The sequence below is a fragment of the Psychrobacillus sp. FSL K6-1464 genome, assembly GCF_038003145.1.
Taxonomy (GTDB): Bacteria; Bacillota; Bacilli; order Bacillales_A; family Planococcaceae; genus Psychrobacillus; species Psychrobacillus psychrotolerans.
Genome location: NZ_JBBOOP010000001.1, coordinates 2014669 through 2130011 on the forward strand (window position 1 = coordinate 2014669; position 115343 = coordinate 2130011).

At 35.3% G+C, this 115343-nt stretch carries 127 protein-coding genes, 1 pseudogene and 2 riboswitches (1 of these 130 running past the window's edge); of the genes and pseudogenes, 17 read left to right on the plus strand and 111 right to left on the minus strand.

Going from position 1 to position 115343, the window contains the following annotated elements:
• Window positions 1–559: 559 nt before the first annotated feature.
• From MKX39_RS10135 to MKX39_RS10150, 4 genes are all read right to left on the minus strand, one after another.
• Window positions 560–1108 (minus strand): hypothetical protein, encoded by a 549-nt coding sequence (locus MKX39_RS10135; protein ID WP_340769482.1) that lies wholly within the window; start codon window positions 1106–1108, stop codon window positions 560–562.
• Between the two features lie 154 nt (window positions 1109–1262).
• Window positions 1263–1439 (minus strand): hypothetical protein, encoded by a 177-nt coding sequence (locus MKX39_RS10140; RefSeq protein WP_340769483.1) that lies wholly within the window; start codon window positions 1437–1439, stop codon window positions 1263–1265.
• Window positions 1440–1558: 119 nt separating this feature from the next.
• Complete coding sequence (locus MKX39_RS10145; RefSeq protein ID WP_340769484.1) at window positions 1559–2014, minus strand: SRPBCC family protein; 456 nt, start codon at window positions 2012–2014, stop codon at window positions 1559–1561.
• A 168-nt stretch (window positions 2015–2182) separates the two neighbouring features.
• Window positions 2183–2551, minus strand: a complete 369-nt coding sequence (locus MKX39_RS10150; RefSeq protein ID WP_340769485.1) for a winged helix-turn-helix transcriptional regulator — start codon at window positions 2549–2551, stop codon at window positions 2183–2185.
• A gap of 228 nt (window positions 2552–2779) precedes the next feature.
• On the opposite strand from MKX39_RS10150, the gene MKX39_RS10155 reads away from it, so the two are divergent.
• A complete protein-coding gene (locus MKX39_RS10155; RefSeq protein WP_340769486.1) occupies window positions 2780–3793 on the plus strand; it encodes a zinc-dependent alcohol dehydrogenase family protein in 1014 nt (337 codons plus the stop codon).
• A gap of 381 nt (window positions 3794–4174) precedes the next feature.
• Here the strand turns inward: MKX39_RS10155 and MKX39_RS10160 are convergent, their stop codons facing one another.
• From MKX39_RS10160 to MKX39_RS10335, 37 genes and pseudogenes are all read right to left on the minus strand, one after another.
• The gene (locus MKX39_RS10160) at window positions 4175–4462 is read right to left on the minus strand and encodes a hypothetical protein (RefSeq protein WP_093537610.1); all 288 of its coding nucleotides are present in this window, start codon (window positions 4460–4462) and stop codon (window positions 4175–4177) included.
• Between the two features lie 595 nt (window positions 4463–5057).
• Window positions 5058–6386 (minus strand): group II intron reverse transcriptase/maturase, encoded by a 1329-nt coding sequence (gene ltrA, locus MKX39_RS10165; protein WP_340768888.1) that lies wholly within the window; start codon window positions 6384–6386, stop codon window positions 5058–5060.
• A gap of 1070 nt (window positions 6387–7456) precedes the next feature.
• On the minus strand, window positions 7457–9034 hold the full coding sequence (locus tag MKX39_RS10170) for an amidohydrolase (RefSeq protein WP_340771413.1): 1578 nt from the start codon (window positions 9032–9034) through the stop codon (window positions 7457–7459).
• A 38-nt stretch (window positions 9035–9072) separates the two neighbouring features.
• A complete protein-coding gene (gene brnQ / locus MKX39_RS10175) occupies window positions 9073–10383 on the minus strand; it encodes a branched-chain amino acid transport system II carrier protein (protein ID WP_340771415.1) in 1311 nt (436 codons plus the stop codon).
• 186 nt (window positions 10384–10569) lie between these two features.
• Window positions 10570–11832 (minus strand): sigma-54 interaction domain-containing protein, encoded by a 1263-nt coding sequence (locus MKX39_RS10180; RefSeq protein WP_340769487.1) that lies wholly within the window; start codon window positions 11830–11832, stop codon window positions 10570–10572.
• 492 nt (window positions 11833–12324) lie between these two features.
• The gene (locus MKX39_RS10185) at window positions 12325–12759 is read right to left on the minus strand and encodes a hypothetical protein (protein ID WP_340769488.1); all 435 of its coding nucleotides are present in this window, start codon (window positions 12757–12759) and stop codon (window positions 12325–12327) included.
• A 188-nt stretch (window positions 12760–12947) separates the two neighbouring features.
• Window positions 12948–13498 (minus strand): annotated as a pseudogene (locus tag MKX39_RS10190) (DUF402 domain-containing protein).
• Between the two features lie 134 nt (window positions 13499–13632).
• Window positions 13633–14349 (minus strand): hypothetical protein, encoded by a 717-nt coding sequence (locus tag MKX39_RS10195; protein WP_340769490.1) that lies wholly within the window; start codon window positions 14347–14349, stop codon window positions 13633–13635.
• A gap of 604 nt (window positions 14350–14953) precedes the next feature.
• Window positions 14954–15160 carry a DUF4830 domain-containing protein gene (locus MKX39_RS10200; RefSeq protein WP_340769491.1) on the minus strand — a complete coding sequence of 69 codons (207 nt, stop codon included), beginning with the start codon at window positions 15158–15160 and terminating at the stop codon, window positions 14954–14956.
• Entirely contained in the window at window positions 15153–15359 is a 207-nt protein-coding gene (locus MKX39_RS10205; RefSeq protein ID WP_340769492.1) for a hypothetical protein, read from the minus strand. The genes MKX39_RS10200 and MKX39_RS10205 overlap by 8 nt, the downstream gene beginning before the upstream one ends.
• Window positions 15360–15454: 95 nt before the next feature.
• The gene (locus tag MKX39_RS10210; RefSeq protein ID WP_340769493.1) at window positions 15455–15868 is read right to left on the minus strand and encodes a hypothetical protein; all 414 of its coding nucleotides are present in this window, start codon (window positions 15866–15868) and stop codon (window positions 15455–15457) included.
• Between the two features lie 147 nt (window positions 15869–16015).
• A complete protein-coding gene (locus MKX39_RS10215; RefSeq protein WP_340769494.1) occupies window positions 16016–16285 on the minus strand; it encodes a hypothetical protein in 270 nt (89 codons plus the stop codon).
• Between the two features lie 512 nt (window positions 16286–16797).
• Window positions 16798–17262, minus strand: a complete 465-nt coding sequence (locus MKX39_RS10220) for a DMT family transporter (protein WP_340769495.1) — start codon at window positions 17260–17262, stop codon at window positions 16798–16800.
• 12 nt (window positions 17263–17274) lie between these two features.
• Window positions 17275–17703 carry a DMT family transporter gene (locus MKX39_RS10225; RefSeq protein ID WP_340769496.1) on the minus strand — a complete coding sequence of 143 codons (429 nt, stop codon included), beginning with the start codon at window positions 17701–17703 and terminating at the stop codon, window positions 17275–17277.
• Between the two features lie 87 nt (window positions 17704–17790).
• Window positions 17791–18105 (minus strand): ArsR/SmtB family transcription factor, encoded by a 315-nt coding sequence (locus tag MKX39_RS10230; RefSeq protein ID WP_093533782.1) that lies wholly within the window; start codon window positions 18103–18105, stop codon window positions 17791–17793.
• Between the two features lie 149 nt (window positions 18106–18254).
• Window positions 18255–18944, minus strand: coding sequence for an ABC transporter permease (locus MKX39_RS10235; RefSeq protein ID WP_340769497.1), 690 nt, complete (start codon window positions 18942–18944; stop codon window positions 18255–18257).
• Window positions 18937–19860, minus strand: a complete 924-nt coding sequence (locus MKX39_RS10240; RefSeq protein ID WP_340769498.1) for an ABC transporter ATP-binding protein — start codon at window positions 19858–19860, stop codon at window positions 18937–18939. Before MKX39_RS10240 ends, MKX39_RS10235 begins: the two co-directional genes overlap by 8 nt.
• A 107-nt stretch (window positions 19861–19967) precedes the next feature.
• Complete coding sequence (locus MKX39_RS10245) at window positions 19968–20903, minus strand: sensor histidine kinase (protein WP_340769499.1); 936 nt, start codon at window positions 20901–20903, stop codon at window positions 19968–19970.
• Window positions 20900–21610 (minus strand): response regulator transcription factor, encoded by a 711-nt coding sequence (locus tag MKX39_RS10250; protein ID WP_340769500.1) that lies wholly within the window; start codon window positions 21608–21610, stop codon window positions 20900–20902. Before MKX39_RS10250 ends, MKX39_RS10245 begins: the two co-directional genes overlap by 4 nt.
• Window positions 21611–21680: 70 nt before the next feature.
• Complete coding sequence (locus MKX39_RS10255) at window positions 21681–22040, minus strand: hypothetical protein (protein WP_340769501.1); 360 nt, start codon at window positions 22038–22040, stop codon at window positions 21681–21683.
• A 398-nt stretch (window positions 22041–22438) separates the two neighbouring features.
• Complete coding sequence (locus tag MKX39_RS10260; RefSeq protein WP_340769502.1) at window positions 22439–22885, minus strand: hypothetical protein; 447 nt, start codon at window positions 22883–22885, stop codon at window positions 22439–22441.
• A 16-nt stretch (window positions 22886–22901) separates the two neighbouring features.
• On the minus strand, window positions 22902–23606 hold the full coding sequence (locus MKX39_RS10265) for a DUF5694 domain-containing protein (RefSeq protein ID WP_340769504.1): 705 nt from the start codon (window positions 23604–23606) through the stop codon (window positions 22902–22904).
• Window positions 23607–23659: 53 nt separating this feature from the next.
• Window positions 23660–24523 carry a nucleotidyltransferase domain-containing protein gene (locus tag MKX39_RS10270; protein ID WP_340769506.1) on the minus strand — a complete coding sequence of 288 codons (864 nt, stop codon included), beginning with the start codon at window positions 24521–24523 and terminating at the stop codon, window positions 23660–23662.
• Between the two features lie 188 nt (window positions 24524–24711).
• A complete protein-coding gene (locus MKX39_RS22340; protein ID WP_445678022.1) occupies window positions 24712–24996 on the minus strand; it encodes a TIGR04104 family putative zinc finger protein in 285 nt (94 codons plus the stop codon).
• A gap of 201 nt (window positions 24997–25197) precedes the next feature.
• Window positions 25198–25791 (minus strand): DUF2441 domain-containing protein, encoded by a 594-nt coding sequence (locus MKX39_RS10275; RefSeq protein ID WP_340762514.1) that lies wholly within the window; start codon window positions 25789–25791, stop codon window positions 25198–25200.
• An 85-nt stretch (window positions 25792–25876) separates the two neighbouring features.
• Window positions 25877–26650 carry a GNAT family N-acetyltransferase gene (locus MKX39_RS10280; RefSeq protein WP_340769507.1) on the minus strand — a complete coding sequence of 258 codons (774 nt, stop codon included), beginning with the start codon at window positions 26648–26650 and terminating at the stop codon, window positions 25877–25879.
• A 132-nt stretch (window positions 26651–26782) separates the two neighbouring features.
• The gene (locus MKX39_RS10285) at window positions 26783–27223 is read right to left on the minus strand and encodes an NUDIX hydrolase (protein ID WP_340769508.1); all 441 of its coding nucleotides are present in this window, start codon (window positions 27221–27223) and stop codon (window positions 26783–26785) included.
• A 124-nt stretch (window positions 27224–27347) separates the two neighbouring features.
• Window positions 27348–27638: a DNA-binding protein gene (locus MKX39_RS10290; RefSeq protein WP_340769509.1), complete on the minus strand. Its 291-nt coding sequence runs from the start codon at window positions 27636–27638 to the stop codon at window positions 27348–27350.
• Between the two features lie 170 nt (window positions 27639–27808).
• Window positions 27809–28369 carry an AAA family ATPase gene (locus tag MKX39_RS10295; protein WP_340769510.1) on the minus strand — a complete coding sequence of 187 codons (561 nt, stop codon included), beginning with the start codon at window positions 28367–28369 and terminating at the stop codon, window positions 27809–27811.
• 454 nt (window positions 28370–28823) lie between these two features.
• The gene (locus tag MKX39_RS10300; RefSeq protein ID WP_340769511.1) at window positions 28824–29555 is read right to left on the minus strand and encodes a class I SAM-dependent methyltransferase; all 732 of its coding nucleotides are present in this window, start codon (window positions 29553–29555) and stop codon (window positions 28824–28826) included.
• 37 nt (window positions 29556–29592) lie between these two features.
• Window positions 29593–30552 carry an MBL fold metallo-hydrolase gene (locus MKX39_RS10305; RefSeq protein ID WP_340769512.1) on the minus strand — a complete coding sequence of 320 codons (960 nt, stop codon included), beginning with the start codon at window positions 30550–30552 and terminating at the stop codon, window positions 29593–29595.
• Window positions 30553–30632: 80 nt separating this feature from the next.
• Window positions 30633–31373, minus strand: a complete 741-nt coding sequence (locus MKX39_RS10310) for a metallophosphoesterase family protein (RefSeq protein ID WP_340769513.1) — start codon at window positions 31371–31373, stop codon at window positions 30633–30635.
• Window positions 31374–31470: 97 nt separating this feature from the next.
• Window positions 31471–32232 carry a class I SAM-dependent methyltransferase gene (locus MKX39_RS10315; RefSeq protein WP_340769514.1) on the minus strand — a complete coding sequence of 254 codons (762 nt, stop codon included), beginning with the start codon at window positions 32230–32232 and terminating at the stop codon, window positions 31471–31473.
• A complete protein-coding gene (locus tag MKX39_RS10320) occupies window positions 32222–33085 on the minus strand; it encodes a hypothetical protein (protein WP_340769515.1) in 864 nt (287 codons plus the stop codon). The genes MKX39_RS10315 and MKX39_RS10320 overlap by 11 nt, the downstream gene beginning before the upstream one ends.
• A gap of 21 nt (window positions 33086–33106) precedes the next feature.
• Window positions 33107–34450, minus strand: a complete 1344-nt coding sequence (locus MKX39_RS10325) for an amidohydrolase family protein (protein ID WP_340769516.1) — start codon at window positions 34448–34450, stop codon at window positions 33107–33109.
• A 117-nt stretch (window positions 34451–34567) separates the two neighbouring features.
• Window positions 34568–34813, minus strand: coding sequence for a hypothetical protein (locus MKX39_RS10330; RefSeq protein ID WP_340762525.1), 246 nt, complete (start codon window positions 34811–34813; stop codon window positions 34568–34570).
• 111 nt (window positions 34814–34924) lie between these two features.
• Window positions 34925–35995 carry a citrate/2-methylcitrate synthase gene (locus MKX39_RS10335; RefSeq protein WP_340769517.1) on the minus strand — a complete coding sequence of 357 codons (1071 nt, stop codon included), beginning with the start codon at window positions 35993–35995 and terminating at the stop codon, window positions 34925–34927.
• A 103-nt stretch (window positions 35996–36098) separates the two neighbouring features.
• On the opposite strand from MKX39_RS10335, the gene MKX39_RS10340 reads away from it, so the two are divergent.
• The gene (locus MKX39_RS10340) at window positions 36099–36989 is read left to right on the plus strand and encodes a LysR family transcriptional regulator (RefSeq protein WP_093538461.1); all 891 of its coding nucleotides are present in this window, start codon (window positions 36099–36101) and stop codon (window positions 36987–36989) included.
• A 154-nt stretch (window positions 36990–37143) separates the two neighbouring features.
• Here MKX39_RS10340 and MKX39_RS10345 read toward each other — a convergent pair whose 3' ends face one another.
• The 7 genes from MKX39_RS10345 to MKX39_RS10375 form a co-directional block, all read right to left on the minus strand.
• A complete protein-coding gene (locus MKX39_RS10345) occupies window positions 37144–37689 on the minus strand; it encodes a GNAT family N-acetyltransferase (protein WP_340769518.1) in 546 nt (181 codons plus the stop codon).
• A gap of 309 nt (window positions 37690–37998) precedes the next feature.
• The gene (locus MKX39_RS10350; protein ID WP_340769519.1) at window positions 37999–38550 is read right to left on the minus strand and encodes a 2'-5' RNA ligase family protein; all 552 of its coding nucleotides are present in this window, start codon (window positions 38548–38550) and stop codon (window positions 37999–38001) included.
• Window positions 38551–38825: 275 nt separating this feature from the next.
• Window positions 38826–39866 carry a DUF4030 domain-containing protein gene (locus MKX39_RS10355; protein WP_340769520.1) on the minus strand — a complete coding sequence of 347 codons (1041 nt, stop codon included), beginning with the start codon at window positions 39864–39866 and terminating at the stop codon, window positions 38826–38828.
• On the minus strand, window positions 39863–40417 hold the full coding sequence (locus tag MKX39_RS10360; RefSeq protein WP_340762529.1) for an RNA polymerase sigma factor: 555 nt from the start codon (window positions 40415–40417) through the stop codon (window positions 39863–39865). Before MKX39_RS10360 ends, MKX39_RS10355 begins: the two co-directional genes overlap by 4 nt.
• A 194-nt stretch (window positions 40418–40611) precedes the next feature.
• Window positions 40612–41175 carry a GNAT family N-acetyltransferase gene (locus MKX39_RS10365; protein ID WP_340769521.1) on the minus strand — a complete coding sequence of 188 codons (564 nt, stop codon included), beginning with the start codon at window positions 41173–41175 and terminating at the stop codon, window positions 40612–40614.
• A 397-nt stretch (window positions 41176–41572) separates the two neighbouring features.
• Window positions 41573–42271, minus strand: a complete 699-nt coding sequence (locus MKX39_RS10370; protein ID WP_340762531.1) for an HAD family hydrolase — start codon at window positions 42269–42271, stop codon at window positions 41573–41575.
• Window positions 42272–42398: 127 nt separating this feature from the next.
• Window positions 42399–42770, minus strand: a complete 372-nt coding sequence (locus MKX39_RS10375; RefSeq protein WP_340769522.1) for a YolD-like family protein — start codon at window positions 42768–42770, stop codon at window positions 42399–42401.
• Window positions 42771–42895: 125 nt separating this feature from the next.
• Between MKX39_RS10375 and MKX39_RS10380 the strand changes: the two genes are divergently transcribed.
• Entirely contained in the window at window positions 42896–43051 is a 156-nt protein-coding gene (locus tag MKX39_RS10380; protein WP_340769523.1) for a hypothetical protein, read from the plus strand.
• Between the two features lie 10 nt (window positions 43052–43061).
• On the opposite strand, the gene MKX39_RS10385 is transcribed toward MKX39_RS10380, so the two are convergent.
• On the minus strand, window positions 43062–44054 hold the full coding sequence (locus tag MKX39_RS10385) for an LLM class flavin-dependent oxidoreductase (protein WP_093538453.1): 993 nt from the start codon (window positions 44052–44054) through the stop codon (window positions 43062–43064).
• Window positions 44055–44746: 692 nt separating this feature from the next.
• Here MKX39_RS10385 and MKX39_RS10395 point away from each other — a divergent pair.
• The 3 genes from MKX39_RS10395 to MKX39_RS10405 all read left to right on the plus strand — a co-directional run bounded on the left by MKX39_RS10395 (window position 44747) and on the right by MKX39_RS10405 (window position 46097).
• Window positions 44747–45037, plus strand: a complete 291-nt coding sequence (locus tag MKX39_RS10395) for a GNAT family N-acetyltransferase (RefSeq protein WP_340769524.1) — start codon at window positions 44747–44749, stop codon at window positions 45035–45037.
• 374 nt (window positions 45038–45411) lie between these two features.
• Window positions 45412–45651 carry a hypothetical protein gene (locus MKX39_RS10400; protein WP_340769525.1) on the plus strand — a complete coding sequence of 80 codons (240 nt, stop codon included), beginning with the start codon at window positions 45412–45414 and terminating at the stop codon, window positions 45649–45651.
• A gap of 107 nt (window positions 45652–45758) precedes the next feature.
• Window positions 45759–46097: a hypothetical protein gene (locus tag MKX39_RS10405; protein WP_340769526.1), complete on the plus strand. Its 339-nt coding sequence runs from the start codon at window positions 45759–45761 to the stop codon at window positions 46095–46097.
• A gap of 166 nt (window positions 46098–46263) precedes the next feature.
• On the opposite strand, the gene MKX39_RS10410 is transcribed toward MKX39_RS10405, so the two are convergent.
• The 8 genes from MKX39_RS10410 to MKX39_RS10445 form a co-directional block, all read right to left on the minus strand.
• Window positions 46264–46890, minus strand: coding sequence for a hypothetical protein (locus tag MKX39_RS10410; protein ID WP_340769527.1), 627 nt, complete (start codon window positions 46888–46890; stop codon window positions 46264–46266).
• A gap of 153 nt (window positions 46891–47043) precedes the next feature.
• Window positions 47044–47301 carry a hypothetical protein gene (locus MKX39_RS10415; protein WP_340769528.1) on the minus strand — a complete coding sequence of 86 codons (258 nt, stop codon included), beginning with the start codon at window positions 47299–47301 and terminating at the stop codon, window positions 47044–47046.
• A 330-nt stretch (window positions 47302–47631) separates the two neighbouring features.
• Window positions 47632–48939 carry a dihydrolipoamide acetyltransferase family protein gene (locus MKX39_RS10420; protein WP_340769529.1) on the minus strand — a complete coding sequence of 436 codons (1308 nt, stop codon included), beginning with the start codon at window positions 48937–48939 and terminating at the stop codon, window positions 47632–47634.
• 144 nt (window positions 48940–49083) lie between these two features.
• Window positions 49084–50067: an alpha-ketoacid dehydrogenase subunit beta gene (locus tag MKX39_RS10425; protein WP_093060707.1), complete on the minus strand. Its 984-nt coding sequence runs from the start codon at window positions 50065–50067 to the stop codon at window positions 49084–49086.
• The gene (locus MKX39_RS10430) at window positions 50067–51074 is read right to left on the minus strand and encodes a thiamine pyrophosphate-dependent dehydrogenase E1 component subunit alpha (protein WP_093538445.1); all 1008 of its coding nucleotides are present in this window, start codon (window positions 51072–51074) and stop codon (window positions 50067–50069) included. The genes MKX39_RS10425 and MKX39_RS10430 overlap by 1 nt, the downstream gene beginning before the upstream one ends.
• A gap of 206 nt (window positions 51075–51280) precedes the next feature.
• Window positions 51281–52711 (minus strand): dihydrolipoyl dehydrogenase, encoded by a 1431-nt coding sequence (gene lpdA / locus MKX39_RS10435; protein ID WP_340769530.1) that lies wholly within the window; start codon window positions 52709–52711, stop codon window positions 51281–51283.
• A gap of 94 nt (window positions 52712–52805) precedes the next feature.
• Window positions 52806–53900, minus strand: coding sequence for a branched-chain amino acid dehydrogenase (bcd, locus tag MKX39_RS10440; RefSeq protein WP_093538443.1), 1095 nt, complete (start codon window positions 53898–53900; stop codon window positions 52806–52808).
• 73 nt (window positions 53901–53973) lie between these two features.
• The gene (locus MKX39_RS10445; RefSeq protein WP_340769531.1) at window positions 53974–55995 is read right to left on the minus strand and encodes a sigma 54-interacting transcriptional regulator; all 2022 of its coding nucleotides are present in this window, start codon (window positions 55993–55995) and stop codon (window positions 53974–53976) included.
• A 128-nt stretch (window positions 55996–56123) separates the two neighbouring features.
• Here MKX39_RS10445 and MKX39_RS10450 point away from each other — a divergent pair, with 128 nt between their 5' ends.
• The gene (locus MKX39_RS10450) at window positions 56124–56366 is read left to right on the plus strand and encodes a DUF2627 domain-containing protein (RefSeq protein ID WP_093538441.1); all 243 of its coding nucleotides are present in this window, start codon (window positions 56124–56126) and stop codon (window positions 56364–56366) included.
• A 10-nt stretch (window positions 56367–56376) separates the two neighbouring features.
• Here the strand turns inward: MKX39_RS10450 and MKX39_RS10455 are convergent, their stop codons facing one another.
• The 20 genes from MKX39_RS10455 to MKX39_RS10550 all read right to left on the minus strand — a co-directional run bounded on the left by MKX39_RS10455 (window position 56377) and on the right by MKX39_RS10550 (window position 75800).
• Window positions 56377–57096, minus strand: a complete 720-nt coding sequence (locus MKX39_RS10455) for a glycerophosphodiester phosphodiesterase (RefSeq protein WP_340769532.1) — start codon at window positions 57094–57096, stop codon at window positions 56377–56379.
• Entirely contained in the window at window positions 57089–58660 is a 1572-nt protein-coding gene (locus MKX39_RS10460) for a DUF342 domain-containing protein (protein WP_340769533.1), read from the minus strand. Before MKX39_RS10460 ends, MKX39_RS10455 begins: the two co-directional genes overlap by 8 nt.
• A 337-nt stretch (window positions 58661–58997) precedes the next feature.
• On the minus strand, window positions 58998–59789 hold the full coding sequence (spo0A, locus tag MKX39_RS10465; protein WP_093538438.1) for a sporulation transcription factor Spo0A: 792 nt from the start codon (window positions 59787–59789) through the stop codon (window positions 58998–59000).
• Window positions 59790–60009: 220 nt separating this feature from the next.
• Window positions 60010–60966, minus strand: coding sequence for a SpoIVB peptidase S55 domain-containing protein (locus tag MKX39_RS10470; protein WP_093538437.1), 957 nt, complete (start codon window positions 60964–60966; stop codon window positions 60010–60012).
• Between the two features lie 94 nt (window positions 60967–61060).
• Entirely contained in the window at window positions 61061–62764 is a 1704-nt protein-coding gene (recN, locus tag MKX39_RS10475) for a DNA repair protein RecN (RefSeq protein ID WP_340769534.1), read from the minus strand.
• A gap of 16 nt (window positions 62765–62780) precedes the next feature.
• The gene (ahrC, locus tag MKX39_RS10480) at window positions 62781–63230 is read right to left on the minus strand and encodes a transcriptional regulator AhrC/ArgR (RefSeq protein ID WP_093538435.1); all 450 of its coding nucleotides are present in this window, start codon (window positions 63228–63230) and stop codon (window positions 62781–62783) included.
• Between the two features lie 103 nt (window positions 63231–63333).
• On the minus strand, window positions 63334–64152 hold the full coding sequence (locus MKX39_RS10485; RefSeq protein ID WP_340762545.1) for a TlyA family RNA methyltransferase: 819 nt from the start codon (window positions 64150–64152) through the stop codon (window positions 63334–63336).
• A complete protein-coding gene (dxs, locus tag MKX39_RS10490) occupies window positions 64149–66044 on the minus strand; it encodes a 1-deoxy-D-xylulose-5-phosphate synthase (protein ID WP_340771417.1) in 1896 nt (631 codons plus the stop codon). The genes MKX39_RS10485 and dxs overlap by 4 nt, the downstream gene beginning before the upstream one ends.
• Window positions 66045–66132: 88 nt before the next feature.
• A complete protein-coding gene (locus tag MKX39_RS10495; protein ID WP_340769535.1) occupies window positions 66133–67017 on the minus strand; it encodes a polyprenyl synthetase family protein in 885 nt (294 codons plus the stop codon).
• Window positions 67010–67231 carry an exodeoxyribonuclease VII small subunit gene (locus MKX39_RS10500; RefSeq protein WP_340769536.1) on the minus strand — a complete coding sequence of 74 codons (222 nt, stop codon included), beginning with the start codon at window positions 67229–67231 and terminating at the stop codon, window positions 67010–67012. The genes MKX39_RS10495 and MKX39_RS10500 overlap by 8 nt, the downstream gene beginning before the upstream one ends.
• Before the next feature lie 5 nt (window positions 67232–67236).
• Window positions 67237–68595, minus strand: a complete 1359-nt coding sequence (gene xseA, locus MKX39_RS10505) for an exodeoxyribonuclease VII large subunit (protein WP_340769537.1) — start codon at window positions 68593–68595, stop codon at window positions 67237–67239.
• A gap of 575 nt (window positions 68596–69170) precedes the next feature.
• Entirely contained in the window at window positions 69171–70028 is an 858-nt protein-coding gene (gene folD, locus MKX39_RS10510; protein WP_340762549.1) for a bifunctional methylenetetrahydrofolate dehydrogenase/methenyltetrahydrofolate cyclohydrolase FolD, read from the minus strand.
• A gap of 27 nt (window positions 70029–70055) precedes the next feature.
• Window positions 70056–70433 (minus strand): transcription antitermination factor NusB, encoded by a 378-nt coding sequence (gene nusB, locus MKX39_RS10515; RefSeq protein ID WP_093538429.1) that lies wholly within the window; start codon window positions 70431–70433, stop codon window positions 70056–70058.
• 115 nt (window positions 70434–70548) lie between these two features.
• Window positions 70549–70941, minus strand: coding sequence for an Asp23/Gls24 family envelope stress response protein (locus MKX39_RS10520; RefSeq protein ID WP_093538428.1), 393 nt, complete (start codon window positions 70939–70941; stop codon window positions 70549–70551).
• 15 nt (window positions 70942–70956) lie between these two features.
• Window positions 70957–72309, minus strand: coding sequence for an acetyl-CoA carboxylase biotin carboxylase subunit (gene accC, locus MKX39_RS10525; protein ID WP_340762550.1), 1353 nt, complete (start codon window positions 72307–72309; stop codon window positions 70957–70959).
• Window positions 72310–72322: 13 nt separating this feature from the next.
• A complete protein-coding gene (gene accB, locus MKX39_RS10530) occupies window positions 72323–72823 on the minus strand; it encodes an acetyl-CoA carboxylase biotin carboxyl carrier protein (RefSeq protein WP_340769538.1) in 501 nt (166 codons plus the stop codon).
• Between the two features lie 287 nt (window positions 72824–73110).
• On the minus strand, window positions 73111–73641 hold the full coding sequence (locus MKX39_RS10535) for a SpoIIIAH-like family protein (protein ID WP_093538425.1): 531 nt from the start codon (window positions 73639–73641) through the stop codon (window positions 73111–73113).
• Window positions 73634–74077 carry a hypothetical protein gene (locus MKX39_RS10540; RefSeq protein ID WP_340769539.1) on the minus strand — a complete coding sequence of 148 codons (444 nt, stop codon included), beginning with the start codon at window positions 74075–74077 and terminating at the stop codon, window positions 73634–73636. Before MKX39_RS10540 ends, MKX39_RS10535 begins: the two co-directional genes overlap by 8 nt.
• Window positions 74078–74277: 200 nt before the next feature.
• Window positions 74278–75189 (minus strand): stage III sporulation protein AE, encoded by a 912-nt coding sequence (locus MKX39_RS10545; RefSeq protein WP_093538423.1) that lies wholly within the window; start codon window positions 75187–75189, stop codon window positions 74278–74280.
• A 401-nt stretch (window positions 75190–75590) separates the two neighbouring features.
• Window positions 75591–75800 carry a SpoIIIAC/SpoIIIAD family protein gene (locus MKX39_RS10550; RefSeq protein WP_093538422.1) on the minus strand — a complete coding sequence of 70 codons (210 nt, stop codon included), beginning with the start codon at window positions 75798–75800 and terminating at the stop codon, window positions 75591–75593.
• Between the two features lie 201 nt (window positions 75801–76001).
• On the opposite strand from MKX39_RS10550, the gene MKX39_RS10555 reads away from it, so the two are divergent.
• Window positions 76002–76592, plus strand: coding sequence for a GNAT family N-acetyltransferase (locus tag MKX39_RS10555; protein ID WP_340769540.1), 591 nt, complete (start codon window positions 76002–76004; stop codon window positions 76590–76592).
• Window positions 76593–76735: 143 nt separating this feature from the next.
• Here MKX39_RS10555 and efp read toward each other — a convergent pair whose 3' ends face one another.
• The 5 genes from efp to MKX39_RS10580 all read right to left on the minus strand — a co-directional run bounded on the left by efp (window position 76736) and on the right by MKX39_RS10580 (window position 82613).
• Window positions 76736–77296 carry an elongation factor P gene (gene efp, locus MKX39_RS10560; RefSeq protein ID WP_093538420.1) on the minus strand — a complete coding sequence of 187 codons (561 nt, stop codon included), beginning with the start codon at window positions 77294–77296 and terminating at the stop codon, window positions 76736–76738.
• Window positions 77297–77311: 15 nt separating this feature from the next.
• Window positions 77312–78373 (minus strand): M24 family metallopeptidase, encoded by a 1062-nt coding sequence (locus MKX39_RS10565; protein WP_093538419.1) that lies wholly within the window; start codon window positions 78371–78373, stop codon window positions 77312–77314.
• A gap of 73 nt (window positions 78374–78446) precedes the next feature.
• Window positions 78447–78869: a hypothetical protein gene (locus MKX39_RS10570; RefSeq protein WP_340769541.1), complete on the minus strand. Its 423-nt coding sequence runs from the start codon at window positions 78867–78869 to the stop codon at window positions 78447–78449.
• 185 nt (window positions 78870–79054) lie between these two features.
• Window positions 79055–81616, minus strand: a complete 2562-nt coding sequence (locus MKX39_RS10575) for a vitamin B12-dependent ribonucleotide reductase (RefSeq protein ID WP_093538417.1) — start codon at window positions 81614–81616, stop codon at window positions 79055–79057.
• A gap of 160 nt (window positions 81617–81776) precedes the next feature.
• The gene (locus tag MKX39_RS10580; protein WP_340769542.1) at window positions 81777–82613 is read right to left on the minus strand and encodes a lipoate--protein ligase family protein; all 837 of its coding nucleotides are present in this window, start codon (window positions 82611–82613) and stop codon (window positions 81777–81779) included.
• A gap of 102 nt (window positions 82614–82715) precedes the next feature.
• Here MKX39_RS10580 and MKX39_RS10585 point away from each other — a divergent pair, with 102 nt between their 5' ends.
• From MKX39_RS10585 to MKX39_RS10595, 3 genes are all read left to right on the plus strand, one after another.
• Window positions 82716–83099, plus strand: a complete 384-nt coding sequence (locus MKX39_RS10585; protein ID WP_340769543.1) for a rhodanese-like domain-containing protein — start codon at window positions 82716–82718, stop codon at window positions 83097–83099.
• Between the two features lie 64 nt (window positions 83100–83163).
• On the plus strand, window positions 83164–84438 hold the full coding sequence (locus tag MKX39_RS10590; protein ID WP_340769544.1) for an ATP-binding protein: 1275 nt from the start codon (window positions 83164–83166) through the stop codon (window positions 84436–84438).
• Window positions 84439–84449: 11 nt separating this feature from the next.
• A complete protein-coding gene (locus MKX39_RS10595) occupies window positions 84450–84863 on the plus strand; it encodes a ribosomal maturation YjgA family protein (protein WP_340769545.1) in 414 nt (137 codons plus the stop codon).
• A gap of 94 nt (window positions 84864–84957) precedes the next feature.
• On the opposite strand, the gene pnuC is transcribed toward MKX39_RS10595, so the two are convergent.
• The 12 genes from pnuC to comGA form a co-directional block, all read right to left on the minus strand.
• The gene (gene pnuC, locus MKX39_RS10600; protein WP_340769546.1) at window positions 84958–85680 is read right to left on the minus strand and encodes a nicotinamide riboside transporter PnuC; all 723 of its coding nucleotides are present in this window, start codon (window positions 85678–85680) and stop codon (window positions 84958–84960) included.
• A gap of 510 nt (window positions 85681–86190) precedes the next feature.
• Window positions 86191–87651 (minus strand): aminomethyl-transferring glycine dehydrogenase subunit GcvPB, encoded by a 1461-nt coding sequence (gcvPB, locus tag MKX39_RS10605; protein ID WP_093538412.1) that lies wholly within the window; start codon window positions 87649–87651, stop codon window positions 86191–86193.
• Complete coding sequence (gene gcvPA / locus MKX39_RS10610; RefSeq protein WP_340769547.1) at window positions 87644–88990, minus strand: aminomethyl-transferring glycine dehydrogenase subunit GcvPA; 1347 nt, start codon at window positions 88988–88990, stop codon at window positions 87644–87646. Before gcvPA ends, gcvPB begins: the two co-directional genes overlap by 8 nt.
• 24 nt (window positions 88991–89014) lie before the next feature.
• Complete coding sequence (gene gcvT / locus MKX39_RS10615) at window positions 89015–90118, minus strand: glycine cleavage system aminomethyltransferase GcvT (protein ID WP_093538410.1); 1104 nt, start codon at window positions 90116–90118, stop codon at window positions 89015–89017.
• Between the two features lie 67 nt (window positions 90119–90185).
• A riboswitch (glycine riboswitch) is annotated at window positions 90186–90270 on the minus strand.
• 3 nt (window positions 90271–90273) lie between these two features.
• Window positions 90274–90368: riboswitch (glycine riboswitch) on the minus strand.
• Between the two features lie 116 nt (window positions 90369–90484).
• On the minus strand, window positions 90485–90997 hold the full coding sequence (locus tag MKX39_RS10620) for a shikimate kinase (protein WP_093538409.1): 513 nt from the start codon (window positions 90995–90997) through the stop codon (window positions 90485–90487).
• Between the two features lie 114 nt (window positions 90998–91111).
• Window positions 91112–91309 carry a hypothetical protein gene (locus MKX39_RS10625; RefSeq protein WP_340769548.1) on the minus strand — a complete coding sequence of 66 codons (198 nt, stop codon included), beginning with the start codon at window positions 91307–91309 and terminating at the stop codon, window positions 91112–91114.
• Entirely contained in the window at window positions 91290–91724 is a 435-nt protein-coding gene (gene comGF / locus MKX39_RS10630; RefSeq protein ID WP_340769549.1) for a competence type IV pilus minor pilin ComGF, read from the minus strand. Before comGF ends, MKX39_RS10625 begins: the two co-directional genes overlap by 20 nt.
• Window positions 91721–92029, minus strand: a complete 309-nt coding sequence (locus MKX39_RS10635) for a hypothetical protein (RefSeq protein ID WP_340762559.1) — start codon at window positions 92027–92029, stop codon at window positions 91721–91723. Before MKX39_RS10635 ends, comGF begins: the two co-directional genes overlap by 4 nt.
• Window positions 92019–92474, minus strand: a complete 456-nt coding sequence (gene comGD / locus MKX39_RS10640) for a competence type IV pilus minor pilin ComGD (protein WP_340769550.1) — start codon at window positions 92472–92474, stop codon at window positions 92019–92021. The genes MKX39_RS10635 and comGD overlap by 11 nt, the downstream gene beginning before the upstream one ends.
• Window positions 92467–92781 (minus strand): competence type IV pilus major pilin ComGC, encoded by a 315-nt coding sequence (gene comGC, locus MKX39_RS10645; RefSeq protein ID WP_093538404.1) that lies wholly within the window; start codon window positions 92779–92781, stop codon window positions 92467–92469. The genes comGD and comGC overlap by 8 nt, the downstream gene beginning before the upstream one ends.
• Window positions 92782–92791: 10 nt before the next feature.
• On the minus strand, window positions 92792–93850 hold the full coding sequence (gene comGB / locus MKX39_RS10650) for a competence type IV pilus assembly protein ComGB (RefSeq protein WP_340769551.1): 1059 nt from the start codon (window positions 93848–93850) through the stop codon (window positions 92792–92794).
• A complete protein-coding gene (gene comGA / locus MKX39_RS10655; RefSeq protein ID WP_340769552.1) occupies window positions 93837–94853 on the minus strand; it encodes a competence type IV pilus ATPase ComGA in 1017 nt (338 codons plus the stop codon). Before comGA ends, comGB begins: the two co-directional genes overlap by 14 nt.
• 176 nt (window positions 94854–95029) lie before the next feature.
• Between comGA and MKX39_RS10660 the strand changes: the two genes are divergently transcribed.
• A complete protein-coding gene (locus tag MKX39_RS10660; protein ID WP_340769553.1) occupies window positions 95030–95710 on the plus strand; it encodes a helix-turn-helix transcriptional regulator in 681 nt (226 codons plus the stop codon).
• 141 nt (window positions 95711–95851) lie between these two features.
• The gene (locus tag MKX39_RS10665; RefSeq protein ID WP_090563733.1) at window positions 95852–96094 is read left to right on the plus strand and encodes a DUF2626 family protein; all 243 of its coding nucleotides are present in this window, start codon (window positions 95852–95854) and stop codon (window positions 96092–96094) included.
• A gap of 86 nt (window positions 96095–96180) precedes the next feature.
• On the opposite strand, the gene MKX39_RS10670 is transcribed toward MKX39_RS10665, so the two are convergent.
• Window positions 96181–96819 (minus strand): MBL fold metallo-hydrolase, encoded by a 639-nt coding sequence (locus MKX39_RS10670; protein ID WP_340769554.1) that lies wholly within the window; start codon window positions 96817–96819, stop codon window positions 96181–96183.
• Between the two features lie 133 nt (window positions 96820–96952).
• Here MKX39_RS10670 and MKX39_RS10675 point away from each other — a divergent pair, with 133 nt between their 5' ends.
• Window positions 96953–97132 (plus strand): DUF2759 domain-containing protein, encoded by a 180-nt coding sequence (locus MKX39_RS10675; protein WP_340769555.1) that lies wholly within the window; start codon window positions 96953–96955, stop codon window positions 97130–97132.
• 52 nt (window positions 97133–97184) lie between these two features.
• Here MKX39_RS10675 and MKX39_RS10680 read toward each other — a convergent pair whose 3' ends face one another.
• The 5 genes from MKX39_RS10680 to rpmG all read right to left on the minus strand — a co-directional run bounded on the left by MKX39_RS10680 (window position 97185) and on the right by rpmG (window position 101505).
• Entirely contained in the window at window positions 97185–98294 is a 1110-nt protein-coding gene (locus MKX39_RS10680; protein ID WP_340769556.1) for a YqgU-like beta propeller domain-containing protein, read from the minus strand.
• A 90-nt stretch (window positions 98295–98384) separates the two neighbouring features.
• Window positions 98385–100289, minus strand: coding sequence for an LTA synthase family protein (locus MKX39_RS10685; protein ID WP_340769557.1), 1905 nt, complete (start codon window positions 100287–100289; stop codon window positions 98385–98387).
• 225 nt (window positions 100290–100514) lie between these two features.
• Complete coding sequence (locus tag MKX39_RS10690) at window positions 100515–100709, minus strand: YqgQ family protein (protein WP_093538396.1); 195 nt, start codon at window positions 100707–100709, stop codon at window positions 100515–100517.
• Window positions 100706–101296: a 5-formyltetrahydrofolate cyclo-ligase gene (locus MKX39_RS10695; protein WP_340769558.1), complete on the minus strand. Its 591-nt coding sequence runs from the start codon at window positions 101294–101296 to the stop codon at window positions 100706–100708. Before MKX39_RS10695 ends, MKX39_RS10690 begins: the two co-directional genes overlap by 4 nt.
• A 59-nt stretch (window positions 101297–101355) precedes the next feature.
• Entirely contained in the window at window positions 101356–101505 is a 150-nt protein-coding gene (rpmG, locus tag MKX39_RS10700; protein WP_093538394.1) for a 50S ribosomal protein L33, read from the minus strand.
• Between the two features lie 175 nt (window positions 101506–101680).
• Here rpmG and MKX39_RS10705 point away from each other — a divergent pair, with 175 nt between their 5' ends.
• The 3 genes from MKX39_RS10705 (at window position 101681) to MKX39_RS10715 (ending at window position 104511) form a co-directional block, all read left to right on the plus strand.
• Window positions 101681–102031, plus strand: coding sequence for a hypothetical protein (locus MKX39_RS10705; RefSeq protein ID WP_340769559.1), 351 nt, complete (start codon window positions 101681–101683; stop codon window positions 102029–102031).
• Window positions 102031–102501 (plus strand): hypothetical protein, encoded by a 471-nt coding sequence (locus MKX39_RS10710; RefSeq protein ID WP_340769560.1) that lies wholly within the window; start codon window positions 102031–102033, stop codon window positions 102499–102501. The genes MKX39_RS10705 and MKX39_RS10710 overlap by 1 nt, the downstream gene beginning before the upstream one ends.
• A gap of 786 nt (window positions 102502–103287) precedes the next feature.
• On the plus strand, window positions 103288–104511 hold the full coding sequence (locus MKX39_RS10715) for an IS110 family transposase (protein WP_340769561.1): 1224 nt from the start codon (window positions 103288–103290) through the stop codon (window positions 104509–104511).
• Window positions 104512–104682: 171 nt separating this feature from the next.
• Here the strand turns inward: MKX39_RS10715 and MKX39_RS10720 are convergent, their stop codons facing one another.
• From MKX39_RS10720 to MKX39_RS10770, 11 genes are all read right to left on the minus strand, one after another.
• Window positions 104683–104916, minus strand: a complete 234-nt coding sequence (locus MKX39_RS10720) for a hypothetical protein (protein ID WP_340769562.1) — start codon at window positions 104914–104916, stop codon at window positions 104683–104685.
• A 567-nt stretch (window positions 104917–105483) separates the two neighbouring features.
• A complete protein-coding gene (locus tag MKX39_RS10725) occupies window positions 105484–105771 on the minus strand; it encodes a hypothetical protein (RefSeq protein WP_093537610.1) in 288 nt (95 codons plus the stop codon).
• A gap of 551 nt (window positions 105772–106322) precedes the next feature.
• Window positions 106323–106958: a CPBP family intramembrane glutamic endopeptidase gene (locus MKX39_RS10730; RefSeq protein WP_340769563.1), complete on the minus strand. Its 636-nt coding sequence runs from the start codon at window positions 106956–106958 to the stop codon at window positions 106323–106325.
• Window positions 106959–107212: 254 nt separating this feature from the next.
• The gene (locus tag MKX39_RS10735) at window positions 107213–107578 is read right to left on the minus strand and encodes a hypothetical protein (RefSeq protein WP_340769564.1); all 366 of its coding nucleotides are present in this window, start codon (window positions 107576–107578) and stop codon (window positions 107213–107215) included.
• A gap of 177 nt (window positions 107579–107755) precedes the next feature.
• Window positions 107756–109084: a group II intron reverse transcriptase/maturase gene (ltrA, locus tag MKX39_RS10740; RefSeq protein ID WP_340769565.1), complete on the minus strand. Its 1329-nt coding sequence runs from the start codon at window positions 109082–109084 to the stop codon at window positions 107756–107758.
• Window positions 109085–109724: 640 nt separating this feature from the next.
• Entirely contained in the window at window positions 109725–110384 is a 660-nt protein-coding gene (gene phoU, locus MKX39_RS10745) for a phosphate signaling complex protein PhoU (RefSeq protein WP_093538391.1), read from the minus strand.
• A gap of 18 nt (window positions 110385–110402) precedes the next feature.
• Complete coding sequence (gene pstB, locus MKX39_RS10750; RefSeq protein ID WP_419958589.1) at window positions 110403–111206, minus strand: phosphate ABC transporter ATP-binding protein PstB; 804 nt, start codon at window positions 111204–111206, stop codon at window positions 110403–110405.
• Between the two features lie 26 nt (window positions 111207–111232).
• Entirely contained in the window at window positions 111233–112111 is an 879-nt protein-coding gene (gene pstA / locus MKX39_RS10755; RefSeq protein ID WP_340769566.1) for a phosphate ABC transporter permease PstA, read from the minus strand.
• A 1-nt stretch (window position 112112) separates the two neighbouring features.
• A complete protein-coding gene (pstC, locus tag MKX39_RS10760; RefSeq protein WP_445678046.1) occupies window positions 112113–112970 on the minus strand; it encodes a phosphate ABC transporter permease subunit PstC in 858 nt (285 codons plus the stop codon).
• Window positions 112971–113228: 258 nt separating this feature from the next.
• Window positions 113229–114206, minus strand: coding sequence for a PstS family phosphate ABC transporter substrate-binding protein (locus MKX39_RS10765; protein ID WP_340769568.1), 978 nt, complete (start codon window positions 114204–114206; stop codon window positions 113229–113231).
• A 449-nt stretch (window positions 114207–114655) separates the two neighbouring features.
• Window positions 114656–115343: the 3' portion of a peptidoglycan D,D-transpeptidase FtsI family protein gene (locus tag MKX39_RS10770; RefSeq protein WP_340769569.1), read on the minus strand. It continues 1514 nt past the right edge of the window; the window shows 688 of its 2202 coding nt (coding positions 1515–2202); its start codon lies off the right edge, out of view; its stop codon occupies window positions 114656–114658.

The window sequence follows — 115343 nt, forward strand, 5'->3', positions numbered from 1 at the left end:
TGTTTTTAAAACTTAATTCAAATCGTTCACTCATATCGCACCCCTTTATAACTTTCTTCAATTTTACTTTCCCTTTAATACGGTTGATACGAATTGAGGTTCCGATTTTAAACAAAATACATTTCCTTATTCAACTAACCTGCCGCGTTAGTTCAATAAAAAAAGGCTTTATTCCTTCTTGAAATAAAGCACCCGTTAGTGAAAAACTTCTCTACATTCCTTTTATCCCATTAGACTCAAAAATCCTATTGTTAAAACCATTGACCCAATAGAAATTAGGCACACAATTTCAAATTGATTAAAAGTAATCTTTTTTAATTTACCTTTTCTTTTCTGACTGTATAAAACCATAGTAAATACAATAACCCACGTTACCATTAGAATATAAAAAGAAACTAATATTTGATTTCACCGCCACAACCTATTAATTTTTCCTGAATCTTTAGCCATCTATAACTTTATATAATTTACCATAGTGGTTTTACACAAGTCTGGTTGAGGATGCAATAGAAGGTGCTTGTTTAACTAAAGCACCCGTTAGTATAATAATTGACTGTTCTTATGAAACAATCACCCGTAAAATTTGCTCTATCCACTCTTTCACTTTCAATTTTCGTTCTTCGTAACTAAACCCAGTATCAATAGTTAACAACTGCATTTCTATTGGAAGTAAATGTAGTTTAGAGCGGATCATTTCATTATTTTCTGATTCTTCATCTATTAAAAAAATACTTGTTTTATTATCTTCGGTTCCAAGTATACCCGCAGAATATTCCAAATCATTTACAGTTACCTCAATGTGCCCCCTAATATTAGGATTACAACGAATATACATGCCCGTATTTAATTTAGAAAGCGAGTATTCAAAAGCGTTTAATTGGTGTTCATCAATTAAATATTTACTTAGCCACCTACCTGAACACTTTCGATTCTTTTCTAAGTTCACATCATAAACATCATACTGAAATAATACATCGCGTTTATCATTTAATTTACAAGGAGCATAGTCCCATTCTACCTCAAATCGACTCAATCGATCCTTCTCTAAAAAGCTAATATTGGAATGGTCTAAGTTGCAACCATATATTAAAAGTAGCACTCGTTTCATTCTGTTCCTATCCCCTTTGACATTTTTATTTGGTACTAATTATACTTTAAAAGAAAGTTTCACTTCTTCAACTAAACTGCTGCTTTAGTTCAATAAGAAAAAGCCACCTTAGGCAGCCACTTGTTTAAGTATAATTTAACACTAATAAATACAGCTATTTCTTTTTTAATAACTGAACGTTATAAATTAGAAGTAATACTCCAATAAATAAAATTCCAGAGTAAAACTGATTATTATAGCCAAAAAATAGTTTGTAAATAACTACTAAGATTAAAATAACCCCTATATAACCTAATAAGTTAGTTAATATATTTCTATATTTCTCTCCCATTTTTAACAACTCCTTTTAGTTCTTCACTTCAACTAAACTGCTGCGTTAGTTCAATAAGAAAAAGAGTAACCTATGGCAACCCCATGATTTTTTACTAAAGCACCCATTACTTGAAAAAGCTATTTTGCATTTTCTGCAATCCTTTTTAGTTCTTTTGCACGAGAATTTATAAACCTTGTCATATAATTTTCTAAAAATAATTTGTCAGTAACCCTACCAATAAGACCAAAAGGTGATTTATACTCAAATGTATCAATCATTAGAGTGCCACCTTTTTCTTCTATGAATTGATGTGTATGCGTAAAAGAACTAAATGCCCCTTTTACCATAATATCAACAAACACAGTAGACTTTTTCATATGAGTTACTTTTGCCGTTAGCCTTTGTTTAATACCAAAATGAATAGCTTCCCAAGTAACAGTATCTCCCTCTTCTAATAACCCCTGCGTAACCCCATCCACAGCTTTTTCCATAGTTTTAGCAGTAGTTATAGTGTGTATATCTACGTTTCTTGCAAGGTCAAAGCATACAACCACAGGTGCTTGTATAAATTGCTTGTTCTTAATAATAGGCATTTGCATTCTCCTTTGTAAGAACGTATTTTCATGTTCCTTATTCAACTGCTTTAGTTTAAGTGTAACATTTCACATTGCATATCTGAGATCAATTTAATATTTTGGACATAAAAATAGACCATCAAAATGATGGCCATATTTTGCTAAAGCACCCGTTAGTGCAATAAATTATTCAACTTCGTTTGATTTTCGTTTTAGTAAAACCTCGTTTTCATACGCTTCGCCCCAGTCCCTCATTAAAAAGATAATTGGCTTTAATGTTTCACCAAAATTGGTTAGCGAATATTCCACTTTAGGTGGTATTTCTCGGTAAACTTCACGATGAATAATGCCATCTTTTTCTAGTTCTCGAAGCTGCAACGTTAGCATACGTTGCGTTGTTTTCGGTAATAATCTACCTAATTCATTAAATCGTTTGTGGCCAGAAGTTAAGTGATATAAAATTAGCCCCTTCCATTTTCCTCCTATGACATCGACGGTTACCTCCACTGGGCAAGGGTACGTATCCTCATTGATTTCTTTCTGTATATTGCTCATATCGTCACTCCTATTTTGGGTAGTATAAAAAATGTACTAAGGCACAAAATGTATAGTACCAAACAAAAATGTGCGTACTTTTCAACTTATCATATATAAAGTACCATAGATTTTGCAAGTATTAAAAGTTAATCGAAGAACAACAGAGGAACCAATCGAGGAGCCGAGACATGAGATTGTATCTTATTTCCCTTCGATATCTCTTCAAAATAGAAAGGAAATGATCAAATGAAAGCATGGCAAAAACAAGGTGTCGGATTAGCAAATTTAAAATTAGTTGATATGGAAAAACCAACACCAGGACCAAAACAAATTTTAATTAAGGTAAAGGCAGTATCACTAAATTTTCGTGATAAATCAATTATAGACGGCGATTATTTACCAGATTTAATGAGCAAACCATTTATTCCTGTATCTGATGCAGTTGGTGTTGTCGAGAGCATTGGTGCAGAAGTAACACAGTTTAATGTAGGGGATCGTGTTGTTTCACATCTTTATACGAAATGGGTAGATGGGGCACCAAGTGAAGATTATGCACCAACAGCAGTAGGGGGACCAAATGATGGTGGGCTTTCAGAATATATGCTATTAGAAGAATATGCAGCGGTCATGGCTCCAGCGAATTTAACAGATGAAGAAGCCTCAACACTACCAATTGCTCCATTAACAGTATGGTTTTCATTAGTCGAATACGGCAAAATCAAAGCTGGTGATACAGTACTTGTTTTAGGTACTGGGGGCGTGTCGGTTTTTGCGATTCAAATGGCTTCTGCGTTAGGTGCACGAGTAATTGTGACAACAAGCAGTGATGAAAAAGGTGACCGAGTAAAAAAATTAGGTGCAAAAGAAGTCATCAACTATGTGAAGACACCTGATTGGGAACAAGAAGTATTAAAACTAACAAATGGCAAAGGTGCACAGCATATTTTAGAGGTTGTCGGTGGAGATAGTATTAATCGCTCAATCGAGGCGCTTGCACTTCAAGGACATATTTATATCATTGGGTTCCTGAAAAGCATGATGGCAGAAGTGAATCTATTTAAATTATTAGCCAAACAAGCACAGATTCATGGCATCTATGTAGGTCACCGCAAAGCTTTTAATGACATGAACAAAGCCTTTAATGAACTAAATATTCATCCAGTGATCGATACAGTGTACTCATTCGATGAGGCTATCAAAGCGTACGAGCATCTAGGTCATGGGGCTTTTGGAAAAATTGTCATTAAAGTTTCTGAATAAGTCAAAGGAAAGATAATAACAATCTTTCCTGAGTTGTCATGAAACTCTGATTCATTAACGAAGAATGCTTCCCTTATGATTAAAGATTGGAATTTCGAACTATCTATTGAAATAAAGCAACGATAAAAGTGAAAATGCACTTTTACCGTTGCTTTTTCATTTGTTTAATTTTAGATTGTACACTCGCTTTCTCTGTTCCCAAACGCGTTATATCCTGAACGGTAAGAATAAAGTTGTTTAAGTAAATACTCGACTCTTAAAGTAAACTGCAGCTTTTGAAAGGGTTGCCAAAGCAACCCGGATATTCAACTAAAGCACCCGTTAGTGGAAGAAGAAACAGAAAGGTAATCTTCCATAATCGTGCCCGATTGTGGAATAACTTTATCTACTATACGATGTCCAAATTCTATATATATCTTTACCTTCTACCCCAATCTTATCTCTATGCATTGTAACATTTACATTCGTGTATCCGGCCCATTGTGGTATTAGTTCCGTTAAACAATCAATTACCTTTACATCAGGAGTTGCATAACCGATATTTTCTTTTCTCAAAAAGCCATTTGAGAAATCTTGATATAATGAGTCCGTCCATTCATAAACTTCAAACTGAGAATCAAAAATCCGTTCATCTTCTTGATATTGTCCGTTAACCCAGTATATTTCCATAACAATGCCTCCTCCTAATGAATGTAGCGTTCCATAACACCATGTCCTATAAAGACAAAGACACTTTGCTAGTTTTCCGGGAAAGCCCGGATTGTGGTTGACTAAAGCACCCGTTAGTTGAATAAGCACCTGCCCATTTATTACACATTATGGTCGAACTGTGACTTAAACTTATCAAAGAAGTCTTGATGTAACTTAAGAAGAAACTTCCTTCTTATGGTAAACTTAATACATGAAAGAGAGGTCATAACATGTCACAGTTATTGTTTGTCTTTATTATTATCTTAGTTGGTATTCTTCTGATCAGTCGTTATAATAAATTACCTCACCCATTCATTACCTTTCTAACCGTATTTGCCATAATGTGTATTGTTTACGCAATACCATATATCTTTATGGTTATATTCTAATTACTTTTAGGACACTCTCTACTTTTACTTCGCAGTTTGTGTCAAATGCGACATAAAAACTACCATTTTCTTCTTCAACTAGTCGAGTAGAAGGGAACCTCTCTACCTTACGGTAGATTGTGTTCCTCCCCCCTCACAGAACCGTGCTTGCGCTATTCACGCACACGGCTCCTCCTAGTCATCATTCACAAAATGTAGCCAATCTTCTTTCTTAAATCGTATATATTCACTTTAATTCTTGGTGAAGGTAACGGGTATTTATGAAGAAAGAGATTGAATTTATCCCAAGTAAAGGATTTTCTTTGACTTCTTCTGTTGAGCCATTTAAAGAGTAAATATTGAATTTTGTCTCTAAATTGGTAAACACTTTGAGTGTTATCCGTTATGCAATAGTAGTTGTAGTAACCTACAAGCGAGCGTTTAAATCTATCCATAATCATATGAATATCATTATTTCGGTTACTCTTTATCCATTCTTTCGATTCCTTCAGTTTAGCTTGTAGCTTCTTCCTACTTGTTTTCCGTTTCACACGAAAATTTCCCTGTTTACTCTTCCCACAATAGTGTGTGAAACCGAGAAAATCGAAGGTCGCAGGTTTTCTATTCCCCGTTTTTTTTGTATCTTTCTCCGCAAACCTCCCGAAGGGAATAATTTTGGTTTTATCCTCCGCTATTTCTAAGTTAAACTTCTGTAATCTTACCTTTAATGATTGAAAGAACACCTCAGCTTCGCTCTTATATTGGAAGCAACACACAAAATCATCTGCATATCTAACTATATATGCGTGGCCTTTACACTCTTTCCTGACCTTCTTCTCAAACCATAGGTCCAGAACATAATGGAGGTACAGATTGGCAAGTATCGGAGATATGACTCCACCTTGCGGTGTGCCTTTATCTGTCTTATATTTCTTGCCTTCCTCCATGTATCCACCTTTAAGAAACCTACCTATTATTCTTAGTAGGTTAGGGTCAGCAATTCGCAGTTTTAAGAACTCCATCATCCATATGTGATCAACGTTGTCAAAGAATCCTTTGATATCTACATCTACTACATAACTTACTGATTTCTTTTCAATATAATGGTTTAAAATCTTCAAAGCATCGTGGCAATTACGATTTGGGCGGAACCCAAAAGAGCAGTCTAGAAAATCATTTTCATAGATGGCATTTAGTATTTTTGTAACGCCTTTCTGTACAATCTTATCTTCATGTTCCGGTATCCCCAACGGTCTTTTCTTGCTGGAGTTAAGCTTAGGAATGTACATTCTCCTTACGGGAACAGGATGATAACTTTTACTTTTGAGCCTACTTACTAAGTCCACTATATTTTCCTCTAGTGTTTCACTGTATTGCTCTTTAGTTGTGCCATTAATCCCAGTTGCCTTCTTATTAAGTAATTCATGATGGCATTGAACTAGAGATTGCTTATTTAGTAAATGTGCAAGTGATGTAAATTTCATTCTCGGTTCAGATTTTGCTAATTCTGCTATCCTTAATAGTTTTGTTTCCATTTATTATCCCTACCTCCGCGTGTAGTAAATGTGTCCCTAGTAAGGGTGATAACTTGGTAGCAGCCTTTCCTCCATCGGCATTACCCAACTTCATTGGTACTACGCTGCTATCCGACTCCCTACAACGGCATTTGGCTTCCTTGCTTATTATCGCTTGTACACCATACTCTTCTAAAAAAAAAGAAAAGACCGGTAGGGTCTCCCGAGTTGCCGTATCATATCCATGTGTAACGTGCCAAGGTCTCTGACCCCAGAGAGGTTTTATCCTTCTTGCCATTAGCGAAGGATAAAATGTAGCTTTCTACCGCAGTTAAGGCATCAGCCCTCTCGATTTACTAACATTATGGAGCTCAATCCCTTCAACCAGTTGGCTTTCGGCCCGCCACCTAACTGTCTACGCTTAAAGGCTAATGTTACCATTAGCCCCCCAAGACTCGCTACGAGTGAATGGCTAGTTCTTTCTCGACGGGAATCCCACCCGCTATATGATACGACCTAGGCTCGGCCGCACAACTGCTGCGTTAGTTTAAGTGAAACATTTCACAAACTCCCCTAACAAATGCATTCTAACTACCGCCTATTTAAAGATCTTTATAAAATTAATTTTATTGTATTTTGAACCATTCGTATAATAAGTTCAACAAAAAGAGCGTTAATTCCTTTGTTCCAGAATTAAACGCTCCTATCTATTTCAACCGTTCTCTAAAAAACGTTTTTTTAGGTTTACTCGTTGAAAAACAACTTTTTCTTCATTTCTTGCTTGTTCTTTCTCGATTTTCGGGCGTTTTTTGCGTTAATCCTTCTTGTAGCAACCCCACCGTAGTTTATAAACTCATTATTTCTACATAAATAAAATTGCACTGACCGAATGGGGCAGTGCAACAATCACTCACGTAATCCATGATTCAAATGAAACCAAAGGAGCCAATCACTGGTTCAATACCGTAAAATGGCTAAATATAGGGGTTTTTATTCCTGTCTCAAAAAGGGTAGTCAGTGCCGCCCGATAACGAAAGGTGTTTTACTTGTCTCTTTATATTAGGTTAGTATTTTTCTTCCTTATTCATCTATTACTTTTTATAAACTGAGATTCCTTTAACATATGTCTCTTCTACATTAATATGTTCAATTTCATCTGGTGAGATTTCCAAAATGTCATTATTGAGAATTATAAAATCTGCTTGATAACCTGATTTTAATTGGCCAATATTTGGAATGCGAGTGATTTGTTGTGCACCACGCGTATATAATTCAATAGCTGTTTCTACATCTATCTTTTCTGATTGGCCTGTATCAGTGCCATCATAGGCAACTCTTGTTACAGCAGATTTAATACCAATAAAAGGATTAACTGGGTCTGCCCATGCAGTAGCTGGTGCATCAGAAGAAAATGCAACAGGTATACCTGCTTCTAGCATTTTATTAATAGGATAGGTTGTTTTTGTACGCTCGATTCCTAAATTCTTCAAATAACTTTCAATTTCTGCATATAGGAATATAGGTTGTGGAACAAAAGCAATTCCCATTTCAGCAGCTCGTTCTATTGCTTGAGCGGTAGGCATGGCTGCATGTTCAATTCGAATGGATGGACCATCTTGTATCCAACTTTCCATTCCATAAAACGTATTTACGATTAAATCTATCGCCTGTTCGCCCATTGCATGCACTACCAATTGAACACCATGTTGTTTAGCATATTCCATTGCTTCCAATAGCTCATCTTCGGAAGTGGTTGCGATTCCGTAGTTATCTTCATCACCTAGAAATGACGGATTGATCCAAGCAGTTCTTCCTGATACACTTCCATCTGCAAATAGTTTCACACCTCCGATATGAATAGGTTGTTCACGATTAGTGTTTTCCTCATTCAATATAGGATTCACCTTTAAATCATGCCACATGTAGTAAAGAACCACGTTATGGCTTAAACCTTTTTCTCTAGCTAGAGTATAGATATCTACATAGTCCATAGGTTTGTTGCTAGCCATCAGATCCGTGATTGCTGTAATACCATGTGCATATAAAGACTTTGTCAGTTCAGCAAGTCTAGTAGCGTTCTCGTCCATAGAAAGCTGAGGCATTTTATCTAGCACTAATAATCTAGCACTCTCTCGTAACACACCCGTTGGTTCGCCGTTCATGTCTCGATCGATTTTACCTCCTACAGGATCAGATGTATGCTTATCTATTCCTGCGATTGCAAGTGCCTTACTATTCACAGAAATGATATGACCACATGTACGTGTAATAACAATGGGCTTGTCTATAGAAACCTGATCTAAATCATGTCGATTCGGTGTACGTCCCTCTTCCAATTTCCCTTCATCGTAACCCCAACCTTCAATCCATTCTTCGTCAATCATTTTTGCTAATTCTTTTATCATATCCCCTATGGAGTATACTAATGGAGGAGTACATGCAATTTGTTTAGAAGAATTCGCTAGTAAAAGAGGATGCATATGTGCATCGATAATTCCCGGTATAACTCGACGATTTTGTAAATCAATTATCTCCCCTTGAAAATCTACGATTTCATCTTGATCACCTATCCACTCAATTATTCCATTATAAATAATCATTGCATTCGCATATTTTTGATTCGTATCAGATGTGAAAATTTTACCATTCTTAAACATTACTTTTGTCATTTCCAAGGTGTAAGTCTCCTTTGTCATGTTAATATATATTATTTTGCCTCTACAGAATGAATCGGATTAGAGGTTTTGCTTTTGTGAACATATTTATATAGAACGCTACCAAATATAAATCCAAAAACGGCTGGTATTAACCAACTAAAACCATTTGCACTCAACGGAAGTTTTGCGATCATGTTAGTTAAAAATGGAATAGTTAACCCTAAAGAGTTGACCGTTTCAAAAAGACTTACGATGAACGTTAATAAAATGGCTCCTTGATATGATCCTGGGTTTGGAACAAATTTGCGGAAAGTTCCTAAAAATACTAATACAATTGCTACCGGATAGAGTGCAGTAAAGATCGGCATTGTATAAGTGACAATAGCACCAACGCCAGTTGAACCTATTACAATTCCAACAACACAAACTATCGCAACCCATAGACGATATCCAAGTTTCTTTTTGGTTAAATCATTCAAGAAATCAGCGATTACAACAATCACTCCTATGGCAGAAGTTAAGCAAGCTAGCGCAATTGCTACCGCCAGAGCAATGGAACCAAAACTACCAAGTGAAATATCTATTAAACTGGATACTAATGCAGTGTCTTCAATACCTGGTTGAAAAAAGCCACTTCCTGAAGCTCCAAGAAATAATAATCCCCCATACACAACTAATAATCCTAAACCAGCGATTAGCGTTCCAGTTAAAGCCATCGAACGGGCTTGCTTTCCTTTATAACCAAAAGCCGCTATTGCTGCTATAAAAATAGGTGCACAAAAAATACCAGTTACTACATCGCCTGTTTGATAAGCACTAATAAACGCATTAGAGAAAGCATTTTGTATTTCTGTTTTCACCGGTACACCAATTGGATCCAAAACACCTTTTCCAACAATAAACAATAGTATAATTACTAGCAAAGGTGTGAGTATTTTGCCTATTTTATCAATAACATTCGATTTATCCATAGCAAAATAAAAGCTGATAACAAAAAACACAATAATCGTCACTAAGGAAGGAACCTTTGGAAATAACTGATGAACCCCAAGCTCATGTGTTGTTGCAGACATTCGTGGAATAGTCACGAGCATTCCAATGCCAACCATCAATAACAAGTTAAAGACTTTATAAAACCATGGACTAATGGGTCTCGTTAAATCCTCAAATTTCCCACCTGCATTTAATATGGCAACCACCGCTAAAAGAGGAAAAACAATACCAGTAATACAAAAACCTATTAATGCTAATACCCTTTCAGTTCCCGAAACATTTCCAATGGAAGGTGGGAATATTAAATTTCCAGCACCAAAGAAAATGGCAAATAATGCAACCCTACTATTAGACTGTGTTGAGTAGATTTTTTCATTTCTTTTCCCCTCTTTCTATCTACTATTTATCTTCTTTCGATTTGAAAGCCCTTACAAAAATACTTTCCAATCATTTAGACAAAACATAAATAATATAATATTTTGTTTCTTTTATATTAATTAATATTTCTAAATAAAAAAAGGAGGTAAATTTTTCACCCCCTCGTAAAAATATTTTTACCTCAACTCGTATTTTTCCATTTTATATTTTAATAGTTGTTTCGAGAGACCTAACCTTCTAGCTGTTTCTGCAAGTTTATCTCCAGTATTTTTTAGTTCTCTCACGATTAAACTTTTTTCATATTCTTCTACTTTATCTTTTAGATTGATTTTATGATCCGAAAGAGTTATTTTCTCCATTACACCTGAATAATTCCTTATTTTCACTGGTATAGCATCCAATTTAATATCTTTTGAACTTGCATTATTGTACGCAGTTTCTATCGCATTTTTAAGTTCTCTCACATTCCCTGGCCAATTATATTGTTGAAAAGCATGTAGGACCTCATCATCTACCTTGTCAATTTTAATTTGCATGTGCCGATTATAAAATTCGATATAATAATAAATAAGTGCCTCGATATCCTCTTTCCGTTCAGACAATGGTGGTAAATCAAATTGAAAAACACTTAACCGATAATACAAGTCTTCACGTAATAATTTGTCTTTCATTAATTTATCTGTATTTTCATTTGTGGCCGCGATTACACGAATATTCAAATGAATATCCTGTTTACCGCCAACTCTTCGAATGAGTTTGTCTTCGATTACTCTCAATAATTTAGCTTGAAGTTTAATATCTAACGCACTAATTTCATCTAAAAAGATAGTTCCACCGTTTGCTTGCTCTAACATTCCAGTAATATTAGGCGTAGTAGATAGATGATCTTTTTCTGTTCCGAATAATATATGTTCCAAAAAAGTTGATGGAATTTCACTAGCATTTATAGAGATAAACGGTTGTGCATAGCGATTACTTAAATTGTGAATAGACTGCGCAACAATTTCCTTACCAGTCCCCGTATCCCCAGTTATCAATATCGTGGAATCAGTACTAGCAACTTTATTAATTTTTCTCTTTATTTCATCCATTACATTGCTTTGCGAAATAAGGTTATCGATTGTATATATGGTGTTGTTTTTTCGATATATTTTATGACTAGCAAATTGCTCAAGTAATTGTATATTTTCTTTCTGATAGTAGTGCTTCGAAAACTCTATAGCTCCTACGATCGAGACTCCATTATGAATAGGGAAGGTAGAACTTCTAGATGTATATGTAAATCCATTATTGGATGTTAGTTCTTGTTCGGTATTCCATATAGGTTCGCCCGTTTTTAAAACGGACATTAAAGTACTTTTTTCAATTGGTAAGTTTTTATAAAAGGACGTTACGCTTTTTCTTAAAAACTCTTCGGGTTTAAGCCCAAGTTGCTTCAAAATATGTAAATCTGCTAAATCGTAGAAAATTGTTATCCCATGTTAATCAACCACTAACACATTATCATACTCAGATAAATGTTCGAGTTCATTGAATTTCATGTATTCATCGACCCTTTCTTTCTAAAGCAACAAAATTTTAAAATCTAATCCTGAGTTCCATTTTTACTTCTTTCGTTTATAACCATTAAAAACCCCTATTCAAATAGTTTATAATTGCTCAAATATATTGTTCCATTTCTTCTTGTTACTTGAAAATCCAATTCATCTTTAACATGAAGCACAGAAGCAGTAATCTCTATATTCTTTCTTTTTATAAAAGATATACCATATCCTTTATTTTCGGGATAATGGATCAAATGTATATATAACATCCCATTCAGAAAGATTAGCATCTAATAAATAACGAAATTTACTTATCGCTATTATCTTTAAACAGAAATGCTGCCCTTTTATATTAGTTAATGTTACTTTTCAATTATCATGTATTCTTTAATCCCAACAGTTGAAGATTACTTCACCGATTGAACGGGGTTGCCAATAAGCTGCCTGTCTCAACTCAACTTCTTCTAAATCATGTTCCTTTTTGAAGAATGGTAAATTTAATTCTTTTTTTGTAAGGACAGTATAATATTCATTGAAGCCTTTCGTGAATGCTGGCAAATCCGTAAATTCAATAACAATATGTTCACATTTATTAGCGAAGGCAATATAGGGGTAGTACTCATTTAAAAGGATATAAAATAACTCTCCCTTTAAACGAATATGAACTTTAAAGTAATTAAGTGGATAGAGAGGAACCTCAAATTTAAGAACTTCTCCTTTATCATCTCTCAATACTTCATAACAAATTTTTTTAAATTGTTGTCCGTCTATCATTTCCTCCATATTCTCGATAAATCCTGTAATGCCTTTCGGGAGTATCAATAAAATCACCTCTTTAGCTATTTTTCCTTCCTCAATTATTGCCTAAGCTTATTCAACTAAACTGTGGCTTTAGTTGAGCAAGCACTTTACTAAATCACCCGTTAGTTTAATAAGAACAGAGATTCTTATTAAACTAACAAGCCCATTTGTGGAATATCAAGGTATAAAAAAATCTTAACTAAATGTCATCATATCTCGTTCAACCAAGGAAGAAGGTCTTTATGTTTAAATGTATTATCCGCGTCTGAAATAGTCTGAGGAAGAAGAATATCAATGGAATCCGTTAATGAGTTTAGAGCCTGTTGTACAACACCATTCTCAAAATGATCTAATGGCTCAGGTAACTCATCCTCGTCTAATATAAGTAGTCCCCATTAGGAAGAACCATAATATCAATAACCAAATCCTCAAAGGATACCAACTTATCTGTTTTATATGTATTTTTCACGATATTAAAATAGGAGCCTAAATAGTTACCTTCATTATCTCTCCATATATATAAATTATATGGACGATCTTCCCAGTAATATGCGATTGTATAACTCCCTTTAGGAATAGTTAATTTTGTTTGGTTTGCTATCATAGTAAAGGTATCTATTATTTTGTGAAAAAGCACGAAATATTGATTTTGTGCTTTTAACAGTGTACAGCTATGTTCTACAACTGTAGTGTCATAACATATTTTTCTTTCTATTATTTTATCCCGTCTTTGAATCATTGATTTACTTAAATTGTCCATCTTTATATTTTCTCCTTTCTTTCAAACGTTTTCCACCATTTAATAAGTGTAACATCTATAAAAGCATAAAATGTTTCTTTATTGTTGATCTTAGGGAATATAAGTTTCCGCCATATTAATTATATTTAAGGATATTATTTACCTAGATTTGTTACTTCATCGTTAATTATTTCCTTTATTTCGTCGTTCCCAATTGCTCCTATATGAAATGTATTGGAATCGCCCCAGTAAAGTAGCCTAAATGAAACACCGTTATTAAGTTCAATCTCTAAAAATAGGCGAGTACCTTCTAGCTTTCCTTCATCTATTAATGACTGTACATCCTCTAATTTCAAATCATCAAATGTGGCAAGGAACTTATCCTTAGAAGACTGTGAGAATGTATGCATTTTCTTGCCATCTTCGGTGCTTTGAATATAGATATTCTTCACCAACTTATCCATAGGGTAAAGTTCTCCTGCCGTTTTCGCCCTTTTATTTGTATTGGCTACATATACAACATCATTTGCAGCAACTACCAATGAAGTTGGATATCCTTTTATTTCATAAATGATTGTTTCTTCTTTTAAAAACGCCGCATCACCATTTTGCATCTCGTGATTACTACATGCACTATCAGCCATCTCATATTTCACCTTACCAATTTCTCTGCCTTTTTCAATCGTTATAGGAAGGTTTTCATTCACTGGTTCAGGAAAATGATGCTCGTATTTTATATCATCAATCATCAGCATATCCACCCATTCAATTTCTGCATCAGGACAGCCTTTAAGAGATATGGAGTTACTACAAGCAGATAGCAACATAGCAAATACTGAAATAAATATCATTTTTTTAAAAGTTTTCATCATAACACCTCCAAATTATTAGACCCTTATCTTTAATATAAGTTACAAAATTTTTAAATATTTAGAAAATTAAACCTTCTTCTACTAACCTGCAGCGGTAGTTTAATAAGAAAAGGAACGCTTTACTTCACTTGCACACTTTACGGAGGATCGTCCTTGGAACATACAGCTTTTTATTCAGACCTTATTTAAAATCCATATTTATAAAAGCTTCCAATAAGACACGCCCCCCCACAACTCTTTGATATAGTAATTTCCAAAGTCTTATTTAGAAGGAACAAATATGATCTTAACTGTCAAAAATTTATCGATCATATACGGTACAAAAAAAGCTAGCGACAACATTAGTTTTAGCATCAAACTTAGGAAGGTAGTTGGCTTATTTGGGGCAAACAGTGCAGGAAAATCTTCTATTATTGTATTACGAAGAGCTCACAATGATTGAAAGTCACCAATTCTCCATCGTAAGGAAGTCTTTCTAGAGGTGGATGTTCAGTTTAAAGAAACAAATAAAAATTCCTAGCTTAATAAGGAATAAGAATTTACTCCATATTGAAGTAAATCACCCGTTATTAATAAGGACTTAATTTTTAAACAGTGTTGAATATTATTGTTTAATTTTTTGTTCATTGATTAGACGTTCTTTATCGTCCAAATTAAATGTACCAGGGCTCCAACTTGGAAGAATTCCATACCCCCCAATAATCTCTTCTTTTACTTCTAATATTACTGCTTTCAAACGTTCCCCTTCAACATCTTCTTCTTTCAACTCATAGGAATGCTGTGTAATTTCTTCACCTAAATACTCATTCAAAAATGTTAATTCCACTCGCTTCATAATTACTAAGCATTTCATCAGGAATATCTAATATATATGCTTCAACTTCGATTGACTCTCTAATTTCCCACCCTTTGTTTGATAAATAAACTTCGTGTTGTTCATTAAGGTTTTCTTGACTACAAGTTGAAACAAATAATATCCCAACAAGTATTAAAAACATTCTCATTTTCAAAACAACACCTCATTGTTTTAATAGTGGTATTATCCTCTATCGATTCCATTGGTAGAACGTTGAACCAAATGAAAAAAGCATCCTTATAAAAAGATCTATCTTGTATCTAACTGTCTTTTATTGTGTTGTACTTTTTTTATCATTACATACAAAACAGTTACGAAAAATGGTACAAATAGAATATAACTACTGACGATTGGAAATGTTAAATATGTAGAAATACCATATTCTCCCCATTCCAATGCTACCCTTCCTATTAGACCAGCACTATTTATAAGTAATACAGAAATAAATACTTTAATCCATTTTTGATAAAGCCCGATATAAATGCTACTAACATAGAAGCACACAATTATATATATAGAAAAAAGATACAGTGAAAAACCTTCTGTCATTGGGATGACTAATGGAAAGAAAGCTGCACCAAATGCAAATAACACGACGGAATTAAACAGGAGAAAATGTGTTTTATTCTTCTGAATTTGTTCGTAGACCTCTTTAGTAATCATATTTCTACCTCCCTTTTAATAATAATTCTGTCTCTGACTGGCGCTATAACAAATACTTCAATATTTTTTCCAAAAACACCTACTTATAGTTCAATAAGAAAAAAGGCTCTACTCCTTCTTGAAGTAAAGTGCCCGTTAGTGATGTAATTACTTGTTAGGGTTTAATATAGGTGTATTTTTCTCCCAATCTCCGCCACCAATTTGTTCCCAGTATTCGCCTGTTTGTTTATCAAAAATTCTAAAATAGTCAGTAACTATCATTATATGTTCGTAACGGTTTTCGTTTTGTACTTTTTCATTTTGACTTTCAACATTTTCACTATTATTAGTCTTCAAAGCCTCAGATATGAACCAAGAACTAATAACAATACATACACCTAAAAAGATAATCGAAAATGCCTGTAAACTTTTATTCATTCAACTTTTCCCCCTTTAGACCTTCTATATTTCACCTCAAATATCTAGTCCTTTCTTAAACTAAACTGCTGCGTTCCTTTAATACGATTGAAACGATTTGAGGTTCCATTTTATAGCGAATTTCTGTTATTCTATAGTTTTCAATAGCTTCATCACGAGTTAGAAAGTGTGACATATCTTGATAAATACCAATGGAAATAATTTACCTCGATTGAAACTAATTCACCCCTACAACTTTTCTTCTATATGATCTAATTTTCCTTTTACTTTTGAAAAAACCCCAAACGATTAATAGATTTATGATGAAAATCGAGATAATTCCGAAAATCAGAATGGTCCAGATAATATCAATTATATTTAATCTTGAATGCAAATGAATATCTTCCTTCTACATGTCCTAATTTTAGAAAACACTAAAAAACTAAAATACTCAGCAGCCTGGTTCATTAAGAATATAAATAAAAAGTGTTCCAACGTTAGCAATAGTTGGGACACTTTTATTTAGTAAATTACTATTCAGTTGCCTCTTCATGAGAGCGTTTATTTCCTTTATAGATAAAATATAAGGCAATAATCATAAACAGTAAAGCTAACGAACGTTTCATATCAAGTGTAATGATCAAACTGTTAAACCAACCAAAATGGTCAATTATAACCCCAATCATTAGTTGTCCTGTGATAACAGTAATACTGGTTGCAATAACTCCTATTTTTTGAACTGCAAAGACGTTAAACAAAAGAAATAATACTCCTAAAAATACCGCACTTAATTGCCAAACAGGTGCTTTGAAGATGGCAAATATATCTCCTTGTCCAAAGAAGAGAATAAGGATAGCTAAAAACATAGAACCAGTTAAAAAGGTTAGGAAAGTTGTTTCAATTGTTCCTGCTTTCCGGCTAAATGTACCATTTATAGCTGATTGTGCACTCAATGTAATCCCACCAAGTAAAGTAAAAAGAATCATAAATATACTCATTTTTTAAACCTCCTAGTTAACTAAAATAAGCGCGATAACCATTGATATCACAGCAAATATTTTTTCCTTATTAATTTTGGCTTTCTTACTTCCGAGCCAACCATAATGCTCAATAACCATACTCATTAATAATTGACCTAGAATAACGGCAACCATCGTTATTCCAACACCAACAAACGGAACACTAATGACAATAGCTGTTAAATATACGACTCCTAATGCACCACCAAGTAGAGTCCACTTTGGCGCTTCAACTACATGTGATATTTTACCTTTACCAAAAAATATCCATAGTAAGCCAAGAATAATCGAACCCATTAAAAAATTATAAAAACTGGTTTCTAGCTTCCCTATGTTTTTACCTAGCTCAGCATAAATAGCACCTTCAAAGCTAAGGGCTACTCCTGCAAATAACGCAAATATATATGCAATATAACGCATATTTTAACTCCTCCGAACGTTTCGTTGTATTTAGATATCTAGAATTATCGATATTAAAAAGAAAAAAATAACGAAAATCAGATTAACTTAGATTTCCGTTCTAAAATATTCAGCTAACTGACGAATGCCTTCTTCGTCTCTTCTATAATAAGTCCACTGACCATAACGAACAGATTCCAGCAAACCTACTTTCTGCATTAAGTTTAAGTAGTGAGATACCGTAGATTGAGAAACTTTGGCTTTTTCTTGTATGTCCCCTACACATACTCCGCCTTTAAAGCTAACCTCCTTTGGTATGTGAGCGCCTTGTTTAGGGAAATGCTTCTCTGGTTCTTTTAACCACTGTAAAATATTAAGACGTGTTTCGTTAGATAATGCTTTAAATACATCAATATAATCCATAAGAAATAGTATATCGATTCTTCTCGATATGTCAAATCACTATGCAAAAATAAAAATAGGAAAATATAGCATGGAAATACTTATCCAAACTTATTTTCCTATATAATAACTCTTATTAACTTTAACGTACTGTTTGTATTTCTAAGTTATTATAAATCTGTTTTTTCTACATTTCTAATGGATAGCCAACCTATAATTATTCCTAACAAAGCTAGTGAAATGGAAACTGTCATGACTGAAGAGAAAGTGAAGTTATTACTTACCGAACTTGTCAATGTCACTAAAAATATGGAAGAGACTATTGTGGCTGATGAAGATTTTCGCAACATCCCAATTAGTAATGGGATAAGACTTAAGCCTGCAGCAGCGAAAGCAATGAAAAAGCTTTTCCACACGCTATTAATGAGCTCTTGTATACTAATATCTCCTGGCAAAATATCAAAAGTGACATCCATTATATAGACAAGTCCATTCAAAAATAGTGTCGAAAACAATACGGTCATAAAGGTAAACACCATTACAATTATTAGTTTTGCGGACATAATTTTCTTTCTGCTGATAGGATACGTAAACATTAAGTCGATTGATTTATTTTTGTATTCATCAATTACTAACTTTGCAAGGATCACCGATGCGAAAATGATGAAAGTTGCACTTACAACTGCAGAAATAATAGTTGAAGCCATTTCAAAATTATCAAAAGGTATTTCTTCTTCGACCTTTTTCAAAAAATAAACCATACCGATAAATATAATGAACCCCAGATTAGCTCCGAGCACACCTTTCCAATATTTCATCAATTTGAACTTCTTTATCTCCAAGTTAATAAGTTTAATCATGGGTTACGCCTCCATTGATCAGCTTTAAAAAATAGTCTTCTAACGTATTATCTTTTTTGTTAATAGATTCTACTAATACACCACTTAACACGAGATTTTTGGCTATTTCACCTGGGTGTATTTCTAAGTTGTAAATACGTATTGTGGAATCATCTAGTACTTTGAAGTTAGAAATACTCAGATTTTCATTGATTACAAATGCAGCCTTTTTAACATCATTAGTTTTTAGCTCAATATACTCGGTATTTTGAAGTCTAATCTGATCCATTGATACTTCCTCTATAAGCTTTCCATTTTTAATCACCCCTATTGTATTCGCAATCTGCTCAATCTCCCCTAGGATGTGACTGGATATTAACAATGTCATTCCATAATCCTTACTTAACATTTGAAAAAGGTTTCGAAATTCCTTAATACCTTCCGGATCTAGTCCATTTATAGGCTCATCTAAAATTAGAATTTCAGGTTTCGTTACAATAGCTCTAGCTACTCCAAGTCGCTGCTTCATACCTAACGAAAAATCCTTTACGGCCTTTCCTTCATACTCTTTCAGCTTCACTAAATCTAAAGCCGACTTAATGGCATTTTTGTTATAGTAGCCCATATATTCACAGTGTAGCTCTAAATTTTCAACGGCTGTTAACTGATCATAAAAAATAGGATACTCAATAATACTTCCCATTCGTTTTAGTATCTCATAAGATGATGATGTCAATTTTTCATCAAAAATGACTACCTCGCCACTAGTTGGTTTGATTAAATTCATAATCATTCGCATGATGGTCGTTTTACCAGCACCGTTGGGACCTAAGAAGCCATAAATTTCTCCCTTTTTTACATGCAGATTCACATTGGAAACGACTGCTTTGCCTTGAAAATCTTTTGTTAGATGATTTGTTTGAATAATATAGGTCATGTTTCCCCTCCTTCTCTTATTTTCTATTGTAAACATGGAAAATCTCTTTTTTCTTACTCGTTTCTTACAAAAATCTTAAGTTGCTATGTACGGATTCAAACAACCTATTAAAAAGACAATCGTTTTAATTGGATAGTAAAGGTTGTCTGTTGAAATGGGATACTTTTTACAGATATAGTTCCGTTCATTTGTTCCACTAATCTTTTTGTAATCGTCAATCCTATTCCACTACCCTGATAGAGTTTATTTCTAGAATCCTCCATTGTATAAAGCCTTTCAAATACACGATCTTTATCGTGCTCGCTAATCCCTTTACCTTTATCAGAGACTTCTATGTATGCACAATCATCTAAACTTGTAAGTTTAAGACCTATCATCTTACCTTCTGCTCCGTAATTAATCGAATTTGAAATTAAGTTATTAAGTATACGTTCAATCGCTTCTATATTTCCCCAGACATACGTTGACTCTTCAGGGATTTCAACAGACACTTCGAATTCTTTTGTGGTAAGTATTTCATAGTATTCTAGTATTACTTTCCGACAAACCTCATTTAAATCAATTTTGGAGTTTTCATAGTTACTGTCCTCAGATTCAATTTTAACAAGTTCAAAAAATCGAGAAATTAAATCGAGTACTTCCACTGTTTTCAAATTAATTGTTTGGAGTAAGGAATTCATTTTTACAGGACTAATTGTTTTATCATTTAATATAATTTCTATATATCCAAGAATAACTGTTAGAGGCGTTTTTAAATCATGAGAAACGTTTGAGAGCATCTTTCTCATCGATCTTTCTACCCCATGAAAATCCGCGACTGTTTTCTGATTATGTTCTAATAGGCTATTTATTTGTATTAATAGAGATTGAATCTGTTTATCACTCGTGTATAGCATCAGTTTTTCATCGGTTTTGTCAGAAGTAATTTTTTGTAGCTTCTTTTCCATGTAAATGATGTCATTCTTCTTTTTTGAGCGACTTCGCAGGAAGTATATATTAAAAAATATAGAAATTGCTAATAATATTAGTATTAAATAAGTCATGTTACCTCCCCTAATTTATAACCAATCCCCCATAATGTCTTGATATATTTGGGCTTAGAAGGTTCATCTTCAATTTTTTCTCTAAGGCGTCTTATATGTACATTGATAATATTTTCATCACCGTAATAGTCTTCTTGCCAAACTAGGCTATAAACTTGAGCTTTAGTAAAAACTTGGTTAGGTTTGCTTATAAACAGTTTTAAAATACTAAACTCTTTTAAAGTTAGCTTTAAATCGACATTATTTTTTTTTACAGAAAAGTTATTCATATCAACAGTCAAATCGCCAATTGTAATTATTTCATTGCTAGATTCATTATTTAGATCAGAAACTTTCGTATAGTGAGCTTGTCTTCTAATAATCGCATTGACCCTTGCAACTAACTCAATGATGGAAAACGGTTTTGATATATAATCATCTGCACCAAATCCAAGTCCGAGTGCTTTATCTACATCCTCGCCCTTTGCAGACATGATTAGAATGGGAACCATACTCTTCGTTCTAATGATTTTCAAACATTCCATTCCATCTATTTTAGGAAGCATCAGATCAAGTATAATTAGAACAAAGTTGTGCGAATCTGATACTTTTAATGCTTCTTCTCCATCAAAAACTGCAGTTACTTTGTAGCCTTGTTTTGTTAAAGTCTCATTAATCATATTGCTGATATAATGATCGTCCTCTACTATCAAAATATTATTATTCAAAAAATACCATCCCCATCGTATATATTTTTTACTATTTACAGAATACTAAATATCGAGCAAATTACTTCCCTTATAGAACAAGAACTACATTAATTATTACATAAAATGCTGTTGCACTTAATAGTACAAATACTAGCTGCAAACGACCGAATGCTTTTATGGTACTTTCATTTTTCATCTTCCCAACTAAATGAGCAACTTTTAAATGGAATGGAATAAAATATAAGGAAAAAAATAAACCTACTGAAATCGATATACAAACAATATGAATGAAAACAGGAATATTAAACTTAGTAAGTATATTCCCAATTACAAAAACAGGAATTCCTACCCAAAATCCCAATGTGACCACCAACAAAACTATAGATATGATTAGTAACATAAAGTTTTGCTTTATAATAAGTCTGAATGCTCTATTATAGTATGTCATTATTAATCCCTCCCACCGTATACTTTCTAAGTCCATAACTTAAGCTGAACTCTTCCTCAATAAATAAGCGTATTAGAGTTGTCTCTCTAATACGCACGATTACATTATTTAATCATTATAGATAATATTCTACAAATTATTTCATATTCCTTTAACCTCTTATAAATAACTAAAAACTGCCATTAAATTCAAAAAAATTATTCATTGTTTACCCTTATTCCAATTATAAGGTTTTTTAGACCACTCATAAATCATTAAAATCAGAAAGATAATAAAACAAATCATAATATTATCTATCCATCTAATTTTACCGTTTACAAGTAATTGCCAAAGAGTAGATACTACAAAATACATTAAAGAGTATTCAATACTTTTCTTAAACATAAAGCCACCGCCTACTAATCTTTTCTTGAGTCTCCTTCTTGAGCTGAAATATCAACAGCCCTTTTTAATTTACCCTCACTGTTCTTTCCTAGCCCTTCTATATATCTACTTAGATTATCGATAATGAAAAAGATTGTTGCGTTAACAAATGAGATAAGTACAGCAGTAACCAAAACTCCTGTAGCTGTTAATGAAAAAAGGAATGCACAAAGTAAGGCACATCCTAAATGTATTAAATAAGACAAACCAATATTTTTACTAAAGTTAAATGATTCATATGCTAACGAAGAAAGTATACCCACCACGAAAAGTATCGGTACTGTAACAATGCTCACAGACAATCCTATAACAAAATAACATTCAGAAGAATAATCGAAAAAGAGCGGCACAATGAAATAGCAAATTACCGAAGTAAAAAATGCAGCAAATAATTTTCTGTCAAGCATATTCACACCACTCACTTTCTACTCTTTTCCTTTAAGAAAGATAATCCAAAGGGTTTTCGATCTTAAAAGCTTCACTTTCTTCCAGGAACTTTGTAATGATTGAGCTATGAGAACTACCAACAATCAATAATATCCTCTCTTCTCCTGAATGTACTAAACGAGTTAAATTAGAATAAATAATTAAGTTTCGTTTGTACCACCAACTCAACCATTCCATACCAATATAATTATCGAAGTCTCCTATACGTGACATATTTAAATATACCTTATGTAATTGATTTAACCAGGTAGGTTCATTGAGTTCTCTATAATAATCCAAGACACTTTTATTAGTCGTAAATTCCGGAAAATATAACCCTTCAAATATTTCCTTGTAAAGTTCGGGTTGGTTTTCTTTTAACCACTTCTCCATTTCAACATAACTCAGATCAGCTTTACCCATCCAATCTACTGCATAGAGCTGTTCATGCGCAAATCTTGTAGCTATGCGAAAGCCCACTTGGTATATCTCGTTCATCTCTAGGTTATAATTCCTAAATCTGTACTGTTTATATTTAATATTTAAACTATCGTTCATATCGGCTACCATTTCAACTGCTATTTTAGTTGGTTTGAACTTCACTACTTGATTGATTAGTTCTTCCATTTCCTCTTGTCGTTTATGTGAATGTAGTTCTTCGTATTCACTCATATGAAAAGTTCCAAGCACTAAAACACTTGGCTTATTCTCTTTCACTAATACCACTCCTTTTTGGTTAGGATATTACTTATTAATGTATGTAAAGCAAACTAATCGCTTTTGGGTAAGTTATAAGGTACTGCCATCTCTATAATTTTTTTAATATGGTTTTCATTTTCTTCGATATTAACTTGAATACTTAGATATTTATTTAGTCGAAGGATTTCTGGAACCATACTAACCATTGTTTTCATAATTTGATCCGGATAACGTTCACAATCCCAGCTTTCTAAAAGAGCTAACTGTTTTTCATTTAATTTACTTCTTTCCCCCTCTATTTTTGACCAAACACCGTATGCACTATCTAAATGTTCCTCCATCTCCAAATACCATCCATAAACAACTAGCCATCTTACTCTATCTAAATTAGATAAAGCGTAATATATTTCTCCCCTCATTACCGATCTGTATATTTCATGTATGAAAGCAAGAAGTTTTCCTCTCCAAAAAATAACTTCATCAGATGACGGTTTATATACCTCGTATGATGATTCCTTGATGGTTTTGTTAATAATATTATTTGGATCATAGAGAACTTTATACCCTTTTAACCAGATGGAAGCTACAACTTCTGCAGGCGAATGATACCAGCTATCTACTTTTATAAAGGAGTCATAATGAGTAACTACTACCGGCGAAGAAGGATTAAAGTCTTCATAAAACAGCACTTCCCCCCATTTTTTTGCTCTATGACGTTTATCCTTTATATAATCGGCTTTCCTCTCAGGGGAAACTATTATATGTATATCAATATCGGAATAATTATCATAGTTTCCCCTAGCCAAAGAACCCGCTAGATAAATAGCCAGCACATTAGAGTCAGATGTTAAATCTTTTAAAGCATTTGCCAGGAGGCTATCACGATGTCTTGGCAATGATAAATCTCTAGCTAAATGTCTACTTATAAATTCCATCCCTAATAAACAGCTCCTATTCCCCTATAAAATATTCAATATATTTAATATTATAAAAATTCTTAAAAACAAAAAAATATTAATCAAATAAGCAGCTACTTTGGTTGAACAGGGCCAAGAAATGTATTAATAGCTCAATATGTAGACTATAAATCATTTCCCTTTAGGTTTTCACAACTCTAAATTTATTATGTATTATTCTCATATTTAGCGAAATATGGTATTAATAATGAGCATGCAAGACTAATGCAAATACCTATTAAAACATTTATATATTCATTTTCAGAGGGCGACAAAATTAGACCGAAAATTGGTATTGGAAGTACCATAAAAGATGCTAGAAATCTTGAGGAAAAAGATATCGTATGAGCAGTCCCACATTGTTCACATTGAATTGGCTTGTAAAACCACATGATAGAATTGTAAATTTTGCCCCATTTAAACGGAAAGTTGCAGTTATTACACTTTTGCATAATATAATTCCTTTCTATTATTAACCTATTTTACTCTAGAGTTCCTTAATCAACTTCTTTCCTTTGGTTATCACGGTAAAATCACGCCTTATCCATCAAAAAATCAGAATTCAATTACATATTACTTATTTCAACACACTTTCTTAAATGAGCTAATTCATTAGTCCCTTAAGAGTTAGCCATATTCAAACAATATGGGTGTTATACAGTAAAATCATCTATGATTTCAACCACTTCTATTTCTCCGTCTATTAAGAGTTCTGGTAACTCATTGTTCATATTTCCCCTCCAATATTCTCTTGCTTGTTCTATTTTTCGTGAAAAAGGAACTCCATCTTCCTTTGGTAGGAGATTTCCATCACCTTCAAAAGAATTCCCCATAACTCGAAGCTTAACTATCTGCAAAACCTTTCGATCAAAGGAAATAAATAATTCTTTCCATTTCAATACGTCTTCATATTTTTTTGTAGCATATAAACAAGACATTCTAGAAGGGTATTCTGGATATTCTTGAAGTCTTACCATTTCTACTATCACTTCTCTAATAGCTCTTATCGTCTGACCGGCATACTTAATAGCAACATTGGCATCTTCGGTATTCAAAGACATTCCTTCACTTGAATAATGTTCATGTAAGATATGAAAAAAGTCCTCTCCTTTAGAATTTAATTGCTCCTTTTCAAAAAAGAAACTATATAAGGTATTCTTTTGGTTCTTATCAAAGTTAATAATTTGTCCTATACTCATTTTTTTCCTAGTGACAATGTGATAAACATACAGTTCATTCTCTATCATAATCGCACTCCTATCTCTCATCTAAATCAATAAGTATTTTAAGTACCTATCCCTCAATCTATAAAAAAAGAGATGACTTAGAAAACTACTTTGTATTATTAATGAAATATGTATCATACGATTCTTTCAATATGTACCCTAGCTTTTCTGCTAATTTAACTGACTCAGGGTTGGCTCCATCCCAACTAGCATACTTTCCTTTATCTAGGCAATCCAATATCAAGGCGGACGCTACAATAGTCGCTAAACCTTTCTTTCGATAATCAGAATTTGTAGCTATTTCAATCTCTATACCTTCGTCATATATACTAAAAGAAGTTGCTGCCGAAACAATTTTTCCATCATGTAAAATAGCATATCCGATCCCTCTGTCTATAAAATCATCAATAGATTCAAACTGACTCACAAAGTCCTCGGAAACTTCGTGGAAAGTAGGCGCATTTACTATTTTTTTGTCCACTTTCTTTATTTCGTAGCCTTCTGGTAATGTAGACAATAGATTCTGTAAATGTGTCCTATCTAAATGCACTGGGTTCTTTTCAAATCTATACCGATCAAACTTTTCAATTTTTCCTATGTGAACAGTTTCTATACGACTTTTCCACTCTTCCGTATCGACAATTACAAGACTGAAATCAGATAGATTATTTAATAATTCTTCTGCTGCTTCTGTATTAGGGTCTCCTGCAAAGTATACAAAAATACCGACAGTTATCTGCGCAACCGTTGGATTCTCAAGGTCATCAACCCAAGCAGTTCCCATATGTCCTTGGAGATATGAAAGAACAATAGTGCTATCCATATTATTAAACATAGGTAATAACTTTTCCCTTACATGAACATCGGCTTCATAAATCATTCAATTTCCCACTTTCTCATATTATATTACTAAAATTTGTGTGACTATATTATGGTGATGTCAGTTTAAGAATAGAGATGCTTAAATTGCTCGATTGTGTATAGTGATTGAATCATATGAGATTACCAATTTTCACAGATTTTCAAATTCCACACAAAATGGATGTTTGCTACTATCAAGACAGTATTCTATTCTTTGTCTAAAATTTTCAATAGTTATCATTTTCAAAGCCTGCTCGATAGGGAAAAACCCCACTTCTAAACTCTCCGGAGAAGTAGTTAAGATGCCACCAGTTGGCTTGGCTAAAAAAAGAGTATTGCAAATGGACTTATTCACATTTTGAAAAACTCCGCAGAATTTTACAACTTCAATATCAATTCCTGACTCCTCTTTAGTTTCCCTTATTGCAGCATCTGTCAGAGACTCACCTTCCTCAACTATTCCACCGGGCATTTCCCAACCCCTTATAGGACCTTTAATAAGCAGAATTTCCTTGTGTTCGTTGAGCACAATAGTTGCTGCTGAAAGAAAATGTTTAGGTGGTGTGTAAACAGACGACGTGTTTTGTTCCAAAGTCATTGCCTCCTATTCTTTGTAAATCCTACATACCATATGAGTGTCGAACATAAGTTAAACACTACTCTTCAACATCCATTTAAGGCACTTATTTAATAAATTTAACCGAGGAAATTCACTTTTACACATCCATTAACCATTTTCGTAATTTCCCTTTCGGGTAGTATACTTGGCTATTTATAACAATATGTGGAATATCCGAATGCTCTTGGATTAATGACTTAGCATCTTCTTTCGATATACCCATAAAATAATGCACATCATTTTCTTTAATCAATTCATGTTCATCACCTTCATCTAAGGGATCAATAAAGTTTTTCGCATCTGGATTTTTAAAGTTCTTTAACCCATCTCCAATAAAATATCCCGCAACAGCAATTCCTGCGGCTAACCAAATAAAAGACCAAGTCATCGTTTCTCCTCCTAAATATATGTCTAACTTTTAGCTACCTAAATCTATTAATAATGCTTCTGTTTTTCTTACTCTTTTCCACACGTTATGTTCTAAGAACGCAGACTTGCTTTAAATATTGAACCTATATTTTTATGTAGTTTTAGTTATTTCATAAAAGTCTGTGAACACTACAATTGAAAATTTTGTTTTATTAATTGAGCAACTTTTTCCGGACTCAAATCTGTATTATCTATTCTGATATAATTTTCTCTCTTGATTTCATTTGTTTTTGAATTCAGTCTACTACTTTCCATAGTCTCTAATAAATGTTGTTCCGATTGTTTAATATTTCTTTTAGTTGGCTTATGTTCAAGCCTATGAGTAGACTTATTTCGTATTAACCTTTCCTCTACTTTAGCTTCTAATTCTACAAAATAAATATCAGCTCCCTCTGATGCTACTATTTGACACATATTTTCTATTTCATCCCAATCTTCTTTTTTATCAAAATACCATATCTTAGTAAAAATCATTCCATAACTATCACTTTTTGAAAATGACTTAAATATTTCCCGCCTAAATAGATGTGTTAATTTCCACATTTCCGTACTAAATCCAAAGAGTGGCTCCAATAAGTCAATTGTCATATGGTTATGAAATAGCTTTAAACCTGTTTCCTTAGCTAATTCTTGACCTACCGACATTTTTCCAACTGCTTGGGGTCCAAATATAAAAACAAACTTTTTCATCGTATTTTCCTCCAAAAGTATTTATCCTTTTCGAATTTTAATCTCTATCGTTATATAAAAGTCATTTTCAATGCATACAAGGAACTGCCAATACTTAATTTTTGGTTAGTTATTTTATAGTTGGCACTACACTTAATGTATTCAATAGATTTTTTATGAGTTTGCCTGTTAGTTTTCCTGGTCCTGCTTCTTTTAATATCCTTATATATTATTGAAATAAAATAATATGCTAGCTATTAAACAAAAAACTCCTGTTCCTAACCCAATAGTTCCAGTTACCGCATTATATTTATTTTTCTCTCTAAACTTGAACATCATAAGAAGTCCTATGGTTGTTGAGATAAGAAAGAGAATAAAAAAACCGATGATTAAAATGTACATTCACTTCCTCCTGTTTTAGTTAAGTTCACATTGATTTTCATGACAGGATTAGGAGGATAATCAATGCGTTAATTTACTTTACACAAGAAAAAGCAAGGACGATGGGAATACGGTGTCTCCTCATAAATTCATCTTCACTACTAAAATCTTCACGCTTGGGTGTACCTTCACGTAAATCTAGAACTGAAAAGCCCGCTTGTTTAAGTGCCATAAAATAATGTTCGATTGTTCGATGATACTTAACTACTATTTGGTCGATCCACGGCTCTTTTCTTTCTCCCTCATGGAAGTAGTCATCGACAATCCAGTTACCGCGTTTATCACCAGATTCCTTACTAGCAAAAGATGAAGTTGTAAGTGGATGCTGGATACTAAAAACAAATTTTCCGTTTTCTTTAAGTGTTTTGTGAACTTCTTGAAAAAGACTATTTATGTCTGAAACGTAATGAATGGCAAATCGAGATGTTACAAGGTCGAATGCCTCTTGTGGATAATTATAAGATTCCATTGTTTCCAAGTGTATGGTCCCGTTTTGTTTCAGTATGTTAGAGCGTGCCACTTCCACCATTTGTTTCGAACCTTCTATTCCTGTGTAGTTTTTTGCTCCTAACTGTAAAAGTTCTTTACCAAAAGATGCATCACCACACCCTAAGTCTAAGATGCTACTTTCTTGAAAGCTCCCGATTAACTCATACATAATTGGTCCTTCAATGGCATTATTTGGGCTATCGCTTCTGTTTCTTCTAGTCATGTAATTTTTTAAAAAATCTGTTTGATCGTATACGCTAGATCCTTTATACTCCATAAAACCTCACCCCTTCTTTTCCAACTTCCCAATCAAATTATTCTTTAGTTGAATTAGCTTTTGAATAAAAATTATATATACTCGTCAGATTATTCTTTATACCATTTACACCTTTCCACTCGGTCCATTCTTTTGGTGTAATAAAGCCTGAAACATATGTATCAATTGTATGATTATTTTCTAACGCACTTAGTGAGCTGTAAATTAAAAATAAAATATAACGTTCTAAGGATATCAATTGTTCTCTATTCCCTATATTTCCGTGTCCTGGAACGAAAGTTATAATATCCATTCCTTTCACCTGGTTTAGGATAGATATGTATACATCCGGATTAAAAATCGGTAAGTGTAGATTCTCGGTAACTAAATCGCCCATAAATACAATCTTCTCTTCTGGCAAATACATAAACGTATCGCTTGGGGTATGACCTCCACCTAAACAATGCAATTCGACCTTCCTCTTTGAACCTTCAACAATGAGTATTTCTTCAAAAATAACGGTAGGTAAAACTAATTTCAATCGAGGTAAGTCAACTAGTACCATTGACATTTCGTTAAACTGATTGGTCAAACTGTCTTGTATTATTTGTTCTTGACTATTTTCTATTTGGAATTTAAGATTATTCAGATATTTTTTCGTCTCGTCAATCTCATTTTCTAAATTACCGATCACATTTTTTTCCATAAACAACTTCTTGGTAAGTGAAGTAGAAATGATAGTAGTGTCTTCAAATGCTTGATTGCCAAAAACATGATCACCATGATAATGACTATTAATTAAATATTTTACCCTTTTTCCTGTAATATTTTCAGCATATCTTCTTAATTCAAATCCAGCTGATGGGGTTGAAAAAGAATCAAAAACTAACACTTCTTCTCCTAAATCAACAAAACCAGCGTTACTCCATGCCCCTTTTCCAGGTTTTGCGATAGCTGCATAAACTCCTTCGTTTAAACAATTCAATATAAAAAAATCGGTTTCTGCTACTTTAGTCAAATACTGTTTCCTCCTTAATCTATATTATTCATCTCCATTTGTTTACTGTTGGTTTACGACAAATGCAGACCACTATACTTTCACCCACCACTCCCTTCATTATTTTTCGTTTTGATAAATTCATCATACATAATCTCTTTATAATATTGCTCATAACCTACCATTCCTAGTTCTCTTGCAGCCATAAGCTCTGCTTCTCTGTCATAAGGAACTCGTACAAAATTAATCGAATTAGTTCCATGCGAACCATCCACAATAACATAAGTAGCATCAACTAAATCTAAACCCACACTTCCTACATTACAAAGGGTACCGATTTCATAACTTCTTAATAAAGTTAGATGAATATCTCCATAAAACACAATATCTGGAGTACGCTTCGAATGATGTGAGTTGGTTTCTTCACTATTTTCAAAAAGAGACAAACACTCTGCTAATGAATGATATTCGGGTGCAATTCGTTCAAAAACACTTCTTGGTGATGCATGAAAACAACGTATCATCTTGCCATTTAGCTCAAATTCAAGATGGAAAGGTAAGGAGGCCAAGTAGTTAAAATCCTCTTCTGTTAGCTGACTTTGTGACCATTTAATAATTTCATTATCTGTCTCTTCTCGGATAAACACATCCCAATTCCCATAAATGACTTCATCACAATGCTTTCTAACAAGTTCAATACATGCCGAACCACGCGGACCTTTACCGACCAAGTCTCCTAAACAAAATATTTGATTCACATCACGTTTTTCAATATCCTTTAGCACCGATTCTAACGCAGTTAAATTACCATGAATATCTGAAATAATAGCTATTTTAGACAAACTAATTTCCCCCCTCCATTACAGTCTTATACCGCTGATTAATTTCCAGGTTGATACACAATCTTTTGGATTATTTATATTAACTGCCCTGTACATTTTATATTTTTCTACATATATAAATCATTTCATTACTCTCTCTAATTAGGGGGGAGCCTTCCCAATTTCCATAGGCATGCAATATATCTAATCCGTTTTCGATAAGCAGTCGTTCCATTTCTTTTGGATATGTATACCTCAAGCTAATATTTGTTTTTCTCTCTTCTGCCACATGGTTATCATCCATAAACTTTCTTATGGTTGTATAGCGCTGAATTTGTTCTAGCGGGTCATAATTACTGATTGTATACACATTTACTATTTTATTTGACAGGGTATCGGTGTAAGTTTTCCAATACTCTTCTGTAGTTGGTTGCAGTAATTCTTCCGCATTCGGAAATCTCGTTCCAAATATAAAAATGCCTTCTTGTTCTAAAAGATTATGTATAGATTTTAGGACAAGGTTTTGTTGTGCATTTGTATGGAAATGTTGAAATGAGTTCCCCACCATATAAATTAATGGACTTTTTTGATCTAATTGAAGCATTGTACAATCTTGCTCCAACCATTCAATTTGTATATTTGCTTGATCTGCTTTTTTCTTCGCAAGTTCAAGCATTCCTGCATGTATGTCTACACCAATCATGTTATGTCCCTTTTGCGCTAAAGGAATCGTTATTCTTCCCGTCCCGCATGCCAAATCTAATACTGGTCCCCCCTGTTTGACGGCCCATTCCTCAAGCATTTTCAGTTCTCCCGTATAGGTGTCATTTTCTATATCATATGAAATAGGATCATTGTATTCTTCTAGATTATTCGACATATATATCTTCTCCCTCTTGAGATAGCCACTGTGCTATATTCACTTCAAATGTCGGATCCTTCCAAGCAGTAATAGTAGCTATTTCCCCATGTTTTCCCTTGTATTTTCGAACGAAAAGATCACCTAAAAAATAGGCCAATCTATTATATCCAAATTTTCGACCACCATTAATAGAGAACCATTCATGAAATATTTCTTCTGTAGTCAATACTTTGTAATCTTCGTTAAATGCTTGTTTAATCTTTGTAGTGTTTGCTTGAGCAAAATCATACCAGTCTTTCCCTTCATCATTATAAGAAAAATAGATAGAAGGATGCATAATATCTACTACCTGCCTTGATAAATCCGTTGCAATTCCCTCTCTGTAAAGCGAATTAAGCGGATTTGTCCATTGCACCTTGGACCAATCCATTCCCCGATTATCCGATATAATATTTTGAGCAAGATGCCCAAATTCATGAGCAACAATTACGCGTAAATGATCTGGGTTGGGGGAAAGTTTTTCTAATGCAAACGTAATATTTGGTATTATCTGTTGATAGGTGTACGCATTCGACCCAAATCCTCCAACGATCAAATTAATATCAACGGGGAATGATATATTATATTTTTTGTTATACGCTTCTGCAATTTCTTGAATAATTGTTTGAATACTTTCATGTACTTCTTTGATCGCATTGAAATGCTGTGGATACTTTTCAATTGATTGCACATGTCTTTCCTCGGTATTTTTACAATGTCTAGTGAAATACTCCTCAAAGATTTCTGGAAATGCGGCAAAGTACTCACGTAAAGATTGGGTTGTAGCTTCATAGTTTGTGAAAAAATAAGGGACAGTATCTATTATTTTCAAACTACGTATCCTCCTCATTTATTAGCTAATAGTTGACTCAAATAATTCCATAAATGATTCTAAATTTTTCAAAACAGTTTCTCCATCTGGAACTTCTTCGAATAGCTCATTTTGTGTATATATTTTCCCTCCTTTTATTACTCTATTAATCTTTTGGGTATACTTTATATTTACTAATGGGTTTTCATCTAATATGACAATGTCTGCAATTGCTCCTTCTTTAATCACCCCGAGTTCTGGACGTTTTAAAGCTTTAGCTGCATTTATAGTTGCCGCACGAAGAGCATCTATTTCGGTCATGCCAATCTCTACAAACAGTTCTAATTCACGGTGGAGCGCCATTCCGGGTATCGTGAATATTCCCGCAGGGGTATCAGTTCCAGCAACAATCTGTCCACCTAAGTCAAAGTACACTTTTGCAATCGCTTTATTCATCGTTGCTTGTCTCCCCAGACTTTCCAATGAAGCAGTATGGCTTAAAAAGTATTTCCACTGATTAACCAGTCCATCATTTTCTTCAAGCTTCGTCGTTACTTCATTTTTGGGATACCAGTAGTTCTCTAGAAGTTTCGCTTGATCCAATAACACCATTGTTGGGCAAATAATAACCTTGTTTTCGATAAGTACTTTACATACCTGTTCTATTTTTTCCAGATCGGGTTGTTCCCATTGTATAGAATTCCACACATTGGCATCGGCTTGCATTGTCCATTCTGGATATATATCTTGTAAGATTCCAGAAGCATGTTCATTCCATTGGATGCCCATTTTTGCGGCATCTATTGCAGTAACATCCTTTGAATAGACTAAATCACAGCTCACTTCTTTGTTGTATATTTTGGCTTCCTCAACAACTGCTTCCATCACCTCTTTAGGTAACCAACCATATACTTTGATGAAATCTGCTCCTGCTTCCACTTGTCTTCTTACTTCTTTTTTTGCAGCTTCAGGGCTTTCCGCATTCATACTCCAAGGACTTGTTTCACCCCATAAACCAGGTGGCCCATCAATAATACGATCAGCTGAAATAACTCGGGGGACAGGCGCTTCCATTGAGGCATGAATCATATCCTTTAACTCATGAACATTACCTCCAGTATTCCGTACAGTTGTTACACCAGAAGCAGTGAACAGCGGTGCATACCCTTCTTTTATATGTACATGCATGTCTATAAGTCCTGGTATAACCCATTTCCCTTGGAGATCTAGCACAACAACATCCGTGTTTAACTTTTCTTCCTGTGCTTTTGTATTTTCTACACTTGCAATTCGGCCATTTTTTATCATGATGTTTTTCAACGTTATATGTCCAGTTTCCACGTCTATTACATTGGCATTTCTCAAAACCATAGTCGTATTAGTCATTCTTCTATTTCTCCCCTTTTGTATTCTTACTAATTACTATACTAATAAAGAGATAGAAAAGTTTCGTTATTCAGTTAATTTATAGCCGATTAAATTTATACTCTTCACCGTTGTTATTCAATCCACAGTAGTTTTCTCATCTACTAAGTATTTATTAAAGGACATTACAAAAAAACTAATACCAGTTAAAACTAATATAATACTTATAAATATCGGAAAATAACCTATAGCTGACATAGCTGCTGAAAAATTCTCATATCCCCCTAATCTAGTGGAATAAATAGCCACTGCAATCCATGTCATCCCGAATAATATGATTCCTGAGAGTAACGTCGTTGCTCCCATTATTAAATATTTCAACATGACTCCCCCTTCCGGTTACACCATATTTATATATTCGCCTTGGCGAAGAGGTTTCCCTCTCTCATCAAAAAAGATGCCGTTTTGTATTTCCAAAACGGCATCTTTCATAAGTTATTTTAATTCTCCTACGTAGATAGATTGTGGTCGAAAAATTGTGTTGTCTTCCAGTTGTTCTATAGCATGTGCAGTCCATCCAACTATTCTTGCAACACTAAATGTTGGAGTGAACAATTCTGAAGGCATATTAATGGATCGCATGATGGCTGCTGCATAATATTCTACATTTGTGTATAATTTTCTACCCGGTTTATATTCGGCAAGTAACTCAATAATTTCTTTTTCGGCGATTGTTGCTATATCTAACCATAGATCTTTACCTTGAAGCTCGCTACATTTCTCTCGCAGTAAAATGGAACGAGGATCCTCTGTTTTATATATTCGATGTCCGAAGCCCATGATCTTTTCGCCATTTTCTATTTTATTTTTTACGATAGTACGGATTTGCGTGGGATCTTTGAATTCGTTTAGCATAGTAATAACTCCGGACGGTGCTCCTCCATGGAGAGGTCCTTTCATCGTCCCAAGTGCTGAAGTTATGGCCGCTGTTAAATCTGACTCAGTTGAAATTGTTACACGAGCCGCAAAGGTCGATGCGTTTAAACCATGCTCCATCGTAAGTTTTAAGTACGTTTCTAACGCTTCCACTTGAACCTCACTTGGTACTTCTCCAGTTAACATCCATAAATAATTTGCTGTGTGTGAAAGATCGTTGTTTGCTTCAATAATCGGTAGCCCTAGTTGGTTTCGGTAATGTCTAGCTACTATCATCGGAAGTCCGGCTGTTAATATAACCGCCTGCTCCTCTATTGGCATTGCTTTAAATGATGGATGTGCAAATGCAGATATAGCTGTTCTCATCGCATCCATTAAAGAAACTTCTTTAGGAAGCACGTCTATTACCGCTTTTATGTGGGAAGGTAGCTCTCTATAATGATTCATCTTAGAGTCTTTCGCAGCATCTATTTCTCCCGTCCATATAAAAGTTGCCAACTCTTCAAATGATTTAGTTGCTACTAATTTGTCTACTAGTATTCCTCTATATCTTAGCTCCCCTATGTCCCCATCCACTGAAGCAATTTTCGTATGAACTGCTACTACATCTTTTAGTCCCTTTTGATACATTTATAACTCCTCCTTTTCTTTAGTATATGAGAAAAACTTGATAATAAAAATTAAATATATATAATCGTATTAATTACTATTATTAATCAAAGAAGGTGTTTAGATGGAATACCAGTGGTTAAAAACATTCTGTACCGCTGCAGAAACACTGAACTTTCGAAAAGCCTCTGAGAGGTTATTGATGTCTCAACCAAGTGTGACTGTTCATATCAAGTTACTGGAGGAGCATTTAGGATCCGCTCTTTTTGATAGACAAAATAATCGAGTAACTCTCTCTGAGGCAGGAAAATATTTTCTACCTGAAGCACAAAAGTTAGTAAATAGTACGGAAAATACGATTCACAAGATGCACGCCTTTAAACAAGGTTATCGTCAGACTTGGACGATTGCGATTTCACCTCTCATGGCCGAAACCATCCTTCCCTATTTTTTACGGTCATTTATGAAGCTACAACCTAACTTAGAAATACATATTCGGGTGGAGGAATCCTATCTGATTGAAGAGCTTGTAGATGCTGGCGAAGTCAACATTGGCATTTCGGCACTCGATGCACAAAGAAAAGGAGTAGAATCCATCTCCATCTATGAAGATCCTATATTATTTGTTATGCCAGTAGATACGTATGATGAGGAAAGCGGTCCACCGATTGATATTAAGGAAGTTTTACAGAAAAACTATTTGTTTACACATCATCATCCTGTTTTCTGGGACGATCTTCTTGTGAAGTTACATAAACACATTAGTGGAGTCCGAACGATGAAAGTAACGCAGGCACATATTGCCAAACGTTTTGTACAAGATGATCTAGGTGTCTCCTTTTTACCTCACTCGATTGTTCGACGTGAGCTATTAGAAGGGAAAGTAATGCAGCCCCATTTTGATTTATTTGAATTACCTACTGTTTCCACCTTCATCATTGTTAAAAAGAAAGGAGACCTGGAAAAGTTATTCATTGACCAAATATCGAAATATTATTTTGGTGGAACATCTTGAGAAAAACACGATGGAATTCTTTACCTCATCCCATTCAGTAGTACAAAATTCAATAGAACATTCTAATTAGGAATGGCTTAGTTCTTTCCCAAGGAGAACTAAGCCATAACTATTTCGATATTCGACTATTTAATAATAGTCCCCTTTAGCTTCATTATATTTTTGTCCATTCAGTTCTTAACAATGAAAAAATGAAAGCATCGTGTGATTGATTATTCTGATAGAGGTATCCCCTCAATAAACCTTCCTTAGTAAAACCTAAACGCTTTAATAATTTTATAGATGGCTCATTTTGCGGATAAGTCACTGCACCAATCCTGATCAGCTCCAAATATTCAAACGAGTATCTTAAAACTTCTTTTACTGCTTCGGAGGTAATTCCATTATTCCAATGAGAAGGGTGCAATTCAAACCCAATCTCAGCTTTTTTACTATAAGTGCTCAGGTTGTTTAAACCTAATGTACCTACAAAATCACCTGTATCTTTTAATACAATGCCCCACCTGATACCTCTTTTACTTTCATAAGTGCTTTGGAAGGACTCTACTATTTTTTTAGCATCTTCTATACTTTTCAAGCTATCCATACCGTAATATTTAGTCACTTCATCTTTTGACATAATTTCGAAAAAGCTTTCTGTATGTTCCTCTCTTACTTGAACTAAATTCAGTCGATTCGTTTCTAACTCAGGAAATCCCATAAAATCATCTCCTCGATTTATCGTCATTTATTTTAATAATTTCTCAACTCAACTACTGTGTTAGTTTAAGAGAAGATACTTAGTATTTTAATATCCTATATCCCTATAAAAATTGGTATTATCACAAATTATTTTAACTGATTTATACAACATTATTAAACTCAAAAAACCGAAAATTGATTAAGTGTCTAATACGGCTTTTTTCTTCAACTCAACTGCAGATTTAATCAATAAGAAAGGCTGTTATCGAATAGATTGTTGCTAATTTACCTTACTGTATAAAGGTTGAAAAGACCTCATTTAAAGAGGTCAATTACTTAAAGGAATATCTAAATATCTTTCATATCTTTGCTCTTCATTGTTTAATTCATAAACTCTAATAAAATTCACTTCAAAATCAGGATAAGGTGTCAATTCTATATTTGCTAATTGTTCCATATCTTTTACTTCTTTTTTTGATAGTCCAATAGAAATGTTTTCACAGCACTGTTCTTTCCCCAATGTTAAGTGGGGTACAAAGGCATCAAGTTCAAAATATTGTTTTATTAAGTCTTCTGATGGTGAAATTTCTTGTAATATTTTTTGATGTAAGTCGTATAAATTATTTGAGTTAATACTCAAGTATAAAATGTTATCTCCAAAATACTTTGGTATATCTATTGATACTTTAAAAGGCTTGAAATCCTCACATACTCTATGTACTTTGTCTATCCACTTTTTATCTGGAGTTAATCCCCCTTGTGCTTTCAAAGTTATATGAGGTTCCACGCTTAATTTGTTAATCCATCTACTTTGAAACTGCTCAATTCGTTTTAAATATTCTTCTGGCGGGACAATTCCTATAAAATACTCTACTTTCATTCTTCTCCACCCCTGTTTTTGAGTTTAAATAGTTTTAGCAGAAAATTCAAAACATACAAGCCGTATTATTATTTGAAAACAACAATCTTTTAGAATCAGCTATAAGGAAAAGGCTTTACTCCTATTGAAGTAAAGCACCCGTAGTTGATGAAAGAATTATTGGAGTTTCTCTGTCTTGAGTTACTTTGAAACATAGTAGCTAAGATAAGAGAATTGTATTGAACAACAAAATTTCCCTTTAAGAGAACATCTGTAGCTACAGCTTGCTTGATTTGTTAAAACAGAAAATTATCGCCGTTTTTGTCTTGGATAAATAACTCATATTTCTGGTTCTCTGTCATTCTTTTAACTTCTTCGCTATTCAGGAACTCAATAACTTCTTTACTTATTTTGATGGTCGTCTGATTATCTTCTATATCCGATGATTTCATGTTAGTCATGATGGTTATAGACACTTTTTCAGGGTTGTAAGAATATCTAATGTCAGCTACCTCATATTCTTTTTTTAGAAAGAGTTCTTCTTCTATGCTACTCATAACGGGCATCCATCGACTCTCGATTTCCTCTTCTGAAAGGTCTCGAGTTATAACTTGTACCTGTTTTGGTGTTTCGTTTGCTTTTAATAGTTCAATCGCCGCCTTGTAGATTTCTACTTTCTTAGCTTCATCATCTATTGGAATGTACACACTGACTACAGGGCCGTATGTGTTAACATTCATAATCGGATATCCTGCTCCCTCCAAGTCTGACATCAACTTCTCACCCAGTTCCTCCCTTTGTTTGTCTATCTCTTTTTGAACGGATGACACCTCATTCTCATTCTTGGCAGAAACCATTAACTCGTAGTTGTCATATCCCCTTTTATCCAAAATTTCATTCAAAAGATTTATAACTTTGCCCTCTTCTTGCTTGACGTATTCTTCCGTTCCATTCAGCTCTATGTCAAAGTATGGCTTCTGTTCCCATTTCCCCATGCCAATAGCTGATAGTTGATACCCTTCTTTCGCCAAATCTTCCCAGATTACTTCTTGAATAGGTTTATAAAATATTTGCCCTAAATACGGAATTTTCGATACTACTTCCGCCATGGTTGGACTAAGGAATGCGGAACCTGTTAGGATTACAAAACTGATAACCGCAGCTACTACAAAATGCAGTTTTCTCCTTCCTCTTTTTCTTCCTGTTGACTTTTCAACGTCTGTTCTATTTTTCGACTCTTTGCTAATATTTTTAGCAAATTCGTATAAGGAAGGTGGTGTCTGTATTTTATCCATCTCTTCTTGAATTTCTTTCTTCACGGATTCATCGATTTTCATTGTGTATTCACCCCTATAAACTGATTTTCGATCAACCTTTTTTTCAGAGCATTCCTTGCCCGGCGAAGATGGGATTTGACCGTAGAGCTTTTCAGTCCCAGCATTTCTGCTATTTCTTGGATTGCTTGCTCTTGGTAATAGTAAAGGATGAGTACGATTTTGTAGTCACTGTTATCGAGGGATGATATGCCCTTTTTAATCTCGTTTTCGGTTTCCTCTTTTAGTAGACATTCCATCACGCTATACTTGTCCGTTACCACATCGACTTCAAGCGGGGATTCTTTCAAGCGTTCATTCTTTCTCCAAGCGTCGATGGATCGGTGAGAAACCAGTTTATAAAACCAGGTGTTGAAATAAGTAATTTCTTTTCCACTCATGATATTTCGATATGCCTCAACCAAAGCATTTTGGACAACTTCTTCTGCCTGTTCCTTCGACTTCAGGATACCGAAACTGGTCCTGTAACCCTTCTCAATCAAAGGAGTGACTAGTTCAGCAAAAGCTTCGTCCTCCCCTTTCTGAATCCGTGATATCAGTGTTTTCTGTTCCAAGCGTAAACCCCCTTTAATTGTTCCTACCTTTTAGGCGACGGTGAGGCTACTTAGGACGCACTAATATTTTAAAAAAGGAAAAGAAATTGAATTTATTCTGTTTCTCCTGTATTTTGTTCGCTAATAATACGTTGATATTAAATAAATAACCAAGTTCAATGAACCTGGTTATTTATGTACAATTTTTGTTTATATCATTCTATTTTATGATTTTTATAGTAAATCAAAAAGTCAGTCCACTGATCATTCTCTAGCGAAAACTCTTTTCTTTCACATTCAAAGATAAATCCAGCTTTTTCAGCGAGACGTATCGAGGGATAATTATCGATATTAATATGTAATTCAATTCGGTGAAAATTCAAAGTGGAAAAGAAAGCTTCAGTAGCTGCTAATACACTTTCCAAACCATACCCATTGTTCCAATACTGATTGTGAATGGAGTAACCCATCATGGCCCACTGGTAATCCATTCGTAAAATAGTTATAAGTTCAACTTTTCCAACGTTTACTCCATCTTCTTTACGGAATATCCCAAGAATGTACATTTCATCTTTTTTAGCTAATTCATTAAAGCCTTCAATCCATTCAACAAACCATTCTTCAGTAGAAGTAGGCATATTTAAAGGGCGACCATCATCATATGTATATTGTGAGGGCATTCTGTTGTCAAACTGCTCGTACCAATTACTATAATCCTCTTTTTGAAAAGGACGTATGATGAACCTTTCCGTTTCTATAACTAACTTTGAAAATTCCATTTCTTCACCTACTCTTGTATTTCTACGTAATTCTTAATATCACTTTTCCTTGTGAAGAATCTTCAAGCAGTTCAACATTAAAATCATGAGTTATGTGATTAATATCATGTATCTATCTTTGTAGTCCCTTTCCAGCTAAAGGCTTATCATTATACATCTCGGTATTATACGTAGATGACAATTCCACCTGGCAGATGCAAATCATCAAGGTACTCTTTTGCCATTAAAAGCAGTTCATATGTATCGTTCCATTATTTCCTCAGTTCAAATACATTGTTATGATGTGTTATCGGAACTATGACACCACAGTCCATTAATATATCTGGCTCATTTTTCCACTGAAAAAATAGCTAGTTTCATTTCCAAATGCAATATTCTGTTTTAACCTTTATAAGGATTACAATACGGACAATTTTCCGTTTTTACCTCCCACCAACTCATCGATTATAGTTGGGATTTCCATTAGATTATCTACAACATACTCTGCTTGAACATCCACATCCTTCCATTGCATATCTTTCTTCCAAATACCCTTCATCCCTACATGTTTAGCCGCTCGCATATCATTATCTGGATGGTCACCGATAAATACGCATTCGTTTGGTTGGAGCCCAAGTTTGTCGGCAGCCCGTAAAAATATTTGGGGATCTGGCTTTTTAACATCCTCCCATTCAGAAATTAAAATTGTTTGGAAATAATCTTCTATTCCTAAAGCCATTATATTGTCCATTTGAAACTGACCGAATCCATTCGTAATCATCCCTATTAACATCTTTCTCTCCTTCAATTTCTCTAGCATTAATAAAAGGTTATCAAAGGGTACACAGCAATACTTAAATTCACTCAAATAATCTTCCAGTAGTTCTTGCCAAGTAATTTTGGTAATTCCAAATTCCTCTGCTAATTGGCTATATACTTTGTCCTTCCAAACATATCCTCGACTGTCTAATTGTATAAGCCTTGCTGTGTACACATCTTTTGTAATAGGACCTATGAGGTGACTAAATCTATCGTATTGCTTATCTGCAAACAACTTTAATGACTCATCTCTATTGAGTAAAGTACCATCTAGATCGAACAGAACTGCTTTTATCATTTTATTCTCCTTTCACTTACTTTAAGTCTTTTGGATTACCTTCTACATCTCCTGGTTCAAATCCTTCTTTTATTTATTCATAAATAAAACATCATCCATGTATAAAGGATGATGCCGTTCGTAATTACTATTCCGATAGGGTGACGTCTACGATTTCGTCGATTGATATTTCAAACGAGCGAAAAGGATCCTCTATTTCAATTGTTCGCTTTCTCAAATCAATCCATTGGATCGTACCGCGGTTATAGATAAACTCTCCCTCTTTCCACCGTTTTATTTTGATTTCGACGTTTCGTTGCATTGCGAGTGCGATTTGATCATGAATAACTTCATAGTCAAACTCATTTAAATCTGGGCGAGGCTCTTTTTTTATCTCTTCTCCATATTCTCGAAGCATCTTCACATGCTCTGGCAACATCATTGCTACCCACTTTTTCGACCCACGATCCTGCAATCGAGATAAATCCAATTGGTTCCAATCTTCTTCAAAGTTAGCCATGTTATCACATCTCTCTTTTTTACTTATCATATCGAACATTTGTTCCTATTTCAAGTGGGAATTAATGGCCGCTGAAAAAATGATCTTCAAAATTGTACATAACAGTGATGGAGCGATTATGGAAGGTGATTGATCGGTTATTGGTTTCTATTGATCGATTATTGGTATTCGTCGATCGATTATTAGATTCCATCAATCGATTATTAGACAGCATCGATCGATTCTCACAGATAAGACCATTCTTCCTAATAAAAAGACACGCTCATAATGAACGTGTCTAATCTTTATAATCTACATCAATTCTTTTGCAAGTAACCGATAGACATTTAAACGTTTTTCTTGCGAATGCGGAATACTACAAATCATGACTTCATCGAAACCATAATTACCTTGTTCTTCCTGTAAAGTCTCCGCTACCTCTTTTGCAGAACCGACTAGATGAATTTTACGATTTTCTTGAATCATCATGCGATCCATTTCCGTCAGCGGATAATCTTGCGCTGCCTCTGGTGTCATTAATGAACGAATTTGCCCTTTCATAAGAGACAAACGTGCAATGTCCTGAGGTAATGCTTCAAATTCAGCCTCTTCCTTGGTTTCTGCAGCCGTCACAAGGTATGTAACATTAATCTCTGGCTTCTCCATTAAAGCAGACGGTGTGAAGTTATTACGGTATGTGTCTAATATCGCTGGAGTCATACCACCTTGGAAAAATTGTGCAAACGAATAGCCAAGACCCATTCTTCCAGCCTGGACAGCACTATTACCAGTGGAGCCAAGTAACCAAGCTTCTGGTAATACGATTTTAGAAGGACTGGCAATCGTTCTGTTGTATAAGCTATCCTCTGGAACTTCATCATTGATCAGTTGCAGGGCAATTGCTAACTTTTCATACATATTGTTGACCAACGGAGGGCGACCTTCTGAAAGAGCATACATCGCATGATTATCTCCCCCTGGAGCTCTTCCTACACCGAAGTCAATACGACCTGGAGAAAGTGCACTTAAGGTTTTAAAAACTTCCGCTAACTTCAATGGTGAGTAGTGCATCATCATCACGCCACCTGTACCGATACGTAATTTTTTGGTTTTCGCAGCTAAGTGAGCCGCAATTACTTCCGGTGCAGAACTTGAAAATGCATCGGTTCCATGATGCTCGGCCATCCACATACGATGATAGCCTAGTTCATCTGCTAAAATAGCCAATTCTTCTGCTTTTTTTAATGCTCCTGCTGCCGTATTGCCAGATGTGACTGGCGCTTGATCTAATACACTTAGTTTCATCTATATATCTCCCCTTCAACAAATGCTCGTTTAATACGTTTCTTTTCAAATGCTATCGAATTAAAATTAAAAAGTAAACGAAAGGGACTTGATAATAGAAATATTATTGAAGTAAATAGCTAACCTCCTTGGCACTTTAAAATTTCTACTTCTTTTAAATTCTATGAAGACATAAAATCTTAACAGTTCAGTCTAAACGTGAGGAGATGATTTTTTGGTTAGCCTGTTGGAAAATATATTTCAAATCTCGGCAATAATACTACTGCTATGTTCTCTCTATTACTATAGACATTTTAAAAAAACGAAAAGAGAAAGAAAGCTTACTTCCCTTGAATTTTCGATGTTTTTGTTAACAGAAGTAGCAATTTTTCTCTGTGCAGGTAGTTATCTACTTCTTCTCTTGGATAAAGGTTGGATTTAGCTATATAAGCCTAAGGAAATATAGAACCTTGAGGAACTGGTTGTAGTAGTCGTCACAACTAGCTCCTTTTTTTCAGTAATCATATGGCATTTTCGTGTTACAAACCAAATGGATATTTATGTTAAAATACAAATAAGTAAGACGTCAATATGGTGGGTCGTTAAGTTAAGGACGAAACTTCTAGTCGCTGCACAACTAATATTTTGCTTTATTACATATGGAAGTAAAGCCTTTTTTATTGAAATAAGTAATACAAGAATGGATGTGCTTTATGGAAGAAATGATATCACCATTTATTCATCCAAACTTGAGAAAACTTTTATCCTTCGCAACCTCGGAAAGGAATATCGATCGAGAATACGAAAGATATATCCACTCACCAGTTAGAGAGTTATATGGATATATCTTTGAAGATGAAGTCGTTGGTTGTATAGGAATAGAAATTTTAGATTTAAAGCGCTGTGAAATTAAACATATTGCAGTATTTCCCAACCTTAGAGGAAAAGGTCTAGGAAGTAAAATGATTAGTTTTATTAAAGTTAAACATCCAGTACCTTTTTAAAATTACGGATTTAAAATAACGAGTTTGGGAGAAAAGTATCCAGGTGTGGAACGCTACCAATGTATCCTGAAAAATAAGTAGACTATTATATTAAGCTAACATCATCAGTTTTTCTATCAGAATTAAAGTATTTCTTATTGCCTATAGTAAATAAAGTTGAGTTGCAAAGGGGTAGTATATGTCCAAGTATATTAGTATATTTTGCTTAACATTAGTGGCTAGTGTAATTTTATTTTTTCTATTTGCTGGAGTGTTTGATGGTGGTGATTATGCCGAAACAGCCATTTATACAATAGGAACAATAATCATTGTACTTCTATCATTTTTGATATCTCTTATGTACTATTTAATAAATTTATTGCAAAGGAAGGGGGTTGAAATTAAAAGAAAGAGATAATGTATTGGTGGATTTAACTATAATCCCCGATGGATTAAGTCATACCGGAGTTGGATACATATTAGATGGGAAATATACAGAGATTTTTTTTGCCCCCGTTTCTGATAAACTGACAACCTCTTTTGATGTAAAGGTGGATGGGGATTATATAATTTGTATTATCGGTGGTAACGCAAACTTCATAACAATTACAAATGGCGTTATTTCAATTGAATAAATTTATAATGTCGTGAAGAACTCACGGGTGTGTTTAGTTGAATAAGAAGGTTCTTTTGGAATGGTGTGGAATAAGTAAATATATGTAAATTTTAGGGGGTGAGAGATATGCCAATGGAACAAGAAACAATGGGTATGCTAATAGGTGGATTTTCAATCATAATGAGTATAGCGTTTCTTGTTGTAATACTGCTAATGTTTTCAAAAAAACGAAAGTCATTTAGAGTAGCTTATGGATTATCTATTGGTTTTTTTGTATTTTTTAGTTGGGCAATTAGCCAGGCTTTAAATGCAATTAGTTTTGATGTTAACCATCCAATGGCATCTGAAGAAATTTCTCTACGTCTTGGAATTGCAGGAGTTTTATGGGCAGTTAGTATGTTATTTTTACTATTTGGCTTAATAAATTTTTCATCTATCAGGAAGAATACAGTAGAAACTCAATAAAGATGTAATCCTTCTTCAACTAACGAGGTGATTTAGCTCACAAGTGGCTGCCTATAAGGGTAGCTTTCTTATTGAACTAACTAACGGTGCAGTCTAGTTGTGTATTTATCAAAATATAAAGCGTGCAACAAAAATAAGCCACACAAATTTAGATGTAACTTTTATGTTAAAATTCTTTAGACCATGTTTCAGCATCATTATCATACATAATATTTACAGATGCATGGTCAATATTCAATTCATGCTGTAGAAAATCAATTAAAGATAGAAACATTTCTTCGTTTATTTCTTCTTTTTTGTTATATAAACTGACATTAAGTGAAGGTATGCCTCCACTATCATCCGTGGGTGTAAATGCTATACCTTGTGTTTCTCCGAATTTTTTATTTATATAACTTTTAACCTTCGGTGTTACCTCTTCAATGAATTCTGTTGCTTCTTGAATGGATATATCATCTTCTACTTTTTTGGTAAATCTGTTTTCATAAACCATGAATGACTTTTGTGTTTCTGTATTTAGTATTACTGCAGCATAATCGAAATTACCGTAGTTCTCCCCAATATCATAGAGGACATATGAAATTTCGTATTCCATGTTTGGATATTTTGTTACTAGGTATTGTTCTGCTTGATCAATTATCTTTTCTTCTTCTTTTTCATCGGGGATTAATGATTCCTTAAATTCACCGAAAGTCCAGAAAGCTCCAACTACTAATCCAACTACTAGAAACAAAAATATTCCAGTAACTATCACAAAGGTTTTGGGCCAAGTTTTATTTCTTATATTCACCATTTTATCTCCTTATTTTATATATAAATTCTATAGCTGAATGCTTATTCATTGGAAAGTACCACTTCATTTGTAATAGTTTTTTGTGAAAACTTTCACTTAAATTAAGCTGCTTTACTAAAAGTAGGAAGTAAAACGCTAATTGATTTATGTAAATTAAAGTTGTTTATAAAGATTGAACAAAGAAAGAATAATAATTACAGTTCCACATATCAAATGGAGATAAAATGATGTTTTACAATTTACTTCGGTATTTGAAGAAAGAATAAATGATATCCCCAAGAAGATGAAACCTATATCAAAAATGAAAGGAAACAATTCTAAAGAAGATATGAAATGAGAAAGCATCAAACCAACAGCAATGACACTTAACATTAGAGAATAAGAGGCATATTCACTATTTGATCTTAACAAATTATTTCCTCCAAATTTCAATATCTCCAAAATTAGCATAAAACAAAGTAAAAATGATTTGCCAATACAGTTATATATTTACTCACTATAGGTATATTTGTAATACGTTCAACAAACCGAAGAGTTTCATTTTTCGTGAGAGAGTTTTGTTTGTGAAATGTTACACTTACATTAACGGGTGCTTTAGTAATATGAGGATAGTAAATATACGTCAAAAAACGCTCAGATTTTTTTCTGAGCGTTTGTACTTGCCATTTAATTCATTAATAGCATTTTTCTCCCCATTAACTGAACCCGTTACTAAAAAGCACTACCTTTTTTAACTATTTATTAATAAACCGATGTATTTTCTTTAGTGATATTTTCTAGAATTTCTTTCACACGTGCTAGGAAACGACCAGCAACTAAACCATCTAGTACACGGTGGTCTAATGAAAGACATAAGTTTACCATATCACGCGCAGCAATCATGCCACCATCCATAATAACTGGACGTTTCACGATAGATTCTACTTGTAAAATCGCTGCTTGTGGGAAGTTGATGATTCCCATTGACTGAACAGAACCGAATGATCCAGTATTGTTTACAGTGAATGTACCACCTTGCATTTCATCTGATTTTAACTTTCCTGAACGGACTTTTGCAGCAAGTTCGTTTACTTCACGACCAATACCTTTAATCGTTTTTTCGTCCGCATTTTTAATAACTGGAACGTATAGCGCGTCTTCTGTTGCTACTGCTATAGAAATATTGATGTCTTTTTTCTGAACGATTTTATCCCCAGCCCACATAGAATTCATCATTGGGAATTCTTTTAATGCTTGCGATACAGCTTTCACGAAGAAAGCAAAGTATGTAACATTAAATCCTTCTTTTTGTTTAAATTCATGCTTGATCGAGTCACGGTATTGAACCATGTTCGTAACGTCTACTTCAATCATTGTCCATGCATGAGGAGCTTCGTGTTTGCTACGTAGCATATTTGCCGCGATTGCTTTCCGAACACCTGTTACAGGAATTTCGATATCTCCCACTGCCACTGGAACATTAGGAACTGCTGTTTTCGGTGATGGAGCTGAAGTAGGTGCAGCTGCTGGTGATGGCGTAGAAACAGCTTGTTGCTCTACTTTTGCTACTGGAATTTCTCCACTTTCTACAATTTTCAGTAGATCCTTACGAGTGATTCGTCCTTCGTTACCTGTACCAGTAACTAAAGAAAGATCGATTCCATGTTCTTGTGAAATTTTCAGCACTGCAGGTGAGTAGCGTGCTTTGGCACCTTTTTCAGGTTCTACAGGCGCAGTATGCTTTTGTACTTCCGCAGGTTTTACAGTTTCAGCAGTTGGCTCTTCAGGCGCAGCCTCTTTTACCTCTACTGTTTCTTCAGAAGCCCCACCTTCTGTTTCTATCGTACAAACGATTTCTCCGACAGCTAATGTGTCTCCTTCGTTTGCGATCAACTCTTTAATAATTCCTGTAAAAGAGGACGGTACTTCAGCTGTTACTTTATCTGTATTTACCTCCGCTAGTGCATCGTATTTATTTACGTGATCGCCTGGTTTAACTAACCATTTCTCGATTGTTCCTTCTGTTACACTTTCGCCTAGTTGGGGCATTTTGATTTGTTCGATTGCCATTCGAGTTCCTCCTTATCAAATTCGCCTTGGCGTATTTGTGTCCACATTTTTATCGAGCTTGCTCGATAGATTCCTTTAAAAAATCTGTGACATCCGCCGGAGGCAGTAACTTCATTCGGCAAAGTCTTTTTTTGCTTAATGAAGTTAGTATTCCGCTAGCTCACGCATCGCTTTTTCGACTTTATCTGGATTGATCATGAAGAATTTTTCCATTGTTGGTGCATAAGGCATAGCTGGAATATCAGGACCAGCAAGACGCATTATCGGTGCATCTAGGTCGAATAAGCAGTTTTCTGCAATTATAGCCGCAACTTCCCCGATAATACTACCTTCTTTGTTATCTTCTGTTACTAGCAAAACTTTCCCTGTTTTAGAAGCGGCTTCTATAATTCCTTCTTTGTCTAAAGGATAAATAGTACGTAGATCTAAAACATGTGCAGAAATACCGTCTTTTTCTAAACGTTCGGCAGCTTGTAATGCAAAATGAACAGCAAGACCATACGTTATAACCGTAATATCTTCCCCTTCACGCTTCACATCTGCTTTCCCAATTTCAATAGTGTAATCTTCTTCAGGAACTTCCCCTTTGATAAGGCGATACGCACGTTTATGCTCAAAGAACATGACTGGATCTTCATCGCGAATAGCTGCTTTTAACAAACCTTTAGCATCGTATGGAGTAGATGGAATGACAATTTTCAAGCCTGGTTGGTTAGCAAAAATTGCTTCTACCGATTGAGAATGATAAAGTGCTCCGTGAATTCCCCCACCAAATGGTGCACGGAAAACGATTGGACAAGTCCAGTCATTGTTAGAACGGTAACGAATACGTGACGCTTCGGAAATAATTTGGTTAACAGCAGGCATGATAAAGTCAGCAAACTGCATTTCTGCAATTGGACGTAGTCCGTACATTGCCGCTCCTATACCAACTCCAGCTATCGCAGATTCTGCAAGAGGCGTATCTAATACTCGGTATTCTCCAAACTCATCATAGAGACCGTTTGTCGCTTTGAATACTCCACCCTTACGACCAACGTCTTCCCCTAGAACGAAAACGCGTTCATCACGAGTCATCTCTTCTTTCATTGCAAGTGTGATTGCATCAATATAAGACATGATTGCCATTATGCGTTCCCCCCGTCTTTTTCAGCGTACACATGTAATAGCGCACTTTCTGGTGAAGCATATGGAGCACTTTCTGCGTAATCCGTTGCTTCATTTACTTCTTTCATAATGCGATCATTAATCTCTTTTTCTAATTCTGTTGGTAATATATCTAAATCACGCAAATATTTTGCGAATGTAATAAGCGGATCCAACGCTTTACCTTCTGCAATGTCTTCTGCAGTACGATATTGTCTGTCATCGTCATCTGAAGAGTGAGCTGTTAAGCGATAAGTTACTGCTTCTATTAAGCTCGGGCCACCGCCATTACGCGCACGATCTGCAGCTTCCTTCACCACTCGGTAAACTTCGATTGGATCTTTGCCGTCGACCGTCACACCAGGCATTCCATAACTAGATGCTCGCTCTGCAACCGTTTTACTCGCAACTTGACGCTCAAATGGTACAGAAATAGCATAGTTATTGTTTTCAACCATTGTAATACATGGTAATTGATGAACTCCTGCAAAATTTAGACCTTCATGGAAATCCCCTTGGTTAGAAGAACCTTCTCCTAGTGTTACAAATGTAATGAAGTCTTTTTTCTCAATTTTCGCAGCTAATGCGACTCCCACAGCATGTGGTAATTGAGTAGTAACAGGTGAAGAACCAGTTAGAATTCTATTTTTCTTTTGACCAAAATGTCCTGGCATTTGACGACCACCCGAATTTGGATCTTCCGCTTTTGCAAAAGCGGAAAGCATTAGATCTTGGGCAGTCATTCCAAAGTGTAAAACAACTCCCATATCACGGTAGTAAGGTGCAATATAATCCTTTGTGTTATCTAGCGCAAAAGCAGCTCCTACTTGCGCTGCCTCTTGACCTTGACAAGAAATTACAAAAGGAATTTTTCCAGCACGGTTTAATAACCACATACGCTCATCAATACGGCGTGCCATTAGCATCGTTTCAAACATTGTTAACACATCTTCATTTGTTAAACCTAATTCAGCATGACGATTTGTCATTAGTACTCCCCCTTTATTAATAGACAAGCAGTTTTGTATTTACTTTAATCCTTGCATTATCTAATATTGGACATCTTAAGCACCTTAGGATAGCTAGGCTAGCATAAGGCGCTTACACACTTTTCAAGACTTTAGAAAAGGCAAAAGACGCCTTTTGCTTCAAGTCTTCCAGCGCTTTTCGCTGCTAAACGGCGTCTGTCGCTTTTCTAGTTATGAATGGCTTTTCCGTCTACTGCTAGTGCTGCTTCTCCCATTACCTCACTTAGAGTTGGGTGCGGGTGAATGGTGTGGGCAATTTCCCATGGTGTTGCGTCAAGAACCATTGCTAAGCCAGCTTCTGAAATAAGGTCAGTAACGTGTGGACCGATCATATGAACGCCTAGAATGTCATTTGTCGCTTTGTCTGCAACGATTTTAACAAATCCATCTGATTCGCCGTATACTAGTGCTTTTCCAATCGCTTTAAATGAGAATTTACCAACCTTCACATCAAATCCTTGTTCCTTAGCTTGTTGTTCCGTGATACCTACGCTGGAAGCTTCCGGATTTGAATAGATACAACGTGAAACTAATGCATAGTCAATTGGAGTAATCTCTTTACCAGCGATATGTTCCATCGCCGTAATTCCTTCATGACTAGCTACATGTGCCAGTTGAAGTCCACCAATTACATCCCCAATTGCATATATATGAGATTCTTTTGTTTGGAATGTTTCTGATACTTGGATAAATCCTTTTTCTACAACGATATCTGTATTTTCAATGCCAATACCTTCTACATTAGCTTGTCTGCCAACAGAAACTAACATTTTTTGTGCTACAAAGGTTTTTGTTTCACCGTTTATTTCAGCAGAAATTTGCACTTCTTTTTCTTTTGTTTCTAATGTTTCTGGAAGTACTTTTGCGGACGTTACAAATGTTATCCCTTTTTTAGCAAGCAGCTTTTGCATTTCTTTCGAGATATCCTTATCTTCTGTCGGTATGATACGATCTGCATATTCAACGACTGTTACCTCTACACCAAAATCATTAAGCATCGATGCCCATTCAATTCCAATTACGCCGCCACCTACTATTAGTATAGATTTTGGTAACTCTGTCATAGCAAGTGCTTCATCAGAACTCATCACAAATTCTCCGTCAATCGTTAATCCCGGTAAAGTTCGTGGTCTAGAGCCAGTAGCAATTACTACATTTTTAGGTATAAGCATTTCATTTTCGTCGCCACTGTTCATCTCTACCGATATAGTTCCACCTGGTGAAGGAGAGAAGATAGAAGGTCCTAACATTCTTCCAGTACCTTCGTAGACATCTATTTTCCCTTTTTTCATCAAGCCTTGTACTCCTTGATGTAATTGGTTGACGATAGACTCCTTACGCGCCTGTACTCTACTAAAGTCGAGTGTTACCTCTCCCGTATTTACACCAAAATCTGCTGCATGATTTTTAGTAGTTGCATACACTTCGGCACTACGAAGTAATGCTTTACTCGGAATACACCCTTTATGTAAGCAAGTACCACCTAAATTTCCTTTTTCAATGATTGCTGTTGTTAATCCAAGTTGAGCTGAACGTATAGCAGCAACATATCCGCCCGTACCGCCACCGATAATTACTACATCATAATCTTTTGCCAACTGACCCATCTCCTTAAATTTCCATCTAAGAAGGCCGCTTACTTTAAAAGAAAGACGGCCTACTTTAGTTCATTAGATGAAATTAGTTGTTTTCTTAACGTCCGTTTAAGATATGTTTGCCATTTTGAAGGAACTGGCTACGTGATTTACTTACACGTGCAATTCTTTCTTCTGCTAAACGGTCAGCAGCGACATATGATGGCACACCATCACGTTTGGAAATTTCAAAAATACGCTCAATTTTATCGTAAATAGTAGCAACACGTTTCATCGCACGATCTGCGTTGTATCCATTTAATTCATCTGCAACATTAATAACGCCACCTGAGTTAATAACATAATCTGGTGCATAAACAATGCCCATTTCATGGATTAAATCTCCGTGTGTAGTATCACGTAACTGGTTGTTTGCTGAACCAGCAATTACTTTTGCTTTTAGTTGTGGGATTGTATTGTCATTAATAATTGCACCTAAAGCACATGGAGCAAAAATATCTGCTTCTACTGAGTAAATATCATTTACATCTACTTGAACTGCACCGAATGCATTTACCGCACGGTCAACTGAAGTTTGGTTAATATCTGCAACGATTAGTTTCGCGCCTTCTTTGTGTAGGTATTCGCAAAGAGTATATGCAACGTTTCCTACACCTTGCACTGCAATCGTTTTACCTTCTAAAGAATCTGAACCGAATGCTTCTTTAGCCGCAGCCTTCATCCCTACATAAACTCCGTAAGCTGTTACTGGTGAAGGGTTACCCGATGAACCGAATGCTTCTGAAATACCTGTTACATAATTCGTTTCTTCATGGATTAAGTCCATATCTGCTACAGTTGTTCCAACATCTTCTGCTGTAATATAACGACCATTTAACCCTTGGATGAAGCGACCGAAAGCACGGAACATTTCTTCATTTTTGTCTTTTAATGGATCTCCGATTATTACGGTTTTACCGCCACCAAGATTTAAACCAGCAGCTGCATTTTTATAAGTCATCCCTTTTGCAAGACGCAATGCATCCTCAATAGCTTCTTCTTCCGTAGCATAATTCCACATACGTGTCCCACCAAGTGCAGGCCCTAAAGTAGTATCGTGAATGGCAATAATTGCTTTTAACCCTGAAGTTTTGTCTTGGCAAAATACCAATTGTTCGTAATCGTAAGTTTCCATATATTTAAAGATTTCCATGTGTAGTTCCTCCTAGTAGTTAAATGGGTCTAACTTATATATTCAATACCCCTATTGTTTGAAGTGATCCCATTTATGCTAAATGATATTTTTCTAACTTGTAATATAATGTGCGGAGTGAAATATTAAGTTGTTTGGCAGTTTGTGACTTGTTTCCTCCACAAACTTTCAATGTTTGTGCCAATACTTTCTTTTCCATTTCATCCATTTGCTCCGCTAGCGTACCAAGTGAAGTCTCTCCCTTGTCCTCATTTGGTAAGACTAGCATTGATTTTGGTAAGTGATGCTCTTCCACTATTCGATCGTTCGGCTGCAAAAAGATCATCGAACGACTAATAACGTTTTCTAGCTCTCGTACATTCCCCGGCCAATCATATAATAGTAAACTTTCCATTGCTTCTTCTGAAAAGCCTTCTATATTGCGACCAAATTCTTGATTTAAACGGACAAGTAAATGTTCCGCGATTGCCGGAATATCCTGCTTACGATTGCGCAAGGAAGGAATATGAATGGGCATTCGATTCAATTGATAATAGAAATCTTCTCTAAAAGTACCTTCTAGCATGGCTTTTTCGAGATTCAAGCTACTAGATGCTATAATTCGCACATCCACTGGTATCGATGTCGCCCCGTCCACTCGAATGATTGCATTTTCTCTAAGAACACGGAGCAGTTTGGCTTGTGTCTTTTTCGTAAGTTCCCCAACTTCATCCAAGAAAATGGTTCCATTTGTTGCTTGTTCAAAAAAACCATGTTGTATATATCCATCTTTTTCCGAACCAAATAGCTCAGTTTCTAACAAATACTCTTCCAAGGAGCTGCAATTAACACGAAGGAACGGATGATTTGCACGTTCACTTTCACTGTGTATCGAAAGCGCAAATAAATCTTTTCCAGACCCGACCTCTCCCCTTAAGAGAACGGTTATCGGAACATTTGCCGCTAGCTTAGCCTGCTCAATTGTAAAGTTTATCTCATTTGATGTACCGACGATATCTTCAAAACTATAAGTTGCGCCTAACGTTCTGATGAGTGTCCGTGCATGGTCTAATTCTTTCATTAAGCCACGCATTTCCGTCATATCGTGAATAACACCTACACTACCTTTTAGTTGTTGGTTAACAATAATAGGTGCGACATTGACGATTACATCTTTTTTCTGTTTTCCTACTCGTAGATTTACACCACGGATAGGTTTACGAGTTTGTAGCACTTTCAAGTGGATACTTTCCCCTTCAGAAATATCTGCCGTTGCGGGTTGCCCAATTACTTCAGCTTCACTAAAGCCAGTTATTCTAGTATAGGCGGGGTTAATAAGAATCCCTTTACCTTCCTCATCCACAACAGAAATAGCGTCATCACTTGAATAAATAATCGCTTCTAGCATTTTTTGAATTTCTGTTAAGTTAGTAATCTCTTCGGCTAGTCGAACTACTTCCGAAATATCCTTAAAAACTGCAATTGCACCAACCTGTTTTCCCGCTTCATCTATCATCGGATAACGCGAGGTAACAATTTTGGTACCGCTTTCAAGAATAAGTTCTTTGTTTAGCTCAACCCTACCTGAATCGAACACTCTTGGTAATTCACTTAATGAGATTACCTCATGCACATGTTTCCCAATGGCATTATCGACTGATATATGCGTCATTTTTTCAGCACTTTTGTTGAATAAATTCACGATACCTTGATCATCAATACCAATCATACCTTCTTCAATTGAATTGAAGATTAACTCTTGCATCATCTTTTTGTGATCAATAATGTTTATATATTTATTTTTTTCTTCTAAAAGTGAAACAATTAAGTTGGCGATTTCGCCTGGTATTAATACCGCAGTGGCAGGTCTATTTGCAAGAAGCTCATGAAATACCTCTTTGTTTCCAGTGACATCAATGATGATCTGAATATCTCCATTTAGGAGAGGTTTCCAATCTGTATATGTAGGAATATTATTCTCTTTTGCAAGTTTTAACCCGGGAGCATTTTCATCAATGTCTACAATAGCTTTTACTTGAAGGTACTCAGCTTGTTGTATTAATTTCAAAAGTGCATATCCTCCATTACCAGCGCCTACTATTATTATGTTTTGCAAGAATATGCACACCCCCATTAATCATCTGCAACTTATTGCACTTCTCATTTATCATAACGCAAGTTTCTTTCGTTGACAATCATATTGTTGATAGTAAAATTAAATTAGTAGGAACAGGAGTGAAAAAAATGGCTCGTTTAGCGGCTTTAATCGTGTTATTAATTCCTGGAATTTTAGCAGCATTTGGGATTAAATTAATGAGAGATACGTTTTTCGGATTGCAAATCCTCCCTATTGGTGGCTTGGCCATTCAATTTATAAGCGGATTAATATTTACAGTTCTTGGATTAGGCTTCTTTGCAGGCTTCCTATTGAACCGTGATCGTAAAAATGGGAAAGTAGCTCCACGATTTCAAAAGAAAAAGACGTAGACTATAATAGTCAGCGTCTTTTTTGTTGTTGCAACACTTTTTCAGGATAATCAGTAATCCATCCAATGACAGACTCATGGGGATGTTGAATATACTTCTCGTTCCCCTTAATGTTATAAAAGCGCATCGGATAACCAGCATCCCACACTCTTCTCATCAAATCAGTATCATAAAATTTTTTATTGAAGTGAATAGCATCTATTTCTTTAATGGACAACACATAATCCCAATCAGAATTTTTTTTGCCTATAAAAGCTGTTTGGACATCACTTTTCATCGCATGTATGGTTTGTAGTACACTAAATTCAAAAGAAGAAAAGTGAACATCTGCAACTGGTAATGCCATTTCTACAACTTCTCTAATCTTTTCATTTTTCCCTAGAAAGGATTCTTTCAATTCAACATTTAACTTAATTCCTAAGGGTGTCACAAAACGAATGAATTCATCAAATGTCACAACTCGGGAATAAAGAAATTTACGGTAAAACACTCGACCAAGCTTTAGTTGCAAAATTTCTTCTGCTAGCATATCCGTAATTCTTCGCTTGTTTCCGGCAAGTCGAAAAAAGTCGATATCATGCGTGACAAATGGTACGCCATCTGCTGAAAGCTGTAAATCTAGTTCAATCCCATCTACCCCAAGTTTCACAGCTCTTTTAAAAGCTTTCATAGAATTTTCTACTGTTTTGACTGCAGCTCCACGGTGAGCATACACAGGTATATTAGACATTTAACTCCCCATTTTCCAATTTGAATTTCCCTTTAGTTTGCTTCGTTAAATAGGAAGACTTGTTTCCAATTTGAATAACAGTTCCAGGATTTGCTTCTCTTTTAATATCGATGAAATAATCCGATGTTTGTCTTAACATTTTCAAGATCCGCTGTATCTCTTCATCTAACTCTTTTACTTTACGCTTGGTTTCATTGTATTTTTGCTTAGTTTGCTCGTATAAGGCTACTTGTTGAACAGACATAGAGCTTTTAAATTGGTTCAATTGACTTAAACTAAAGTTGAGCTTTGTTGTCTCTTCCTGTAGCTTCATCATTTCTTGTGCTTTAGTTTTAGCATTTTCCGTTAAAATTTTACGGTCAATTCCCTGTACAATCAACTCTGTTTTTCTTTCTGAGTTGTTACCAGAATATGCAGTACTAATTGAATTGATAGCAATCGCTTTACCACCAATAATTTTCCCTTTACGTTCATCTACAACAAGTTTATCACAAAAAATTGTAGCTCCTAGAGAATAAGATCCTATTTGTATAGTATCTTTTGCCTCTAATGTACATTCATTTGCATGCTTAAGAAAAATATTTTGATGGGCTTCGATCGTTGTAATCCCTTTACCGAAAATCCCCCCTTTAATGAACACATCTCCCTCAGTAGATTTTATCAGTTCAGCTGCATGTACACCTTCATTGGAATCAATGGAGATATCCCCTGAAGCTATTATGGAATAACCAGCCATTACCGTTCCTCTAACTTGGATAGATCCATCAAATTTTAAATTTCCTGTTTCCAATCCAACATCGCCATCTATAAGTAGATGCTTTTGTACCGTAAGCACTCCGTTAAGTTCTCCTATTACACCTTTTGTTTTAGAACGAAGGACTGTCTTCCCTTCTTCTTCTACTTCATAAGCTGATTTAGTATCATATTTCAACAGCGAATCATCACCCATTATAGGAGGAACTATTTCTCCGAAAATATTCTTACCTGGCACACCTTGCTGAGCAGGGATTTTTTCGCCAAGCCAAGATCCTTCACTAATCTCTACGAGGAAGTTCATATCAAAGTAATCTGCTTTCCCGTCATCATTGATCACTGGTGTTTTTTCCGCTTGTTGTAAATAAGTAATTTTGGCATTGGCACCTTTTTCAGGTGGAAGTCCCTCTGCAATTATGTAGGATTTACCTGTTTTAATCGACATTAAATCTAAAGACCGTTGTCCGAATATAATGCGATTGTCTTGTAGAAGTTTATGTATATTCATTTGAAGATTCTCTAGGTTATCTTGTATAAATTTTGGAGATTCATATATAGTGAGAAACGCTTGCATTTTATCATTGCTTATTTCTAATTCCATACTATCTATCCAAGCACCCAACTCTATTGGCTCATGAGAACCGCTTTCTACTGCTTTTTTCACAGCCATAAAATCTAATATTTTAAGTCTTGGATGATTTCTAGTTAATTCATCCACCTTTTTTAAATTATAGCGTTCCTTTTTTATAGTCATAAATACTCGTCCATTATCTGTAGAAAGTATTATTTCATCATTTTCTATAATTATCATAACTTGCAACACTTCCTCTCAATATTATTATACTCAGTATCGAAAGAGGTGGAATAAATATTTTGATTAAACTAAATATATCGCTATTAATACCTAACAGCTTTTGCTAAAAAAATTGGAACTATAAACTGATACAGATAAATAGTCACACTAATTTCTCGTATAAAGGGTATAAAGTCTTTAACAGTAGATATTTCTTCAACGTAAAAAGTACTTGTACGCACAGTAGGTTTGGACTTCAAAATTTAATATATTAAAAAGCCAGCGAATAAAGAATCCGTTGGCTTTAGAAGGAGTATTTTTGAAGTTAACAATTAAGCATCCAAAACAGTAAAATTTAACTAGCCATATTCTCCATACGAATCTTATCTGCGATCATCGCGATGAACTCGGAATTAGTAGGTTTGGATTTTAGGTGGTGGACGGTGTATCCAAATAATTTAGAAATAGTTTCATAGTTTCCACGGTTCCACGCAACCTCGATTGCATGTCTAATTGCTCGTTCTACACGGGATGGTGTCGTTTGAAACTTTTTAGCTATTTCTGGATATAAGACTTTCGTGATGGAACCTAATAATTCGATATCACTGTAGACCATTTGTATAGCCTCACGCAGATAGGAATATCCTTTAATATGCGCAGGTACGCCAATTTCTTTAATAACATTCGTAATGATATTGTCAATCATTCGCTTATTTTGTAGAGCTTCTTTTTCAGGGCTATTTTTAACAGGTGATTCTTGAACAAAGCCTTTTTTGCCTGCTACTTGTTTAATCTGTGTTACTAAGCGTTCAAACTCAAATGGCTTAAGCATAAAATAAGATGCACCAAGGTCAACTGCTTGTTTCATAACATCCTCTTGCCCAAAAGCTGTAAGCATAATTACATGGATATCTTTAAGTTTATTGTCTCTTTGTAGATTATCTAAAACGGCGATTCCGTCTAAATGAGGCATAATAATGTCGAGTAATAACACATCTGGTTGAGTAGACTCCAAAAGCTCTAAACAAAGTTTCCCATTAACAGCTGTCCCAATAATTTCAATTTCCGGATGTTGATCGAAATAAGATTCCATCGTACGAATTAAGTCTTTGTTGTCATCCACAATTGCAATTTTTATCTTTTCCATTTTCTCATCCACCTTTTGTAATTTTTCACTCAGGTATTATTCTCTTTAATACGCCCAAATCCTTTATTGTTGTTAAAAATAAGGCTTTTATAATACAGTTTCGTTACGTTGCGACAAAGTTTTGAATATTATAACATTGATGTCGAATTATATTTATATCCATATTATACCTAAATGTGTAAAAAGGGTAGACCTAAATTCGGTCTACCCCTTTATTTATTCATGGACTCTTTTTCATCATTTCCGTAATCGCTAACGCAGCACCATTTTCTGGTCTATCCACATACATATGAGTAATAACACCAATTAGTTTATCTTTTTGCATAATCGGACTCCCACTCATACCTTGTAAGATTCCACCTGTCTTTTCTATGAGCTTTTTGTCCGTTACAGTAAACTGAAATATATGACCTTCTACAGAAGAAATTTCTATTGCGAAATCCTGAACTTTTTTACCATCGATGGAGGTACGCATAACTGCTTTACCTGTCACTATTTCTTCTGGATCTACAATTTCTACCTCTTGCATAGATATATTTTCTAATGCACTATTGTCCAATTTTCCGAAAACACCGTATACATTATTTTCATTTACTCCACCTATCGGTAGCGTATTTGAAGTGTGGGAGGTTATTTTATAGCCAGGATTTCCTGGAGTACTTTTCTTTATCTGCTCTATTGATGATAAATATATTGAACCTTCCGAGAAATTCGGAGTAATTCCAGACTGTTGGTCCACTATTTGATGACCTAAGGCACCAAATTCTTTTGTATTTGGATCAAAATAAGTTAAAGTACCAATGCCTTCTGTTGCATCTCTCAAAAATGGAAGTAATTTCACCATTTGATTTGGAGTAATGCTTTTCGTATACTTTTCTTTTTTATGCTCATACTGGATAATAATTTGTGTACTATCTTTTAAATGACTTTTTACGTCAATTAGATTTGTCACTGGCTTGTTGTTGATCAGATGAATCGAGTCACCCGTGCGCAGCCATTCATCATCTGAAATTAAAACATCATTATTTACAAAAACGGTACCATAATGTAAATCAATTTGAATGGACTGTCCGAGTGGTACTACTGAAGTCTGTTCTGCAAAAGCTGAATTGTTTGCGAAGAATAAAGTAAAGAAGAGTAGTGGCATTAGCGACCATTTTCGATAGTTTTTCTGCATATTTCACCTCCCTATATTGATACTATGTCCTAGAAAATGTCCGCTATGAGAGGTAAATAATTGATAAAAAAAAGACCTTAGTTAAATAAGGTCTTTAGACGTTTCTAATAATTTTTTTTCGATCTTTTGCTAAAGTTAATAGTTCTTTCGAATGCTGTAATGTTGTGTTTGTGATTTCTGCCCCAGACATCATGCGACTAAGTTCTTCCGCTCGTTTATCGTTTTGCACTTCTTCTAAAACAGTAAACGTGCGATTTCCACTTACTTCTTTTTTAATCATTAAATGCTGATCTGCCATTGCAGCAACCTGTGGTAAATGAGATATACAAAGTACTTGAGAATTCGAAGCAATTCCTGCAATTTTTTCTGCAATCGATTGAGCAACTCGTCCACTTACTCCCGTATCAACCTCATCAAAAATGATGGATGTGATACCTTGATGTTTGGAAAAGATACTCTTGAGTGCCAACATCATTCGAGAAAGTTCTCCGCCTGAAGCAATTTTAGTTAATGCTTTCAAAGGTTCCCCTACGTTAGTTGAAATGTAAAATGATAAATCGTCTAATCCATTTTCATTGTAAACTGGCTTCACAGTCTCATGAAACATAACCGAAAAAGTGGCCTTTTCCATATACAGTTCTTGTAATTGCTCCATAATAGCAACGCTTAATCGTTTTGCTGCGCTTTTACGTTTATCTGTTAAATCCGTAGCTTCTAGTTCCAAGTCAATTTCAATTTGACGTATTTTTTCAGCCATTTTTTGAATTTGCTCATCACGATTCACTAATTGGTCTAAACTATATTGAATCTGATCTTTGTATGCAAGTATCTCTTCAATAGAGGGACCATATTTTCGTTTTAACGTTTGAATAGTAGCTAAACGTTCATCTACAATTTGTAGCTGGTTATTATCAAATTCCATCTCATCCAACTCATTTTTCAGTTGATAAGCCGCATCCTGTAATATGTAAAATGCTGACGATACATTTTCACTTAGCTCTTGCATATTCTTATCCATATCTGCGATATCTTGAAGATCTGCCATAGCAGTTCCTATATAATCCAACCCTTTAGATTCATCTAGTATGGCATCATAGGCGCTACTCATCTTATCAAATACTTTATGAAAATTTTGTAATTTCTTTTTCTGTTCCTGTAACTGTTCCTCTTCACCAATAACTAAGTTTGAGTCAACAATTTCCTCAACCTGGAATGTATACAGATCGATTTTGTGTGCAATCTGTTGTTCATTCTCTGATAGTTTGTCTAGCTCTTTTTTCCATTTTTTATACTGCTTATAAAGTTCTTGATAAGAATCTTTTACTTCTTTTAAGCTTTCTCCTGCAAATTGATCCAATAGATGAATATGTGCCTTATCATCCATCAATTCTTGACTCTCATGTTGGCCGTGGATATCTATTAGAGAAGCACCAATTTCTCTTAAAATACCGATAGTTACAAGTTTCCCGTTTATTCGACAAACGCTTTTTCCTGAAAGATTGATATCTCTTCGTAAAATAATAGACTCGTCTTCAAAATCTATCCCAATATCCTCTAGTTTTTTAATCACTCCATGGCCGGGATTAGCTATTAAAAACAAACCCTCTAATTCTGCTTTTTTTGCCCCATGTCTGATAAATTCATGTGAGCCTCTACCACCGCATAACAAATGTACCGCATCAATAATTATAGACTTCCCTGCTCCAGTTTCTCCTGTAAGAACAGTAAGCCCTTCTTCAAAACTAACTGTCAATTCATCAATAATGGCAAAGTTTTTTATCGTTAGTTCTTTCAACAATAGTTTTCACCTCATTTTAGAGCATTTCGAGTAAGCGCTCTTTAATAACTAGACTGTCTTGTTCTTCTCTACATAGGATTAAACAAGTGTCATCTCCACAAATAGTTCCCAGAATTTCTGGCCAGTCTAAGTAATCTATTAAGGAGCCTATTGCATGAGCATTACCAGGTAACGTTTTCATCACTAAAAAATGACTTGCACCATCGATACTAACAAATGCATCAGACAGGGCTCTTCTCAATTTTTGAATAGGATTAAAGCGTTGGTCTGCAGGTAAACTATACTTATAATTACCGTTTGGCAATGGTACTTTTACTAAATGAAGTTCTTTAATATCTCTCGAAACAGTAGCTTGCGTGACATTATATCCCGCATTTTTTAGAGAGTCTACTAAATCATCCTGTGTTTCGATTTCGTGTTTTGCAATAATATCTCTTATGCGAATATGTCGTTGTCCCTTGTTCATATGGGGTTCACCTCATTGTATATTTATACTATTTAATTTATACAATAGCATTGGTTTAGAAAAGTAACAAGAAAAAAGCGACTCTTTTACAAGAGCCGCAAGATTATTTAAGGAGTTGATGTGCTTCGCCTACTAGTTTATCGAAATCGATCTGATGCGGAGAGAACTCCTCATCGACAATGTTCGTAAGATGAAATAAAAATTCGATATTTCCTTCTCCACCCGTAATAGGAGAGAAAGAAGCACTTTTTAGCTGAAAGTGCTGACTTTCTGCAAAATTAGCTATATCATTCAAAACATCGATATGCACTGCTTTGTCTCGAATTACACCTTTTTTCCCCACTCGATCTTTGCCTGCCTCAAACTGAGGTTTTACAAGGGCAATAACATCACCATTAGGTACTAAAATTGTTTTTAAAGTTGGAAAAATAAGCTTTAACGAAATAAATGATACATCAATCGATGCAAAGGATGGTAAGCCCTCTAAAAAATCTGCAGGTGTTGAATATCTAAAATTCGTTTTTTCCATAACAGTTACACGATCATCTTGCCTAATTTTCCAAGCTAACTGGTTGCTTCCTACATCTAAAGCATAAGCATGCTTTACTCCATTTTGTAAACCACAATCTGTAAATCCACCTGTGGAAGAACCGATATCAAGCATGATTTTGTTTTCAATATTCAAGTCAAATTGTTCTAACGCTTTTTCTAGCTTTAATCCACCGCGGCTAACATACTTTAATACCTGACCCTTTATAGTTAAAACAGAGGTGTTTTCCACCTTTTCTCCAGGTTTGTCTATACGCTCTTCGTTTTTATAAATAAGCCCTGCCATAATCGCACGTTTAGCCTTTTCTCTCGTATCAAATAATCCTTGCTCTACTAATAGTACGTCCACGCGCTCTTTCGGAATTTTAGTCATGACGGAATATACCTAGATGGCTCATTCACTTTTTTAGTCACTACTTTGACAATTTCATCCGTAGTCACATGAATTTCTTCCAGTAATTGATTTACTTCGCCATGTTCGATAAAGATATCAGGAATTCCTATACGATGTACATTTACTTGTAGGTTGTTCTCATTATAAACTTCTAGCACCGCACTACCGAAACCACCTTGAAGCGCACTCTCTTCCACTGTAATAATTGGAATATTACGCGCTTGAAGGTCTAGTAGCATTTTTGTATCTAGTGGTTTTATAAAACGAGCATTGATCACTTCAACGGAAATATTATGTTCGGCAAGTACCTCTGCTGCTTTCATAGCCATAGGAATTGTTGTTCCAAATGTTAGAATAGCTGCCTGTGTACCTTCTTTTAGTACTTCCCAAGTACCAATTGGTATTGTTTTCAATTCTTCATCCATTGGTACACCCAGACCATTTCCTCTTGGGTAACGAAGTGCTATTGGTCCATCAGAATATTCGAAGGCAGTTTTAACCATATGCTGTCCTTCATTTTCATCTTTAGGCATCATAATAACCATATTAGGCATATGACGTAAGAAAGAAATATCAAATACCCCTTGATGAGTTTCTCCATCTGCTCCAACCAAACCAGCTCGGTCAATTGCGACTACAACATTTAAGTTTTGACGACAAATATCATGTAGCATCTGATCATAAGCACGTTGAAGGAATGTTGAATAAATAACAAGCATTGGCTTCATACCATCTGCAGCCATCCCAGCAGCCATTGTAGTAGCATGCTGCTCTGCAATACCTACATCGAACATACGAGTTGGAAATTCAGATGCAAATCCTTCTAGTTTAGATCCGACTGGCATTGCTGGAGTAATCGCTACAATACGTTTATCTGTTCTTGCAAGCTTCCTTGCTGTTTCTGCAACAAGTGCACTCCATGAAGGACCATTGGATGCGGATTTGATCAAATCCCCAGTCTCCATTTTATAAGGTCCAGTTCCATGCCATGTGCCGATTTTATCCAACTCCGCTGGTTTAAAGCCTTTACCTTTTTTCGTAATAACGTGTAAAAGTACCGGTCCTTTCATCTTCTTCGCATATTGTAAGTTTTCTTCTAATGCTTCAAAGTCGTGGCCATCGATTGGTCCAAGGTACGTAAATCCAAGTTCCTCAAAAAACACACCAGAAACTAGTAAATACTTCAGACTATCTTTTACTCGTTCTGCAGTTCCTGCAAGCTTTCCGCCTACCGCTGGAATTTTTTTCAGCAATGATTCTAGTTCATCTTTTGCTTTGTTATAAGTTCCATGAGTACGCAGTCTTCCTAATACATTGTGTAGAGCACCTACATTTGGAGCAATAGACATTTCGTTATCATTTAATATAACGGTAATATCCGTTTGCTCATGCCCGATATGATTTAATGCTTCTAGCGCCATACCACCTGTTAGTGCACCATCACCTATAATTGGCACCACATAGTTTTTCTTGTTTTGTAAATCTCTCGCTTTTGCCATACCCATTGCAGCTGAAAGGGATGTTGAGCTATGACCTGCTTCCCAAACATCATGTTCACTTTCAATACGCTTTGGAAATCCACATAATCCTTTAAACTGACGTAACGTATCGAATTGATCCGCTCGGCCGGTTAAAATTTTATGGACATATGCTTGATGTCCTACATCCCAAAGAAATTTGTCTTCTGGGCTATTAAATGCTTTATGCAAAGCTATAGTAAGTTCTACAACACCTAAGTTTGGCCCAATATGCCCACCAGTTACGGATAAATTTCCTATTAAAAACGATCGAATATCTTCACTAAGTTCCTTTAATTGTTCATTATCTAAACTTTTTAAAAAGGATGGGCTAGAAATTGAAGTTAAATCCATTGCCATCACACACCTTCTATTAGATTTCCTTCTTTACAACTAGTTAATATCATAGCAATAAACGGCTAAAAAACAAAATTATTAGCTACTATTTGGTTCTTTTCGTAATATAATTGGCGAATTCTACTAGTAAACCATTTTGCATTTGTATACTTTCTAATGCTTGAAAAGCTAGATTATACCGATTTTGAAGCTCTTTTTTGGCACCTTCCATTGTCAAAATTGAAGGATATGTATTTTTTTCGCTTATTAAGTCTTTCCCCGCAGTTTTACCCAATTGCTCTGATGTACCTTCTACGTCAAGAATATCATCTTGAATTTGGAACGCCAGCCCAATATGAAAAGCGTATTCTTCTAATGCACTCATTACTTCCTCGGACACATTGGCAATAATAGCTCCAGCCAAAATACTGTAAGACAATAATGCACCTGTTTTGTTCAAGTGAATCTCTTCCAGTTGTTCTAAAGTTAAAGTTTGACCTTCCCCCAGCATATCTAATACTTGGCCTCCAACCATGCCTTCAGCACCAGCAGCGAAGCTAAACTTATCTATTAAAGTTATTTTTAGTTCAGGTGATATATTTGGAAGTCTCGCAATTATACCGAAAACAAGTGTAATAAGAGCATCTCCCGCTAAAATAGCCAGTGCTTCTCCAAATACAATGTGATTGGTCGGCTTTCCGCGACGTAAATCATCATTGTCCATCGCCGGTAAATCATCATGGATTAACGAGTATGTGTGAATCATTTCAATCGTACTTGCCACAATAATGGCATCCTCATTTTGAACATCCAATTCTTTTAAAACTGCAAGCGTATACAGTGGTCGCACTCTTTTTCCACCTGCTTGAAGTGAATAGAGCATAGCATCTTTTAAAGGCTGAGGTGCCTTTAAATCTTTTATAAGATCATGTAATGTTTTATCAATAAGTGGCTGATTGGTTTCAATAAATGAAGTTAATAAATTACTCATGGACTCCACCAGCATCTTCTTTGTTTTCATCCATAAATGTCACTAATTGTTTCTCTGCCTTTTGTAATTTGTCACTACAAACTTTAGAAAGCTCCATACCTTTTTGATACAACTCTATAGCACTTTCTAAAGGTACGTCGCCTTGTTCTAACTGACGAACGATATTTTCTAATTGCAGCAATGCTTCGTCGAATAGAATATCCTTTTTAGTCATAAATATTAATCCTCACTTTCTTTCACTTCAACTCGCCTAACGATTGCTTCTAATTGACCATCTTGTAATGTAACAAATATAGAATCATCTTTTTTTACATTTTCTACGGATTTAACTAGTTGACCTTCTTTGTATATAATACTGTATCCACGATCCATAATCTTTAATGGATTTAACGCTTCTAATGTTCGAATAGAACTAACAAATTGCTGACGATGTTTTTCAAATGTGGATAGTGAAGCTTGGTTCAATTGATTCGTTACAGATTGTACAGATTTATGATGTTGATCGATTACTTTTTGTGGAGATAATTGAGAAAATCTATTTTGAACTTGTAAAAAATCACGTTGTTTGTCTTTAAAGAGAAAACTAGTTTCTCTTTGTAGCTGCTGTTCCGTACGAACGAACCTTTCTATAAAAGGACGATATAATTTCTCTGGGGTTGCCAGTACAGGTGATTCCATAGCCCGGTTATACCTGTTTTTTTCATCTGTTATACGTTTCGTAATGAAGTGTAAGCTAGCCGATTGAAATGATAAAATATTTTGCATTAGATTTTCTTTGCTAGGTACTGCCATTTCAGCTGCAGCTGTTGGGGTTGGAGCTCTTAAATCAGAAACGAAATCAGCAATAGTTGTATCTGTTTCATGACCGATTGCGCTGATTATTGGAATCTTGCTGTTAGCAATAGCTCTAGCTACAACTTCCTCGTTAAAAGCCCAGAGATCCTCAATAGAACCTCCCCCTCGTCCTACGATTAAAACGTCTATATCGCCTGTTCGATTGGCTTTTTCAATAGACTTCACAATAGAAGGCGCAGCTTGAGGTCCTTGAACGATACTAGGATATACGATTACTTCAGAAATAGGATAACGGCGTTCCAATGTAGTTAGGATATCTCGTATAGCTGCTCCGGTTTTAGAAGTGACCACACCAATTTTTTTCGGAAATATTGGTATGGCTTTTTTGCGACTTGGATGGAAGAGTCCTTCTTGTTGCAATTTCTTTTTTAATTGTTCAAATGCTAAAAAAAGCTCCCCTATACCGTCTGGCTGTATAGTAGCAGCATATAACTGGTATTGTCCAGCTACCTCGAATACATTTATATCTCCTCTTACGAGTACATTCATGCCACTTTCAGGAACAAACTTTAATGTTTTGGCATTCATGGCAAACATAACAGAAGTAATTCGGGCAGCATCGTCTTTAAGCGTAAAATAGATATGTCCGCTAGAATGAACTTTCACATTAGAAAGCTCCCCTTTAACATACACATCTCGCAAATGTGTATCCGCATCAAATTTCCGCTTTATGTATTTCGTTAAGGCTTTAACAGTTAAGTACTTACTCGGCTCTGTAGTCACAAAAACAACTCCATTAGTATAAAAATAAATTTACTTGAGTCAATCTCATAAGACATATGAAACAGTGAAATCCGAACAATGTTGATTATCGCTTCAGGCGACGCTTTCCGTGGGCACGGCTTCAATCACGAAATCCACTTTGTATAAAAGGATAATTAAATAAAATATCACATAAAAACTCGTATTTTATATTAAAATAAGTAATTACGAAACTTACTCACTTACTGAATCATTTAAATAGCAGATAAAAATAGAGCATTCTCAAATTCAACAGTGATTACAAGATCGATTTATCTAGACCTAAATCTAAATCTAATTCTTCTCAGCATAGGCTTTGCAAAATCTTATTGATAGGTACTACTCCCTTAATTGATTGAAGTGAAATGTGGCGACTCCAACGGGATGAGTGAGACAGATGAGCTATCACAACGACGCGTAGCGACGGTGATAGCTCATCGCTCACCCCGCGGAAAGCGTCCACATGTAACCGAAATCAGTTGCATTAACAGATTAGCAGCTCACTGTATTTGTCATTCAATTTAAAAGCTGTCTTTCATAGAAAAACAGCTCCACAATTATTTATTAGTTAATGTATTTTCAGCCGCTAAACAAGTATTTTCCATTAGCATTGCGATTGTCATCGGACCTACCCCACCAGGAACTGGAGTAATTTTAGAAGCTACTTTTTGAGCAGATTCGAAATCCACATCACCACAAAGCTTGTTGTTCTCGTCGCGGTTAATGCCTACGTCAATGACTACAGCACCTTCTTTTATATAACTTGCATCTATCATTTTAGTTCTACCAGTTGCTACAACTAAAATATCCGCTTGTTTCGTAAAAGAATGTAAATCCTTTGTTCTAGAATGACAGTATGTAACGGTAGCATCCTTTTGTAGCAATAATTGTCCCATTGGTTTACCAACAATATTACTGCGACCAATAATAACAGCATGTTTACCTGCAATTTCTACATCACTATATTCAAGTAATTTCATTACGCCAAAAGGTGTACATGGAAGGAACGATTGTTGACCAATCATCATTTTTCCCACATTTTCCGGATGGAAACCATCTACATCTTTTTGTGGTGAGATAGCTGCGATTACTCTGTCCTCATTAATTTGAGGAGGCAAAGGCAATTGAACTAAAATACCATGAATTTTGTCATCAACGTTTAGTGCCTCTACATTTTTAAGAAGCTCCACTTCAGAAATATTTTCGTCCAACTCTATTTGTACGGAATACATACCTAAACGTTCACACGTTTTTGCTTTGTTGTTTACATATGTTTGTGAGGCCGGATTATTACCTACTAAAACTACTGCTAATCCTGGAACGACACCTTTAGATTTTAGGTTCTCCACACGTTCTTTCACTTTTTCTGTAACTAAGCCTGCAATTTGTTTTCCATCAATTTTTGTAGTAGACACTTCATAAGCTCCTTAAGGCAATGTAGATTATTGCTCAGTATATTTAGATAAAACACCATTTACAAAACGACTTGACTTTTCGTCACCAAATATTTTAGAAATTTCTAATGCTTCATTAATGACAACTTTAGCTGGAGTTTCTTTGTTATAAAGTAATTCAAATACTGCTATTCTTAGCACTGTACGTTCAATCTTCGGAAGTCTGGAAAGCGACCAGTTTTCTAATTTATCTGTTAATGTTGCATCTATTTCCTCTTTGTAATTCACGACTCCAGTTACTACTTGAGTTAGGAAAGGATCTGTCTCTTCCGTCACATGCCCAATAGCTTCTTCTATGGAAATTTCATGATTATCTAATTGAAATAGTGCTTGTAATGCTAATTCTCGAGCTTGTCTTCGTTTCATAATTTAGTTCTCCTTTAAATGTAACTATCTAGACAATCATAGCATATTTTTTTGTAGTATGCGCATTAGAAAGGCAAAAAAAGAAAGAGCTATCTAACTAATAGCTCTTTCTCTTTTATTCTACTGTATCGAATTGTACACCTGTAATATGTACATTCACTTCTTTGGGAGTTAAACTCGTCATATTTTCAATTGCTTGACGAATTTGAGATTGTACTTCTCTAGCAACTTTAGGAACGGAAGAGCCATATTTTACTAGGCAATATACGTCTATAAACAGGCCATCATTGTTTATCTCCGTTTTGATCCCTTTACCATGTACTTTTTTTCCTAGACGTTCCACTACACCTGCAGCAAAGTTGCCTCGTGTACCAGCAATTCCCTCTACTTCGGTTGTAGCAATACCAGCAATTACAGTAATTACTTCGGGAGCTATTTCAATTGTCCCTAGATCTTCTTTTCCTTCAGGAGTCATTTGAACAAACTTTTGTTCAGTAGTTTCTGTCATATCATTCACTCCTTATTATGAATTCATTACATCATATTTTTCTAAGAATTTCGTATCAAAATCTCCTGACTTAAATACTTCATGATTCATGAGCTTCGAATGGAATCCAATAGTAGTTTCGACTCCCTCAATCGCAAATTCACTTAGTGCACGTTTCATTTTAGCAATTGCTTCTTCTCTAGTTGCTGCATGGACAATAAGCTTTGCAACCATTGAATCATAAAACGGGGGAATCGTATAACCTGGGTATACAGCTGAATCTACCCGAACTCCTAATCCACCTGGAGGCAAGTAAAATTCAACTAATCCTGGTGAAGGCATAAAGTTTTTAGAAGGGTTTTCTGCATTGATACGACATTCAATTGCCCATCCATTAAGTTTAATATCTTTTTGTTCGAATGGCAACTTTTCGCCAGATGCCACTAAGAGCATTTGTTTGATAAGATCCACGCCTGTAATCATTTCTGTAACAGGATGCTCCACTTGAATACGTGTGTTCATCTCCATAAAGTAGAATTTTTGAGCTATATGATCAAAGATAAACTCTACAGTGCCTGCACTTTCATATCCAACAGCAAGTGCGGCTTTTACAGCTGCTTCACCCATCTCTGCACGAAGCGCTTCTGACAACGCAGGAGAAGGGGCTTCTTCCACTAGCTTTTGCATACGACGCTGCACGGTACAATCTCGCTCACCTAAGTGAACTGCATTTCCATGACCATCTGCTAACACTTGTATTTCTACATGACGGAATATTTCAATGTATTTCTCTAAGTAAACACCAGGATTACCAAATGCCGCGGCTGCTTCTTTTTGAGTTATTTTAATGCCATTTAGAAGATCTTCCTCATCTTTTGCAACACGGATACCTTTACCGCCGCCTCCAGCTGTTGCTTTGATAATTACAGGAAAGCCTATTTCATTTGCAACTTTCAATGCATCTTCATCCGTTTCTACAATACCTTTAGATCCAGGCACTGTTGGAACTCCTGCTTTTTGCATTGTTTCTTTTGCAACGTCCTTAATCCCCATGCTTTTAATGGCAGAGGAAGTTGGTCCGATAAATTTAATATCACATTCTTCACAAAGCTCAGCAAACTCCGCATTTTCTGCTAGGAATCCATAACCAGGATGAATTCCATCACAACCGGTAAGTTTTGCTACAGTAATAATATTAGAGAAATTCAAATAAGAATCCTTCGAGAGTCTTGGTCCTATACAGTAAGCCTCATCAGCAATCTGAACATGAAGCGCTTCCCGATCCGCTTCTGAATATACAGCGACTGTTTCAATATCTAATTCTTTACATGCACGTATTATACGGACAGCTATTTCTCCGCGATTGGCAATTAGTACTTTTTTCATCATCCTAGCTCCCTTCTTAGTTTCCTTTAACGAGGAACAGAGGTTGACCATATTCAACTAATTGTCCATCTTTCACAAGAATTTCTACTACTTGCCCGTCAATTTCAGCTTCAATTTCATTAAACAGCTTCATTGCTTCCACGATACAAACAATCGAATCAGCAGATACTTTCGTACCAACCTCTACGTATGCTGCTGTATCAGGAGATGAAGATTGGTAGAATGTTCCTACCATTGGTGAAATAATCGTATGTAATGAACTATCCACAACACTTTCAGTAGTAGCTTCTTCTACATCTTGTTGCTTTGGTGCTTCTTGAGCGACTGGTGCTTTTACTTCTACTTGTTTTGGTTGTTCTATTATAGATGAGCTCTCAAACGTTTCACTCGTAGAATTTACAAAACCTTTTTCATTCTTTTTCAATTTAATCTTAGTGCCTTCTGATTCGTATAAAAATTCATCTAAAGAAGACTGATCTACTAGTTTAATAATTTCTCTAATTTCTTGTATCTTCATTTTGTTTAATCCCCTTTAATCTACATTATTTATAGCTCCATATTCTATTTTAGACTTTTTTTCGCAAATTTGAAATAGATAGAGCTAATTATTCTGAAATAATAAATAAATGATGCCTTATCAATATATTGAAAGTCCTTTGTTAGAGGGTTTCAAAAACATTTTAGTCTTTGCTTATTTTATCAATAACAATAACTTCAAAACATATTTATACTATTTTTTCTTCCTTTAGGTTTAAATTAAAAAAAAAGCGCCTATTCAGGCACTCTTCAAAATTACTATTTAGCTTACTCGCCATCAAAGTTTACTTCAACATTATATGCTTTTGGCCACTCACGTTTCACTGCATAAATAATCTCAGATGCTTTTTTAGTTGATTGTTCGTTAGAAACAACGTCTATTAAAACATCACTCTCTTCGATTCGTACTAATGCATCATCGTAACCTAATGATTTGATGATTAACTCCAGCATCGCTTCTGTAGAATCTATTTTAACTAGCTCTTCAATTTTGTTATATGCCTCGTCTTTTTGTTCTGCTGTGAATTCATTGGAACCTACTTTTGTAGTTAGCTGATCGCGTAATTGACTACGTTTTTCTGTAACTTCCATTCTCATTTCTTCAAATGCATTGCTCTGTGAAACGAATGATTCCTCATTTGTTGATGACGTTTCTACTAGTCCTACCTCATCTATCGTGTCATCGGAAAATAAAGCAATTCCATCGAATGGTGATGGTTGATCCGATACATAAAAAACTGTTACTACTGCAACTAGACTAAATAATGTTAAAAACCATACAGATCTCTTTTTATTCATATTTTTTATCCTCCAATTCCATTTCTTCTATCACAATTCGATGTGGAGATATTTGCAATACAGATGATAGTGTTTTTATCAAACTATTTTGTATACGTTTGTCGTTCGCCCCTTCCGCAACTACTAGTATTCCAATCAAATTCTCCTTGTCCTTTTTAGTCTCACTTGTCCACTGGAAAAATGATAAATCACTTTCCGCATTCTTTTCAGAGCTCTCTTCGTAATGGAAATACACTGCAACTTTGCCCACTCCGTTTATCTTCTCTAAAATCGAAGTTAGGTTTTCTGTAGTTTGGTTGACAGTTTCTTCGGGTTTAACAACCTTCCCCTCATCACGAGTGAGTAAATCAGAAAAAAGAAGACTTATGAAAAGGACAGCTATACAAATAACAACAAAACGAAAAGTGGGTTTTTGTTTTAATGAAATTTGATTCACCCTTCTTTTCATGCTGGATACAATACTTTATGCAAGACAACCTGTTTATATGAAGAGAAAGCTCAGAATCCAATAGATAATTGCAATTTTTACAAGAAATCCATTTCGTTCCGTATCTGTATGCTCCAATAAGATAGAAAGAAACTCACCGACTAGAACAATTATTAAAATACCAAAGAGAAGTGTCGTAACGATGGTTACTATCCTTTCCCACTTATTAGTAGTTTTGCAAATAGCATGGTTAATATAATTGTGAAGAAAAATGTAAACGCGATTAATACCGAAATAATAGATAGTACAAATAGCGTTTTTCCAATGTCATCTAACAATCCACTTATATTACCTTCTACAAACGGTTCCAAAATAGCACTAAGTAAACGATATAGAAAAGCAATTAGAATTGTTTGGATCGTTGGAATAGACACTAACATTAGCACTGATAGAATTACTGCATTTCCGGTTATAACCGAAGCAGATGAGGAGAAATTTTTCATCGTACTAATACTTTCTGTTAGTAAAGAACCAACAAAAGGAATATTATTTTGTATAAGTCTTTTTACAGTCTCATTGACAGTTCCACTTACAGACCATGTTATGACACCATTGACGGACATGAAAATACTATATAACAGTAGAATAATAGAAGTAGAACCTATTAAAGTTAGCCGGATGAGATCAGCCATTTTGGCAAAAGAAGTTGGAGGATGAATTCTACTGATCAAATCAAATATAAACGCAGCCATTATAGCAGGTATTAATATTTTCCCAGCTAACACGGTAGTAAATGAGGCAAATAGCATAACTGCTGGATTCCAAGAGGTTATTAAAAATGCTCCACCAGAAGCTGCAATCCCTAGCGTTAAAATTGGATAAATCCCTAAGAAGAGAGTCACTAATTCTTTTGTCATCGCTTGAATCATCTCTAAAGAGCGGATAGCTGGCTCTAAACAATAGATACATATTATTAACATAAATAACAATTTCAATAATTTCTTGCTAGACGGGATAAACCATTCCAGACAAATAAAGATAAATCCAAATAATAGCATGTACGAAAAAGTTTGTGCTACCTCTTTAACCGGTTGCACTAAAGACATAAGCATCTCTTCCATAGCTGTTCATTCCTTCAAGAGAGTAGTCCCAAAATTGATATAAACTTGTCGTAAAATTGTTGCATATGATTCAACCAGACAATGAGTAAAATAGCTTTGGTCGTAAAAGTAAATAACGATGCCAGGCTTGTATATTCATAGTCCAAAAGCAGGTCTTCAATTATTTGCGAAAGGAACAATAGTACGACTGAGAATGTCAGTAGTTTGAAGACCGGTAATAGATTAGTTGGTAATACGTTGATATACTGGGAGACCAAAGGAATGATAAATACGGTTAAAATATAAGTTAAAAAGAGAAAAATGTAGATTGTATACACAATTGTATGAATGCGAGGGTAAATTTCTTTTATAAGCTGCAATAGCACAAATGCTAGAATGATTGTTATGTAAATGATCATAGGCTAACTCGTCATCATAAGCCATTCTAAAAATGTAGATATTTCGTAAAAGAAAAGTTTTAACAGTCGCAATAATTCAATTGTCATATAGATATAACCAACGAAAAATAAAAAAAACGCAAATTCCTTTTTGCCAGTAGATTCAAAAAACAAGTGAAGAATAGCTATTAAAATACCAATTCCCGCAACTCGAAGTACATCGTGAAGTTCCACAATGCCTCCCCCTTCCATACAAACAACATATGATAGCGTAGAGCGTAATATGAAAGAAAAGTGCATATGAGGATGAATACTTAGATCTATATTCTAGTAAAGAAAGGGTTTTTATTTTCTTAGTCGAATTATTTAAGAGGTATTGATGTTAGCTTAAACAAACAAATTCTTAAATTTGGTATGAAGGGGAGAATATATTAGTTGATCATTCGTGCATATAAAGATTCTGATGAAATAGGTTGGATTCGATGTAGAGTGCTATCATTTTTGCATACAGCTTATTTTGATAATGTTTTAAAGAAAAAGGAAAGCTATGAAAATCCTGCAATCGAATTAGTTGCAGAATTAAACGGACAAATTGTTGGACTCATTGACGTTGAGTATGAAAAGGAAGAAAAGACCGTTTGTTCAAGAGGAGAAGGTTTAGGAGGAATGATTTGGCATATTGCTGTTCATCCAGATTATTATCGACAAGGAATTGGCGAGAAACTACTTCATGCAGCGGAAAAGCAAGCAATTAATATCGGTCTAAATCGTTTTGAAGCTTGGACTAGAGATGACCCTTGGGTACGGAACTGGTATGAAAAAATGTTGTTCCATAAAGTGCATTCATACTACCATATTTACTTGGAAGGAAAAGAAATGAAAAATAAAATTCAAAGTAACATTCCTAAACTCCATTTAGTCAATGCATTTGCACATTATGTTGGAGACGAGATGGAACAGTTTAAAACATCTAGCCAACGAATTCATGAATGTGTTTGTTATGAAAAATATCTTAAAATTCAATAGTTCCTTGTGCAACTACCGTCCGTGCTTTACTTCAATAAGAAGTAAAGCCTTTTTCTTAGCTCATTTTTACCTATCTTTATTACTATTTTTTGTAAAAAAAGAGCCTCACAAATGTGAGACCCTTCATCGAATCTAGTTTTAAATTATTGTGCTCTTGATACGTATGAACCTTCATCTGTATTGATGATTAGCTTATCGCCAACATTGATAAACAATGGAACCGTTACTACTAAACCAGTTTCAAGACTAGCAGTTTTAGAACCGCCGCCTGACGTATCTCCTTTGATACCTGGCTCTGTTTCCGTTACTTCAAGAACAACTGATTTTGGTAATTCTACTCCTAGTGTTTCCCCTTGGAATTGAATTACATGTATTTCCATGTTTTCGCGTAAGAATTTTAATTCATATTCGATTTGGTTTTCATTTAACTCAATTTGTTCGTAAGACTCAGTATCCATAAATACATGCTGATCACCATTTGCATATAAATATTGCATTTTAAAGTTATCAATTTGTGCTTTTTCCACTTTTTCTCCAGCGCGGAAAGTTTTTTCGTTTACTGCACCGTTACGTAAATTTCTCAACTTAGAACGTACAAATGCTGCGCCTTTACCAGGTTTTACATGTTGGAAATCTAGCACTCGATATAATACACCATCCACTAAAATTGTTAAGCCTGTTTTAAAATCATTTACTGAAATCATTATTTTTCCTCCAAATTAAGATAAGATTAGTAATTCTTTTGTTGAATGCGTTAGCTTCTCTAAACCATTCTCTGTCACAAGAGCATCATCTTCGATTCTGACTCCACCAATATTCGGCAGATAAATACCAGGTTCAATCGTGATAACCATACCTGGCTCCAAAACGATATCGGAACGGAATGACAATCCAGGACCCTCATGCACTTCTAAACCAATCCCATGACCCAACGAATGACCAAATGCTTCCCCGTAACCTTTTGAAGCAATATAATCTCGAGCGATAGCGTCTGCTTCTTTACCAGTCATTCCTGGTTTAACTTTTTCTAAAGCTAATAGTTGAGAATCAAGGACTACTTGATAGATTTCTTTTAATTGATCACTTGGTTCCCCAACTGCCAACGTACGTGTCGTATCCGAAATATACCCATTGTATAATGCACCGAAGTCTAATGTGACAAAATCTCCATTTTCAATGACTTTATCCGTAGCAACACCGTGCGGAAGTGCTGAACGTGTTCCAGAAGCTACTATTGTATCAAAGGAAGAAGAAGTTGCTCCTTTTTTGCGCATGAAAAATTCTAATTCATTCGATACTTCAAGCTCAGTCATACCTGGTTTTATGTAAGTAACGATATGCTCATATGCTTCATCAGCAATACGACAAGCTGCCTTTATTATACTAATCTCTTCGTCCGTCTTAATCAAGCGAATTTTTTCAACAAGGCCTGAAAGTGGCACTAAATCGACTTGTACAGCTTGCTTGTATAGTTCATAATCGCTATACGTCACATCATTTTTTTCAAATCCTAATGAGTTGATCCCCATATCTGTTACTTGTGTAGCAATTTCTTCCATCATTGTTTTCTTATGTTGTACTATACGAAAATCTTTAATCTGACTCGCGGCTTGCTCTGTGTAACGAAAATCTGTTATAAACACTGCATCTGTTTTAGAAATTATTGTGACACCAGCTGTTCCAGTGAATCCTGTCATGTAGCGGATGCTATGACCATTCGTAATTAACAGAGCGTCTACTCCATTTTCTTCAAGTGCTGCACGTAATTTACTAAGTTTCATTTTTAGCCCTCATCTCATTTTCTATATTACTTCTTTGTATATTTTATCATAGTAAGTGAGGGCGGTAAATTTTTCATTTTTCTAGAGGATTATCTTTGTAGTGAAATATCGCCGATTCCATGATAAAACGAACAGCTACTATAACAATACAGATAAAAGGGATCGATATTTTTTTTATCGTTTTCTCTATTGAATCTGCATCTAAAATAATCCATTCAAGTACAATCGCAATGATGAGGCCTATGGTAAAACTAGTGATGGAAACTGGAATTTTAATAAATAATAATCCTAAATAGTATAGAAGAAAACAAATTCCCCAGATGACTAAAAATAAAATAATCCATTTCAAATAAACATTGGTCCCTTTTAAAAAGAGAAAAGTTTTCGTATATCCGATAGGATTCCACTTGATGAATTGAAAATAATCCAACATTTTAAATAGAATGGTCGTTCCAATTGCCGCAACCATACTAGTAATAATCGATAATCCTTTCATGTAAATCTCCTTTGTTTTTCCTATAGTTTAAGCGAAAGAACTAGTAATTAAACATTACAACAAAATAAAAGCACAAGGGATAAGAGAACTTATCAGCTTGTGCTTTAGAATTATTATAGAAAAATATGAGATCCATGGAACGATCATATCTTAGTACACGTGAAATTTGTTAAGGCTTTTGTACTTTACAGCCCACATTTTAGTTGAGCATTGCAATTGGTGCATGTGTTACATCCACCCATTTCTTCCACAGTACCTTTACGACAGACAGGACATGTATTTCCAACTTCTGAACCAATCGTTACATTGGTTGAGCGTAAATCTTGAATCGTATCTATTAAAACTACATGTCTTTTTTCTACTCTTTCTTCTTTTGGATGATCTTCTAATGTGTTTTCCTCTGCTTTTAACGTCAGAACTTGTGAGTCGCGACTTCCATCGACATACACAGTACCACCCTTAGCTCCACCACGATATAAACGCTCGTACACTCCTTCAACCTGTTCAACCGTATATCCACGTGGTGCGTTAACCGTTTTAGAAATAGAACTGTCAATCCAACGTTGAATGATACATTGCACATCTGCATGAGCTTCAGGAGCAAGTTCCATCGCAGTAACAAACCATTCTGGGAGATTTTCTTCTTCAGCAGATTCATTTTTACCTAAATATTCTTGCACAATGTCTGCTTTCACTTCTATAAATTTACCTAAACGACCACTTCTATAGTAAGTGAATGAATAATACGGCTCAAGTCCAGTAGAAACACCAACCATTGTTCCAGTTGAACCTGTAGGTGCGACTGTTAACAAATGAGAATTTCGAACACCATTCTCTAAAATAGAATTTCGAATGTCTTCTGGCATTGAACTCATAAATCCTGTTTCCGTAAATGCCTTACGCAAGCGATTAGTTTCCTCTTCTGTCTCACCAGTTAAGAATGGGAAGCTTCCGCGTTCTACAGCAAGTTCTGCTGATGTTTCATATGCTGCGATCGCAATTGTTTTAAAGATTTCATCTACTAAAACATTACCTTCATCTGAACCATACTCTTTTTCACAATAGATTAACAAGTCGGCAAGACCCATTACACCTAAGCCTATACGTCTTTCACCAAGTGCTTGTACTTTGTTTTCTTCTAAGAAGTATGGAGTTGCATCGATAACGTTATCTTGCATACGTACACCAACACTTACTGTTTCTTTTAACGCTTCATAGTCCACAGTCTTAGTTTCTTTGTTTGCAAATTGTGCTAAATTCACAGCAGCCAAGTTACACACAGAATATGGTGCAAGTGGTTGCTCTCCACAAGGATTAGTAGCGACAACTTTTTGTCCATATGCTGTAGCATTCGTTTTTTCATTTGCATTATCGATGAAGAAAACACCAGGTTCTGCAGAATAAGTAGCACAAATATTGATCAAATTCCAAAGTTCTTTCGCTTTTACTGTGCGATAAGTTCGAACCTCATAGCCCATTCTTTCCCACTCACGAACATCGCCAATTTTATGCCAATTTTCGTTGTAGAAATCCATTTCTTCTGGAGAATAAGCTTCAGTTGCCGGGAAACGCAAGTCAAAGTCGCTGTCTTCTTCTACTGCTTTCATAAAGTCATCCGTCAGCGTCACGGAGATATTTGCACCAGTTAAAAACTCAGAATTATGAACGGAATAAGTTCCGCCATCACGTAATTTTGTTTCTGCATCACGAATGATTTCTGCATTAAATCCACCTAGACCTGGAATAGCTTTGTAATTGATAATCCCTTGATACATCGCTTCTTCCTGAACAGTAAGTGGTTTGAATTTAAGCTTGTCCTTCGCGAGTTGTTTGATCGTTTCATCATTTGTGTTTTCAATCAAGAAACGTAAAATACGAGGGTTTTGCATTTTAGAGATTATAAATTCCGCAATATCAGGGTGCCAATCTGCTAGCATGATCATTTGTGCACCTCTGCGAGAACCACCTTGTTCAACAAGATGAGTTAGTTTAGCGATATCGTCTAACCATGAAACAGAACCAGATGATTTTCCGTTTACTCCTCGAGCTAACGTATTTCTTGGTCTTAGAGTAGAACCGTTTGTACCAACTCCACCACCACGACTCATAATTTCCATAACTTGTTTGCGGTGGTCACTAATCCCTTCACGCGAATCTGCAACGAATGGCATCACATAACAGTTAAAATAAGTAACATCCGTTCCCGTTCCTGCACCATATAGTACTCGTCCAGCTGGGATGAATTTTAAAGAAACTAGTTGTTGGTAGAATTTTTCAAACCATTCTTCCCGTTTTTCTTCTGTTTTTTCTACAGACGCAAGTCCTGTCGCGTTTCTTTTGGCAATTTGCTCGTAATATACTTCAAGAGGTTTTTCAATCACGCTTAAAGGACGAGTAATAATTCCAGATTCGATCTTGGCAGCATCGTCAATCGCACTTCGGTAATCTTCCTCGATTTGCACCTCAGCTGTTTTCGCTTGTTCGTTAATCGAAACGATATACCCTAGACCACGCGCTGGAAATTTAGGATCTTCTTTAACTGTTAGAACAACAAAGTCTCCTGCTTTTAACGTTTTCTTTTCCGTATCCTTAAAGGAATAACGATCGATCATGACAAGTCTCGACACACCTTTATGTGTAAGTGTCATATCTTCCGTAATCGAATGTACTTGTGGAAATAATTGGATATCTTTGTTTAACGCTTCAACATTTAAAGTAAGGTTCGTTTCATTTTTAGTTGTTACCATTTACTCTTCCTCCATTCTACAAATTGCAATTGACACAACATGTAGTAGTTTCATTTATAATACGACACAATATATTGAAGAGTAAAGCGAAACTAGTCAGGATTAATTAATATAATCCCTAACTCCTAGTTTTCGAATTTACTATAAGACATTGTTACTTTTATTTTTTATAATTCCATTTATCATTAGCATATCTTGTCACTTCTAGTTGTTTTACGTAATTCTTCTGTTCTTGCGTTAAGTTATATTCGACCAATTCTATCTCCAAGGCATCTGCAAATCCATTTTTAAAAGCCGTTTTACATTCTTCCATTGTTACCGGTTTTGATATTATTTTGTTAATGGAGACAGCTTTTTGAGATAGGCCTTTTCTCACTCTCTCTCTTACCTCTTCTGAAGCGAATTTAAACGTTTGAATTAATTTATCTTCATCAAGATCAAGTAATATTGCACCATGTTGTAGAATAACACCTTTTTGTCTTGTTTGTGCACTACCAGCAACTTTCTTTCCTTCGACGACTAATTCGTACCAGCTCGGTGCATCAAAACAGACTGCTGATTTTGGGTTTTTTAAATTTTCTTTCTGTTCGTCTGTATTCGGAACAGAAAAATAAGCGTTTAAACCAAGATTTTGAAATCCTAGCAGTAAACCCTCACTGATAACACGATAAGCTTCGGTTACAGTTGCTGGCATACTTGGATAACTCTCTGTAACGATTACGCTGTATGTAAGTTCATGTTCGTGAAGTACCCCTCTTCCCCCTGTAGGTCTACGCACAAAACCAAGTCCTAATCTTTTCACTGCTTCTATATCAATCTCTTTTTCCACAGTTTGAAAATAACCAATTGATAATGTTGCTGGATTCCATTCGTAAAATCTAATAACCGGGGGAATAAGACCCTCACTATGCCAATCCAGTAAGGCTTCGTCCAACGCCATATTGTATGATGGACTGCAGGGGCCAGAATTTATGAAGTACCATTTTGTCTTTTCCACCTTAATCTCTCCCTTCACAACGTGTATCATTTTATCAAATAGATTGAATTGTATCTAGCACTTCTTTTATAATGAATAGGAAACATAGAGAGGGGAAAGACCGTGTTAGAATTATTGTACTTCGTTATCGCTATACTTGTTGCCTTTTTAGTCTATGCTGGAATCTCGGCATATCGTTTAAAGAAAACTGTAACCAATCTCACGCAAGAACAATTTATTGAGGGTTACCGTAAAGCACAGCTTATTGATGTGCGTGAACCAAAAGAATTTGATGGTGGACATATTTTAGGAGCAAGAAATGTTCCTTCTACTCAATTTCGTCAGCGTTATAAAGAAATTCGTCCAGACAAGCCCGTGTACTTGTATGATCAAAGTGGTGCAAGAAGTGCGCGTGCAGCAATGTTTTTAAAGAAAAAAGGATATACACAGTTATACCAGCTCCAAGGTGGGTTCAAAGCTTGGACAGGTAAAGTTAAATCTAAGTAATACATAAGGTTCTTCTAAACAGAGGAACCTTTTTTCTTTCATCCACACAATCTGGAGGGTTTAGATGCAAAAACACATTTTGTTTTCTCATTTAGAAGATTTTAGAATCACTCACCCAAATTATGATGATTTTGCTATTGTTTCAAGACGAATTATTGCTACGTTGAATGAACGGGCAACAGGAGATTGGCAAGCAATTGATATTGGCGACTCAATTCTTCAACTGGAGGGAAATTTGTTAGATATGATGGAAAAAGGCTTACTTCCATACGAAGTGCTATGTTCTATTTTCGAAGCAAAGGCTCAGCGTAAAATATCTAGTAAGTCTCCATTAAGCTTTGAGAATAAATTAGAAGTTGTAGAAACATTTCAAAACAACCTTATTTTCTTTCCACAATATAATGTGGCCTTAACTCTTGCATTTAACTATTCTGGAGGAAATACCTGGCCAGAATATCAGTTTTTTTCAACTTCGGTAGATCAAGCCTTGAGTTTCTTACAAGAAATTAACGAAAAGCTAAGACAATTGTTAATGCAGTCTGTAACTTATCTGGTGGATACGGAAAATGGTGTCCAACGGAGAAATTATGGAGAACAGGCAGCTGTGGGTAGAGACGATGTCCTTCTAGCTGAAAGTATTAAACAAGATATTTTTCGTTCCATTGATGAATTTTTTAAACAGGATGGGTATTTCTTTAAAGAATATGGACTTCCCTATAAGCGAGGTATTCTTCTTTATGGCTCCCCTGGTAATGGTAAAACAACTTTAGTAAAGTCAATTACTGGATCAACGAAAGCTCCGGTTGTCTATTGGCAGATTACAGAGTTTACGGGTAGTCATTCCATCCAAGAAGTATTTGGTATTGTGACAAGGCTAGCACCTGCTATTTTAGTAATTGAAGATATAGATTCCATGCCAGAATATACTCGTTCAGTCTTTTTAAACACCCTAGACGGCGCCCAATCCAGAGAAGGACTATTTATCATAGGGACAACCAATTACCCTCAAAAAATTGATCCTGCGCTTATTAACCGTGCTGGCCGTTTTGACCGAGCGTATGAAATTCCTTCTCCAACAGCAAAAGTACGACAAGATTATTTACGCAAACTAGATATCAAAGGAATACTCTCTGACGACCAAGTGAACGAGATGGCCAAGCTTTCTAAAGGGCTGTCTATGTCCCAGTTAAACGAACTATATATGTCCGTTGCGCTAAACTGGCACTATGATGGGAACTTGGATTACGAGAAGAGAATAGAAGAACTAACAAAGCAAAATAATCGATCAAATAAAAACAACTGGGAAAATGATGAAAACTCTATTGGATTTAACTACTAATGAAGAACTGAGTGATAAATTTGCATTTTACCAATGAACCGAAAAGGATTTTTTACGTAATTGCGGTTATACTCACTATTGCCCTTGGGTTGAGTAGTAGATATTTTAATACGTTGCCTCCTTTTATCCAAAGTCATGCCGGTGATACAGTATGGGCAATGATGGTGTATTTTCTTTTTCGGTTTTTCTTTGTACACAGAAGTAAGTATGCAGCATTATATCTAAGTGTTATTTTTTGTTTTATAGTTGAATTTAGTCAGCTGTATCAAGCAAATTGGATTAATACAATACGTGATACTTTGCTGGGTGCTCTAATACTCGGTAAAGGTTTTCTTGGAAAAGATCTACTACGGTATTGTATTGGTATTTTTATAGCTTTTGTAGTGGATAAATGGATTTATCCTATTATTGCTCAAAAACACTAGGTATACCCCGATTAAAGGTGCTGAAAAGTTTTTATGATAACCTAAAAAAAGCTTGCCAATTATTAATTGACAAGCCTTTTTATGATAAATAATATTACCCCTCCAATATAAGTTTGCTTTCGCTTTCCATTAATCCCCCCACGTCGTCTTGTTCTTTGCTCATTTTTATCCAATTTACATATCCGTATATTGAGTTAACTAGAAATGCGGTCCACATCACTAACATCGACCAATCGTTTCCACCTGATTGCAATAATGTAATAGCCCATAATACAATGGATAATCCGTTGACGACAATCCATAGCACCCACTGTTCCGCATATCGTTTAATCATCAAAATTTGAGCAATAATGGATAACACGACAGCAACTGAATCAATTCTTACTTGTTGACCTCCAATTAGATGCAGGAAGTATGCATAAAGAACCGAAGTTATAACAGCAATTACAATTAACTGAAACCACTGTATTTTGGTTAAAGTCTTTACTTTAACATCCTCTCCAGTTGTTGACTGATCAACTTTATTTTTATTCCACAAGTAAATTCCAACAAACTGCAACGGAAAGTAGAACAATCCATTTAACATCGCTTCTCCATATAATCCGTATGTATAGGATATGTATGCATATGTTCCAGTTTGGACAATCCCAAAGTAATAATTACTGATTTTCCCTTTCGCTACTAGAACAACGCATAGCATCCCTGTCAGAGAGCTAATCAAACCCAGCAACGAGTCACCCCATGCAAAAAATAAGTAAATATTTACTAAAGTAAAGACTCCTAGCCAAGCTAGCTCAAATTTCGTCCAGTTTTTCATCTTACCCTCCAAAAAGTTTAAATTTGCCTCTGATACCTACTTGTAAAAGTCGTAGAATACTCGGAAGCGAAACTAATCCTTTATAGGCTAAAAGCAAGCATACTCTTCTTTCTCTAGCAATAACCCAATACTAGAACTTAAATAAAGAATAAGAGTTACCAACGTCGATTAGGACCAACATGAACATAAACTGAACCCAACTACCCTCAGAAGTTGAGCCTTTCGTTTTCTTTCATTACTAATCAAACATAGTTGTCTTTACACCTGTAAAGTTTTTAGTTTACAGTCATAGTATACGTATATGGATATAAAGTTACAATAAGAATTTTATATTTTAATAGAGTAGTTTGTCCTTCAAAGGAATATGTTTACATGCTCGAAAAGAAAAGTCGGACTCAATATAGGTTGGGTGTGATAGTTAGAAATATATTAAGTGTTTTATCAGCACTGAAAGTACTAATACATACAACTAAAAGGGTGTGATCCCGGAAGAATCACACCCTTTTTCTGTTATGCTTTTATATATCTTAATACCGGCTTACGCGCAGCTTTTGTTTCATCTAAACGGTTAATAACTGTAGTATGAGGAGCATTTTGAACGATTTCTGGATTTTCTTCTACTTCTTTTGCAATTTGAATCATTGCATCACAGAATGCATCCAAAGTTTCTTTTGACTCCGTTTCTGTTGGCTCGATCATCATACCCTCTTCTACATTCAATGGGAAGTAGATTGTAGGTGGATGATAACCAAAGTCAAGCAAACGTTTGGCCATATCTAGCGTACGAACGCCCAATTTCTTTTGGCGACGACCACTTAGTACGAATTCATGCTTACAATGGCGGTTATAAGGAAGATCGAAATGTCCCTCTAATCGTCTCATCATATAGTTTGCATTCAATACAGCGTACTCTGTTACAGCTTTAAGACCATCAGGACCCATTGAACGAATATACGTATAGGCACGAACATTTATACCGAAGTTTCCGTAGAATGGTTTAACTCTTCCAATTGTTTGCGGACGGTTATAGTCAAATGTATATTTGTCATCCTCTTTTACGAGTACCGGGCTTGGTAAGAACGGTATTAAATCAGCCTTAACTCCAACTGGACCTGAACCAGGACCTCCGCCGCCATGTGGACCTGTGAAAGTTTTATGCAAGTTTAAGTGAACACAGTCAAAGCCCATATCTCCAGGACGTGCTTTTGACATAACGGCATTTAAGTTTGCACCGTCATAATACAATTTACCACCCACACCGTGGATAATCTCTGCTAATTCTAATATTGTTTCTTCGAATAAACCTAATGTATTAGGATTAGTTAACATCAACGCAGCAGTATCTGGACCTACTACACGACGTAAATCTTCCAAATCTACTAAGCCTTCCTCATTTGATTTGACGGTAATCGTTTCGAAACCTGCAACTGTTGCGGAAGCAGGATTCGTTCCATGCGCTGAGTCAGGTACAATTACTTTTGTACGCTGGGTATCCCCATTTGCTTCATGGAATGCACGAATCATCATGAGCGCAGTCCATTCTCCATGTGCACCTGCAGCTGGTTGAAGTGTCACTTCATCCATCCCAGTGATTTCGATCAAATGTTCCTGAAGATCGTACATTAACTCCATTGCGCCTTGAACAGAAGCCTCATCTTGTAATGGATGAATATTCGCAAACCCAGGGAAACGTGCAACTGATTCGTTAATTTTTGGATTATACTTCATCGTACAAGAACCAAGCGGATAGAATCCTGTATCCACCCCATGATTTCGGTTAGATAAAGCCGTATAATGACGCATAATATCTAGTTCGGATACTTCCGGCAATTCAGCTTCTTCCACGCGCTGCATACCTTCTGGTAATAGAGTTGATAAATCTACTTCAGGTACATCTAGTTCAGGTAGGTTATAACCTACACGACCCTCTTTCGTAATTTCAAAAATTAGTGGTTGATTATCTTTATGCATGAAGAGCCCCCATTTCTTGCACGAGTGCATCTATTTCTTCTTTCGTACGCTGCTCTGTAACAGCAATTAATACATGGTTTTTAAGATCTGTGTTCACTCGCCCTAGATCAAATCCACCGATCATTCCCTTTTCAAGAAGTACTTTATTTGCATCTGCCACGGAACCATTTACTTTTACAACAATTTCGTTAAAATGTGCACCTTGATACGGCACTTCGAATCCTGCTTTTTCAAAGGATTGTTTTGCATAATGTGTTTTTACAATATTTTGAGTTGCCATTTCTTTAACACCTTTTTTACCAAGTGCTGTCATCGCAACGGAAGCTGCAAGTGCGTTTAATGCCTGATTTGAACAAATATTGGATGTAGCTTTATCGCGGCGGATATGCTGTTCGCGGGCCTGTAAAGTTAGTACATAACCACGACGGCCTTCCTCATCTGTTGTTTCACCTACTAAACGACCTGGAACTTTACGCATAAGCTTAGTGCTTACTGCAAAGAACCCACAATGTGGACCACCAAAAGCTTCGGAAATTCCGAATACTTGCGCATCTCCAACTGTAATATCTGCTCCAAATTTACCCGGGGGTGTTAAGACACCAAGCGCTAACGGATTGGCCGAAACAATGAACAAGGCATTTTGCGCATGGGTTAATTGCTCTACTTTTGCTAAATCCTCTATTTGTCCAAAGAAATTAGGATATTGAACCATTACTCCAGCAGTATCCTCATCTACTAATTCTTCTAATTTTATCAAATCAGTTACTCCATCTTTCATTGGCACTGTAACTACTTCAATATTTTGTCCTTTTGCATACACCTTCACCACATCTATATATTCTGGGTGTGTTGCTTCTGATACGAGTAGCTTTTTGCGACGCGTATGAGCTGCAGCAAGGTTGCCCGCTTCTGCTAGTGCCGTACCACCGTCATACATAGAAGAATTCGCAAGGTCCATTCCTGTTAGTTCACAAATCATCGTTTGAAATTCAAAAATTGCTTGAAGTTCACCTTGAGAGATTTCAGGTTGATACGGAGTATAGGCAGTATAAAACTCTGATCTAGAAATAACATGATCTACAATAATTGGCTTGAAATGATCATAAACACCAGCACCTAAAAAGGAAGCATATTGTTTACTGTCAGCATTTTTTGCAGCAAGCTGGCTCAATTCTTTCAATAGAGCAGATTCTGCTTTTGCAGGTTTAATATTGTACTCACCTTTAAAACGAACTTTTTCAGGAATGTCTGCAAACAATTCATCAATTGCGGAAATGCCAATTACATCTAACATTTCTTTTTGATCTTGCTCAGTCATTGGTAAATAACGATGCTTCATCAATGTACAACCTCTTTCTAAGTCTTATTTTTCTCTTTTATAAAACGGAGTTGCTATTGTAATTGCTTTTAATCGTTTATTTCTTATCTCAATTTCGACCTCTTGCCCAAGTTCAGCAAATGTTGCGTTAATTAAAGCTAAACCAATATTTTTCTTCAATGTAGGTGATTGTGTACCAGATGTTACATGACCAATTTGCTTATTATCTACAAATACTGGATATCCCGTACGAGGAATTCCTTTATCTATCATTTCGATCCCAATACTCTTCCTTTGTACACCGTTCTCTTTTTGTTCAAGCAATATAGATTTACCATTGAAGTCTTGTTCTTTTTTAAGTTTCACAACAAAACCGATATTAGCTTCAAGTGGTGAAATATCTTTTGTCAGTTCTTGACCGTACAGTGGTAAACAGGCTTCAAAACGTAAAGTATCACGCGCACCTAAACCACAGGGTAATATACCTTCTTCGGTTCCAGCATCTAAAATACTACTCCATAGGTCTGTTAAATCTTTTGCAGATGCATATAGTTCAAATCCATCTTCGCCTGTATAGCCAGTTCGAGACACAATTACATCTTTACCCGCGACATCGACATTATTTGCAAAACGGAAGAATCCTATTTCGTCTAAATTTTGAGTAGTCAGCTTTTGTAAAATGCCTTGCGCTGACGGACCTTGTAAAGCAAGTAAACCATAATCTTCTGATTTATTTACTAATGTTACATCACCTGAAGCATTTTCCTGCATCCAGTTAAAATCTTTTTCAATATTGCCAGCATTTACAACTAGAAGATAATGATTGTCATCCATTTTGTAAATTAACAAATCGTCGACTATTCCGCCGTCCTTATAACACATAGCTGTGTATTGAGCCTGGCCTTTTACTAATTTGGAGACATCATTCGTCATAATCTTTTGAAGATATTCTTCACTATCTGTGCCTGTTAAGATGATTTCACCCATATGAGAAACATCAAACAATCCCGCTTTCGTTCTTACTGCCTCGTGCTCCGCCTTAATGCTAGAGAATTGTACTGGTAACTCCCAACCTCCAAAGTCAATCGTCTTTCCTCCGTAATTTGCATATACATCAAATAAAGGTGTTCGTTTCAACTGTTCTGCCAAAATAATCTCCTCCTTCACATTTCCATACAAAAAAGGACAGAAAAACCCCTTTGGAAAAACAAGGGTTCTCTGTCCTGGGACCTGAAAGTTTACCAAAAATGGCTTTCCTCTTTGGTGGCTTTACGTAGGATAAACGAAAGCGCTCTCCAGAGTTGCGTCCTATATGAGTTCTTTTGCCTGAGAGATTCATAATTTTCATTACTTGCTCCTTCGGCGACGCAGCTAGTACGTTCTCTCCCCATATAATCATCCGCGATATCTGTATAACTCACTCTTTGTCTATATCCTAACATTCAAGTAATTCAGAAGCAATACTTTTTGATAAAATTAGTAAAACACGAACATTTCAAATATATTATTACGTTTTCATTCGCCTTTAAGCCTATTCACTTGATATCCTGCATACTCTGTAATTTGTCTAAGAGGTCTATGTTCTGTTCGAATTGAAATATGTGCAGCCTTTTTATAGAACCATCTCCTCGTTCTATACAATCTTTCTAATTCTTCCTTTGTACTGTTTTGCACAATCGGTCTATTTTTGTCGTTTTTAATTCTCATCCAAATATCTTCAAAAGTGGCATCTAAATATAATACAAGTCCAGTTCTTCGCATCACTTCAATATTTTTTTCGCTCATGGCAACGCCACCACCTGTCGAAATGATACAAGATTCGTTTCGGAAATTCTCAAGAAAATCTGTCTCTACTTTTCGAAAGTACGCTTCGCCTTCTTGTTCAAAAATCTCAGGGATTGTTCTATTTTGTAATCTAACAATTTCCTTATCCATATCGTAATAAGGCATTTTTAAGAAAAAGCTCAATCTTCTACCGATTGCACTTTTACCACTTCCCATAAATCCTACTAAATATACCTTATACATGATTCACCAACTCACTAAATTCCAATTTTCTCGGCGCCGCAACACCATCAAGTTATTCTTTATTATAGTGAGTGGCTTTTTTTATTACAACTATAAAAATAGCCCTATGAACAACTATTGCGAATTTTGTCGATGGAACAGCTCTATTTTTTCGATGGCTGCACCTGTATAAAACATTTCTAAAGCAGTATACGTCTGATATTTGGATTGATAAGCAGCAGTAATAGACAGCAAGAAGATTGTCACAACCATTAAAAGAATAACTACAGCCGGAAAAAATACTCCTCTTTCATTACCTAGCATATGTGACATAAAAAACATGCTCCTTTTCTACATCATTAAAAAAAACCACTCGCATTCGTAGTGAGTTTCCTATCACTTCAACAAAAAAAGATTCAATATTAACTAACATATGCTCGTGACCGTCCATATTTTTTGTTTTGCGAATAACGTTTTGATAGGATTCCAATTTGTATTTCATTTCATTTTTTTCAATCGTAATTCCTTTCGAATTATCATGAACAGCGATGGAGTCTACTTCGGTTAAATACGAATCTGCATATTGGATGAACAAAGCCCATTCTGTTTCTGTCGTATCTGTCACATTTGCTTCGGCGTTCGTCATCCACCACATAGTGCCAGCCACTACCTGAGCGAATAGCATAAATACTGCTAAATGGAGAATCCCCTCCAGTAAAGTGTATCCTGACTGATCTCGAATTTTCATTTGATAAGGGACACACATTTATGTTTCTTTTCCTGCATCCCATCATAATCTATACAAATTGATTCGCTACTAATTTCATATGAATACATAATCTTATTCACTTGCATACCTCCAGTTTTCATATTTTCTACGGTATACATCTTTGAAACTTCATACATAACTAGCGATGAATGATAATCTCTTTTTTTATCTTCTAAATGCACAACCATATAATTTAGAAACGGTAAAATTGTCGTAGTAATGATAAATATGATACTCAAAGATAAAACTGTTTCTGGCCAAGAAAAGCCTTCACTATTTTTCATAATTTATAACACCTCTACCTATATATAGAGTTATTCGCTTCTCCCCTCTTTCTGTTTCAAATAATAAGTTTCCAAAATTGTTAAGATTACCATTTGGATGAAAGGAAATCGTTTTGATCGTACTCTCATCTGCTAAATGCATATTCCTCGGTAATTCTTTTTCAAACAATATAACATTAGCCGATCTTGCTTGGTAATTCCTTCGATTGTTAATAAAATAAATATAGGTATATTTGTTTTCTCCAATAGAGATTGCTTGTATTCTCTGGATATCTAAATGCAGTTGCTTATAAAATCTCTCTTCCTCCATTTCCTCCAGCTTAGATGCCGACAATAAAATGACTGAAGAAGAAACAACCATAACGATTGATAAAACAAGCAACATCTCGATTATTGTGAATCCCTTCTCGTCAGACTTAAACTTATACTGTACGAAGTTAGCCACTAGTCACTTTCCCTGTTGTGGAATTGATCGTAATGTTGTCCCCATTAGGACATTTTGTGTTTTTGTCTGGTAAATAATCTCCTTCTTCAAGTTCCACTAGTGTAGGTATTTTCTTATGATCCATTTTATATGCCGCAATTTGGCCTTCCAACATTTTGACAAAGGCTTGACAACTTTTTTCATCGATACTTGCAGAGTGCTTTGTTACATTTGGAATAGAAATAAGAATTAATACAGAAATAATCAGCAAAACTATCATCATTTCAACTAAAGTGAAGCCTCTGTTATTTTTCAGTAATTTTCTCATAATATCTCCTTTATACAATATTAATCATGTTATAAATAGGCAATAATATAGCCAAGTAAGCACCAATGATGAATATGGCTAATATTAAAAATAACGTTGGTTGAACTATACTTATATAGCGAGATAGCTTACTTTCTATTTCTTGACTAAGAAACTCACTATAGAGAGATAGTTCTCTTCCTAAATAACCACTATTTTCACCATGCACAACAAAATAAAATAATTCGGTTGTGAATGAATCTAAAAGGAACACGGCCTGTGAGAATGATTCACCATGTACTACCTTGTCTTTCATCTGTTCCCCGATATAGCGAAGAACTCGATGCTCCTTTTGGTAGTTAAGCGCTTCAAATGATTGTTGTAACGACATGCCACTCTCCAATAGTCCACCCATTTCTCTTGCAAATATTCTTGTAAGAAGCAATCGATACCAACTTCTCACTATTGGCAATTTCAGATAAATTTGGAGTTGCTTCTCTAATGAAAGCCTTTGTATGGCAAGATAGGATAAAACAATCAAACTAAATCCAATTATTGCTGCGAAGATAAATATATTTGGCATTTGCAAAAGATAACCTGTCCAAGCTAAAGAATTATCCGAAGACTCATTTCCCCTTGAACCAATCAATGATTCCATATTAGGCATGAAGTAAATTCTAAACATCGTAAACAATAAAAAAAGGATCGAAAACAAAAAGACAGGATACATCAATAAGTTATTTAGACGTTTCTTGGCACCTTCAAAAAAGGCAGTATTTATGCTTAATACAGTAATCGTCTGTTGTAATTGCCCATGTACAGAAGCGAGGTTCAATGGCAACAATAATCTATTTGGAAAACCTAATAATTTAAATACATCGACCACATTTAATCCATTTCGTTGTACATCCGTAATTCTTTTACTAACAGTATCTGAGTCTTTCACATGAAAGGGCAACAACATAGTAATGGATTCATGAAAGGTATAACCTTCCTTTAAGAGATCACTTAATCTACTCAAAAAAGAGGAATGCATTTTTGGAGGAATTGTTTGTTGCTTCCTTTCCAAATAAGCTTTAACCTTTTTCAATAACACCTTCTCTAACCCCTCTCTCTATTTGGTAGGATAAAGAAAATTGATAGGGAATATGATAAGTTTTACCAATATACATAGATTGAAATGCTTCCTCTAACAAATCATCAGATAGAATCTCAAAAACTGCGGATAATTCAGATTCACTGCTTTTTGATACAACGACTAATCTTTGCGTAACAATACCGGTAATTGTTTGCTTTAGCTCTTCTGAGGTTACCCCTAGATCGACAAGACGATAAAGAGATCCCACACCGTCCTTTGCATGAATAGTTGAAACGACAAGATGGCCTGTGAGCGCTGCTTGAATTGCTGCTTTAGCTGTGGACTCGTCTCTAATTTCTCCTATCATAATAACGTCTGGTGAGTGGCGTAATATAGCCTTTAGACCAGTCGAATAAGTCACTCCAGACCGTTCATTCACTTGAATTTGAAGTAAATGGGACTGGCTATTCTCGACTGGGTCTTCTAACGAAATGACATGTCGATTTAAATTTTCTGAACAATATTTGGTGAGTGAATACATAGTGGTGGATTTTCCAGAGCCAGTAGGACCTACAAATAAGATCAAACCTTGACGATTATTGGCAAGTTCTACAATTTTTTCTGTTGCATCTCTAAACAGAGAGAGGGAATGAATAATTTTAGCGTTGTCATGTTGTTGGAGACGTATTACCATACTTTCCTTGCTAAAAATGGAGGGAAGTGTAGACACACGAAATGAGAATTTATGAGAGTTAAATACTTGTTGAAAGGAACCGCTTTGTGGCTTTCTTTTTTCGCTGATATCAAGAGAGGAGATAAACTTGAAGAATGAGATGATGCGTTCTCCAATGTTCAATGGTAGCTTACCCGCTTCAAACATTTGAGAATTCTTTTTAAAAAAATAAGTATAACTATCTTCGTTAGGAATCATGTGTAAATCGGAAGCACCGAATTTATGAGCTTTTCTAAGTAGTCGAAAGCATTTTTCTTCAATAACATTTTCTACTTGTTGCATAATTTTCCTTTCCCCAGATACAAGTTGTGACCGCAAAACAGCTTGTACCGATTATTATACTGGCTTACATCTAAAATTGGAAGTAGTTTTTTAAATTTTCTGTTATATTATAATTATTTTATTATTCTTATGTGATTGATTATAATAATAACTAATAGAAGAAAGAAGGTAATTGTGTGCCAAATACTTTACAGCTAACTAATGCTTTAGCGGACGAAACTAGGTATTCAATTTATTTGTATATTGTTAAGCAAGTACAATCAGTAAATGTGCAGCAAATTGCAGATCGATTCGGCATACACCCTAATGTTGCAAGATTACATTTAACCAAGCTAAATGAAACTAAATTAATTACCTCGGAGTTACTGTACAACAAAAAAGGCGGTAGACCTGCGCGTATATATACCGTTGCAGATCAACCTATTCAGTTAAGTTTTCCAAAACAAGAAAATCAGTTGTTACTAGGCTGGTTATTAGAGTTAGTGGAAACAATGGGTACAGAAGCGCTCGAAAATGCAAAAAGTATTAGTTATACTTCGGGATACGATTCTATGCAACAGGCCAAAATAAACGATCAAAGCTTCGACCAAAAAATAGAACTACTATCTGCTGCTGCTCTCGCTGTAGGATATATCCCAAATATCGAAAAAAAAGACGATAAACAAATTATTACATTCTCTATTTTTAATTGCCCTTTTAAAGGTCAACTAACTAATCATCCCCATATTATTTGCAGTATTCACGAATCATTTTTAAAAGGCCAGTTTGATGCTTTGTTCCCAAATAACGAATTTATTCAGCTTGAAAGTAAACAAAAACAATGTAGCAATTGCGTATATCAAATAGAAGTCCTATAATGAAAGCATAGATAATACATATTTGTGACAATAGAGAGTATAATGTGTAAAGAAAACTAATAATCAGTTTACATGTACGATCACTTTCATTTATAATAAATATGAGAATTATTTGTATGGTTGTAAAAGGAGGGACTACAAATGGGCAATATGTATAAAGTAATGGCTTTCTGGACAGGGATTTTTGCAGTTATGTTTTATTTAGGTGATATGACAGAAGCTTCTTTACTATTTTTAGCAAATACGGGATTATTCCTTCTTTTAGGGTTTTTAAACCTTTCGGAACGTATGTATATGTACATCTTCGGAGCTTACTTAATGTTCTTCTTCGCAGGTTTTACATATTACACGACATTCATGCACGTACCAGGTGCGGGACATTAATAATTGTTCACCAAAAAGCAGCTCACTTCAATGAGCTGCTTTTTGTGTATTTTCTCCAACTAATAGGGTAAAACTATGTGAACCTTTTAAAAACCATTTAAGAACGGATTCGATTCCATTTCTGTTTCAATAGTAGTGGATGAACCGTGTCCTGGATAAACTAGAGTGGTTTCAGGTAATGTAAGCAGTTTTGTATGAATAGCCTTCAAAAGTTCGGATTCATTACCCCCTGGAAGGTCTGTCCGACCGATACTATTTTGAAAAAGCGTATCCCCCACAATTGCAAAGTCATCTTCTTTAAAATAATACGTTAAACTACCTGGCGAATGCCCGGGAGTATGTATTAACTTCATATGAAAATCACCAATTTTTAACTCTGACTCCTTATTCAACAATACATCTGCCTCTTTACAAATAATAGATGGAATTTCTGCATATTTGGCTGAACCATTTTTAAGCGGATCCACTAACCACTTTTTCTCAGAAGTATGGATATACACCGGGATGTTAAAACTGTCTCTCACTTGGTCTACGGCTCCAATATGATCAAAATGTGCATGAGTTAATATAATCGCCAACGGGTTCATCTTTAATCGATGAAGCTCACTAATTAACTTGTCTCCTTCTCCCCCCGGATCAAAAATTAAGCATTGTTTCGTAGCATTTGAAACAATATAACAATTTGTTTGAATATAACCTAACGGATAAGTTCGAACGTTTAACATAAAATCACCTCTTTCTAATCTTATACGATAATTCACCACTTTTCTACTCGACAAAACTTCAAATTAGAATTACAATAGAAGAGAAATATGCAAATGCGACATTCATTTTCTGATGTCGAAAGGAGTGTCTTTTATGAACTTATTAATGGTTATTTTTGGACTAGTTACACTTTTAGCTGTAGTTGGTACTTATCAAGCTTTTAAAGAAAAGAATGTTTTAGGTGTTCTATTTAACTTTGGTACATTGGCTGTATTTGGCTTCTTTACTGTCATGACAATTGTGCAACAAGGTTTCCCACCAAGCTTACACTAAAACGTAATTAAAAAAGCTGCTGTACATTTTTTATATGTACAGCAGCTTTTTTCTATTCATTTAAATAAATCCACTTCTCAACTTTTAGCGGCTCTATTTGAATCCAATTATCTTTTGTATAACCACCCAAACAAATATTAGCATTAGGTGAGCACGTAACAGATTGTTCCTCTACTTCACCTAATATGTTTTGACCCCCTAAAGAAATCTTCGATAGTATACTTTTTTGACTTGGATCATCCTGATTACGAGATTCTTTAGCGTTTAATAACAGTAATTCTTGTGGAGAAACGATTGAAAAAGAAGGAATAACCCACTCAGAGTAATTAGAGACTGCTGGCGTTGCCCATTTAAATTCTCTTTTACCATTATTCTCTTCCAAACGATATTCAAATTGTTTGTTCTCTTCGTTTATTTGAACATATAGCAGAGCTTCCCCTATGTTCGTCACATCCAATATCTTTTCTTCACCAGTACTTTTCAGAGTCCCATCTATGTTCGAGTAAAGGAAAAGTTCACTTCCATCTAAGGCAGAATCCGACCATCTAAATACCATTAAATTCTCTTCATCATACCATTTTACAAACGGATTTTCTATTTCGATCGATGTTAAATCTTGAGTAGCGCCGTCATATACAAACGTATTATAAGTCCAGTCCTCATAAAATGTAGAGAACACAACTAAATTTGGATTAGTGGGATGCCAATCCATATAAATTTCTGCCGATTCAAACGAAAGGCTCTGAATAATATAACCATTTTTATGTAAAAATTGAATTTCTGCAGAGGATGAATCTTTAGAAGTATGTAATAAAATCATTTCTTTTGAAGGATGAATGGTAGCTTGAATAATGGGAGTAGTTGTAGAATAAATCGTTCTCCAACTAGCCGTTGATACAGTATAAGTTCTAATCATCCATTGTCCTTTTTCAACAATAACAAAAACTATTTCATCATTGGACATCCACCCTACCACACTATGGAAGGCATTATTATCCAACAAAATGGAAGGTTTAACTGGATTCGCTAATTTCCCTACTTCATCACTATCTGCTCGTATTTCACTATCAACATCTTGTTTTACTGTATCAATGCCAGATTCCTTCTCACTACAACCTTGCAGGAATCCTATACAAAGTAATAACATCAAAGCTTTTTTCAACCTACTCCCCCCTTCACAACGTATTAGACGAATTTAAATTCATTTTGTTTCAAAGAAAAAGCACAGACAAAAATATGTCTGTGCTTTAGCTTATTTGTCTTCTTTTATTGCTTCATCTAACAATAAGTTTCCTGTTTTCAAATCATAAAAGCGTAATAGATCACCATTAATAATTTGATCGGAATAGCCAAGTTCTTGCGTTGCTCTATCTATATATGGCTGACAGTTATCTATTTCAATCTGTAGCCCTGTCGCATTATCATAGCAAGCATTACCAGCATAAACAAACTTATCTGTTACAAATCCACCATCACGGAACACAACAAATTCTTCATGTTCTTCAGAGAACATATCTGCACCAAGTTGCATATCTTTTGAAGTTTCTACACCTAAAGCATGTAAAATCGTAGGTCGTAAATCAATTTGACCAGACGTTTCGGTCATTTCTTTACCATCGCCACTATTTGGTATGTGAACGAATAGTGGAACACGTTGAAGTTTCGCTGATTCGTATGGTGTAATTTCTTTTTCTAAATATTGCTCCATTGCTTTGTTATGATTTTCAGAAATACCATAATGATCCCCATACATAACAATAATAGAATTATCATATAAACCTTTTTCTTTTAGATCTTCAAAGAACACTTTCAAAGCTTCGTCCATATAACGAACCGATTGGAAATATCTATTAAGTGTATTTGAGTTGGAATCATATTCAGGTATCAACTTATCCTCTTCATCTAGTGTAAATGGATGATGATTTGTTAAGGTGATTAAACGAGAATAAAACGGCTGAGGCATATCTGCCATCAAATCAACTGATTGTTTTACGAAAGGTATATCCTTCATACCCCAGTTAACTGCATCCTCTTCATTCACAACATAACTTTGTTCATCATAATACTTTTGGATATCCAATGCTCTGTACATTATATCGCGATTCCAGAAACTTTTGTTATTAGGATGTAATACATTTGTATAATATCCTTCTTCGCCTAAGCTTTCCGCCATCGAATGGAATGTATTCCCACTATGAGTAAAGAATACCGCTCCTCCACCAAGTGGATATAGTGAATTTTCTAGTAAGAACTCAGAGTCAGACGTTTTCCCTAAGCCCGTTTGATGATAAAAGTTAGAGAAATAATATGTGTCTTTATCTTGCGTTAATGAATTTAAGAACGGTGTTACTTCATGACCATTCATATCATTATTAATAACGAAAGATTGTAAGGACTCCATCGAAACAACGATTAAATTACGATCTTTAGCTACTCCGTACATTTTTTCATTTGCATCTACTTGGTTAGAACGAACATAGTTATTTACTTCTACTAATTCACTACCATCAGCGAGCGCTCTTTGCGCATGTGATTTAGATTGGATATAAATATCATATAAATGATAATTATATGGACCAATATTCTTTACAAGCATTTCACGATCAAAACTTCTTGTTAGTAGTTGTGGTCGTTCAATTTCAGATAAACCTAAGTTTAAAAATAAAATTGCTGCAGTTATAACAAAATATGCTCTTCTAACAGCTGGTTTAACTAGCTTAACCTCTGCTCCGATTTTCAACCACTTCAATGCAATAATGATGATTGCAACATCTGTGAAATAGAAGATATCAGTCAAGAAGATACTTTCAGCTGCAGATGAACCTAAGTCACCAAAATTACTTGTTTGAAATAGTACCGGTATTGTAATGAAGTCCGTGAAAAAACGGTAAAACACCGCATTGGCATATACAATAGCGGAAAGTATTATGCTTGTAATTACTATATATCTATTTCTAGCTTTAGGACTCTTAAAGAACAATGAAATCCCATAGATAAATAGTAAAAAACTAAGCGGGTTTAAAAAGAGTATCACTTGTTGCATCGTATTTTCAATATCCATGTCAAAGCTGGTGTGGTAAACAATATATGTTTTTATCCAAGTTGCCACAATAGCAAGAATTAGAATAGAATGTGTTGGCCAATTTTTTTTCATCATGCCTACACCCTCCCCTTTTTCAATCTATATTTTATAATTATTTCAAAGTAACAGAACTTATCTTAATCCTTTCTTAACAATAAATCAATAAAAAAGAACAATGATTATGATAGAATTGTACAAGTCTTTTATACCATACCCTATATAAGACGGATTCAACCCGTAAAAAGTTTCACTTATTTATAAAAACATAAAACATCAGAGCTTAATCGCCTCTGATGTCCTTTAAATCTTGCTCCTACTTTGCTCTTGTTTCAATAATAATATAGCTATTTGAAAGTCTTTCGACTCAATCATTTGCATTTTATATAGTTCTCTTATTTCATCTTCCATCATTTCTAAATCGGCTAAACGATCTTTCGTGTATACATATATTCCAAATCGTTTTAAAAGTTGCATAACGTCGTATACTGAATTCATACTATTTCATCCTTCTCACGAATCTGTTTGCATTGAAAAATATTCGTTGGTGTAATTATCTTATTAACGGGTAGATCAAATACATCATATTCAACATCATTAACAACTTGTATATCAAATGCCAATGATAGAGTATCTCCCTTAAATTTCGTTAAGAAACGATCATAATAGCCTCCACCATATCCAATGCGGTAGCCTTGTTGACTATAAACTATTCCAGGTACGACGAGTAAATCGATGTTTTGGGATGCAACTGCTTTGGTTTTCAGTGGATTTGGTTCAAGTAAATGCATATAAACTCGTTCTAATTGGTCAAAACTTTGTATTTCATAAAATATCATGGATCTATCTATGGGTGTACATTTAGGTACTACTACTTTTTTTCCTATACTCCATAACTCTTTTATTATACTCCATGTATCCACTTCAGGGAAGCTAGATATTGTTAATCCGATTGTAGTAGTATCTGAATCTGCTATTTGTTGTAAAAACTTTTCTTCAATTTGTTTGGACTGATTATTATATGCTACTTGATCCAAAGAGGTTAATTTTTTTTTCATCGCATTTCTCATAATTTTCTTAGTCATCGATATTCCTCCAAGAAATAGAAAAAAACCAAAACCATAATCGGTTTTGGTTTAGGTTATTATTTAGTTTCTCTATGAGTAGTCATTTTTTTATCACGAGAGCAATATTTTTTAAGTTCAAGACGTTCTGGATTGTTACGCTTGTTTTTCTTAGAAATATAGTTGCGCTCTCCGCAATCTGTACAAGCTAGTGTAATATTAACGCGCATGGTTGTCCCTCCCACTCTTTGTCAGGATTAAATATAAAACTTGAGCATGATTTATACGACTAACCAATTATAGCATACATCAAAATAAAATCTACTATTAATGCAAGAATTTATTCAAAGTTTTTTCGAATATGTTAGTATAAGTGTAGAAATATAACAATAAGAGGTGAGTATTATGGACTTTTCCATCATTATAATGATTATAGGTATTGTACTAATCGCAGTTTCTTTTTTCTTCAAGGATTCCTCCAAAAAAGTGGAGTCGGAGTTAGAGGAATTATCATTCACAGTTTATCAGGAAACAAGTACTATTAAACGTAGACTTAAAGTAATAGAAGAAGAATTACTGATCGAATCTACAAAAGTCTCTACACCAATAAAAAAACAAACTAAGCCCGCTATCCATGATATTATAAAAAACCAAGTCTTAGAGCTACATAAACAAGGTTTTTCGTTAAATGAAATTAGCGTGCGCTCTTCATTAACCATTGATGAAGTTAAATATGTAATTGGTGGTGGTAAGTAATGAATAAAACCATTCGAAATATAGGAATTGGATTATTTCTTGCTGGTGCTGCATTTCAAATAGAAGAACTTGTCGAAAAAGATAGTATTAGTTCCACTGCTACAACTACAGACGAAGCTTATAAGCAGGCACAACAGGAACTTACTGAAGTAAAAAAACAGTTAGCAGAGCTACAGCTTGATTTAAATGCGGCACAACAAGTTCAAACAGTTGCTCCCAAGGAAACTGCTGAAACTGAAACACCTGAGGAACAAGCTCCTACAGCTGCCTCGATGACTCTTTCTATCGAAGTAGGAATGACATCTTCTGAAATTAGTGAAAAACTAGCAGATGCTGGCATCATTTTAAATAAAGTCGATATGGATAATTATTTGTCTGATCAAGGATTAGCAGGACGCGTCCAAGTTGGAAACTACGAGCTTAATTCCTCCATGTCTTTAAAACAAATTGCTGAAACTATTACACGCTAAAAGGTCAAAACGTGTTTTTATTCGTTTCGAAGGATTTTGGACAGAAGTTTTGCTATACGATTACCGAGACGATTACCGAGAAATTTTTAGGGATGCTGTTTTTTGTGATGGATGTCACAACAAAGCAGCTTCCTTTTTTTCGGTAATCTTATGGCGTTTGCCTGGCAGTCCTCCTCCTATAACCCTTAGAAATTGGATAGTGCATTTTGGGTAACTAGAGAAATGATACTAGGAGGCTGAAGCCAAGCCTCCGGAGGCCAACAGGATGTTGGTTACAAAGGTGTTGCCACTGGCCGTGGTGCTCTTAACCTTTGTTCTCCACCTGAAACGGAAATCAGTAATATCTATTTTATAGATCTTTTTTTAATACCTGGATATCTGAGTCAAATGCTCAAAATTTATTTTATACGTTAAATCTTTAGGCTATGTTAAAGATAAAGGTTGATTTAAAATGCACATAAAAAAGAGCTGGAAAATGTATCTCCCACGCTTATTTTACTTTGGTGTCCGTTTTTTACTAAAGCACCCGTTAGCCACCCATGTAGCGCAAAAACAGCGCTACACCACAGAGAATGAAAATATGAAAACCTGGGTATAGGATACTACGGCTGGGAGAGGAAGGTCGATGAACTATGGTGCCATAGAGCCCATCCGTTAGTCTGACTCCAACGACCACGGTGCATCACAGACTGTCGCTCCCTTACGGGAAGCACTCATGGGAGATTAATCCTACTCTGGTTATTGCACCAGCCTCCAATACTATTTGCCGTAGAAAGGATGATTACAATGGAAGTAATCATTGAACGTGCTTGTGGGATGGATGTCCATAAGGATTCCATTACTGCTTGTATTATTACGCCAAAAGGAAAGGAGATTCAAACGTTTTCCACTAAAACTGTATTTCTATTACAGTTAATTGACTGGATTAAGGAGCATGGTTGTACTCACGTAGCAATGGAAAGTACAGGTGTATTTTGGAAGCCTATTGTTAACTTGCTAGAAGCCGAGAGCATTGAGTTTTTAGTAGTGAACGCCCAACATATGAAAGCAGTACCAGGTCGCAAGACCGATGTAAAGGATGCCGAATGGATTGCCAAACTTCTTCGTCACGGTCTACTTAAAGCATGTTTTATTCCAGACCGAAATCAGCGGGAATTACGGGAGTTGGTTCGATACCGTCGAAGTATTATTGAAGAGCGAGCGAAACAACATAATCGGATTCAAAAGGTTTTAGAAGGAGCCAATATCAAACTCGGTTCCGTTGTCTCCGACATCATGGGTGTTTCGTCACTTGATATGCTCCGTGCTATCGCCGATGGCGAAAATGATCCTGAGAAACTAGCTAGCTTTGCTCGCCGATCAATGAAGAAGAAAAAGAGTGAACTGGAGCTAGCTCTTCGAGGGTATATCAATCCACATCAACGTCTCATGTTAAAAACCATTCTGGTCCATATAGAATTTCTAACTGAGCAGATTGAGCTATTAAACGAAGAGGTAGCTACTAGGTTATCCTCCCATCAAGATGATATAGAACGATTGGATTCCATTCCCGGCATCGCCACTCGAATGGCCGAACAAATTTTAGCCGAAGTTGGTACAGATGTGGAGAAGCAATTTCCCAGTACGGCGCACTTATGTTCCTGGGCAGGATTAGTACCTGGACATAATGAAAGTGCGGGCAAGAGGAAATCAACTACCATGAAAAAAGGAAACAAGTACTTGAAATCGGCATTAATTGAAGCAGCTCATTCTGTTAGAGGATCCAAAACCTACTTGGGAGCCCTGTATAGGCGCACTGCATCAAGAAAGGGTAAAAAGCGTGCAGGAATATCAGTGGCTCATGCCATTTTAAGAATCAGCTATTATCTCCTAACTCGCAAAGAAATGTACGTAGACCTAGGGGAAGATTACTTTGACAAGCAAAAAGAACAATCGATTGTACGATATTCAGTTCGAAGACTTGAAAACTTAGGTTACAACGTGACAATCACTGAACCAAATGCCTCCTAGTCCAACCCACAATTTAATTCTCTTTTAGGCGCTGCACTTTTTTAAAAAATTATTGGGCTGCGTCAAATTTCGTATTGTCTTTTTCTATAAATCGAAGATTTTAATTTTCATGGGAGTTTAAGTACAAACCTTCACAATATCTATAAAGTAATAATATACCTGTTAAGTTTGTTACTCTTTTTCCTTTTTCGACAGTATATATAGCCATACAAATACTACTGCAATGATTGAAGTGATAATAGAGTATCTAAAAATATGAAAGAAAAACTCTGGATAAGGCGTTACAACAAATGAAGTCATCCCCTCAAAATCAATTGTGCTTTCTTCTCTTTTCATAAAGACTATTAATAAGAAGAAAGATAAAATCAATGAATATATCCCTGTTTTCACTAAGATTTTCTCCATATAAAATCCCCCTAAAATGTATCGTTCTTCGCTCAATAGAGGTAGCTGAACAAAAACATTTGATTTATTGTTTATTTCCATTTTACCATATTCATCCTAATGTACCTTATTCAACTAATCTGCGGCGTTAGTTAAAGAAGAAAAAAGCTTTACTCCTTCTTGAAGTAAAGCACCCGTTAGTGAAATAAGCACTTTATCTTTTGTTAAACTTTATGGTCGAATTCAGAAGAAACTCACCCTGTTCACTAGAAGTTATCGATATGAAACTTTTATAACTCTCTTTCGTAAATAAATAGTTAACAACTTCGATGGAGGCAACCTACATGAGAGATATTTTTAAAGGAATACTAGCAGTAATCATAGCCTTAGCTTTATGGGGTGGAATTAAATACATATGGAATCTTCTTTTTTAAACACCGAAAAAACAACCTATCTTTGGTTGTTTTTTTCTGTTTATATAAATGTTATAAGAAAAATCTCTACTCCTTCTTGAAGTAAAGCACCTCGTTAGTGGAAGAAGAAACAGAAAGGTAATCTTCCATAATCGTGCCCGATTGTGGAATAACTTTATCTACTATACGATGTCCAAATTCTATATATATCTTTACCTTCTACCCCAATCTTATCTCTATGCATTGTAACATTTACATTCGTGTATCCGGCCCATTGTGGTATTAGTTCCGTTAAACAATCAATTACCTTTACATCAGGAGTTGCATAACCGATATTTTCTTTTCTCAAAAAGCCATTTGAGAAATCTTGATATAATGAGTCCGTCCATTCATAAACTTCAAACTGAGAATCAAAAATCCGTTCATCTTCTTGATATTGTCCGTTAACCCAGTATATTTCCATAACAATGCCTCCTCCTAATGAATGTAGCGTTCCATAACACCATGTCCTATAAAGACAAAGACACTTTGCTAGTTTTCCGGGAAAGCCCGGATTGTGGTTGACTAAAGCACCCGTTAGTTGAACAAACAAGTTGCAAATCGCAACTGTCATCCGGTATTATTCCTCTTCCTTTTATCACCAAAATACTTCCAAAGATGATATGTCGACCAGAATAAAGCTACACCTATAAGCATTGTAAATGGTCCAAAGTAAGGTTTTTCGAGGATATAATCCGGGGTAAAAACAGCGAACAGGACGAAGATAATTATAGCTGTAATCAAAAGAATCCAGTAACGCTTGTCTTTAAAAGTGCTAAAACTCCACATACAATCCTCCCTGTACCAACATGTGATTTTCAAACTAAAGATATCCATTTATTATACAACACTGTTGAACTAAACTGCCGCTTTAGTTCAATAAGAAAAGCTACCCTTGAAGGCAGCCACTTGTGAGCTAAAGCACCTAGTTAGCTTAATAACAAGCTAACAATGAATGTATTCCTAAATTAAATGTTATTCAAAAAAGTAAGTACCAATTATAGCTACGCTTGATGAAAATAAATTCCATAGGACATGAAGAGTAATTGGAACTAATAATCTGTTAGTTTGATAATAACTGTAAGTATAAACGATTGATAACCAGAATAATAAAGGAAAACTTGGTAAATCCATATGCCACCCAGCGAAGATTACTGAGGTAAAAAGAATACTTAATAGAATAGTGAATTTCTTTGAAAATGAGGTAAATAAAATTCTTCTGAATATTAATTCCTCTAATATTGGTCCTATAAAAACAAATGGAATAACTATTAAAGGGATAGCTTGTGTCATTTTAGAAGAATTAGATACTTCAGACGTGTAAAACAAAGGTGTTATTGTAACAATAACTATAAAACCAACTATGGCAATAAAAAACCATTTGATAATAGCATATAATGATTGTTTAACCGTTGATTTTCTTTTTTCAAATACCATTAGTTTTATATCGTCTCTCAATAAATATAAAGTTATTAACAATAACAATGGGGAAAGCGTAAAATTAAGTATAATAACTAAACTTCTCGAATTATTAAATATCAAAGTGATGACATCACCTAAAAGTAATACTCCAAAGTAGATTATCAATGCATATACATGATTTTTTTTCATTTATACCTCCACTCAACCATAATAGATATGCTTATAAAAAAAACTCCTGCTTCGTTTAATTCAAGAAAAAAGTGCCACCCTCAGACTTGAAGTAAAGCACCCCTTTTGTTCTATAATTTACATATATTAACTTATTCAACGTAAAGGCAAAAATACCTTCTTATTGAACTAACCTGCCGCGTTAGTTCAAAAAGAAAAAGCTACCCTTACAGGCAGCCACTTGTTTAACTAAAGCACCCGTTAGTTTAATAAACTTAATGAAATATAAAGTCTGTATGAATGTAATAATGACCATAAAGAGTTCTGCCTGATTCTTTAAAAAACGATACCTCTACTTCATCCTCACCTATTAGTGTAATCAATCCTTCTGGAGGATTTTCAAACTCCATTTCTTGTGCAAACTCTCTCACATTAGTATTTATTTCTTTAATTATTTTTTCTATTTTTGATTTGTCGTTTGATTCTAAGACCATAACTCCATCTACTGTTACTTTAACAGAATTAAAATCATCATTACTTAGTTTATAGTTTTCATTAAAATCACTATTAGTGCTACTGTTTGCACAACCTAAAATAAATAAAATAAGACCTATCAGTGTAAAAAGTATCACTCGTTTCAATTAAAAGCATCCCCCTTCTTTTTGAATTAGTCGGTAGTTGCTGTTATATTGTTACATCATTGTTATTCAACTAGTCGAGTAGAAGGGAACCTCTCTACCTTACGGTAGATTGTGTTCCTCCCCCCTCACAGAACCGTGCTTGCGCTATTCACGCACACGGCTCCTCCTAGTCATCATTCACAAAATGTAGCCAATCTTCTTTCTTAAATCGTATATATTCACTTTAATTCTTGGTGAAGGTAACGGGTATTTATGAAGAAAGAGATTGAATTTATCCCAAGTAAAGGATTTTCTTTGACTTCTTCTGTTGAGCCATTTAAAGAGTAAATATTGAATTTTGTCTCTAAATTGGTAAACACTTTGAGTGTTATCCGTTATGCAATAGTAGTTGTAGTAACCTACAAGCGAGCGTTTAAATCTATCCATAATCATATGAATATCATTATTTCGGTTACTCTTTATCCATTCTTTCGATTCCTTCAGTTTAGCTTGTAGCTTCTTCCTACTTGTTTTCCGTTTCACACGAAAATTTCCCTGTTTACTCTTCCCACAATAGTGTGTGAAACCGAGAAAATCGAAGGTCGCAGGTTTTCTATTCCCCGTTTTTTTTGTATCTTTCTCCGCAAACCTCCCGAAGGGAATAATTTTGGTTTTATCCTCCGCTATTTCTAAGTTAAACTTCTGTAATCTTACCTTTAATGATTGAAAGAACACCTCAGCTTCGCTCTTATATTGGAAGCAACACACAAAATCATCTGCATATCTAACTATATATGCGTGGCCTTTACACTCTTTCCTGACCTTCTTCTCAAACCATAGGTCCAGAACATAATGGAGGTACAGATTGGCAAGTATCGGAGATATGACTCCACCTTGCGGTGTGCCTTTATCTGTCTTATATTTCTTGCCTTCCTCCATGTATCCACCTTTAAGAAACCTACCTATTATTCTTAGTAGGTTAGGGTCAGCAATTCGCAGTTTTAAGAACTCCATCATCCATATGTGATCAACGTTGTCAAAGAATCCTTTGATATCTACATCTACTACATAACTTACTGATTTCTTTTCAATATAATGGTTTAAAATCTTCAAAGCATCGTGGCAATTACGATTTGGGCGGAACCCAAAAGAGCAGTCTAGAAAATCATTTTCATAGATGGCATTTAGTATTTTTGTAACGCCTTTCTGTACAATCTTATCTTCATGTTCCGGTATCCCCAACGGTCTTTTCTTGCTGGAGTTAAGCTTAGGAATGTACATTCTCCTTACGGGAACAGGATGATAACTTTTACTTTTGAGCCTACTTACTAAGTCCACTATATTTTCCTCTAGTGTTTCACTGTATTGCTCTTTAGTTGTGCCATTAATCCCAGTTGCCTTCTTATTAGGTAATTCATGATGGCATTGAACTAGAGATTGCTTATTTAGTAAATGTGCAAGTGATGTAAATTTCATTCTCGGTTCAGATTTTGCTAATTCTGCTATCCTTAATAGTTTTGTTTCCATTTATTATCCCTACCTCCGCGTGTAGTAAATGTGTCCCTAGTAAGGGTGATAACTTGGTAGCAGCCTTTCCTCCATCGGCATTACCCAACTTCATTGGTACTACGCTGCTATCCGACTCCCTACAACGGCATTTGGCTTCCTTGCTTATTATCGCTTGTACACCATACTCTTCTAAAAAAAAAGAAAAGACCGGTAGGGTCTCCCGAGTTGCCGTATCATATCCATGTGTAACGTGCCAAGGTCTCTGACCCCAGAGAGGTTTTATCCTTCTTGCCATTAGCGAAGGATAAAATGTAGCTTTCTACCGCAGTTAAGGCATCAGCCCTCTCGATTTACTAACATTATGGAGCTCAATCCCTTCAACCAGTTGGCTTTCGGCCCGCCACCTAACTGTCTACGCTTAAAGGCTAATGTTACCATTAGCCCCCCAAGACTCGCTACGAGTGAATGGCTAGTTCTTTCTCGACGGGAATCCCACCCGCTATATGATACGACCTAGGCTCGGCCGCACAACTGCTGCGTTAGTTTAAGTGTAACACTTCACAAACTACGAAAAACCAACCCGCATCTTTAACATAGCCAATCTTTAAAAAACGGTAGACACCATTTAGGTATCTACCGTTTTTTAACAATCACTTATTTAATTATTTAACTCGTAATGTTTCCCTTTTAATAAATATAAGAGGCGTTCTGCAATATTAGTTGCATGGTCTGCTGACCGTTCTAAATAACGACATACAAATGATAATTGAGTAACTTGGCTTAGTTGAGCAGGATTATTAACTCCTGTGTTGAGCAAGGTTCTAATAATATGCCCATACATTTCATCTACCTCATCATCTAGTTTGGCTATAGTTTTAGCTTCTTCCATGTTCTCGTTTGTAAAGGCATCCAGAACTTGTTTAAGCATTTTAATCGTTTTATTGCGCATTTCATCAAGCAAAACAATCGGCTCAATATGCTCGTCTTTTCCTATACGAATTGTTTCCTTCGCAATATTACATGCATAATCACCAATCCGCTCCATATCAGCTGCAATTTTGACAAGTACCATTAGTCTACGTAAATCAGTAGCTACCGGTTGTTGTTTTGCTATCAATAAAATTACTCGATCATTTATTTCTTCTTCCATACGGTTAATATGCTCATCATTTTCGAGTATAGCTAGAGCACCTTCAATATTTTTCTGAAAAAGAAAATTCATTGAGCTGTCTAAATTATCAATAGCTGCATTACTTAAATCTAGTAACAAAGATTGAACAAAGTTTAAATCTGCATCAAACTTCTCTCTTCCAACCATTTTAAATTACCCCTTTCATCATCCAAAACGCCCAGATATATAATCTTCTGTACGGTTATCTTCAGGCGTTGAAAAAATAACATCTGTCTTATCGAATTCAACCACTTCCCCATTTAAGAAAAATGCTGTTTTATCCGATATACGTGCTGCTTGTTGCATATTATGCGTCACTATAATGATGGAATAGTCTTGCTTCAATTCTTGTATGAGTTCTTCTACTTTAAGTGTAGAAATTGGATCTAGTGCAGATGTTGGTTCATCCATTAGTATAACATCTGGCTCTATTGCAAGACATCTAGCGATACATATGCGTTGCTGCTGACCACCTGATAGGCTATAGGCATTTGTAGTTAATCGGTCTTTAACTTCCTCCCATATGGCAGCACCGCGTAAACTTTTCTCTACAATTTCATCCAAAACTTTTTTGTTTTTTATACCATGAATTCTAGGTCCATACGCAATATTGTCATAAATGGACTTAGGAAAAGGATTAGGCTTTTGAAATACCATTCCTACTTTTGTACGTAACTCTTCAACACCATAATTTGCATCAAAGATATTTCGTTCACGATATAGGATTGCTCCGGATGTTTTAACCGTTGGCACTAATTCTACCATACGATTCAACGTTTTAATATATGTTGACTTACCACAACCCGATGGCCCTATTATAGCAGTAACTTCATTTTCCTTAATTTGTAAATCTATATTTTTTAGCGCGTGATGATTCCCGTACCATAAGTTTAACTTTTGCGTATCGTAAACAATGCTAGAAGCTACCATTTGTTTTGCGGACCCTTTTTCCAACGTTTGTACCATCATTTAGTCCCTCCTAATATTCATCGTATTTAATAGCGTTTTTGGAATTTATTTCGAATAAATATAGCAACCGAGTTCATCAGAAGCAAGAATATCATAAGGACGAGAATACCTGCAGATGAAACGTATTGGAAAGCCTCTTGCGGCCTTTTTGCCCAATCATAAATTTGCATTGGCAAAGCTGTAAATTGGCTAAGTAAATTATCGGGTAGAAAGTGAACAATTACTGGGATACCAATTACTACCAAAGGAGCTGTTTCTCCAACAGCACGTGAAAGCGCTAAAATTGCCCCAGTTATTATTCCCGGTATAGCTGAAGGCAATACAATATTAATGATTGTTTGCCATTTTGTAGCTCCCATACCATAGGAAGCTTCACGTACATCTTGTGGAACTGCTCGAATTGCTTCTTGCGACCCTACAATTATTACTGGCAGTATTAATAAGCTCATTGTAAAGCCGGCAGCTAATACACTATTTCCCAGTGCTAATGCTCGAACAAAAATAGTTAACCCTAGTAAACCGAATACAACAGATGGAACTCCTGCTAAGTTTGAGATATTCATTCGTATAAAATTATTCAACTTATTTTTTGTAGCGTATTCTTCCAGATAAATAGCTGTCCCAACTCCCAAAATAATAGATACTGGAGCAACTACACACATTAACCATATAGAGCCAACTAGCGCTGCTTTAATACCGGCTTTTTCGGGTACACGCGAACCAAAGTTTTGGAAGAATTCGGGAGTTAAATAACCTACCCCTTGGGAGATGATACGGTAGAACAGTACTCCCAAAACTAATAATGCAAATAACGTTGCTGCAAAAAAGATAGTTTTGAATATACCATTTACTATTAATCGTTTATTCATTTTCTTTACTACTGCTTCATGATTCACATATCTCATATTAATATTCCTCCCGATACTTTTTGGAAATAACGTGAGCAAGATAGTTCATTAACAAAGTAAACAGGAATAGCGTAAATCCAACTGCATAGATCGAATAATAAATAGTTGTACCGTAACCTGCGTCACCTGAAGAAACTTGGACAATATACGCAGTCATTGTTTGAATTGATTCTGTAATATTTAAATCGAATTTTGGTGTAGAGCCACCAGCTAAAGAAACAATCATTGTTTCACCTATTGCCCTTGAAACTGCTAAAACTACCGAAGCTGTTATTCCTGAAAGTGCAGCTGGTAGAACTACCTTTAATGCTACTTCTAATTTAGTAGAACCCATGGCTAAAGCGCCTTCTCGTATCGAATTCGGTACAGAGGACATTGCATCTTCTGATAAGGATGCGATCATTGGTAGAATCATAACCCCTACAACTATACCGGGGCTTAGCGCATTAAAGATTTTTAAATCCGGTATAAATTGTTGAAGTAAAGGTGTAACAAATGTTAAAGCAAAGAATCCATATACAATAGTTGGAACTCCTGCTAACACTTCTAAAACAGGTTTAATAATTCTTCTACTTTTATCAGTTGCATACTCACTCAAAAATATTGCTGAAGCAATACCAAAGGGTACAGCAACTACAACCGCAATAGCAGTAACTTTTAAAGTTCCCACTATCAGTGGTAGTATTCCAAATAATTGTTCAGTATTTGCAAATGGATACCATTCGGTACCAAATAAGAAGTCAGATATATTTACTTCTTTAAAAAATATGACCGTTTCAACAATTAGTGTTCCAACAATACCAAATGTCGTTAGTACAGATACAGAAGCGATCAATAAAAGGATGATTGGAATCATCTTTTCTATTATTTTTCTCTGCTTTTTACCACTTGAATTTTGAATAAGCTCTTGTACTGAAAGCTTGTCAGCCCTATGCTTTTGACCCACGGTGAATCCCCCTTTTACCAAAACGCAAGAAATGAGTAGCAGAAGCTACCCATTCCACACCTTTTCCGTTTACCAATTTTCCCGGTATAACAGGCTGTAATAGCACATGCTTCAACCCTTATTAGTAAAGTACATATCTCACAAATTGAAGTTACAATTTTTACTCGCTTATTTTAAAGCTTCTAGAGTAGATAGACCCTTTTCGTATTCAGTATCTGGGAGACGAACATAGCCAACCGCTTCAGCCATATCTCCAGCATTTTCAAGAGAATACTCTATAAAATCATATAACGCAGCATTTTCTGCTAGTGCTTTGTTACTTACATACGTAAATAATGGGCGAGATAATGGAGAATATTCTCCAGATTCAATTGTTTCGTTATTTGGCTCAACACCCTCAATTTTCACTGCTTTTAATGTATCTTGATTTGCTAGGTAGTAAGCGTAACCGAAGAAGCCAATTGCATTTTTATCCGCTTGAACACCTTGTACTAGAACATTATCATCCTCTGAAAGTGTTGCTGCTTTTACAAGGTCAGCTTCATCCAAAATTACTTCATCAAAATAGTCATATGTGCCTGAATCTGTTCCAGGGGAGTAGAAGATAATTTCTTCATCTGGCCATTCTGCATTAATATCCGACCACTTTTTTGTTGTTCCATCTTCAATCCACATTTTCTTTAAATCTTCTACTGTTACATCTTCAACCCAATCGTTATCTTTACTTACAACAACTGTCAAACCGTCGTTTGCAAGTTTAAATTCTGTATAATCAATTCCTGCTGCTTCTAATTCTGCTTTCTCTTCATCTTTAATCGGACGAGAAGCATTAGAGAAATCTGTTGTGCCAGCGATGAATTTTTCAAAACCTCCACCAGTTCCCGATACACCCACAGTTACTTTAACTTTTTCTTGTACAGCTGCGTATTCTTCAACAAGTGCTTCCATTATCGGTGCTACTGTACTTGATCCATCACCGGATACTTGTCCTTCTAAAGTTGCTTCATCTTGAGTTTCACCTGTTGCTGCTTCTTCTGTACCAGTTTCATTTTCAACTTCATCTGCAGTTGAATCATCTCCACAAGCTCCTAGTGCCAGTGCCGAACCAACCATTGTTGTCATCATTAAATACTTCCAGCTTTTCATCAGGTAAATCCCCCTATGTGTTGTTTTGTTTTCTTTTACTTACAAGATTTACTTTATAGGTTCTATATTTAGACCGTATGAATGGAGTGTAAAGCTTTTGTAAATACGGGTGAGAGTAAATTTGAGAGTTCAAAGCAAATGCTTAAGGTAAAAAACTTTTATATAGAAGAAAAAAAGATGCTGGACATAAAAAAGCGCCAGAAGATAAATTTCCACTTTCTAGCGCCTAACTTTGTTGGGTTAACAGTTATTTTTTTCTAACAATCACAAATCTTTTATGCTATAAAAAAAACCGAGCCAAAAGATGCCCGGTTTTAAATAACAGAAATGTAGATATGCCATTGATTTCCCACTTCAAGAAGAACGCCTTGCTTTTATATACTTTCTTATTCTTATTAAAAAAAGGGAGTGATCTCGTCACTTCCTTTTTTGTTTTTAAAGAAATTATATTATTCGTTTTCTTCTTCATCAATTTTAGCATTTGTAAATGCGGGTTTTATAAGAGAGGTAGAAGTTGAATCAATTTCGGTTGTCTCTTTATTTTTATTCTTAATCTCAAAATATTTATCCACAAGCTCTCTTGCTATTGCTGTAGAAAAATTTGTTTTGTAAGATGATTCTAAGGAAGCATCTGGAATAACAAGTGCGTAGGCAATTTCAGGATTATCATATGGAGCGAAACCAATATGTGTTAAATTCACAGTATTAAACGTTCGCCATAAATCTGCATCAAATTCGCTTGCTTGAGCAGTCCCTGTTTTTCCTCCGCCTGTAAATGGAGCGTTTGCAAATGCGCCTCTAGCTGTCCCTTTAGCACCAAAATAGACACGTTGCATACCTTTACGAACTTGTTCAATTTCTGCCCTTGAATTATCTACTGTATTCAAAATAGTAGGAGTCATTTCTTTTACTACTTTCCCTAGTTGAACACCATCCTCAGAAGGCTCTCTAATTTCTTTGACAACATGTGGTTGAATACGATTTCCTCCGTTAGCTAGAGTAGAAGCAAATTGTGCCAGTTGTAGTGTGGTGTATGTGTCAAACTGGCCAATACTAAGATCTAGCAGTTTACCATCATCAAAACCACCTGTTTCTCCGTTCACTTCTCCAGGAAGATCAATACCAGTTAATGCACCA

Coding starts and splice junctions, on each gene's coding strand:
- MKX39_RS10135 (WP_340769482.1), bottom strand. CDS start 1,108: ATGAAACGAGTGCTACTTTTAATATATGGTTGCAACTTAGACCATTCC.
- MKX39_RS10140 (WP_340769483.1), bottom strand. CDS start 1,439: ATGGGAGAGAAATATAGAAATATATTAACTAACTTATTAGGTTATATA.
- MKX39_RS10145 (WP_340769484.1), bottom strand. CDS start 2,014: ATGCCTATTATTAAGAACAAGCAATTTATACAAGCACCTGTGGTTGTA.
- MKX39_RS10150 (WP_340769485.1), bottom strand. CDS start 2,551: ATGAGCAATATACAGAAAGAAATCAATGAGGATACGTACCCTTGCCCA.
- MKX39_RS10155 (WP_340769486.1), top strand. CDS start 2,780: ATGAAAGCATGGCAAAAACAAGGTGTCGGATTAGCAAATTTAAAATTA.
- MKX39_RS10160 (WP_093537610.1), bottom strand. CDS start 4,462: ATGGAAATATACTGGGTTAACGGACAATATCAAGAAGATGAACGGATT.
- ltrA (WP_340768888.1), bottom strand. CDS start 6,386: ATGGAAACAAAACTATTAAGGATAGCAGAATTAGCAAAATCTGAACCG.
- MKX39_RS10170 (WP_340771413.1), bottom strand. CDS start 9,034: ATGACAAAAGTAATGTTTAAGAATGGTAAAATTTTCACATCTGATACG.
- MKX39_RS10195 (WP_340769490.1), bottom strand. CDS start 14,349: ATGATGAAAACTTTTAAAAAAATGATATTTATTTCAGTATTTGCTATG.
- MKX39_RS10210 (WP_340769493.1), bottom strand. CDS start 15,868: ATGATTACTAAAGAGGTCTACGAACAAATTCAGAAGAATAAAACACAT.
- MKX39_RS10215 (WP_340769494.1), bottom strand. CDS start 16,285: ATGAATAAAAGTTTACAGGCATTTTCGATTATCTTTTTAGGTGTATGT.
- MKX39_RS10220 (WP_340769495.1), bottom strand. CDS start 17,262: ATGAGTATATTTATGATTCTTTTTACTTTACTTGGTGGGATTACATTG.
- MKX39_RS10225 (WP_340769496.1), bottom strand. CDS start 17,703: ATGCGTTATATTGCATATATATTTGCGTTATTTGCAGGAGTAGCCCTT.
- MKX39_RS10230 (WP_093533782.1), bottom strand. CDS start 18,105: ATGGATTATATTGATGTATTTAAAGCATTATCTAACGAAACACGTCTT.
- MKX39_RS10235 (WP_340769497.1), bottom strand. CDS start 18,944: ATGATTAAACTTATTAACTTGGAGATAAAGAAGTTCAAATTGATGAAA.
- MKX39_RS10240 (WP_340769498.1), bottom strand. CDS start 19,860: ATGACCTATATTATTCAAACAAATCATCTAACAAAAGATTTTCAAGGC.
- MKX39_RS10245 (WP_340769499.1), bottom strand. CDS start 20,903: ATGACTTATTTAATACTAATATTATTAGCAATTTCTATATTTTTTAAT.
- MKX39_RS10255 (WP_340769501.1), bottom strand. CDS start 22,040: ATGACATACTATAATAGAGCATTCAGACTTATTATAAAGCAAAACTTT.
- MKX39_RS10270 (WP_340769506.1), bottom strand. CDS start 24,523: ATGGAATTTATAAGTAGACATTTAGCTAGAGATTTATCATTGCCAAGA.
- MKX39_RS22340 (WP_445678022.1), bottom strand. CDS start 24,996: ATGCAAAAGTGTAATAACTGCAACTTTCCGTTTAAATGGGGCAAAATT.
- MKX39_RS10275 (WP_340762514.1), bottom strand. CDS start 25,791: ATGATAGAGAATGAACTGTATGTTTATCACATTGTCACTAGGAAAAAA.
- MKX39_RS10280 (WP_340769507.1), bottom strand. CDS start 26,650: ATGATTTATGAAGCCGATGTTCATGTAAGGGAAAAGTTATTACCTATG.
- MKX39_RS10290 (WP_340769509.1), bottom strand. CDS start 27,638: ATGACTTGGTCTTTTATTTGGTTAGCCGCAGGAATTGCTGTTGCGGGA.
- MKX39_RS10295 (WP_340769510.1), bottom strand. CDS start 28,369: ATGAAAAAGTTTGTTTTTATATTTGGACCCCAAGCAGTTGGAAAAATG.
- MKX39_RS10300 (WP_340769511.1), bottom strand. CDS start 29,555: ATGGAGTATAAAGGATCTAGCGTATACGATCAAACAGATTTTTTAAAA.
- MKX39_RS10315 (WP_340769514.1), bottom strand. CDS start 32,232: ATGTCGAATAATCTAGAAGAATACAATGATCCTATTTCATATGATATA.
- MKX39_RS10325 (WP_340769516.1), bottom strand. CDS start 34,450: ATGACTAATACGACTATGGTTTTGAGAAATGCCAATGTAATAGACGTG.
- MKX39_RS10330 (WP_340762525.1), bottom strand. CDS start 34,813: ATGTTGAAATATTTAATAATGGGAGCAACGACGTTACTCTCAGGAATC.
- MKX39_RS10335 (WP_340769517.1), bottom strand. CDS start 35,995: ATGTATCAAAAGGGACTAAAAGATGTAGTAGCAGTTCATACGAAAATT.
- MKX39_RS10340 (WP_093538461.1), top strand. CDS start 36,099: ATGGAATACCAGTGGTTAAAAACATTCTGTACCGCTGCAGAAACACTG.
- MKX39_RS10345 (WP_340769518.1), bottom strand. CDS start 37,689: ATGGGATTTCCTGAGTTAGAAACGAATCGACTGAATTTAGTTCAAGTA.
- MKX39_RS10350 (WP_340769519.1), bottom strand. CDS start 38,550: ATGAAAGTAGAGTATTTTATAGGAATTGTCCCGCCAGAAGAATATTTA.
- MKX39_RS10355 (WP_340769520.1), bottom strand. CDS start 39,866: ATGAAAATCGATGAATCCGTGAAGAAAGAAATTCAAGAAGAGATGGAT.
- MKX39_RS10365 (WP_340769521.1), bottom strand. CDS start 41,175: ATGGAATTTTCAAAGTTAGTTATAGAAACGGAAAGGTTCATCATACGT.
- MKX39_RS10370 (WP_340762531.1), bottom strand. CDS start 42,271: ATGATAAAAGCAGTTCTGTTCGATCTAGATGGTACTTTACTCAATAGA.
- MKX39_RS10375 (WP_340769522.1), bottom strand. CDS start 42,770: ATGGCTAACTTTGAAGAAGATTGGAACCAATTGGATTTATCTCGATTG.
- MKX39_RS10385 (WP_093538453.1), bottom strand. CDS start 44,054: ATGAAACTAAGTGTATTAGATCAAGCGCCAGTCACATCTGGCAATACG.
- MKX39_RS10395 (WP_340769524.1), top strand. CDS start 44,747: ATGGAAGAAATGATATCACCATTTATTCATCCAAACTTGAGAAAACTT.
- MKX39_RS10405 (WP_340769526.1), top strand. CDS start 45,759: ATGCCAATGGAACAAGAAACAATGGGTATGCTAATAGGTGGATTTTCA.
- MKX39_RS10410 (WP_340769527.1), bottom strand. CDS start 46,890: ATGGTGAATATAAGAAATAAAACTTGGCCCAAAACCTTTGTGATAGTT.
- MKX39_RS10420 (WP_340769529.1), bottom strand. CDS start 48,939: ATGGCAATCGAACAAATCAAAATGCCCCAACTAGGCGAAAGTGTAACA.
- MKX39_RS10425 (WP_093060707.1), bottom strand. CDS start 50,067: ATGGCAATCATGTCTTATATTGATGCAATCACACTTGCAATGAAAGAA.
- MKX39_RS10430 (WP_093538445.1), bottom strand. CDS start 51,074: ATGACAAATCGTCATGCTGAATTAGGTTTAACAAATGAAGATGTGTTA.
- bcd (WP_093538443.1), bottom strand. CDS start 53,900: ATGGAAATCTTTAAATATATGGAAACTTACGATTACGAACAATTGGTA.
- MKX39_RS10450 (WP_093538441.1), top strand. CDS start 56,124: ATGGCTCGTTTAGCGGCTTTAATCGTGTTATTAATTCCTGGAATTTTA.
- MKX39_RS10455 (WP_340769532.1), bottom strand. CDS start 57,096: ATGTCTAATATACCTGTGTATGCTCACCGTGGAGCTGCAGTCAAAACA.
- MKX39_RS10460 (WP_340769533.1), bottom strand. CDS start 58,660: ATGATAATTATAGAAAATGATGAAATAATACTTTCTACAGATAATGGA.
- spo0A (WP_093538438.1), bottom strand. CDS start 59,789: ATGGAAAAGATAAAAATTGCAATTGTGGATGACAACAAAGACTTAATT.
- MKX39_RS10470 (WP_093538437.1), bottom strand. CDS start 60,966: ATGCAGAAAAACTATCGAAAATGGTCGCTAATGCCACTACTCTTCTTT.
- ahrC (WP_093538435.1), bottom strand. CDS start 63,230: ATGAACAAGGGACAACGACATATTCGCATAAGAGATATTATTGCAAAA.
- MKX39_RS10485 (WP_340762545.1), bottom strand. CDS start 64,152: ATGACTAAAATTCCGAAAGAGCGCGTGGACGTACTATTAGTAGAGCAA.
- dxs (WP_340771417.1), bottom strand. CDS start 66,044: ATGGATTTAACTTCAATTTCTAGCCCATCCTTTTTAAAAAGTTTAGAT.
- MKX39_RS10495 (WP_340769535.1), bottom strand. CDS start 67,017: ATGAGTAATTTATTAACTTCATTTATTGAAACCAATCAGCCACTTATT.
- MKX39_RS10500 (WP_340769536.1), bottom strand. CDS start 67,231: ATGACTAAAAAGGATATTCTATTCGACGAAGCATTGCTGCAATTAGAA.
- nusB (WP_093538429.1), bottom strand. CDS start 70,433: ATGAAACGAAGACAAGCTCGAGAATTAGCATTACAAGCACTATTTCAA.
- MKX39_RS10520 (WP_093538428.1), bottom strand. CDS start 70,941: ATGACAGAAACTACTGAACAAAAGTTTGTTCAAATGACTCCTGAAGGA.
- accC (WP_340762550.1), bottom strand. CDS start 72,309: ATGATGAAAAAAGTACTAATTGCCAATCGCGGAGAAATAGCTGTCCGT.
- accB (WP_340769538.1), bottom strand. CDS start 72,823: ATGAAGATACAAGAAATTAGAGAAATTATTAAACTAGTAGATCAGTCT.
- MKX39_RS10535 (WP_093538425.1), bottom strand. CDS start 73,641: ATGAATAAAAAGAGATCTGTATGGTTTTTAACATTATTTAGTCTAGTT.
- MKX39_RS10545 (WP_093538423.1), bottom strand. CDS start 75,189: ATGGAAGAGATGCTTATGTCTTTAGTGCAACCGGTTAAAGAGGTAGCA.
- efp (WP_093538420.1), bottom strand. CDS start 77,296: ATGATTTCAGTAAATGATTTTAAAACAGGCTTAACAATTTTAGTGGAT.
- MKX39_RS10565 (WP_093538419.1), bottom strand. CDS start 78,373: ATGAAACTTAGTAAATTACGTGCAGCACTTGAAGAAAATGGAGTAGAC.
- MKX39_RS10570 (WP_340769541.1), bottom strand. CDS start 78,869: ATGAAAGGATTATCGATTATTACTAGTATGGTTGCGGCAATTGGAACG.
- MKX39_RS10575 (WP_093538417.1), bottom strand. CDS start 81,616: ATGGTAACAACTAAAAATGAAACGAACCTTACTTTAAATGTTGAAGCG.
- MKX39_RS10590 (WP_340769544.1), top strand. CDS start 83,164: ATGCAAAAACACATTTTGTTTTCTCATTTAGAAGATTTTAGAATCACT.
- pnuC (WP_340769546.1), bottom strand. CDS start 85,680: ATGAAAAACTGGACGAAATTTGAGCTAGCTTGGCTAGGAGTCTTTACT.
- gcvPB (WP_093538412.1), bottom strand. CDS start 87,651: ATGCATAAAGATAATCAACCACTAATTTTTGAAATTACGAAAGAGGGT.
- gcvPA (WP_340769547.1), bottom strand. CDS start 88,990: ATGAAGCATCGTTATTTACCAATGACTGAGCAAGATCAAAAAGAAATG.
- MKX39_RS10620 (WP_093538409.1), bottom strand. CDS start 90,997: ATGTATAAGGTATATTTAGTAGGATTTATGGGAAGTGGTAAAAGTGCA.
- MKX39_RS10625 (WP_340769548.1), bottom strand. CDS start 91,309: ATGTCACATATGCTAGGTAATGAAAGAGGAGTATTTTTTCCGGCTGTA.
- comGF (WP_340769549.1), bottom strand. CDS start 91,724: ATGAAAATTCGAGATCAGTCAGGATACACTTTACTGGAGGGGATTCTC.
- MKX39_RS10635 (WP_340762559.1), bottom strand. CDS start 92,029: ATGAAAAATAGTGAAGGCTTTTCTTGGCCAGAAACAGTTTTATCTTTG.
- comGC (WP_093538404.1), bottom strand. CDS start 92,781: ATGAGAAAATTACTGAAAAATAACAGAGGCTTCACTTTAGTTGAAATG.
- comGA (WP_340769552.1), bottom strand. CDS start 94,853: ATGCAACAAGTAGAAAATGTTATTGAAGAAAAATGCTTTCGACTACTT.
- MKX39_RS10665 (WP_090563733.1), top strand. CDS start 95,852: ATGGGCAATATGTATAAAGTAATGGCTTTCTGGACAGGGATTTTTGCA.
- MKX39_RS10670 (WP_340769554.1), bottom strand. CDS start 96,819: ATGTTAAACGTTCGAACTTATCCGTTAGGTTATATTCAAACAAATTGT.
- MKX39_RS10675 (WP_340769555.1), top strand. CDS start 96,953: ATGAACTTATTAATGGTTATTTTTGGACTAGTTACACTTTTAGCTGTA.
- MKX39_RS10685 (WP_340769557.1), bottom strand. CDS start 100,289: ATGATGAAAAAAAATTGGCCAACACATTCTATTCTAATTCTTGCTATT.
- MKX39_RS10690 (WP_093538396.1), bottom strand. CDS start 100,709: ATGAATTCAGTATACGACGTTATGCAACTTTTAAAACGATTTGGAATA.
- MKX39_RS10695 (WP_340769558.1), bottom strand. CDS start 101,296: ATGACTAAGAAAATTATGAGAAATGCGATGAAAAAAAAATTAACCTCT.
- rpmG (WP_093538394.1), bottom strand. CDS start 101,505: ATGCGCGTTAATATTACACTAGCTTGTACAGATTGCGGAGAGCGCAAC.
- MKX39_RS10705 (WP_340769559.1), top strand. CDS start 101,681: ATGGACTTTTCCATCATTATAATGATTATAGGTATTGTACTAATCGCA.
- MKX39_RS10710 (WP_340769560.1), top strand. CDS start 102,031: ATGAATAAAACCATTCGAAATATAGGAATTGGATTATTTCTTGCTGGT.
- MKX39_RS10715 (WP_340769561.1), top strand. CDS start 103,288: ATGGAAGTAATCATTGAACGTGCTTGTGGGATGGATGTCCATAAGGAT.
- MKX39_RS10720 (WP_340769562.1), bottom strand. CDS start 104,916: ATGGAGAAAATCTTAGTGAAAACAGGGATATATTCATTGATTTTATCT.
- MKX39_RS10725 (WP_093537610.1), bottom strand. CDS start 105,771: ATGGAAATATACTGGGTTAACGGACAATATCAAGAAGATGAACGGATT.
- MKX39_RS10730 (WP_340769563.1), bottom strand. CDS start 106,958: ATGAAAAAAAATCATGTATATGCATTGATAATCTACTTTGGAGTATTA.
- ltrA (WP_340769565.1), bottom strand. CDS start 109,084: ATGGAAACAAAACTATTAAGGATAGCAGAATTAGCAAAATCTGAACCG.
- phoU (WP_093538391.1), bottom strand. CDS start 110,384: ATGGTTGGAAGAGAGAAGTTTGATGCAGATTTAAACTTTGTTCAATCT.
- pstB (WP_419958589.1), bottom strand. CDS start 111,206: ATGATGGTACAAACGTTGGAAAAAGGGTCCGCAAAACAAATGGTAGCT.
- pstA (WP_340769566.1), bottom strand. CDS start 112,111: ATGAGATATGTGAATCATGAAGCAGTAGTAAAGAAAATGAATAAACGA.
- pstC (WP_445678046.1), bottom strand. CDS start 112,970: ATGATTCCAATCATCCTTTTATTGATCGCTTCTGTATCTGTACTAACG.
- MKX39_RS10765 (WP_340769568.1), bottom strand. CDS start 114,206: ATGAAAAGCTGGAAGTATTTAATGATGACAACAATGGTTGGTTCGGCA.